General features: G+C 65.7%; 108 protein-coding genes (2 of these 108 running past the window's edge). 61 read left to right on the forward strand and 47 right to left on the reverse strand.

Translation table 11 applies throughout. The features are described from left to right. The 12 genes from BMY06_RS40040 to BMY06_RS01025 form a co-directional block, all read left to right on the forward strand. On the forward strand, nt 1-242 hold the 3' end of the coding sequence (locus BMY06_RS40040; RefSeq protein WP_065061685.1) for a hypothetical protein. 469 nt of this gene lie to the left of the window's left edge; only the last 242 of its 711 coding nucleotides appear in the window; its start codon lies beyond the left edge, outside the window; its stop codon occupies nt 240-242. Between the two features lie 29 nt (nt 243-271). Continuing rightward, on the forward strand, nt 272-1,687 hold the full coding sequence (locus tag BMY06_RS00975; protein ID WP_074981134.1) for a patatin-like phospholipase family protein: 1,416 nt from the start codon (nt 272-274) through the stop codon (nt 1,685-1,687). Between the two features lie 223 nt (nt 1,688-1,910). After that, entirely contained in the window at nt 1,911-2,378 is a 468-nt protein-coding gene (locus tag BMY06_RS00980; protein WP_074981136.1) for a hypothetical protein, read from the forward strand. Next, nucleotides 2,366-3,493 (forward strand): extracellular catalytic domain type 2 short-chain-length polyhydroxyalkanoate depolymerase, encoded by a 1,128-nt coding sequence (locus BMY06_RS00985; RefSeq protein ID WP_167371391.1) that lies wholly within the window; start codon nt 2,366-2,368, stop codon nt 3,491-3,493. The genes BMY06_RS00980 and BMY06_RS00985 overlap by 13 nt, the downstream gene beginning before the upstream one ends. Further along, a complete protein-coding gene (locus BMY06_RS00990; RefSeq protein WP_065061681.1) occupies nt 3,490-4,158 on the forward strand; it encodes a hypothetical protein in 669 nt (222 codons plus the stop codon). Before BMY06_RS00985 ends, BMY06_RS00990 begins: the two co-directional genes overlap by 4 nt. A gap of 43 nt (nt 4,159-4,201) precedes the next feature. Continuing rightward, on the forward strand, nt 4,202-4,642 hold the full coding sequence (locus tag BMY06_RS00995; protein ID WP_074981140.1) for a lysozyme: 441 nt from the start codon (nt 4,202-4,204) through the stop codon (nt 4,640-4,642). A 93-nt stretch (nt 4,643-4,735) separates the two neighbouring features. Then, nucleotides 4,736-4,939: a hypothetical protein gene (locus BMY06_RS01000; RefSeq protein ID WP_065061679.1), complete on the forward strand. Its 204-nt coding sequence runs from the start codon at nt 4,736-4,738 to the stop codon at nt 4,937-4,939. Next, nucleotides 4,932-5,642 (forward strand): hypothetical protein, encoded by a 711-nt coding sequence (locus BMY06_RS01005; protein ID WP_065061678.1) that lies wholly within the window; start codon nt 4,932-4,934, stop codon nt 5,640-5,642. The genes BMY06_RS01000 and BMY06_RS01005 overlap by 8 nt, the downstream gene beginning before the upstream one ends. A 71-nt stretch (nt 5,643-5,713) precedes the next feature. Continuing rightward, the gene (locus BMY06_RS01010) at nt 5,714-6,037 is read left to right on the forward strand and encodes a RebB family R body protein (protein WP_065061677.1); all 324 of its coding nucleotides are present in this window, start codon (nt 5,714-5,716) and stop codon (nt 6,035-6,037) included. A gap of 28 nt (nt 6,038-6,065) precedes the next feature. Next, a complete protein-coding gene (locus BMY06_RS01015) occupies nt 6,066-6,392 on the forward strand; it encodes a RebB family R body protein (RefSeq protein WP_065061676.1) in 327 nt (108 codons plus the stop codon). A gap of 56 nt (nt 6,393-6,448) precedes the next feature. Continuing rightward, the gene (locus tag BMY06_RS01020) at nt 6,449-6,775 is read left to right on the forward strand and encodes a RebB family R body protein (protein ID WP_065061675.1); all 327 of its coding nucleotides are present in this window, start codon (nt 6,449-6,451) and stop codon (nt 6,773-6,775) included. 109 nt (nt 6,776-6,884) lie between these two features. Then, entirely contained in the window at nt 6,885-7,433 is a 549-nt protein-coding gene (locus BMY06_RS01025; protein WP_065061674.1) for a hypothetical protein, read from the forward strand. A 194-nt stretch (nt 7,434-7,627) separates the two neighbouring features. On the opposite strand, the gene BMY06_RS01030 is transcribed toward BMY06_RS01025, so the two are convergent. Beyond that, nucleotides 7,628-8,227 carry a hypothetical protein gene (locus tag BMY06_RS01030; RefSeq protein WP_234775122.1) on the reverse strand — a complete coding sequence of 200 codons (600 nt, stop codon included), beginning with the start codon at nt 8,225-8,227 and terminating at the stop codon, nt 7,628-7,630. Between the two features lie 31 nt (nt 8,228-8,258). On the opposite strand from BMY06_RS01030, the gene BMY06_RS01035 reads away from it, so the two are divergent. Continuing rightward, nucleotides 8,259-8,450 carry a hypothetical protein gene (locus tag BMY06_RS01035; protein ID WP_143064399.1) on the forward strand — a complete coding sequence of 64 codons (192 nt, stop codon included), beginning with the start codon at nt 8,259-8,261 and terminating at the stop codon, nt 8,448-8,450. A 40-nt stretch (nt 8,451-8,490) separates the two neighbouring features. Here the strand turns inward: BMY06_RS01035 and BMY06_RS01040 are convergent, their stop codons facing one another. Together BMY06_RS01040 and BMY06_RS01045 are read right to left on the reverse strand one after the other, a co-directional pair. Then, nucleotides 8,491-8,982 carry a nuclear transport factor 2 family protein gene (locus BMY06_RS01040; RefSeq protein WP_065061672.1) on the reverse strand — a complete coding sequence of 164 codons (492 nt, stop codon included), beginning with the start codon at nt 8,980-8,982 and terminating at the stop codon, nt 8,491-8,493. A gap of 83 nt (nt 8,983-9,065) precedes the next feature. Continuing rightward, nucleotides 9,066-9,671, reverse strand: coding sequence for a TetR/AcrR family transcriptional regulator (locus BMY06_RS01045; RefSeq protein WP_065061671.1), 606 nt, complete (start codon nt 9,669-9,671; stop codon nt 9,066-9,068). Between the two features lie 248 nt (nt 9,672-9,919). On the opposite strand from BMY06_RS01045, the gene BMY06_RS01050 reads away from it, so the two are divergent. Then, nucleotides 9,920-10,597, forward strand: coding sequence for a YceI family protein (locus tag BMY06_RS01050; protein WP_074981143.1), 678 nt, complete (start codon nt 9,920-9,922; stop codon nt 10,595-10,597). 10 nt (nt 10,598-10,607) lie between these two features. Here BMY06_RS01050 and tdh read toward each other — a convergent pair whose 3' ends face one another. Together tdh and BMY06_RS01060 are read right to left on the reverse strand one after the other, a co-directional pair. Then, a complete protein-coding gene (gene tdh, locus BMY06_RS01055) occupies nt 10,608-11,645 on the reverse strand; it encodes an L-threonine 3-dehydrogenase (RefSeq protein WP_074981145.1) in 1,038 nt (345 codons plus the stop codon). Further along, nucleotides 11,642-12,862 (reverse strand): glycine C-acetyltransferase, encoded by a 1,221-nt coding sequence (locus tag BMY06_RS01060; RefSeq protein WP_074981146.1) that lies wholly within the window; start codon nt 12,860-12,862, stop codon nt 11,642-11,644. Before BMY06_RS01060 ends, tdh begins: the two co-directional genes overlap by 4 nt. A 123-nt stretch (nt 12,863-12,985) precedes the next feature. Between BMY06_RS01060 and BMY06_RS01065 the strand changes: the two genes are divergently transcribed. The 3 genes from BMY06_RS01065 to BMY06_RS01075 all read left to right on the forward strand — a co-directional run bounded on the left by BMY06_RS01065 (nt 12,986) and on the right by BMY06_RS01075 (nt 15,323). Next, entirely contained in the window at nt 12,986-13,651 is a 666-nt protein-coding gene (locus BMY06_RS01065; protein ID WP_074981148.1) for a helix-turn-helix domain-containing protein, read from the forward strand. A 112-nt stretch (nt 13,652-13,763) separates the two neighbouring features. Then, entirely contained in the window at nt 13,764-14,168 is a 405-nt protein-coding gene (locus tag BMY06_RS01070) for a DUF2471 family protein (RefSeq protein WP_080180831.1), read from the forward strand. A 117-nt stretch (nt 14,169-14,285) separates the two neighbouring features. Then, the gene (locus BMY06_RS01075; RefSeq protein WP_065061665.1) at nt 14,286-15,323 is read left to right on the forward strand and encodes a tyrosine-type recombinase/integrase; all 1,038 of its coding nucleotides are present in this window, start codon (nt 14,286-14,288) and stop codon (nt 15,321-15,323) included. Nucleotides 15,324-15,406: 83 nt separating this feature from the next. On the opposite strand, the gene BMY06_RS01080 is transcribed toward BMY06_RS01075, so the two are convergent. Beyond that, entirely contained in the window at nt 15,407-16,627 is a 1,221-nt protein-coding gene (locus tag BMY06_RS01080) for a DNA-binding protein (RefSeq protein WP_074981150.1), read from the reverse strand. Between the two features lie 128 nt (nt 16,628-16,755). Further along, on the reverse strand, nt 16,756-17,001 hold the full coding sequence (locus BMY06_RS01085; RefSeq protein WP_074981152.1) for a hypothetical protein: 246 nt from the start codon (nt 16,999-17,001) through the stop codon (nt 16,756-16,758). A 1,524-nt stretch (nt 17,002-18,525) separates the two neighbouring features. Here BMY06_RS01085 and BMY06_RS01090 point away from each other — a divergent pair. Continuing rightward, complete coding sequence (locus BMY06_RS01090) at nt 18,526-19,884, forward strand: replication initiation protein (protein ID WP_065061661.1); 1,359 nt, start codon at nt 18,526-18,528, stop codon at nt 19,882-19,884. Nucleotides 19,885-20,009: 125 nt separating this feature from the next. Here BMY06_RS01090 and BMY06_RS01095 read toward each other — a convergent pair whose 3' ends face one another. Next, a complete protein-coding gene (locus BMY06_RS01095; protein ID WP_065061660.1) occupies nt 20,010-21,068 on the reverse strand; it encodes a ParB/RepB/Spo0J family partition protein in 1,059 nt (352 codons plus the stop codon). A gap of 24 nt (nt 21,069-21,092) precedes the next feature. Beyond that, nucleotides 21,093-21,755, reverse strand: a complete 663-nt coding sequence (gene parA / locus BMY06_RS01100) for a ParA family partition ATPase (protein ID WP_065061659.1) — start codon at nt 21,753-21,755, stop codon at nt 21,093-21,095. A 760-nt stretch (nt 21,756-22,515) separates the two neighbouring features. On the opposite strand from parA, the gene arsC reads away from it, so the two are divergent. The 3 genes from arsC (at nt 22,516) to BMY06_RS01120 (ending at nt 25,262) form a co-directional block, all read left to right on the forward strand. After that, nucleotides 22,516-22,875: an arsenate reductase (glutaredoxin) gene (arsC, locus tag BMY06_RS01110; protein ID WP_074981157.1), complete on the forward strand. Its 360-nt coding sequence runs from the start codon at nt 22,516-22,518 to the stop codon at nt 22,873-22,875. Between the two features lie 221 nt (nt 22,876-23,096). Continuing rightward, nucleotides 23,097-24,473, forward strand: a complete 1,377-nt coding sequence (locus BMY06_RS01115) for a GntT/GntP/DsdX family permease (RefSeq protein WP_065061656.1) — start codon at nt 23,097-23,099, stop codon at nt 24,471-24,473. A gap of 234 nt (nt 24,474-24,707) precedes the next feature. Next, nucleotides 24,708-25,262 carry an NADPH-dependent FMN reductase gene (locus BMY06_RS01120; RefSeq protein ID WP_074981159.1) on the forward strand — a complete coding sequence of 185 codons (555 nt, stop codon included), beginning with the start codon at nt 24,708-24,710 and terminating at the stop codon, nt 25,260-25,262. 69 nt (nt 25,263-25,331) lie between these two features. Here BMY06_RS01120 and BMY06_RS01125 read toward each other — a convergent pair whose 3' ends face one another. Further along, nucleotides 25,332-26,129: a hypothetical protein gene (locus BMY06_RS01125; RefSeq protein WP_074981161.1), complete on the reverse strand. Its 798-nt coding sequence runs from the start codon at nt 26,127-26,129 to the stop codon at nt 25,332-25,334. Nucleotides 26,130-26,338: 209 nt separating this feature from the next. Beyond that, nucleotides 26,339-28,636: a hybrid sensor histidine kinase/response regulator gene (locus BMY06_RS01130; protein ID WP_065061653.1), complete on the reverse strand. Its 2,298-nt coding sequence runs from the start codon at nt 28,634-28,636 to the stop codon at nt 26,339-26,341. Nucleotides 28,637-29,309: 673 nt separating this feature from the next. Here BMY06_RS01130 and BMY06_RS01135 point away from each other — a divergent pair. The 8 genes from BMY06_RS01135 to BMY06_RS01170 all read left to right on the forward strand — a co-directional run bounded on the left by BMY06_RS01135 (nt 29,310) and on the right by BMY06_RS01170 (nt 37,180). Continuing rightward, a complete protein-coding gene (locus BMY06_RS01135) occupies nt 29,310-29,678 on the forward strand; it encodes a response regulator (protein ID WP_065061652.1) in 369 nt (122 codons plus the stop codon). Further along, entirely contained in the window at nt 29,671-30,294 is a 624-nt protein-coding gene (locus BMY06_RS01140) for a chemotaxis protein CheC (RefSeq protein WP_065061651.1), read from the forward strand. Before BMY06_RS01135 ends, BMY06_RS01140 begins: the two co-directional genes overlap by 8 nt. Next, nucleotides 30,291-31,256 carry a sensor domain-containing diguanylate cyclase gene (locus BMY06_RS01145; protein WP_065061650.1) on the forward strand — a complete coding sequence of 322 codons (966 nt, stop codon included), beginning with the start codon at nt 30,291-30,293 and terminating at the stop codon, nt 31,254-31,256. The genes BMY06_RS01140 and BMY06_RS01145 overlap by 4 nt, the downstream gene beginning before the upstream one ends. Nucleotides 31,257-31,623: 367 nt before the next feature. Further along, entirely contained in the window at nt 31,624-32,475 is an 852-nt protein-coding gene (gene hpnD / locus BMY06_RS01150) for a presqualene diphosphate synthase HpnD (protein ID WP_074981163.1), read from the forward strand. Beyond that, nucleotides 32,475-33,731: a hydroxysqualene dehydroxylase HpnE gene (hpnE, locus tag BMY06_RS01155; RefSeq protein ID WP_074981165.1), complete on the forward strand. Its 1,257-nt coding sequence runs from the start codon at nt 32,475-32,477 to the stop codon at nt 33,729-33,731. Before hpnD ends, hpnE begins: the two co-directional genes overlap by 1 nt. A gap of 9 nt (nt 33,732-33,740) precedes the next feature. Next, nucleotides 33,741-35,783: a squalene--hopene cyclase gene (shc, locus tag BMY06_RS01160; protein WP_080180830.1), complete on the forward strand. Its 2,043-nt coding sequence runs from the start codon at nt 33,741-33,743 to the stop codon at nt 35,781-35,783. A 2-nt stretch (nt 35,784-35,785) separates the two neighbouring features. After that, a complete protein-coding gene (locus BMY06_RS01165; RefSeq protein WP_065061646.1) occupies nt 35,786-36,511 on the forward strand; it encodes a phosphorylase in 726 nt (241 codons plus the stop codon). Nucleotides 36,512-36,694: 183 nt separating this feature from the next. Beyond that, on the forward strand, nt 36,695-37,180 hold the full coding sequence (locus BMY06_RS01170; protein WP_065061645.1) for an acyl-CoA thioesterase: 486 nt from the start codon (nt 36,695-36,697) through the stop codon (nt 37,178-37,180). A 133-nt stretch (nt 37,181-37,313) separates the two neighbouring features. Here the strand turns inward: BMY06_RS01170 and BMY06_RS01175 are convergent, their stop codons facing one another. Together BMY06_RS01175 and hpnN are read right to left on the reverse strand one after the other, a co-directional pair. Next, a complete protein-coding gene (locus tag BMY06_RS01175) occupies nt 37,314-38,396 on the reverse strand; it encodes an MlaA family lipoprotein (protein WP_074981169.1) in 1,083 nt (360 codons plus the stop codon). Next, nucleotides 38,393-41,023: a hopanoid transporter HpnN gene (hpnN, locus tag BMY06_RS01180; RefSeq protein WP_074981170.1), complete on the reverse strand. Its 2,631-nt coding sequence runs from the start codon at nt 41,021-41,023 to the stop codon at nt 38,393-38,395. The genes BMY06_RS01175 and hpnN overlap by 4 nt, the downstream gene beginning before the upstream one ends. A 217-nt stretch (nt 41,024-41,240) precedes the next feature. On the opposite strand from hpnN, the gene BMY06_RS01185 reads away from it, so the two are divergent. After that, nucleotides 41,241-41,849 carry an MlaC/ttg2D family ABC transporter substrate-binding protein gene (locus BMY06_RS01185; protein WP_065061642.1) on the forward strand — a complete coding sequence of 203 codons (609 nt, stop codon included), beginning with the start codon at nt 41,241-41,243 and terminating at the stop codon, nt 41,847-41,849. Between the two features lie 114 nt (nt 41,850-41,963). Here the strand turns inward: BMY06_RS01185 and BMY06_RS01190 are convergent, their stop codons facing one another. Both BMY06_RS01190 and BMY06_RS01195 read right to left on the reverse strand, forming a co-directional pair. Next, nucleotides 41,964-42,602 carry a response regulator gene (locus BMY06_RS01190; RefSeq protein ID WP_065061641.1) on the reverse strand — a complete coding sequence of 213 codons (639 nt, stop codon included), beginning with the start codon at nt 42,600-42,602 and terminating at the stop codon, nt 41,964-41,966. Continuing rightward, on the reverse strand, nt 42,599-44,077 hold the full coding sequence (locus BMY06_RS01195) for a cache domain-containing protein (RefSeq protein ID WP_074981172.1): 1,479 nt from the start codon (nt 44,075-44,077) through the stop codon (nt 42,599-42,601). The genes BMY06_RS01190 and BMY06_RS01195 overlap by 4 nt, the downstream gene beginning before the upstream one ends. Before the next feature lie 243 nt (nt 44,078-44,320). Between BMY06_RS01195 and BMY06_RS01200 the strand changes: the two genes are divergently transcribed. The 4 genes from BMY06_RS01200 to BMY06_RS01215 all read left to right on the forward strand — a co-directional run bounded on the left by BMY06_RS01200 (nt 44,321) and on the right by BMY06_RS01215 (nt 47,782). Next, nucleotides 44,321-46,408 carry a carbon starvation CstA family protein gene (locus BMY06_RS01200; RefSeq protein WP_074981173.1) on the forward strand — a complete coding sequence of 696 codons (2,088 nt, stop codon included), beginning with the start codon at nt 44,321-44,323 and terminating at the stop codon, nt 46,406-46,408. A gap of 26 nt (nt 46,409-46,434) precedes the next feature. Beyond that, nucleotides 46,435-46,641: a YbdD/YjiX family protein gene (locus tag BMY06_RS01205; protein ID WP_027820406.1), complete on the forward strand. Its 207-nt coding sequence runs from the start codon at nt 46,435-46,437 to the stop codon at nt 46,639-46,641. Between the two features lie 164 nt (nt 46,642-46,805). After that, on the forward strand, nt 46,806-47,351 hold the full coding sequence (locus BMY06_RS01210; RefSeq protein ID WP_065061638.1) for a helix-turn-helix domain-containing protein: 546 nt from the start codon (nt 46,806-46,808) through the stop codon (nt 47,349-47,351). Beyond that, nucleotides 47,348-47,782 (forward strand): VOC family protein, encoded by a 435-nt coding sequence (locus BMY06_RS01215; RefSeq protein ID WP_074981175.1) that lies wholly within the window; start codon nt 47,348-47,350, stop codon nt 47,780-47,782. Before BMY06_RS01210 ends, BMY06_RS01215 begins: the two co-directional genes overlap by 4 nt. 127 nt (nt 47,783-47,909) lie before the next feature. Here BMY06_RS01215 and hpnH read toward each other — a convergent pair whose 3' ends face one another. Both hpnH and ispH read right to left on the reverse strand, forming a co-directional pair. Beyond that, nucleotides 47,910-49,061 carry an adenosyl-hopene transferase HpnH gene (gene hpnH, locus BMY06_RS01220; RefSeq protein ID WP_065061636.1) on the reverse strand — a complete coding sequence of 384 codons (1,152 nt, stop codon included), beginning with the start codon at nt 49,059-49,061 and terminating at the stop codon, nt 47,910-47,912. A 10-nt stretch (nt 49,062-49,071) separates the two neighbouring features. Next, nucleotides 49,072-50,016 (reverse strand): 4-hydroxy-3-methylbut-2-enyl diphosphate reductase, encoded by a 945-nt coding sequence (gene ispH, locus BMY06_RS01225; protein ID WP_065061635.1) that lies wholly within the window; start codon nt 50,014-50,016, stop codon nt 49,072-49,074. A 502-nt stretch (nt 50,017-50,518) separates the two neighbouring features. On the opposite strand from ispH, the gene hpnC reads away from it, so the two are divergent. Both hpnC and BMY06_RS01235 read left to right on the forward strand, forming a co-directional pair. Then, nucleotides 50,519-51,388 carry a squalene synthase HpnC gene (hpnC, locus tag BMY06_RS01230; protein WP_074981382.1) on the forward strand — a complete coding sequence of 290 codons (870 nt, stop codon included), beginning with the start codon at nt 50,519-50,521 and terminating at the stop codon, nt 51,386-51,388. After that, on the forward strand, nt 51,385-52,563 hold the full coding sequence (locus BMY06_RS01235) for a glycosyltransferase (RefSeq protein WP_065061634.1): 1,179 nt from the start codon (nt 51,385-51,387) through the stop codon (nt 52,561-52,563). Before hpnC ends, BMY06_RS01235 begins: the two co-directional genes overlap by 4 nt. 112 nt (nt 52,564-52,675) lie before the next feature. On the opposite strand, the gene BMY06_RS01240 is transcribed toward BMY06_RS01235, so the two are convergent. Beyond that, complete coding sequence (locus tag BMY06_RS01240) at nt 52,676-53,386, reverse strand: hypothetical protein (protein WP_074981176.1); 711 nt, start codon at nt 53,384-53,386, stop codon at nt 52,676-52,678. Between the two features lie 165 nt (nt 53,387-53,551). Beyond that, complete coding sequence (gene hpnA / locus BMY06_RS01245) at nt 53,552-54,574, reverse strand: hopanoid-associated sugar epimerase (RefSeq protein ID WP_065061633.1); 1,023 nt, start codon at nt 54,572-54,574, stop codon at nt 53,552-53,554. A gap of 166 nt (nt 54,575-54,740) precedes the next feature. Here hpnA and BMY06_RS01250 point away from each other — a divergent pair, with 166 nt between their 5' ends. Further along, nucleotides 54,741-55,037 carry an acylphosphatase gene (locus tag BMY06_RS01250; protein WP_065061632.1) on the forward strand — a complete coding sequence of 99 codons (297 nt, stop codon included), beginning with the start codon at nt 54,741-54,743 and terminating at the stop codon, nt 55,035-55,037. A 75-nt stretch (nt 55,038-55,112) separates the two neighbouring features. On the opposite strand, the gene egtD is transcribed toward BMY06_RS01250, so the two are convergent. Further along, nucleotides 55,113-56,093 (reverse strand): L-histidine N(alpha)-methyltransferase, encoded by a 981-nt coding sequence (gene egtD, locus BMY06_RS01255; protein ID WP_074981178.1) that lies wholly within the window; start codon nt 56,091-56,093, stop codon nt 55,113-55,115. A 378-nt stretch (nt 56,094-56,471) separates the two neighbouring features. On the opposite strand from egtD, the gene rarD reads away from it, so the two are divergent. Beyond that, nucleotides 56,472-57,368: an EamA family transporter RarD gene (gene rarD, locus BMY06_RS01260; protein WP_065061630.1), complete on the forward strand. Its 897-nt coding sequence runs from the start codon at nt 56,472-56,474 to the stop codon at nt 57,366-57,368. Nucleotides 57,369-57,461: 93 nt separating this feature from the next. Here rarD and BMY06_RS01265 read toward each other — a convergent pair whose 3' ends face one another. Beyond that, a complete protein-coding gene (locus BMY06_RS01265; protein WP_065061629.1) occupies nt 57,462-58,010 on the reverse strand; it encodes an Mpo1 family 2-hydroxy fatty acid dioxygenase in 549 nt (182 codons plus the stop codon). A 145-nt stretch (nt 58,011-58,155) separates the two neighbouring features. Here BMY06_RS01265 and BMY06_RS01270 point away from each other — a divergent pair, with 145 nt between their 5' ends. The 3 genes from BMY06_RS01270 to BMY06_RS01280 all read left to right on the forward strand — a co-directional run bounded on the left by BMY06_RS01270 (nt 58,156) and on the right by BMY06_RS01280 (nt 61,063). Continuing rightward, nucleotides 58,156-58,893, forward strand: coding sequence for a Crp/Fnr family transcriptional regulator (locus tag BMY06_RS01270; RefSeq protein ID WP_080180829.1), 738 nt, complete (start codon nt 58,156-58,158; stop codon nt 58,891-58,893). Nucleotides 58,894-59,080: 187 nt separating this feature from the next. Then, entirely contained in the window at nt 59,081-59,722 is a 642-nt protein-coding gene (locus tag BMY06_RS01275) for an HAD family hydrolase (RefSeq protein ID WP_074981181.1), read from the forward strand. A gap of 102 nt (nt 59,723-59,824) precedes the next feature. Continuing rightward, nucleotides 59,825-61,063 (forward strand): dienelactone hydrolase family protein, encoded by a 1,239-nt coding sequence (locus BMY06_RS01280; RefSeq protein ID WP_065061627.1) that lies wholly within the window; start codon nt 59,825-59,827, stop codon nt 61,061-61,063. A gap of 52 nt (nt 61,064-61,115) precedes the next feature. Here the strand turns inward: BMY06_RS01280 and BMY06_RS01285 are convergent, their stop codons facing one another. Beyond that, complete coding sequence (locus tag BMY06_RS01285) at nt 61,116-61,379, reverse strand: hypothetical protein (protein WP_065061698.1); 264 nt, start codon at nt 61,377-61,379, stop codon at nt 61,116-61,118. Nucleotides 61,380-61,649: 270 nt separating this feature from the next. On the opposite strand from BMY06_RS01285, the gene BMY06_RS01290 reads away from it, so the two are divergent. Beyond that, entirely contained in the window at nt 61,650-62,543 is an 894-nt protein-coding gene (locus BMY06_RS01290) for a M23 family metallopeptidase (protein ID WP_065061626.1), read from the forward strand. Between the two features lie 46 nt (nt 62,544-62,589). Continuing rightward, nucleotides 62,590-63,183 carry a BPSL1445 family SYLF domain-containing lipoprotein gene (locus BMY06_RS01295; protein WP_065061625.1) on the forward strand — a complete coding sequence of 198 codons (594 nt, stop codon included), beginning with the start codon at nt 62,590-62,592 and terminating at the stop codon, nt 63,181-63,183. Nucleotides 63,184-63,211: 28 nt separating this feature from the next. Here BMY06_RS01295 and BMY06_RS01300 read toward each other — a convergent pair whose 3' ends face one another. Continuing rightward, nucleotides 63,212-63,997 carry a DNA/RNA non-specific endonuclease gene (locus tag BMY06_RS01300; RefSeq protein WP_065061624.1) on the reverse strand — a complete coding sequence of 262 codons (786 nt, stop codon included), beginning with the start codon at nt 63,995-63,997 and terminating at the stop codon, nt 63,212-63,214. Between the two features lie 261 nt (nt 63,998-64,258). Beyond that, the gene (locus BMY06_RS01305) at nt 64,259-64,618 is read right to left on the reverse strand and encodes a DUF3564 domain-containing protein (RefSeq protein ID WP_065061623.1); all 360 of its coding nucleotides are present in this window, start codon (nt 64,616-64,618) and stop codon (nt 64,259-64,261) included. 366 nt (nt 64,619-64,984) lie between these two features. On the opposite strand from BMY06_RS01305, the gene BMY06_RS01310 reads away from it, so the two are divergent. The 3 genes from BMY06_RS01310 to BMY06_RS01325 all read left to right on the forward strand — a co-directional run bounded on the left by BMY06_RS01310 (nt 64,985) and on the right by BMY06_RS01325 (nt 67,570). Further along, nucleotides 64,985-65,407: a rubrerythrin family protein gene (locus BMY06_RS01310; RefSeq protein WP_065061697.1), complete on the forward strand. Its 423-nt coding sequence runs from the start codon at nt 64,985-64,987 to the stop codon at nt 65,405-65,407. A 194-nt stretch (nt 65,408-65,601) separates the two neighbouring features. Next, nucleotides 65,602-66,951: a heterodisulfide reductase-related iron-sulfur binding cluster gene (locus BMY06_RS01320; RefSeq protein WP_065061622.1), complete on the forward strand. Its 1,350-nt coding sequence runs from the start codon at nt 65,602-65,604 to the stop codon at nt 66,949-66,951. Between the two features lie 37 nt (nt 66,952-66,988). Next, nucleotides 66,989-67,570 (forward strand): DUF3501 family protein, encoded by a 582-nt coding sequence (locus tag BMY06_RS01325; protein ID WP_074981183.1) that lies wholly within the window; start codon nt 66,989-66,991, stop codon nt 67,568-67,570. A gap of 34 nt (nt 67,571-67,604) precedes the next feature. Here BMY06_RS01325 and BMY06_RS01330 read toward each other — a convergent pair whose 3' ends face one another. Beyond that, nucleotides 67,605-68,066: a GNAT family N-acetyltransferase gene (locus BMY06_RS01330; protein WP_074981185.1), complete on the reverse strand. Its 462-nt coding sequence runs from the start codon at nt 68,064-68,066 to the stop codon at nt 67,605-67,607. A 101-nt stretch (nt 68,067-68,167) separates the two neighbouring features. Here BMY06_RS01330 and pdxR point away from each other — a divergent pair, with 101 nt between their 5' ends. Next, entirely contained in the window at nt 68,168-69,667 is a 1,500-nt protein-coding gene (gene pdxR / locus BMY06_RS01335; RefSeq protein ID WP_074981186.1) for a MocR-like pyridoxine biosynthesis transcription factor PdxR, read from the forward strand. A 19-nt stretch (nt 69,668-69,686) separates the two neighbouring features. On the opposite strand, the gene BMY06_RS01340 is transcribed toward pdxR, so the two are convergent. The 11 genes from BMY06_RS01340 to BMY06_RS40045 form a co-directional block, all read right to left on the reverse strand. Further along, entirely contained in the window at nt 69,687-70,991 is a 1,305-nt protein-coding gene (locus tag BMY06_RS01340) for an NAD(P)/FAD-dependent oxidoreductase (RefSeq protein WP_074981188.1), read from the reverse strand. A 13-nt stretch (nt 70,992-71,004) separates the two neighbouring features. Then, complete coding sequence (locus tag BMY06_RS01345; protein WP_074981189.1) at nt 71,005-72,297, reverse strand: NAD(P)/FAD-dependent oxidoreductase; 1,293 nt, start codon at nt 72,295-72,297, stop codon at nt 71,005-71,007. A 63-nt stretch (nt 72,298-72,360) separates the two neighbouring features. After that, nucleotides 72,361-73,980: a DUF3138 family protein gene (locus BMY06_RS01350; RefSeq protein ID WP_074981191.1), complete on the reverse strand. Its 1,620-nt coding sequence runs from the start codon at nt 73,978-73,980 to the stop codon at nt 72,361-72,363. Between the two features lie 172 nt (nt 73,981-74,152). After that, entirely contained in the window at nt 74,153-75,064 is a 912-nt protein-coding gene (locus BMY06_RS01355) for an ABC transporter permease subunit (protein ID WP_065061615.1), read from the reverse strand. Continuing rightward, on the reverse strand, nt 75,061-75,969 hold the full coding sequence (locus BMY06_RS01360; protein ID WP_231957650.1) for an ABC transporter permease subunit: 909 nt from the start codon (nt 75,967-75,969) through the stop codon (nt 75,061-75,063). Before BMY06_RS01360 ends, BMY06_RS01355 begins: the two co-directional genes overlap by 4 nt. Nucleotides 75,970-76,042: 73 nt before the next feature. Then, nucleotides 76,043-77,194 (reverse strand): ABC transporter ATP-binding protein, encoded by a 1,152-nt coding sequence (locus BMY06_RS01365; RefSeq protein ID WP_074981192.1) that lies wholly within the window; start codon nt 77,192-77,194, stop codon nt 76,043-76,045. Between the two features lie 295 nt (nt 77,195-77,489). Next, nucleotides 77,490-78,611, reverse strand: a complete 1,122-nt coding sequence (locus BMY06_RS01370) for a polyamine ABC transporter substrate-binding protein (protein WP_074981194.1) — start codon at nt 78,609-78,611, stop codon at nt 77,490-77,492. A 78-nt stretch (nt 78,612-78,689) separates the two neighbouring features. Further along, the gene (locus BMY06_RS01375; protein WP_074981195.1) at nt 78,690-80,132 is read right to left on the reverse strand and encodes an aspartate aminotransferase family protein; all 1,443 of its coding nucleotides are present in this window, start codon (nt 80,130-80,132) and stop codon (nt 78,690-78,692) included. 19 nt (nt 80,133-80,151) lie between these two features. After that, entirely contained in the window at nt 80,152-81,486 is a 1,335-nt protein-coding gene (locus BMY06_RS01380; RefSeq protein WP_065066065.1) for a glutamine synthetase family protein, read from the reverse strand. Nucleotides 81,487-81,518: 32 nt separating this feature from the next. Beyond that, nucleotides 81,519-82,325 carry a gamma-glutamyl-gamma-aminobutyrate hydrolase family protein gene (locus tag BMY06_RS01385; RefSeq protein ID WP_074981197.1) on the reverse strand — a complete coding sequence of 269 codons (807 nt, stop codon included), beginning with the start codon at nt 82,323-82,325 and terminating at the stop codon, nt 81,519-81,521. A gap of 293 nt (nt 82,326-82,618) precedes the next feature. Continuing rightward, entirely contained in the window at nt 82,619-82,843 is a 225-nt protein-coding gene (locus BMY06_RS40045; RefSeq protein ID WP_231957831.1) for a hypothetical protein, read from the reverse strand. Nucleotides 82,844-83,252: 409 nt separating this feature from the next. On the opposite strand from BMY06_RS40045, the gene BMY06_RS01395 reads away from it, so the two are divergent. From BMY06_RS01395 to speB, 3 genes are all read left to right on the forward strand, one after another. Then, nucleotides 83,253-83,822, forward strand: coding sequence for a cupin domain-containing protein (locus BMY06_RS01395; RefSeq protein WP_065066067.1), 570 nt, complete (start codon nt 83,253-83,255; stop codon nt 83,820-83,822). Between the two features lie 85 nt (nt 83,823-83,907). Continuing rightward, on the forward strand, nt 83,908-85,398 hold the full coding sequence (locus BMY06_RS01400; protein WP_065066068.1) for an aldehyde dehydrogenase: 1,491 nt from the start codon (nt 83,908-83,910) through the stop codon (nt 85,396-85,398). Nucleotides 85,399-85,474: 76 nt separating this feature from the next. After that, a complete protein-coding gene (gene speB, locus BMY06_RS01405; protein ID WP_074981198.1) occupies nt 85,475-86,437 on the forward strand; it encodes an agmatinase in 963 nt (320 codons plus the stop codon). Nucleotides 86,438-86,462: 25 nt separating this feature from the next. Here the strand turns inward: speB and BMY06_RS01410 are convergent, their stop codons facing one another. Then, entirely contained in the window at nt 86,463-86,915 is a 453-nt protein-coding gene (locus BMY06_RS01410) for a MarR family winged helix-turn-helix transcriptional regulator (RefSeq protein ID WP_074981386.1), read from the reverse strand. Nucleotides 86,916-87,252: 337 nt separating this feature from the next. On the opposite strand from BMY06_RS01410, the gene BMY06_RS01415 reads away from it, so the two are divergent. The 5 genes from BMY06_RS01415 to BMY06_RS01435 all read left to right on the forward strand — a co-directional run bounded on the left by BMY06_RS01415 (nt 87,253) and on the right by BMY06_RS01435 (nt 94,370). Beyond that, nucleotides 87,253-88,743: a DHA2 family efflux MFS transporter permease subunit gene (locus BMY06_RS01415; RefSeq protein WP_065057715.1), complete on the forward strand. Its 1,491-nt coding sequence runs from the start codon at nt 87,253-87,255 to the stop codon at nt 88,741-88,743. Between the two features lie 116 nt (nt 88,744-88,859). Continuing rightward, nucleotides 88,860-89,801 carry an AEC family transporter gene (locus BMY06_RS01420; protein WP_074981200.1) on the forward strand — a complete coding sequence of 314 codons (942 nt, stop codon included), beginning with the start codon at nt 88,860-88,862 and terminating at the stop codon, nt 89,799-89,801. A gap of 79 nt (nt 89,802-89,880) precedes the next feature. After that, a complete protein-coding gene (locus BMY06_RS01425; RefSeq protein ID WP_065057560.1) occupies nt 89,881-90,078 on the forward strand; it encodes a glycine zipper 2TM domain-containing protein in 198 nt (65 codons plus the stop codon). A 312-nt stretch (nt 90,079-90,390) separates the two neighbouring features. After that, on the forward strand, nt 90,391-92,013 hold the full coding sequence (adiC, locus tag BMY06_RS01430; RefSeq protein WP_080180827.1) for an arginine/agmatine antiporter: 1,623 nt from the start codon (nt 90,391-90,393) through the stop codon (nt 92,011-92,013). Continuing rightward, nucleotides 92,010-94,370, forward strand: a complete 2,361-nt coding sequence (locus BMY06_RS01435; RefSeq protein ID WP_074981202.1) for an Orn/Lys/Arg family decarboxylase — start codon at nt 92,010-92,012, stop codon at nt 94,368-94,370. The genes adiC and BMY06_RS01435 overlap by 4 nt, the downstream gene beginning before the upstream one ends. Before the next feature lie 101 nt (nt 94,371-94,471). Here the strand turns inward: BMY06_RS01435 and BMY06_RS01440 are convergent, their stop codons facing one another. From BMY06_RS01440 to BMY06_RS01450, 3 genes are all read right to left on the reverse strand, one after another. Further along, nucleotides 94,472-95,317, reverse strand: a complete 846-nt coding sequence (locus tag BMY06_RS01440) for a carbohydrate ABC transporter permease (protein ID WP_065057562.1) — start codon at nt 95,315-95,317, stop codon at nt 94,472-94,474. Next, entirely contained in the window at nt 95,314-96,228 is a 915-nt protein-coding gene (locus BMY06_RS01445; protein WP_065057563.1) for a carbohydrate ABC transporter permease, read from the reverse strand. Before BMY06_RS01445 ends, BMY06_RS01440 begins: the two co-directional genes overlap by 4 nt. Before the next feature lie 268 nt (nt 96,229-96,496). Then, nucleotides 96,497-97,729, reverse strand: a complete 1,233-nt coding sequence (locus tag BMY06_RS01450) for an ABC transporter substrate-binding protein (protein WP_065057564.1) — start codon at nt 97,727-97,729, stop codon at nt 96,497-96,499. A 351-nt stretch (nt 97,730-98,080) separates the two neighbouring features. Between BMY06_RS01450 and BMY06_RS01455 the strand changes: the two genes are divergently transcribed. From BMY06_RS01455 to BMY06_RS01465, 3 genes are all read left to right on the forward strand, one after another. After that, complete coding sequence (locus BMY06_RS01455) at nt 98,081-98,854, forward strand: SDR family oxidoreductase (RefSeq protein WP_074981204.1); 774 nt, start codon at nt 98,081-98,083, stop codon at nt 98,852-98,854. A 79-nt stretch (nt 98,855-98,933) separates the two neighbouring features. Further along, complete coding sequence (locus tag BMY06_RS01460; RefSeq protein WP_065057566.1) at nt 98,934-99,998, forward strand: ABC transporter ATP-binding protein; 1,065 nt, start codon at nt 98,934-98,936, stop codon at nt 99,996-99,998. A 61-nt stretch (nt 99,999-100,059) separates the two neighbouring features. Beyond that, nucleotides 100,060-100,932, forward strand: a complete 873-nt coding sequence (locus tag BMY06_RS01465; protein ID WP_074981206.1) for a MurR/RpiR family transcriptional regulator — start codon at nt 100,060-100,062, stop codon at nt 100,930-100,932. Between the two features lie 14 nt (nt 100,933-100,946). On the opposite strand, the gene BMY06_RS01470 is transcribed toward BMY06_RS01465, so the two are convergent. From BMY06_RS01470 to BMY06_RS01480, 3 genes are all read right to left on the reverse strand, one after another. Then, nucleotides 100,947-102,395, reverse strand: a complete 1,449-nt coding sequence (locus tag BMY06_RS01470; protein WP_065057568.1) for a cytochrome P450 — start codon at nt 102,393-102,395, stop codon at nt 100,947-100,949. 148 nt (nt 102,396-102,543) lie between these two features. Next, the gene (locus tag BMY06_RS01475; RefSeq protein ID WP_065057569.1) at nt 102,544-103,395 is read right to left on the reverse strand and encodes an IclR family transcriptional regulator; all 852 of its coding nucleotides are present in this window, start codon (nt 103,393-103,395) and stop codon (nt 102,544-102,546) included. A gap of 2 nt (nt 103,396-103,397) precedes the next feature. Then, nucleotides 103,398-104,237, reverse strand: a complete 840-nt coding sequence (locus BMY06_RS01480) for an IclR family transcriptional regulator (RefSeq protein ID WP_065057570.1) — start codon at nt 104,235-104,237, stop codon at nt 103,398-103,400. A gap of 257 nt (nt 104,238-104,494) precedes the next feature. Here BMY06_RS01480 and BMY06_RS01485 point away from each other — a divergent pair, with 257 nt between their 5' ends. The 3 genes from BMY06_RS01485 to BMY06_RS01495 all read left to right on the forward strand — a co-directional run bounded on the left by BMY06_RS01485 (nt 104,495) and on the right by BMY06_RS01495 (nt 107,548). Beyond that, complete coding sequence (locus BMY06_RS01485) at nt 104,495-105,454, forward strand: MBL fold metallo-hydrolase (protein WP_065057571.1); 960 nt, start codon at nt 104,495-104,497, stop codon at nt 105,452-105,454. Nucleotides 105,455-105,550: 96 nt separating this feature from the next. Further along, complete coding sequence (locus tag BMY06_RS01490) at nt 105,551-107,272, forward strand: FAD-dependent oxidoreductase (protein ID WP_074981207.1); 1,722 nt, start codon at nt 105,551-105,553, stop codon at nt 107,270-107,272. Between the two features lie 45 nt (nt 107,273-107,317). Continuing rightward, nucleotides 107,318-107,548, forward strand: a complete 231-nt coding sequence (locus tag BMY06_RS01495) for a DUF2783 domain-containing protein (RefSeq protein ID WP_124260616.1) — start codon at nt 107,318-107,320, stop codon at nt 107,546-107,548. 77 nt (nt 107,549-107,625) lie between these two features. Here BMY06_RS01495 and hydA read toward each other — a convergent pair whose 3' ends face one another. The 4 genes from hydA to BMY06_RS01515 form a co-directional block, all read right to left on the reverse strand. After that, complete coding sequence (gene hydA, locus BMY06_RS01500; protein WP_065057574.1) at nt 107,626-109,083, reverse strand: dihydropyrimidinase; 1,458 nt, start codon at nt 109,081-109,083, stop codon at nt 107,626-107,628. A gap of 43 nt (nt 109,084-109,126) precedes the next feature. Continuing rightward, entirely contained in the window at nt 109,127-110,638 is a 1,512-nt protein-coding gene (locus tag BMY06_RS01505; protein ID WP_065057575.1) for an NCS1 family nucleobase:cation symporter-1, read from the reverse strand. An 82-nt stretch (nt 110,639-110,720) separates the two neighbouring features. Next, a complete protein-coding gene (gene preA, locus BMY06_RS01510; RefSeq protein WP_074981212.1) occupies nt 110,721-111,998 on the reverse strand; it encodes an NAD-dependent dihydropyrimidine dehydrogenase subunit PreA in 1,278 nt (425 codons plus the stop codon). Between the two features lie 59 nt (nt 111,999-112,057). Continuing rightward, nucleotides 112,058-112,439, reverse strand: the final stretch of a protein-coding gene (locus BMY06_RS01515) for an NAD(P)-dependent oxidoreductase (protein WP_074981213.1). 1,013 nt of this gene lie beyond the right edge of the window; the window shows 382 of its 1,395 coding nt (coding positions 1,014-1,395); its start codon lies beyond the right edge, outside the window; its stop codon occupies nt 112,058-112,060.

A 112,439-nucleotide genomic window follows, 5' to 3' on the forward strand; every position in this document is an offset into this window, starting at 1 on the left:
TCGCGCTCGCCAGCAAGAGCGTGCTGCTCAAGAACATGACCGAGAAGCTGCTCCAGGAAGACATCAAGGGCGCGGCCGAGGATGCGCTCGGCGTGCTGATCACCGATCTGCTGGTCGGCACGGCGGCGGCCGTCGCGGCGGCCGCAGGCGCCATCGAAGGCGAATCCGCGCATTTCGCGCTCGAAAAGATCGACCAGAGCATCAACAAGTATCAGTCGCTGCTGGACCGCAAGGGCGGCTAGCCGACCCATTCCATCAACAGGAGAACGACATGCTCGACCTACATTCGCTCGTGCTCGGCGGCGGCGGCGCCAAAGGCGTGGTCTACCCCAAGGCGCTCCAGAAACTGCATCGCGACCGCCAGATCGATCTGCGCGCCGTGCCCCACGTGGCGGGCGCGAGCGCGGGCGCGCTGACCGGCTTCATCCTCGCGCTCGGCGGCACGCCCGAAGCGATCGCACGTCTTTCGCCGACCATCAGCGAAGCGCTGCCCTTCGCGACCAAATCGTTCGCGAATCGCAGCGAAAAGCGCATCGCCCTGAGCCGCGCGTCGACCGTTGTCGACTACGCGGCCGACAAGCTCGACGGCTCGGCGATTCCCTCGGTGCTGATGATCTGGGCCGAAACCGCGCTGCTGCAACTGATGCGCCGCATCGTCGAGCAAATCGACCTCGACGACGAAGGCGACAGCTACCTCGCGCTCGACGGCGAACGCTATTACCTGAACGAGCTGCATGGGCGCGGCATGGGCTGCTTCTGGGACTACGACGTCGACCCGGGCGGCCCGCACATCGCCGCGCTGCGCGCCGCGCTCGCCACCGGCCTGCGCGATCTGCGGCGCTTCGGCTGCTATCTCGTCGGCACGCATCACCGCATCGTCACCCTGCTGCGCGACGCGGGCATCGACGCCGGCTGGAAGCATCTGAGCGTCACGCTCACACGGCTCTATCCGGCGCAGGTCGACAGCGAGGCGCTCGCCGAGACCTTCGGCTCGCTGAACTATGTGTCGACGCTGTTGCCGCCGGGAACGTGGTCGACCGATCGCAATCCCGTCCATAAGGCGTTCGTGCGTCACGAAGGCGTCTGCCTGCTCGCGGCCGCGCAGGCGAGCGGCGCCTTTCCGCTGCTGTTCGCGCCGACACCGCTCGGGCCGTCGCCGTCGCTGCGCGACTTCCTCTACACGGATGGCGGCTGCATGAGCAACATGCCGATCGAAGCGCCCATCTTCGCGGACAGCATCATCGGCAGACCGCCCGCCGAGCGCGACATCCTCGCGATCGGTCTGAACGACGGCGACGAAGCGAGCAGCCTGCCCTCCGGCTGGCAGATGTGGGCCGTCCAGCGCCTGATGCTGCCGTCGGCGCACAAGACCATCGTCGTGCCCGCCGACAACTCGTTCTACGCGAACGCGCGGCGCGACATTTGCAGCATGCCGCCCGCCGCGCAAACCGAGCACGGCGCGTTGTTCCGCTTCAGCATGAAACCCGAAGGCGACTACCGCATCTTCTACGCGAGCAAATTGCCGGACGCACCGATTTCGCTGACGGCGGAAATTCCGACCGGCGCGCAAAGCCGCAGCGTGCAGGACGCCATCGACGCGTATGCGGACACCATCGCGCGCAATCTCGCGCAGCTCGTGCAGCAGGCCGGACAACCACGCGGCGGGCTGGTCTGGGGCGGACTGTAAGCAGCCGCGTGCGTTAGCGCCATCGCATCGATCGTGCTCGCGCGGTTTGGGTGGGCACGATCGATGCCTCGTCGCTCCATCGATTATATTTTGGCATCCGAATTATTTTGATTCGATGCCTGCGTGGGTCGCTTGAAAATCGCGCTCCAAAACCGCGCTTCATGGCGGCTTCACGCGCGAGCTTCTTCCGCAACCCGTTAGCCGTTTTCACGGATCGACCGACATGTCTCCGCCCGCACCGGCATCGCGTCAAGAAGGGCCCCGCGCGGGCGGACTGCCTTCGCTGAGCCGCAGTCCGATTCATCTGCTGTCCGCGCTCGTCACGGTATCCGTCGACAAGCTGTGGGACAGCATGTTGCTCGACATGGCCAAAACGCTGCCGTTCGAGCAGAAAGCGCATTTCCTGCTGATCGTGGCGCTGTTGCTGTTCGTCGTCACCACGCTCAGCACGACGCTCACGCAGTCGAGAGTCGACTCGGACTCGCCCGGCGTCGCGCTCGCCAAAGGTCTCGCGATGGGCGTGCTCGCCAGCCTGCCCTACACCTTCAGCGCGACGGAAATGGATTTGCTGTTCATCGGCTGGTCGGGCATCAACGAGTTGCAGCAGCAGCATCGGAAGACTCGGCAGGACCCGAAGCCGGATCACCGCTTTTCCCCCACCCAACAGGAGAACGTCCCGTGGACTCCCTGATTTGCTTGTCGCGACGCCTCGCCGCCGCCCGATTCTCACGCCTCACACGCTTCACACGCTTCACGCTCGCCACATTCGCCACACTCGGCCTGCTGGCCGCCGGCAGCGCGCGAGCCGCGGACGCGCCGCCGTTGCCCGCCCTCGCTGCCGATGCAAGTCAGGTCACGGTCTCGGGCTTGTCGTCCGGCGCGTTCATGGCGGCGCAATTCAGCGTCGCCTATTCCCAGAGCGTGGCGGGCGCCGGCATTGTCGCGGGCGGCCCGTTCTACTGCGCGGGGCTCAATCCGAACGGCGGCCGCGACCGCTTTCTGATCACCGCAAGCACGCTCTGCATGACGCCGCCGGGCGCCGCGCCGTCCGGCGCCGCGGCATTCAAGGCCGCCCAGCGCTTCGCCGCCGACGGCCTGATCGACGACGTCGCGAACCTCAAGCGCCAGCGCCTGTATATCTTCACGGGCGCCTCGGACAAGATCGTCCTGCCGAAGGTCGTCGCGCAGACGCGCGCCTTCTACCGTAGCGCTGACGTCCCCGATGCGCAGATCGCCTATGTCGACACCATCAACGCCGGGCACGCGCTCATCACCGCGAACCGCAACGATCTGCCCTGCGCGGCCAACGCGCCGCCCAACCTCAACAACTGCAACTTCGTGCAGTCGCACGACATCCTGCGCCAGCTATATGGCGAACTCGCGCGACCGGCCACCAAGCTGAACGGCGAGCTGCTCGACTTCGATCAGACCGAGTTTTTCCAGGGCGGGCGCACGGGACTCGCCGATGTGGGCCACGTCTACATCCCCGCCGACTGCCTCACGCAGACATGCCGCGTGCACGTGGTCTTTCACGGCTGCACGCAGGAGGACAGCCGTCTCGGCGATCGCTTCTTCACGACGACCGGCTACAACCAGATCGCAGACAGCAATCGCATCATCGTGCTCTATCCGCAGATCCGCACCGACAACCGGCGCAATCCGAAGGGCTGCTGGGACTTCTGGGGTTACACCAGCGACGATCCCGCGCACCCGGACTTCTTTATCAAATCGGCTCCGCAGATGTCCGCCATCGAGGCGATGGTGCAACGCCTTCTCAGCGCACGCAACGCAAAGGATGAACGATGAACCCTTCGACTTCACATCGCAGGCGCGCCGACGCCACCGGCGCGTGCGCCACGAACGGGGCTGCGGCTCCCGCGTCCGGGCCGCTCGCGGCCACGCTGTTCGGGCCGATCGCAGGCACCCTTGCCGAGCCGTTTCTGCAGGCGTTTCTGCGCTGGGCGCCCGCACCGACATTCGCGGCCCCGCCGCCGTCGGCCGCGCAATGGAAGCCATGGCTCAAGGCCGTGCTCGACTGGCGCGAGGCCGTCGGCGAGCGCATCGAGGACAACGCGTGGGAAGGGCCGCGCGCCTGGCATCAGCGCTACGACACGGCCGGGCTCGTCGAATTCGGACGGCAGGTCGCGCACACCACCCATCAACTCGGCAAGCAATGGCTCGACGCACAACTGCTCGCGGCGGCGCAGTGGCGCGAGCAAGGCTTCGCGCTGTTGCCGCAATGGCTCGATGCACGCGGCCAGGCCGACGCCGCGCTGATCGCCGGCGAAGCCCAGCAGGCGGCGCGCCGGCAATGGGACACGCAAAACGAAGCGCTGATGCAATGGTTCAGCGACGCGGGCCCCGCCTATCAAGCCTGTCTTCAGCAATGGCTCGACGACGATCCCGACGAGCGTCGCGCTCGTGCAGACGCCGACGCCAACGTCGACGCTCCCGCGCCCGATCCCGCTTGATCCAGCCTGATCCCGCCATCGACACATTCAGCGAGGAACCCTCATGAAAGCCAATTCCGCCGGTCTCGCACTCATCAAGCATTACGAAGGATTGCGCCTGATCGCGTACGCCGACGTGGTAGGCGTGCTGACGATCGGATACGGACACACGGGCGCCGATGTCACGCCGGGGCTCGTCATCACGCAGGCGCACGCCAACCAGTTGCTCGGCGACGACCTCGCGCGCTTCGAGAGCGGCGTCGGCAATCTCGTAGACGTGCCGCTCAACGTGAACCAGTTTTCGGCGCTCGTGAGCTTCAGCTACAACCTCGGGCTCGGCAATCTTCGCCAGTCGACGCTGCTGCGCTGCCTGAACCGCGGCGACTTCACGGCCGCCGCCAACCAGTTCCCACGCTGGGACCGCGCCGGCGGCCGGGAACTGACGGGCCTGCTCAAGCGACGTCAGGCCGAACAGGCGCTGTTTCTGACGCCACCCGCAAGCTGAGCGTTCACAACCGGCGCGCACGCAGCGTCCTGACCACGACAGGCGTGCGCGTTTCGCGTCTGTCCCGTCACGTTCACTCCCGGAGAATTCATCATGCAGAACGACCTGAACCAGATCCACGACGTCGCCACGAAACTGCTCGGCAGCCATCTGGCCCAATGGGGCGAAGCGATCCTCAACGCTTCGGCCGGTCACGACGACAACAAATACCTCGGCGTGCTGCACGCGCTGCTGTCGGTGCGCAACGCGCTCGAGCCGTTCGTCGGCGGCCACGCGCAGGACGCGAGTCATGGCTGATGCCGCGCTCAACCCCGCGCTGCGCCAGATCGCCGAGCAGTATCTGAACCGCTCGCTCGAAGCCCAGGAAGAAGCCACCTTGCTGCGGCTCCAGCAAGGCTTCCAGGGCCAGGCAGCGACGCCGTCCGCGACGCAGTCGCTCGACGCCGTCGAGCAGGCGCGTCGTCAGGTGCAGGCCGCCATCGGTCAGGGACAGGCGCAGGCGGCGTCCGGCATGCGCACCCTCCTCGAGACGATCCAGACCAGCTCCGCTCAGGCGCTCGAAGTCCAGGACAGAGAGGAACAGGCGATTCTCGCGCTGCTCGAGCACTGCAAGACGCTCTCCGATCTGCGGCCCGCGGCGCTCAATCCCGAACTCGCGCAATTGCAGCCCGGCAACCAGCTTGCGCTCACGCAGATCGCCGCGCATCTGGCCGGCCTCGCGAAACAGGAAGTCGAGCAGTGCTTCAACCAGCAATTCGGGCCGCTCGTCACGCAGTTGCAGGACCTGATCCAGCGAATCAACGCGCAGGAAGCGGCGAAGGCCGCGCCCGGCAACAACGGCGGTCTCGACAACGGCGGCGCGAACGCTCCCGCCGTGCCGAACCACGCGGGCAATCCCGCTGCAGGCAGCACGACGAACGCTGGCGCAGCGACGCAAAACACCCAGACCGAGCAGGCAAGCGGTGTTCACGAGCCGTCCGGCGGCTCGTCCATGCAGTAGCACGGCGCGACGCGCAACGCTGCCGCCCGTCGGCGCCGTGCATCCACACTTCAACCTCAAGGAGCAACACCATGTCTTTCCCGACCTCTGTCAACGACCAGATCACGGACGCCGTCACGCAATCGAACGTCAAGGTGCTCGGCGAATCGCCGGCGATGGCCATCGGCTCGCTGTACCAGACGATGGCGCACTCGACGGGCATCCTGTTCGAGAACTCGGTCTCGGCGCAGCAGCAACAGAACACGCTCACGCAGGCCGCCTCGAACATGGGCGTCATGCAGATCTACAGCATGGATACGATGGCCGGCGCCGCGGGCACGGAGAAAGTCGCCCAGGGCGGCGTCGCCGACAACCTGACGAGCCTGCTCACCGTGTTGCAATCGTTCCGCCGCTGATCGACTGCCTCGACACCGGAGCTGAACCATGGCCTACACCACCGCCGTCAACTCGCAGATCACCGACGCCGTCACGCAGGCGAACGTCAACGTGCTCGCGCAGGCACCCGCGCTCGCGCTCGGCTCGCTGTTCCAGAGCCTCGCGCACTCGACCGGCATTCTGTACGAGAACACGGTCTCGGCGCAGCAGCAGCAAAACACGCTCGCGCAAGCCGGCGCGAACATGGGCGTCATGCAGATCTACAGCGTCGACACGATGGCCGACGCCGCCAGCACCGAAAAGGTGAGCCAGGGCGGCGTTTCCGACAACCTGACCAGCCTGCTCGCCACGATGCAGGCCTTCCAGAACCGCTGATCGCGCGCTGAGCGCGTGCAGAGCGCGCGCGGCCGCTGTCTCAAAGGAGAACTCAAATGACCTTTCCGACTTCCGTGAATAACCAGATCACCGACGCCGTTACGCAATCGAACGTGAAGGTGCTCGGCGAAGCGCCCGCCATGGCGATGGGCTCGATTTACCAGACCATGGCGCACTCGACCGGCATTCTGTTCGAGAACGCGGTGTCGGCGCAGCAGCAACAGAACACGCTCGCGCAGGCCGCTGCGAATCAAGGCGTGATGCAGATCTACAGCATGAACACGATGGCCGGCGCGGCCGCCACCGAAAAGGTCTCGCAGGCCGGCATCGCCGACAACCTGACGAGCCTGCTCACCGTGCTGCAAAGCTTCCAGAATCGCTGACTTCCCTCGTTCCGCGGCCGGCAACGCCCGACGCCTGCTGCGGAACGCGTCCTTTGCCCTGCGTACGTGGCGCGTAGCAGGGCTTTTTTACCGCCTTTGGAGACGGATCATGACGATTCATCGAGTTTATGTGCGCGGCCATGGCGGCCTCGACAAGGGCCCGCTTCCGCCAGCCGCCGACGCGCCGATCGACATCGTGACCGTCGGCGAGTTCGGCTGCACGATGTCCGGCCAGGTCGCTGACGCCTATATCTACGGCCACGTCACCCGCGCGGGCATCGCCAACGATATCGAATCGGCGCGGATCATCTACTGGACATTCGAACAGAGCGACGCCTACGACGGAAGCGGCGATCTCGACCTGCCGAAGCCACCGCTGAATGTCACGCCCGAAGAAAGCGCGACGCACAACCTCGTGTTGCAGGGCGACGGCGGCCTCGGCGAATGCGGCGTCTGCTACTGGAGCGCCGCGAGTTCGGAACTGCGCTGGCTCGTTGAACTCGGCGACGGCGACGAAATCACGCTGGCGCAGATTCTCGACTTGCTGCGCAATCTGCCGCTCGCCCCCGACGACGCGATCGAGCTTTACTGGACGGCCTGCATGAGCGCGAAATACTGGCGCGGCTCGCGCAAGCGCGTGTCTTTCAAACCCCAGTAGTATTCGCGTCGCGTCGCGACGCCGTATATTCCGCGCTGTCGCTCCTGAATACGCTCACCTTGGTCTTGCATGGCGGCGAAACGGACGGCGGTCGGTGAGCGTACACCGACCGGATGGATCACCCGCGACGCAGATTCACCGGTCCGTCCGGCATCGCGGCTTCATCGCGGCTTTCACGAATCGCGACACGCGCACTAGAACTTGAACCGCAACTGAAACCCGACCGTAAACGGCAGGTCGTCGGAAGGAATCGGCGGAATGACGATGAAGTTCACACCCACGCGCTTGTACGCGACCATCACGATCGGCGCGACGACCGGACCGACTGTGTGGTTACGCCCGAGCCCCCAGTTGCCGTAGTTGTAGCCGGAGATGATGCCGCCCATCGCCGCGAGCCGCACGAAGCCCCAATGCAGGAATTCGGGCGCCCAGACCGCGCCGCCGTACCACGACGGCCGACGCAGCGAGTTGCGGAAACCGCCCGCTGTGAGCGCCCAGGTATCGCTCGGCCAGCATTCGATGCCGAGACCCGGATTGAACTGCTCGAAGTCTTTGTCGGGATGGATGTGATACGAGCCGACCATGGCGTCGACCCAGAGCCCCGCGCCGCACCAGTCGGCCGCGCGCGCGCTGCTTGCCGCGCCGAATGTGCCAAGTGTGCCGAACACGGCGCCGAATGCGAACAGCAGCCATGCCGCGACCTGCCGTCGAAGCGGCCTGGTGCGCTTGCGCGTATCGGTTGCTGTGATGCCGCTCGTCCCTGTGATGCCATTGCGCGCTTGCCCAAACCGCATGGATTCTCCGTCCTCGCTCGCGGCGGATCGCATGGTCCGCGCGCTCGCTGTCTTGTTCTTCGATGGCGACGGCAAACTGTACCGCAAGGCGCTGCGCACGCCTATCGGCTCTGTCGAGCACACGCTCGGATCGCGTCTTGCGGCCGACCTGCCGTATCGCCTGTTCGCCGACGACACGCGGCGGCGCGAGCCATCATGCCAGCCCGATGAGTCGCGCCGATGAACGTGCCGATGAACGCGAAGAACAGCGGATAACGCGCGGCTCAGAGCCCGAGTTCGCTCAGGCCCGGATGATCGTCGGGACGGCGGCCGAGCGGCCAGTGATAGAGACGGTCGGCCTCGCGGATCGGCAGATCGTTGATGCACGCGAAGCGGCGCGCCATCAGGCCGTGCTCGTCGAACTCCCAGTTCTCGTTGCCGTACGAGCGGAACCAGTTGCCCGAATCGTCGTGCCATTCGTAGGCAAAACGCACCGCGATGCGATTCTCGGTGTACGCCCACAGTTCCTTGATGAGCCGATAGTCGAGCTCGCGCGCCCACTTGCGCGCGAGAAAACCGACGATGGCCTCGCGCCCCGTGACGAATTCCGCGCGATTGCGCCACACGCTTTGCGGCGTATAGGCCAGCGAAACGCGCTGCGGATCGCGCGAATTCCAGCCGTCTTCCGCGCCGCGCACCTTCTGGATGGCGGTTTCGCGCGTGAACGGCGGCAGCGGCGGACGGACTTCGGCGGTGCTCTGGACGGGATCACTCATGTTCGGACTCCTGGGAACGGGCGGCGCGCCGGGTTGGCGTCCGCGAAAACTTGTGGGATGAGCCGGTGGAAAGCGGCGTCGGCTTACGGCGCGAGCGCGTCGAGCATCACCTGGGCGGCGGCGCGGGCGTCGAGCGCCGCGTCGGCTTCGCCGCTGACGAGCGCCACGCCGATCGCGCCGTCGATCAGGATCAGCCATTGACGCGCGAGCCGCGCCGCCACGCGACGGTCCGCGCCCGCGGCGGCGGCCCATTCATCGCTCTGTTCGCGCACGAAAGCGAGCAGGCGCGCTTTGTGCTCGCGCGAGACGCGCCGGATCGGATCGTCCGGCGAAGCGATCTCACCCGCAGCGTTCAGAAACGCGCAGCCGTGAAAATCTTCCGACGCGAACCATTCGCGCAGTACGTCGAACATGGCCAGCAGCCGCGTACGCGGCGTGCGTCCGCGCTTGAGCGTGCCGTCGATGAACCAGCGCATCCAGCGCTCGTCGCGGCGTTCGAGCGCGGCGGCCACGAGCGCGTCCTTCGAATCGAAATAGGTGTAGAAACTCTTGCGCGCAGCGCCCGCCGCACGCACGATCGCATCGACGCCCGTGGCGTGGATGCCGCCCGCGTAGATCAACGCCTCGGCGGCTTCGAGCAGGCGCTCGCGGACGTCGGTGCTGGGGGCGTGATCGGTGGTGGTGTTCATGGCGTGGCTGCTTCTGGCTAACGGCGGGAATATCCGCGATTTCCGGAGAACGACCGTTCTCCATGACGCGTAGAGTAGAACGATCATTCTCCCTCGTCAAGCAGGTTTTCACACGCGGCCGCGCAATATGGAAAAATGGTGGACCGACGGAAGCTTCTCGCGCCGCCAAACGTAGTGAAAGAACGCGTATTGAAGTAACGCGCATTGCACGCGCACTGTCACGCGAATCGCCAGTCACTGGAGACATCATGAATCGACGTTCGATTGTTGCGTTCGCCGCCGCGTCGGCCGCCACATGCGCGCTGCTCGCCTGCACGCCGCTGCGCGTGGTGACGCACAGCGTGAGCGCGAGCGAAACCGCCGTGCCGGCGGGCGCCTACACGCTCGACGCGCATCACTGGAGCGTCGTGTTCGACGTCGATCATCTGCACTACACGCGTTTCGTGATGCGCTTCGACCGCGCGAGCGCGACGCTCGACTGGCGCGCGAACGGGCTCGACGATGCTGCGGTGCATGTCTCGATCGACGCCGCGAGTCTCGACACCAACGTGCCGGTGCTCGACCGCATGGTCACCGGCTCGCAGATGCTCGACGCGGCGCAACATCCGCAGATCCGCTTCGCGAGCACGCGCTTCGTGCGCGGCGCCGACGTGAACGGCAAGCCTGCGGGCAAACTCACGGGGAATCTGACGATACGCGGCGTGACGCAACCGGTCACGCTCGACGTGGTGTTCAACGGCTACGCACCGAATCCGCTCACGAAGCAGCCGACGATCGGCTTCTCCGCACACGGCGCGTTCAGCCGCGCGAAGTTCGGTTTGTCGACGTGGTATCCGGCAGTGGGCGACGACGTCGACGTGCGTATCGAGGCGGAATTCGAACAGCAGGCGCAAGCCGCGCACCCCGCCGAACCCGCCTCGCAATAATCGCAGTGGCTCAGGCCGCGGCCTGCGACCAGTCGAGAATCACTTTGCCGCTTTCGCCCGAGAGCATGGCGGCGAAGCCTTTCTCGTAGTCGTCCACGCTGAAGCGGTGCGTGATGATCGGCGACAGATCCAGACCGCTCTGCAGCATCGCGACCATCTTGTACCAGGTCTCGAACATCTCGCGGCCATAAATACCCTTGATTTCAAGGCCTTTGAAGATGACCTGATTCCAGTCGATCGCGGTCTGCGCGGGCGGAATGCCAAGCAGCGCGACCTTGCCGCCGTGGTTCATCGCTTCGAGCAGCGCCGTGAAGGCGCTCGGTACGCCCGACATTTCGAGGCCCACGTCGAAGCCCTCGGTCATGTGCAGGTCGGCCATCACGTCGCGCAGCGATTCGCGCGACACGTTCACCGCGCGCGTCGCGCCCATCTTGCGCGCGAGTTCGAGCCGGTAGTCGTTGACGTCGGTGATCACGACATTGCGCGCGCCCACGTGCTTCGCAATCGCCACGGCCATGATGCCGATCGGCCCCGCGCCCGTGATCAGCACATCCTCGCCGACCAGATTGAACGACAACGCCGTGTGCGTGGCATTGCCGAACGGATCGAAGATCGCGGCGAGATCGTCGGAAATTTCAGGCGGAATCTTGAACGCGTTGAAGGCCGGAATCACCAGATATTCGGCGAACGCGCCCTCGCGGTTCACGCCCACGCCCGTGGTGTTGCGGCACAGATGGCGACGCCCCGCGCGACAGTTGCGACAGAATCCGCAGGTGATGTGGCCTTCGCCCGAGACGCGGTCGCCAATCGCAAAGCCACGTACTTCCTGGCCCATTTCGACAATTTCGCCGACGTATTCGTGACCCACGTGCATCGGCACCGGAATGGTTTTCTGCGCCCAGTCGTCCCACTTCCAGATATGAATGTCAGTGCCGCAGATCGCCGTCTTGCGAATCTTGATCATCACGTCGTTGTGGCCGACTTCGGGTTTTTTCACACGTGTGAGCGTGAGGCCGGGCGCGCGTTCGAGTTTGGCAAGCGCTTTCATGATGGTTCGTTTTCCTTCTGAATCACGCCAAGCTGCTTGCCTACGCGTGCAAATGCGCCGACGGCGCGCTGAATCTGTTCGGGCGTATGCGCCGCGCTCATCTGCGTGCGAATGCGCGCGCGTCCCTTCGGCACCACCGGATACGAAAAGCCGATCACGTAGACGCCTTCTTGCAATAGCGCGTCGGCCATCTTCGACGCGACCTGCGCATCGCCGAGCATCACGGGAATGATCGGATGTTCGCCCGGCACGAGCGTGAAGCCGAGTGCACTCATTTCACGGCGGAAATGCGCGCCGTTTTCCTGCACGCGGCGGCGCAGTTGCGCGCCCTCGTCGCTCGCGATCAGATCGAGCACGGCGAGCGAAGCCGCAGCGATGCTCGGCGTGAGCGTGTTCGAAAACAGATACGGACGCGAGCGCTGGCGCAGCAGATCGATCACGGGTTGCTTCGCCGCCACATAGCCGCCCGATGCGCCGCCGAGCGCCTTGCCCAGCGTGCCGGTGATGATGTCCACGCGTTGCGCGACACCACAATGTTCGGGCGTGCCGCGGCCGTGTTCGCCGATGAAGCCCACGGCGTGCGAGTCGTCGACCATCACGAGCGCCTGGTAGCGATCGGCGAGATCGCAGATGCCCTTGAGGTTCGCGATGATGCCGTCCATCGAGAACACGCCGTCGGTCGCGATCAGCTTGTAGCGCGCGCCCGCTTCGTCCGCCTCGCGCAGCTTCGCTTCGAGATCGGCGAGATCGTTGTTCTTGTAGCGATAGCGGCGCGCCTTCGACAGCCGCACGCCGTCGATGATGCTCGCGTGATTGAGTTCGTCGCTGATGATCGCGTCTTCATCGCCGAGCAGCGTTTCGAACAGGCCGCCGTTGGCGTCGAAACAGCTCGAATAGAGAATGCAGTCGTCGGTTTGCAGGAATGCGGCGAGCGCGCTTTCGAGCTGCTTGTGCACCGTTTGCGTGCCGCAGATGAAGCGCACCGACGCCATGCCGAAACCGTCGCGATCGAGTCCGTCCTTCGCGGCCGCGATCAGACGCGGGTCGTTCGCGAGGCCCAGATAATTGTTGGCGCAGAAGTTCAGCACCTCGCTGCCGTCGGCCAGTCCGATCGCCGACGATTGCGGCGTGGCGATCACGCGCTCGCTTTTGTAGAAGCCGTCGGCGCGGATCTGGTCGAGCGTCGCGCGCAGGTGGTCGAGATAGGGTGTGGCCATGGCATCGTGCTCCAGACAGGGGGAGCCGCGGCTGTTATAGTCGCCGTCAGCTCTGAGCGAATATTTTCGTTTTTTCGAACTCAAGTTCGATATACCGAACAACTCTAATCGATGAGGCAGCGTATGGCAAGCAGTGGCGCCGACACCGGCGCGAAAGCCGGCGGCACCGGCACGCGCAAATCCCGCTCCAAAACAGCGACGTCCGCGGTGGATGCGCCGCTTCCCGTGAGCTCGCCGGCCGCGCCGCCGCGCGTCGGCGAGCAGATCCAGCGGCTGCGCGCGGAGCGCAAGATGACACTGGACGAACTCTCGCGCGCGGCGGGCGTGTCGAAATCCATGCTATCGGAAATCGAGCGCGACAAGGCGAACCCGACCATCGCCGTGGCCTGGCGTCTGACTAACGCGCTCGGCGTGAAGCTTGACTCGCTGTTCGCCGCGCCCAAGGCGCCGGATGCGATCAGCGTGGCCGGTCCGCACGACATCCCGACGCTGCTCGGTCACGACGCGGGTTATCAGCTGCGTGTCTGGGGCCCGATCGAGCTGGCGGGACATTTCGAGTGGTACGAGCTGACGCTCAAGCCGGGCGGCTCGCTCGTGTCGAACGCGCACGAGCCTGGCACGCGCGAGCATCTCACTGTGCTGCAGGGCAGTATCGACGTGGAATCGGCGGGCGAGCGCCGACGTCTGAAAGCGGCCGACACGGCGCGCTACATCGCCGATCAGCCCCACGCGATCCACAACGTGGGGAAAGGCGAGGCGCGTGCGCTGCTGGTGGTGATTCACGGCTAGGCCGGCGGGCCGGATCGTTCCGGCCCGATTCCGGCACCTGGCCATACGGACAGGCTGCAAGATCGGCTTCGGTACTGTATATTTATACAGTAAAAGAATGACCGGAGCCGTCATGGACCTTTCGCCCACCCCGAACGACCAGGCACTCGCCGCCTTACGCTTTCAGTCGGCCGCGCGCGACCTGGAGCACATCGTGCGCAACATCGCGCAACGCTACATCGGCCAGCAGGTGCCGCTTACCTGGCGCCTGCTGCACGCGATCGAGGCGGAGGCGCTCGCGGACCTCGGTTTCGCCAGCCGTCACGACGCGATCATGCTCGGGCTGTTCCAGCGTCCCGGCGACCTCGCCTATCCCGAAACCGACGACACTGTCGACTTCGGTCATTCCAATGCACTTCCGGCGGTGTTCGCCTTCGCCGTGTCCGCTTACGAACAGGCCGCGCAAACGGCCGAGCAAACTCAGCGCGAAAACCGTCGCCGCGAAGCGGTCCGGCGCACGCGCGCCTGGGGCGGCTGATCGCGGTTTTCGGATCGCGTCGGCTCCCAATGCCGCCGCACGTTACCGCGCACGCACCGTCTTCGGCACACCTTTTCTCAACTTCGCTACAATCGCAGCAGTAATGCAACTAACGGAATGACAGCGATGACTTCTCAACCCCGCGACCTCTTCGACCAGCGACGCGCCGACTGGCAGAACGATCCTGTCGCGGCGTTCGACGCCTGGTTAGTTTCGCAAGATCTTCGCCGCTCATCCGCCGATATCTATCGTGTGCAATGGGGGCGCTTTCTCGAATGGCTCACGCTCAAGCGCCAAACCATTCTGTCGGTCGAGACCGGCACGATCTCCGAATTCGTCGCCGGGCTCGACGTGAAAAAGCCGCAGCGTCTGCGCTACCTTCGGCTCATCGAGCGCGTGCTCGATCATGTTCGCCAGATCGAACTGGCATCGGCCAATCCGGCACGCTTCATCGCCCAGGACGGTGAAGCCGCCTGGCGCAACGCGCGTGAAAACGACCCCACGGGTTTTTTGACCGCGGCGGAACGTGCTGCCGTCATCGGCCAGTTGTTCGCCCCGCTTACGGAGCACTCGGCGGCCAAGCGCTGGCGCGAACGGCGCGACCGCGCACTCGTCGCCGTGTTTCTGGGCGGCGGCCTGAAAACCGGCGACGCGATTTCGCTCACGCTCGACGCAACCTCGATCGGTTCGGAATGGCTCACGATCGAAGCTGACAATCCGGCGCTCACGCACAGCACGCGGCTCGCGCCGTTCGCGGTCGACGTGATGGGCGCGTGGCTCGAGGCACGGCGGCTCGCGCAACTGCCTGGCAAACTGGTCTTTCCCGGCTCGCCGAATGGGCGGCCGATGCACAAGGCCACGGTGTTGCGTGCGATCGACGCGCAAATGGAAGCGGCCGGCATCGCCAGCACGCGCGCCGAGCGCGCGAGTCCGCAGACCCTGCGCAACAGTTTTGCGGCGGATCTGTTCGAACGCGGCGTCGATCCGGATCAGGTAGGGCAATGGCTCGGCTTCATGCAGCCGATTTCGTCGGGACGCCTGCATCGCGCCTGGCGCGTGTGGGCCGAGCGCGCGGCGACGGCACAGGCCATCGCTTCGGCAGACAATGAAACGGCGCATCCAGAGCAGAAAGCCAGCGCGTCGGGCGACGCCTGAAAGTGCCGCTATTTCAATGGGCCGCGGCTTCGCGGCTCCCGTAAAGACTCACACCCGACTCGCGCGGCGGATCCTGTAAAAGCTCACCGCGTGAGATCGTGGCTGGCGTGGGGATCACGCTTGCCTGCGGAAAATCGCGCGACGGCTTCCAGGCGTGATGCCCCGAGACCCGACGTGTAATCGCACTCGGGGCACGACAATTCAAAGCGGCCATCGACCTGGGACAGCTCCGGCTCGCCCTCTTCGCAACCCGGGCAACGAGAGGGGAGGGCGACATGGCCGTCCACCCGCGTGCCGAGCGCCGCCAATTCTTCCTCGCCCAGCCGGCCGGACGTGGCCAGCGCACACAACACCTGCGCCACCGAACCATCGACACCTTGCTGCGAGCGCAGTTGCGCAAGCTGGCTCGTCAGCGCATCCACTTCGTCCGAACGTTCGCGCAACACCACGTCGAGCCGGTCCGCGCGGGCCTTCGCCGTGGCCAGTTGCTGGATGAACTCGAATTCTTTCTTGCTGGCTTCGCGCTGGGCCGACTGCCATGTCGACGACATCGTACGCAGCGCATCGAGTTCCACCAGCATCGGTTTTACGCGACGCTCGGCTTCGGCGAGCGCGTCCTTGATCTGCTGCGCGTAGTGCTCGGTGCTGCGGCGCATTTCTTCGTGCAGACCGTCGATCCGGTCGCGCAAACCGGCATTGGTCGTCTGCTCGGCTTCGAGCCGTTTTTGCAGCGAGTCGTTGTCCGCTTCGAGGCGACGCACCGTCGCCTGCAAATTGTCCTCATGCGAAGCGCCATGCGCTGACGAGGCCGCGAGCTGATTTTCGAGCTCGCGCACGCGGGCCCACGCGGCTTCGGTGCGAGTTTCGCTGCGCTGAAGTAATTCGTCCGCGGCCAGGCGACGGGCTTCGGCATCGCGCAACGCCTGATCGGCGTCCTGACGACCCACTTCGATTTCGTCGCGCTCGGCCTGCAAGGTCTGGCGCGCGAGCGTGCGTGCTTCCTCGAACAAGGCGCCGAGCAATTCGCCGGCGCGTTCTTCCAGTGCAGGCGGAATCGCGCCACCGCCGACGCGGACTTTCGACGCCGTACGGATGCGCTGCCAGAACAATTCGATATCTTTGGGGATGTCGCTGGCGCTGCCGGTCTGCGTGAGATCGCGAACATTGGCCATCGAGGGTCGAATACCCAAATCGAAGAACAGCCGCTTGCAGGCATGAAGCGATAAATCCTGGCGGCGGGCGCCGTCTTCACGCAGGCGTTCGAGTTCTTCGCGGATGGCCGCGCGTTCTTCGTCTCGGATCATGAGGGTCTCGGCAAGCAGTATCGGATCGAATAATAACAAATTACGTAGTATTCGATACGTTTTATTGGGCGCTGCTGAGATCAATCCGAATCTGGGCAAAAAAGCCCGAAGAAAACGCGCCACAGGTGTCAATCGCTGCCGATTTCGTGAAACAAATCGAGCTTTATTTTATAAGCCATTGTAAACGTTTGATTTTCCAATAGCGACAGGATTTTGGCGAGTGTTTCACGAAGGTCTCTCCGGTCCTGGTCGATCGTGACCTCAGGGCCTTCTTCGAGGGGATTGGGGATATCTTTCGAGAACGCGAAAGGAAGTTTGTCTTGAGAGCTATAAAAGTAAACACCCTTGATACCCGTTAAAAACGTTAACGCCACGGCAAACCCTTATCAGACAAGGCTTCTAGCCCGATCAGGTGAAACTTTACGGGAAACCTGGTGAGGCTCTACGGGACACGCGGGTGATGGGGTTCGGGGAAGCCGGTGAGGACCTGCGGGAAAGGACGTGAGCGGATTCGGGGAACGGCCGATTCTTGACTCTACGGCAAGGGTGAGCGATTTCGGGAGGCCAGTCGGCCTGAAGTCAGTGCTCGCGGGGCCAGGATGTGCTGTTACGTGAAATGCAACGGTGAGCGGATTCAGGACCGGCGATTGATGCGATTTTTTCGCCCAATTTGGCCGCCCAAAACCTTGTGGTGAGAGAGATCGGGAAAAAACGGCAGGCAAAGGTGAAGCTTTTCGGGAGCTGAACGGGCATTTTGGCCGAATCGGGCTGAATTCGGGTGGGCGATGACCTGAAGGTGAGCCTTTACGGGACGGCAATAATGATTTGGGAGGACGATCCGGACGCAGCCTCTGGCGCTTCAAACGGTAGTCAGCTCGTTAAGGTGAGGTTTTACAGGAGGTGGAGACTGTGCCGCTCAGCCATTTGTATCGGGAGCACCGTTTTACCGCTGCGTGAGGCTTTTCGGGAGGCAATTCAGCGCCTTTTTTCGCCTTCAGGTGAGCTTTTTCGGGAGCAAGTTGGCATTCACTACCGCTAGACGGCTGATAATTCAGGCGATCGAATGCCGCGCGATGGCGTCGCGGGATGCGAAAGGTGAGTTTTTTCAGGAGCATCCGACGCGCACTTTTCTGCGCTGATTCACGCCCTGCTCCCGTAATCAGGTGAGCTTTTTCGGGGGAGTCTGGCGAGGGAGCGTGCGTGCGTTCCTGTGGATAAGCCCCCGAATCCATTGGTTTTTTCCCGAATGCTGTTGATTGGTGAGCTTTTTCAGGAGTGCCGCAGACGGTGAGCCGGCAGTTCGGGATTCTGGAACCCTGCGGGACTGCTGAGCGCCAAGGTGAGATAATTCGGGAGACGTTTTGCGGGCTGGCTGGCTCACTGAAGTGATGAAACGGGTGCCTGGCCTTGCACCGTGTTCATCCAAGGGTGAGTATTTTCGGGAGCTAAAGCAGCGCAGGCGAGGGCTTCGGCGACTGCGTGCGTGCTGATCGTTGGTGAAATCGACCGATAGAGGACGATTCAGGAGGCATCCGCACGGAAAAGACCGCCACAAGCGAGCGATTTACACCGCATTGCGGGATCCTTTATTCAGTCGTTTGCGCTCACCCGAAAAAGCGCGAAATGTTGTGTTTGCGCCAGGAAAATTTGAGGTGAGCTTTTTCGGGAACCGTCCGACACCGCTCTTGCGCGGCTTCTTCGCGCGCTTTCGTGCCAGGCCGCAGCCCTGCGCGCATGCGGCGGATCGGGTTTCGACGTAAAGGTGAGCGTCTTCGGGAGCCTGTCGCGGTGAGCCGTCCCGTGAACGACGTCTTCACCGGCAATGGTGAGAGTCGCCCTATAGACGGGTTTCACCCCAGACGGTATCCTTTCGCGAAATTCTCACCTCGACCCGACGCATGGCCACGAAGCGCGTGAAAAAAACCGATGTGGTGAGCCCGAGCTCGGCCGAATTGCGCAAGGCCGTCGAGGCAATCGCGATTCAGCCGAAGAGCGGCAAGATCACTCTGCTGACCCGCAAACTCTTCAACGTGCTGCTCGCCGTCGCGCAGCAGGCGGATGAAGGGGGCGATACCTATCGCGCGCTGCTTTCCGACATCGTCGCGAACTCGGCGTTCGACTCGAACGATACCGCGCTCGTGAAAGAGCATCTGCGGCGCATGGTGTCGGTGCAGGTCGAATGGAGCCAGGGCACCTCAAGCCAGAAGCCTGGCCGCAAATGGGGTATCTCCACGCTGATCGCCGATGCGGAAATTCTCGAAGATCCGGCCACGCGCCGCGTCTGGGTGGAATTCTCGTTCGCGCCCAAGATCAAGAAGAAGCTGCTGGACCCGGTCCAGTACGCCCGCCTGAGCCTGCAATTCCAGAGCCAGCTGCGCAGCAGCGCCGGCCTCGCGCTCTACGAGATCTGTGTCCGCTATCTCACGAATCCGAGCCATCTCACCATGCGCGAGACGTGGGAATGGTGGCGGCCGATTCTCTCGGGCACCCCCGATACCGAAGCCGGCGACGAAGCGAAACGCGAATACAAGTATTTCAAGCGCGATTACCTGCGCCCGGCGATCGCGGAAGTGAACGCCGTGACCAACATCTTCGTCGAGCTGATTGAGCATCGCGAAGGTCGGCGTGTCGCCGAGATCCAGTTCCGCGTGACCGAGCGCAAGCAGCCGATGCTGGCGCTCGATGAGCACCCGAACGTGTTCGACAGCACGCTGGTCGATCGCATGGTCAAGATCGGCATTCCGCTCAAGGAAGCGCAGTCGCTTTACGCGGACAGTGAGGAAAACCGTATTCGTGCGGCGCTTCAGCTCACCGAGCAGCGCATGCGCAGCACGACGCTGCCGCCGGTGCGCAGTGCCGCCGCGCTGTTCAAGGATGCGCTGAAGAAGGGCTACGCGCCGCCAGTCGAAACCGCAGCGGAAAAGCCCGCAGCCGCGGGCCGCCTGGCAACCGGCGGCGTGACGGCCGACGATCCCAAGGCGCGTCTGATGGACGAGTACGCCGCGTATCGGCGCAAGGAAGCTCGTGCCCTCTACGACGAGCAGGGCGACCTTGAACGCGAACTCGCACGCAACTCGTTCGAGAACGACGAATTGCCGGGTCTGGGCGCTCACCTGCGCGACGATTGGCGTCGGCGTGGCCTCGACTCGAAACTGGCCGACACGGCATTCTTCGATTGGCTCGCCCGCAAGACATGGGGCGAACCGACCGATGGCGATCTGCTCGCGTTCACGCTGAACCAGGCACGCGCGGCCTGAGAAGCGAAGTGACGCTGCGCGCACAATCCGGCACGCAGCGCTTCACGATTCGTTGAGCCATAAAAAACGGTCTTCACGTTCGACACGTGAAGACCGTTTTTCTTTATCGCTGCAATCAGGCTCGATCAGACTTTCAGCATTTCTTCGATCTGGTGAAGGATCGCATCGCGCCGATCTTTCGAGAGCCCCTTGAGGCGCAGTTCGAGTCGATCGTCGCCGTACGACTTCAGATCGCCGACGGCCATGCCATCGAGTTTGATCTCGAGCCGTTGCGCGTAGCGCTGACGGCCGGCCGGCTTTGGACTTTCTTGCGGCGTCGCGCGGCCCTTGACGATATCCGCGACTTGTCGCGTGCTGAGGTCGTCGGCCAGAATCCGGTTGATCAGCCGCAGCGTGGCGTCCGTGCCGCGCGCACCGTGATAGCGGCCCACCTGATACGCCATGTTCGAACCGAAGCGGTCGGGGCGCGCCACCATCTCGTGCATGACCGACTCGGGCAACTTGCCGATGGACAAGGCGACCGCGACCGTCGATTCGTCGAGGCCGAGGTGATCGGCGAGTTCGCGCTGGCTCTGGAAATGCTTGTCGTCGATAAAACGCTTCCAGACGACGGCGTTGTCGAACACCGTCTGCGAGTCGCGCTGGACGTTGAGGTCGTAGCCGAGCTTGTAGCTCTCCAGTCCAATCGGCAGATCGACGACGATCGCCTTGACGACTTCCTTGTTGGCTTCCTTGAGCGCACGCACGCGACGTCCGCCGTCGCTCACGTAATAGCTGCCCGGCGCGGCGTAATCCGGAATCACGTGGATCGCCTGCTGCTGCCCTTGCTTCGCGAGATTGACCGCGAGTTCTGCAATCGACGTCTTCAGATAGAAGTGGCGCGGGTTGAACGGACTCGCCTTGATGGCCTTGAGCGGCAGTTCGATGATCTGGCCGGGGCGATAGCCCTGCTCCAGACGCCACGCGCGGTATTCCGCCGACTCGTTTTCAACCGGTGAGGTCGCGTCGTCGGTAGTGACGGCGATGGGTTCCGGCTGGCTCGAGCGGCCGGCCGTTTCACGGGCTTTGGGCTTGTCCTGGACGAGGCCGTCGATGGCGTTGAGTCGGTCAAGCGCCGTGCGCTTCTCGCTGCTCGTGGTGTCAGGCCGGGCCTGAAAACCTTTGGCAAATTGTGAGGGCTTCATTCAGGGTCCTTTATGCGCATAAAGTCAGGGGAGCATCTCTGCGATTTCGTCGGCGCAAGCACGCACCTCCGTCGCAGCGAGTCGCGCACCGCGGTCGCTCATTTGCAGCACCGTCTGGCCGAGGGCCATGGCCTGCTTATAGGCTTCGCGGGTCGGGATCTGGGTTTTGAGCAAGGGGAAGCCCAGTTCTTCCAGCGCGCGCTTCAACTCGCGCGTGAGCATGCGCTTCTCTTCTGTTTTGTTCAGCAGGAAAACGGCCTTGAGATCCTCGTTCATCACCTGAGCCTGCTGGATCAGTTTGACGAGGCCGACGCTCGACCAGTAATCCGCGGGGGACGACGAAGTGGGAATAACAGCGACGGTGGCAGCGAGCAGAACGACGCCCGAGACCTTTTCCGTGATCGACGGCGGGCAGTCGACCACGATGATGTCGTAGTCACCGATGAACTTCTTGATCTCACGATGGATCTGTCCACCGGCTTCGGAGAGGTTGACGACCGGGAACGGAATGCCGGCTTCTCCATCGGAAGACGCACTGGCCCAATGGACGAGCGTGTTTTGGCCGTCGGCATCGACCACGAGCACGCGCTTGCCTCTTTCGTGGAATGCTGCGCCGAGATGCATCGCGATCGTGCTCTTGCCGACCCCGCCCTTTTGCTGCGTGACTGCGATTATCTCTGCTGCCAATTGGTTTTCTCCTTTTGCTAATTGTTTTGGATTTTACCTGGATTGAGTTGCGATTCAATGATTGAGTTTGTGATTTTCGATTTTTACTGCGAACGTTAGCCGTTTGGCCAAGGTTTATGCGCATAAAGTTCATGCGCACGAGCGTGGCCTCGGAGCCACTGACAGATCTGTGATGTCGGTCCAATGAGCGATGATGACCAGGCCGGGCGATCGAGAAGCGAAACGCGGCGTTCGCAAGGCGAAGCCGGTCTCGTCTGTAGGCTCGCTCACACATGAAGTGAACAAGCGAGTGCGGGACCAGCTTTGTGAACTCCACGCACCGCAAGGCAATCGTTTAGGTGCAGCCGAAACGTTCATTCAGCCGCGCGTATCAAACAGAGCAAACACGGGCGGATTTATGCGCATAAAGGCTCGATCAACCGTGAGACTCTCGCACCCTCCCCTCATCAGAACTCCCCAAGCCGCCCATCTTTATGCGCATAAAACTCCGGCACCTCACGGTCGTTCACGCGGAGCCCTTGCAGCCCCGCCCTGCTCTCTTCGCCATTGCCCGTTAAAATCAGCGCGACCGTACGTCGCAGGCAAAGGCGCAAGAGTGCCGTGATCGAATCAGGCACCGCCGACATCGATTGATGCCGGGCTGATGCACGCTGACGCACGCGCCGCTACTTGCTCGCGCATCAGCCAGCAGCGCACCGCGCGCGAGCGCAATAGCGACTACGACCGCCACCGATAACCAATCACAACAGCAACCGAACAGATGATCACGATCTACCACAACCCTCGATGCTCGAAGTCACGCGCCACCTGTGAGCTGGTCACCAGCACCTACAACACGGGAAACGAACCCGTCGACGTGATTGAGTATCTGAAGACGCCACCGACGGTCGAGCAGCTCAAGGCCCTGCACGCAAAGCTCGGCGGCGCGCTGCGCGACATGATCCGTACCGGCGAGACCGAATACGCGGAACTCGGCCTCGGCGCCGCCACGGTTACGGATGCTCAGCTCTACGAAGCAATTGCGAACCACCCGATCCTGCTGCAACGCCCGATCGTCGTCCGCGATGGCCGTGCGGTGATCGGTCGACCGCCGGAGAATGTCGCGGCGCTGTTTGCCTGACACGCGGCAGACACCGCATCGGATCAGACTGCGCATCTGATCGACACCGAAGACGTTCGAAAACATCGAGCGCCGACCAGGCCAGATAGCGGCCGCGCCGACGCCCCAAACGATGGTCGTCGCCAGTGCAGGCAAGCCCTCCCCCGCTCGCCTTTCCCCGGCGCCGACGCAGAAAAAAACCATCAGGCTCTCACCCGCCAACCGCCAATAACGAGACTTCAGTGGAATCGCTTGCAACTCTATCCGCGTGGTCGTTCCACGACACGCGCCTCATCCTCTCCTGCCTGCTGGGCCTCGCGCTGATCGTCATCCTGATCAGCGTGCTCAAGCTCGCGCCGTTTCTCTCGATCCTCGTCGGTACTTTCGCGGCGGGCTTCGCCGCCGGCGTGCCGCTTGAAGGCGTCGCCAGCGCGTTCAGCAAAGGCGCGGGCGCCCTGCTCGGCGACGTCGGCATCATCATCGCGCTCGGGGCCATGCTCGGCGCGCTGATGGCCGAGTCCGGCGCGGCCGACCGGCTCGTGACCACCCTGCTCGATCACTCCACGCCGCGCACATTGCCGTGGATGATGGCGCTCGTCGCCGTGATCATCGGCTTGCCGCTGTTCTTCGAGGTGGGGCTGGTGATGATGGTGCCGATCATCTTCGTAATGGCGCGCCGCTCGAAGCAGCCGATCCTGCGCATCGCGATTCCCGCGCTCGCCGGTATGACCACGCTGCACGCGCTGCTGCCGCCGCATCCCGGTCCGCTGATCGCCGTGAGCGCATTGCATGCCGATCTCGGCATCACGCTCGGATTCGGCGTGCTCGTCGCGCTGCCGGCGGTGATCCTCGCGGGGCCGCTTTACGGTTCGTGGCTGTCGCGTCGCATGCACGTGGACGAGCCCGAGGATCTCGGCAAGCTGTTCACGAGTCACGACACGCAGTTGGCCGCACCCGGTTTTGCCGTTTCGTTGCTGACCATTCTGCTGCCCGCCGTGCTGATGCTTTGCCGCACGATCGCGAAACTCGCGCTCACGCCCGACACGCTCGCATTCACGACGCTGAATTTTCTGGGTGAGCCGCTGATCGCGCTGGGACTCACCGTGTTGTTCGCGATCGTCGTGCTCGGCTGGTCGCGCGGCATGGCGCGCGAGCGCGTCGGTAACATCCTGCGCAAAAGCCTGCCGCCGATCGCGGGTCTGCTGCTGACGATCGGCGCAGGCGGCGGTCTCAAGCAGACGCTCGTGCTCGCGGGCATCAGCACGACCATCAGCAAGATCGCCGTCGGCGCGCACCTGCCGCTGCTGCTGCTCGCGTGGCTGATCGCCGTCGCGCTGCGCCAGGCCACGGGTTCGGCCACCGTCGCGACCACCGCGACGGCCGGCATCGTCGCGCCGGTCGTTACCGGACTGAGCGCCACGCACAATTCGTTGATGGCACTCGCCATCGGCGCGGGCTCGGTGTTCTTCTGCCACGTGAACGACGCGGGCTTCTGGATGGTGCGCGAGTACTTCGGCCTGAAACTCAAGCAGACCGTGTTCGTCTGGTCGATCCTGCAAACCATCGTATCGGTCGTCGGCCTCGTGCTCACACTGCTGCTCTGGAGCCTGCTGAACTGAGGCAGGTGAATGGTCGGATAACGTCTTCGGCGCGATTCCGACCGAGGCCCGATGCCACCGGGCCTGGTGCGGAGTTGTCCACAAGGTTATGAACGAAATCTGTGGATAAATCCGCGCCGCCCCTGCTTATCCACAGGCGCGCCGCGCCGGCCCATCTTAGCGACGTGCGAAAGCGCTCGCGCCTATGATGTCGTTTCGTTCCAACGCGCTTCGCGCGCTTTCGAGGAGAAGGAAATGGCTTATCAAGTAGCGGTCGTGGTCGGCAGTCTGCGCAAGGAATCCTTCAATCGGCAACTCGCGCACGCGGTCGCCTCGCTCGCGCCGTCCGACTTCTCGTTCGAGTTTCTCGACATCGGCGGGCTGCCGCTCTACAGCCAGGACTACGACGCCGATTTCCCCGAGGTCGCGCGGCAGTTCAAGCAGAAGATCGAGGCCGCTGACGCGCTGCTGTTCGTCACACCCGAATACAACCGCTCGATTCCCGGCGTGCTGAAGAACGCGATCGACTGGGGTTCGCGGCCGTGGGGCAAGAATTCATGGACGGGCAAGCCGGGCGCGGTGCTCGGCACCTCGCCGGGCGCGATCGGCACGGCGCTGTCGCAGGCGCATCTGCGCAACGTGCTCGCCTATCTCGACGTGGCGACGCTCGGTCAACCCGAGATGTTCATCAAGCACGATGCCAGCAGGATCAACGAAAATGGCGAGATTGTGAACGACGATACGCGAAAGTTCCTGCAGGCGTTCGTCGATCGCTACGCCGACTGGGTCAAGCGTCAGCTCGGTCGCTGAACCCGGTTTCGATCCAGGGATACAAAAAAAGCGCGGCTCGGGCCGCGCTTTTTTTCGTCAACTTTCAGGTCAATGCAGCGTCGGCCGCGATCCGGTCACCGGGCGGTCGGGGGCGTCGGACGCGCGGTGGTCGTGCGAATCCTCTTCGTACTCGATGAATTCATCGGGGATGCGCTGCGCACCGCTGGCCGTTTCCGTCGCTTGGGGCGCGGACGGCACGTCCACGTGCGGAGCGTGCGTGGCAGGTGGCACGCTCGCTTGCGTGCCCATCACAGCCCCGGCGCCGGGCGCGCTTGCCGCCGTGAGCACGGTGGCTTCGGCTTCGCTGGCGGGACGCGCGGGATCGACAGCGCCCGCTTGCGCTTCGGCGGAGACCGGCTGATCCGCCGAGCCTTCCGGCGCGACGCGTCGGCGCATCGCATCGGCGAGCCCGGCGATACCGAGTTCGTCGAGCGCCGAATGCTCGCGCGTGACAGGATCGGTGTCGCTGGCCGCCGCCCACGCCCAGCTGCCGCCGCGAATCGCCACTTCGAGCGCGTGTTCTTCGCGCAGCGTTTCGCGGGCGAGATCGGCGCGCGCTTCGTCGCTCACGCGAACGCCGATCAGCACGTTGCCGGCCGGCGCACTCGCCGCGTCAGCGGCGCCGGGCGCGTGCGGCGCCGGTTCCGGCACGGCGCCCGCGTTCGCGCGCACGTCGCCGGTCGTCGAAAAGAAACTCGACACCAGCCGTTCGATGCCGGCCAGCACGCCGGCTTCGTGCACCGGCAATTCGATGTCGTTCAGCGCGAAGCCGCGCTGCAGCAGCGCTTCCTGCGCGTGTCGCGCTGCATCCAGGGTCTCGAAGAGACCCGTCACGGTCTGTCTCATGGCTCACTCCTCGCCCGTCGGGCAATGGTGGCAAAAGCGGTGGCTAAGTCTGACATGGCGGTGGGCGCGCGTTCCCGAGATCCACGCATCATGGCGACATGAAGTGGTCAATCCGGCTCGCGGCGCGCCCGCCGCCGCCTGGTCGAGCGTCCCGCAATCTTCGTGCCGCGGGCATCTCGCGCCAGGCTTTCCGATCCAGACTTTTCGACCTACAGCGTGGCGTCCCGTTCCCGGCGCGCGCGCGTCTGCAGGTCGCGCTGGATCGCCTCGAGCAATTTCTCCAGCAGGGCAATGTCGAACGGCTTCGAGAGCACGCGCACGTCCACGTGACGCGCGCGCTCCAGTTCCTCCGCGTAACCGGTGACGAGAATCACGGGCAGCGTCGGCTCGCAGTTCTGCAGCGCCTCGGCCAGATCGATGCCGTTCATCTCGCCGGGCATGTGGATGTCCGAGAGCACAAGATCGAAATGCGCGAAGGGCGTCGCGTCGTCGTCGTTCGCCGCTGCAACGTGGCCGGCCTTGACGAGCGCGAGCGCGCTCGCCGCGTCGTTCGCGCAGGTGACGTGATGGCCCATCATCTGCAGCAGCGCTTCGGTGCCCGCCGCGACTTCGTCGTTGTCTTCGACCAGCAGCACGCGCAGGCCGTGCGGCGGCGCGACGCTGTCCTCGCGCGGCGCCGGTTCGTGCGCGACCGCTGGCGCGGCCGCGGCGCGCGGCAGATACAGATGCACCGACGTGCCCGCGCCGATCGCGCTGTCGATCGCGGCCAGTCCGCCCGAGCGCTCGCAGAACGCGAACACCTGCGGCAGCCCGAGCCCCGTGCCCATGCCCTTCGGCTTGGTCGTATAGAGCGGCTCGAACGCGCGCGCGAGCACGTCGGGCGACATGCCGACGCCCGAATCCTCCAGCGAAACGTGCACGAATTCGCCGTCGAGCGGAAAGCCCTCGCCGGGCCGGAACGCGATATTGCGTGCGCGCACCGTGAAGCGGCCGCCGTTAGGCATGGCGTCGCGCGCGTTGACGGCGAGATTGATGAGCGCGAGTTCGAATTCGGCGACGTCGACGTTCACGGGCCACACGCTTTCGTCGACATCGACGACGAGCGAGACCTTCGCGCCCAGCGACGCGCGCAGCAGTTCGCGGCTCGCGGGCAGCCAGCGTCCGGCGTGGATCGTCTCGTTGCGCAGCGGCTGCTTGCGCGCCACGCCGAGCAACTGGCGCGTGAGCGACTGGCCGCTCTTGAGCGCGCGCTCGATCGCCGAGAGTTCGCGTTCGAACGCGGCCGCGCCGCGCCGCCGCGCGATCTGCACGTTGGCGGAGACGATCATCAGCAGATTGTTGAAGTCGTGCGCGACGCTGCCGACGAGATTGCCGAGCGCTTCCATCTTGCGCGACTGCCGGTAGGCCGATTCGATCGAGCGCCGCATCGACGCTTCGGCCTGCCAGCGCTCCCACGCTTCCTCTTCGGCGGCGAGGCGGCGCAGCGACAGCCAGATCACGCACCAGAGCGCGATCGACGGCGTGAACATCGAGATGATCAGCACGCTCAGGTGCCGGTACCACGCGGCCCAGATCGCCGAGCTGCGGTACGCGCAGGTGACATAAACCGGATACGCGCCGACACGTCGATACGCGAGGATCACCTTGTCGTCGAGCAGTTGCGAGCGCATGTGCACGACGCCCGCGTCCTTGCCGCCGGCGAGTGCCGAGGCGAACGGCGAGCCCGCCGTAATGCCCGGACCGCCGGCGCGCGCCTGAGCCGCGGGCGGCGGCGGCTCGAACGCGAGAATCGCGCCGTCGCTGCGCACGAGGCCGAGCGCCATCGGCGAGTCCGCGCCCAGCAGTTCGCGATAGAAGGTGCCGAAGTAGGCGGGCCGCAGCGCGACCGAAACGAGACCGTCGAACTGGCCTTGCGCGTCGTGGCGCGCCACGCCCGTGTTGAACACGATTTCGCCGCTCACCTGGCCTTGCATCACGCGCGAGACGTGATCGATCATGCGGCCCGCGCGGATGCCCACGAAGTCGTCGCGCGTGAGGATCGAGACGGGCGGCGGCGGCGAGTAGCGGCTGCTCGCGAGCAGGTCGCCGTCGCGGCCGAAGATCGACACGGCCGCCACCTGCGGATAGCCGCCGCCGATCGCGTCGAGCTTCTCGTGAATCTGCGCTTCGTTCAGGCGGATGCCTTCGTCGTCGAGATCCTGCACGCCGTCCACGATGCGCGTGTCGAGCGCGTCGTTCATGTCGAACACCTTGAGCGCGTGCTCCTCGGCCACGCGCACGGTGCGCAGCGTGACGTCGGTGGCGTCGGCTTCGCGCGTGCGCAGGTCGTTCCACGCCATCGTGGCCACGTAGACGCAAGGCAGCACGATGGCCGCCACGAGCAGCGCAATCAGCGTGCGGCGGCGGACCGTGAAGTCGTGGCTGGGCGCGGCTGGAAACGGCGCTTCATCGGTGCGCGGCGAAGCGGGCGAGCGATCGTCTGGCCCGGCGGGCCGGTCGGAAATCATCGTACGGATTAAGGGGATGGAAGCTGCGGCGGAGCTTCTGACATCATAAACGACCGCAGCGTTCCAACCGCCGCGCCGGCGTGCTCGATTGCACGCTCGCGCGGTCCGTTCGCGGCCCTGTGCGCGGCGCGCGCACCGGGAAAAAGTCAATTTCACGCGCCGCCGGACTTAACGTCGCAAAAAAGAACGATTTTTTCGGACAGACGCGCGATTGCGCGAAAATCCGCGTAGCGCAAACGTACACAAAAGGATAATTATCGGCGCTGATTCGTTGGTTCGATTATTTATTTTCCGAAAAACCCGAAAAGAAAGTCAAATTTGATCGCGTAACGATTATCGACGAGTTGCATTTCATTTCATTTGCTTCGAGAATTCGGGGCACGATAAATACGTATGAAAAATGAGCACGGGCAGCGCGCTGTTTTTCTCGTATCCATTCTGTAAGTCGGCCCCCTCAGCTAAAGCAGCGGGGACGAGTAATGCGGCGGAATCGGGGCGCCGCTCTCACCGGGTCGATCCGATTTGCCGCGCCAGCCACGCTTCCCGTCGCGCTGTCATATGCGGTAATTCACGCATCGCGCATAAAATACGCGTCCGCCCTAAAGATAGTGCGCACGCGGCCGTTAATACGTCTTAACGCATTCCGTCCAACGCACATTCACTCAGCATATCCATGTCCTTGCCCATCGTGATCGCCGATGATTCGCTGTTAGCCCGCAAGGTGCTCACGAAGGCGCTTCCCGAGGACTGGGACGTCGACATCTCGTACGCGTCGAACGGACATGAAGCGCTGGCGCTCTATCGCGCCGGGCGTGCTCCGGTCATGTTTCTCGATCTGACGATGCCCGGCATGACGGGTTTTCAGGTTCTCGAAGCCATGCAGCACGAGGATCTGAATACGTTCGTGATCGTCGTATCCGCCGACGTCCAGCCGCGCGCCCAGGAGCGCGCGCTCGCGCTGGGCGCGATGGCATTCGTGCCGAAGCCGGTCACCCAGGAAGCGCTGCTACCCATCCTGAAGGAGTACGGGTTGTATGCCTGATCGAGTGTTCACGGAACTGCAGCGCGACGCGCTTCAGGAGATCGCCAATCTGGGGATGGGCCAGGCAGCCACGCGTTTGTCGGGGCTCCTGAATGCTTTCATCGAATTGTCGGTGCCGCGCGTGCGCGTGGTGGCGGTCAGCGAGGCCGCGGACGCCTTGCGCGAGATGACCGGCATCGACGGTCCGGTGACGGCCGTGCGCCAGGGTTTTCGCTCCGAGATCAAGGGCGAGGCGCTGGTGATCTGCCGCAGCGGCGAGATTGCGGAACTCGGCGCGCTGATCGGCGGCCCGTTCGCGGAGTCGACCTGGGACGCGCTCACCGAGCAGGAACTGATCTTCGACGTGGCGAACGTGCTGACCGGCGCGTGTGTCTCGTCGATGCTCGACCAGCTCGGGCGTCTGCCGGTGTTTTCGCAGCCGGGCCTGCTCGGCGACGCCGTCACGCTCGACGAAGTGTTCCAGCCCGGCCTGCTCGCGTGGGATCTCGCGCTGCTCGTCGAAGTCAACTTCGCGCTGGAAGACCAGCGTTTTCGCGCGCATCTCGTCATGCTGATGGCCGAAGAGTCGATCCATCACGTAAGCCGGGCCATCGACGCGCTGTTGCACAGCCTATGACTACCCCTGAATTGCCGTTGTCGACGCCCTCGCTGTCCGACCTCGTGGTCGAACGCGTGGGCTTCGGCCTGTTCGTGCTCGACCGCGACATGAACGTGCTGATGTGGAACCGCTTCATGCAGGACCACAGCGGCGTGTCCGCCGAAGACGTGATCGGCCGCCCGATTTTCGAGCGCTTTCCCGACCTGCCGCGCGCGTGGCTCGCGCGCAAGGTCGAAAGCGTGTTCCAGCTCGGCAGCTTCGCCTTCAGCTCGTGGGAGCAGCGGCCCTACCTGTTCCGCTTCGATCACGACCGGCCGATCACGGGCGGCGTGGACTACATGCAGCAGGACTGCACCTTCATGCCGCTGATGCGCGAGCGCGAGGTGATCGCCGTGTGCGTCACGGTGTCCGACGTCACGCACGTAAGCGTGATGCAGCGCGAGCGCGAGGACGCCGTGGCGAAGCTGCGCGAATACGCCGACCGCGACGGCCTCACGGGCATCGCGAACCGGCGCTTCTTCGAGTCGCGCCTGATGGAGGAATTCTCGCGCTGGCAGCGTTATGGCGGCGACCTCTCGGTGCTGCTGTTCGATCTCGACCACTTCAAGAAGATCAACGACGAATTCGGCCACGTCGCCGGCGACACGGTGCTGCGCTCGATGGCGCAGCGCGTGGCCGACGTGGTGCGCAAGCAGGACGTGTTCGGCCGCTTCGGCGGCGAGGAATTCGCGCTGCTGCTGCCGTGCACGCCGCTCGACGACGCGCTGCACGTAGCCGAGAAGATCCGCCACACGATCGGCGACACGCCCGTGGACGTGCAGGGCGTGGTCGTGCCGGTCACGGCGAGCGTGGGCGCCGCCGCGGCGCGGCCCGGCTCGAGCGACTACGAGGTCATGATCAACGAGGCCGACGCCGCGCTCTACAGCGCCAAGCGCCAGGGCCGCAATCGTTCGGTGGTGCTGCTGCACGAGCTGTCTTAGCTCCTCGACCGGGATCGCGCCTTCTGGGGCGCGTTCCTCGAACATGGCGGACGATGGCGGGAATCTGCGCGACGTTGTCCGTCATAGGCCGACGATAGGTCCGCGAAAAACCCGCGCGAGACGCGCGTTGGCGCTTCAGTCCGGCGCCGCGCGCCGCTGCTGACCGATTTGCCCCTGATTGCGGCGAGGTTCCCGACTGCGGCGGCCCGCAAAGGTTGATATACTTTGGCCCGTTTCCGGCCTTGGACCCTGAATGGCGTTCGAGAGAGCCGGTGCCTCGCGCGTGTCCGCGCGCGCGGGCGACCCGCTCCATGCGGGCCCGAATATCTGAAACGCCCCGTCGAGGGCGACCCCAGCGGAGATCGTCTTGGCTGTTTCCAACCTCGTCGTGGACGATACACATCAAACCGACGCCGCCGCCGCATCGTCGGGCAGCTCGTTTTATCTGGCGATGCGCATCCTGCCTGCCGCGCAGCGCGACGCCATGTATCAGGTCTACGCCTTTTGCCGCGCTGTCGACGACATCGCGGACAGCGACCTGCCGCGCGCCGAGCGTGCGGCGGGGCTCGACCAATGGCGCGCCGACATCGACGCGTGCTACGCCGGCACGCCGCGCGCCTCGCTGGCCGCGCTCACGCGCCATATCCACACGTTCGGGCTGCAGCGCGAGGACTTCCACGCGATGATCGACGGCATGGCCATGGACGCCGCCGAGGACATCTGCGCCCCCGACGACGACACGCTCGACCTCTATTGCGACCGCGTCGCGAGCGCGGCGGGCCGCCTGTCGGTGAGAATTTTCGGGATGGAAGAGGAGCCGGGCCGGCTGCTCTCGCATCACCTCGGCCGTGCGCTCCAGTTGACCAACATCCTGCGCGACATCGACGAGGACGCGGACATCAACCGCTGCTATCTGCCGCGCGAACTGCTCGCGCGCGAAGGCATCGCGGCCACGGGTCCGCACCAGATCGCCGCCGATCCCCGCTTGCCGCGCGTCTGCGCGACGCTGGTGGAGCGCGCGTTCGGCCATTTCGCCGCCGCCGACGCGATCATGGACCGCACGCCGCGCGTCCAGGTCAAGGCGCCGCGCATCATGTCGGGCGTCTACCGCGTGCTGCTCGAACGCACCATCGAGCGCGGCTTCGACCTGCCGCGCACCAAGGTGGCCAAACCGCGCGCGCGGCTCATGTGGATCGTGGCGCGCTACGCGCTGTTCTGATGCCGCGGCTCGTCCACGTGATCGGCGCGGGGCTGGCGGGCCTCGCGACGGCCGTGCGGCTGCAGCGCCGGGGCGTGCAGGTCGCCCTGCACGAAGCGGGCGCGCAGGCAGGTGGACGATGCCGTTCGTACTATGACCGCACGCTGGCGGCCACGCTCGACAGCGGCAACCATCTGGTGCTGGCCGCTCACGCGCACACGCTCGACTACGTGCGCGCGATCGGCGCCGCCGACGAACTGACGGGACCGGCCGAACCCGGATTCGCGTTCATGGACCTCGCGGCGCGCTCGCGTTGGAGCGTGCGCTTTTCGCGCTCGCGGGTGCCGTTCTGGATCGGCGACGCCCAGGCGCGCGTGCCGGGCACCCGGGTCTCGGACTATCTCGTGCTGCTGCCGCTGCTGTTCGCGAGACCTGGCCGCACGGTCGAGCAGACCATGCGCTGCGATGGCGTGTTGTGGGACCGCCTGGTGCGCCCGCTGCTGCTCGCGGGGCTCAACGTCGAGCCGCGCGAAGCGAGCGCCGAACTCGCTTCGGCGATGCTGCGCGAGGCGCTGGCGGCGGGCGGCGAATCGCTGCGTCCGCTGGTGGCGCGCCACGGCCTGTCGAGCGCTTTCGTCGATCCGGCGTTGCGCATGCTCCAGCATGGCGGCGCGGCGATCCGGCTCGAATCGCCCTTGAGAGCGATCGCTTACGACGACGCGGCGCGCCGCGTCGTCGCGCTCGATTTCGACAGCGGCCGCGTGCTGCTGGGCACGGACGAAGCCGTGGTGCTGGCGGTGCCGCCCGACGCGGCCGCCGCGCTGGTGCCCGCGTTGCAGACGCCGCAGCGTTTCACGTCGATTATCGACGTGCATTTCGCCGCCGACGCACCGCCCGGCCTCGCCACGCCGATGGCGCTCGTGAACGGCACGGCCGACTGGCTGTTCGCCGGCGCGGGCCGGATTTCGGCGACGATCCACGACGCGGGCTCGCTGGCCCTGCTCGCGCCCGACGTGATCGCGCAGCGCGTCTGGACCGATGTCGCGAACGCGGCGTCGCTGCCCGTGACGCCGCTGCCCGCGTGGCAGATCGCCGGCGACGCGCGCGCGACCTTCGCCGCCGTGCCCGACGAGGAACTGCGCCGCCCGGCGGCGCGCACGCGCTGGACCAATTTGATGCTCGCGGGCGACTGGACGGCTACCGGCCTCCCCGCAACGATCGAAGGAGCGATCCGCTCCGGCCGCAAGGCCGCGGACGGGCTCCTGTCTGAACCTTAGGAAGTGCCGATGAACGACTTATCCCAAGCCATGCCGACCGACGAGACGGCGCGCGTCCTGAGCGCCGCCGCGCTGGCGCCCACGCTCGCGCCCGCGCTCGACGACGGCGCCGCCGCGCTGCCGGCCGGAACCCTCGACGCCGCCGTTGCGCGCGCGACCGATGCGATCCTCGCCGATCAGCGCGCCGACGGCCACTGGGTCTACGAACTCGAAGCCGACGCCACGATTCCCGCCGAATACGTGCTGCTCGTCCACTACCTGGGCGAGGAAGCGAACCTCGAGCTCGAACAGAAGATCGCGCGCTACCTGCGCCGCATCCAGCTGCCGGGCGGCGGCTGGCCGCTGTTCACCGACGGCGACATGGACGTGAGCGCGACCATCAAGGCGTATTTCGCACTCAAGATGATCGGCGACGCCGAAGACGCCGAGCACATGGTGCGCGCGCGCGACGCGATTCTCGCGGCCGGCGGCGCGGAAAAAGCCAACGTGTTCACGCGCATCCTGCTCGCGCTGTTCGGCGTGGTGACGTGGTACGCCGTGCCGATGATGCCGGTGGAAATCACGCTGTTGCCGAAGTGGTTCCCGTTCCATCTCTCGAAGGTCTCGTACTGGGCGCGCACGGTGATCGTGCCGCTGCTCGTGCTCGGCGCGAAGCGTCCGGTCGCGAAGAATCCGCGCGGCGTGCGCATCGACGAACTGTTCCTGAGCGCGCCCGTCACCACCGGTCTGAACGAGCGCGCGCCGCATCAGAGCAAGGGCTGGTTCGGCTTCTTCCGCGCCGTGGACGGCGTGCTGCGCGTGACCGATCCGCTGTTCCCGACGTATCTGCGCCAGCGCGCGATCGACGCGGCGGTGGCCTTCGTCGACGAACGCCTGAACGGCGAAGACGGCCTCGGCGCGATCTTCCCGGCGATGGCCAACGCCGTCATGATGTACGACGTGCTTGGCTATCCGGCCGATCATCCGCATCGCGCGATTGCACGCCAGTCGGTCGAAAAGCTTGTCACGGTGCATACCGACGAAGCCTACGTGCAGCCGTGTCTGTCGCCCGTGTGGGACACCTCGCTGGCAGCGCACGCGCTGCTCGAAACCGGCGACGCGCGTGCCGAAGAAGGCGCACGGCGCGGCCTTGAATGGCTGCGTCCGCTGCAGATTCTCGACGTGCGCGGCGACTGGATCTCGCGTCGTCCCGACGTGCGTCCGGGCGGCTGGGCGTTCCAGTACGCGAATCCGCACTACCCCGACGTCGACGACACGGCTGTGGTCGTGGCCGCGATGGATCGCGTCGACAAGCTCGACAAGACCCAGTCCTACGCCGAGGTGATGTCGCGCGCGCGCGAGTGGGTGGTCGGCATGCAGAGCAGCAACGGCGGCTGGGGCGCGTTCGAGCCGGAAAACACGCACGAATATCTGAACAACATCCCGTTCTCGGACCACGGCGCACTGCTCGATCCGCCGACCGCCGACGTCTCGGGCCGCTGTCTGTCGATGCTCGCGCAGATGGGCGAAATGCCGGTGGCGAGCGAGCCGGCGCGCCGCGCGTACAACTACATCCTCGACGAGCAGGAAGCGGATGGCAGCTGGTACGGCCGCTGGGGCATGAACTACATCTACGGCACGTGGACGGCGCTGTGCGCGCTGAACGCGGCCGGTCTCGAACACGCCGATCCGCGCATGAAACGCGCGGCTCAGTGGCTGATCTCGATCCAGAACGACGACGGCGGCTGGGGCGAGGACGGCACCAGCTACAAGCTCGAATACCGCGGCTACGAGCGCGCGACGAGCACGGCGTCGCAGACGGCCTGGGCGCTGCTCGGCCTGATGGCGGCGGGCGAAGTGAATCATCCGTCGGTCGCGCGCGGCATCGCGTGGCTGCAGCAGACGCAGCAGGACCACGGCCTCTGGGACGAAACGCGCTTCACCGCGACCGGCTTCCCGCGCGTGTTCTATCTGCGCTACCACGGCTATCGCAAGTTCTTCCCGCTGTGGGCGCTCGCGCGCTACCGCAACCTCAAACGCGACGGCGCGACGCGCGTCACGGTCGGTCTGTGACGATGGCGGCGGCATTGAATCCGCGTGCGGGCGGCGCGCTGCCCGTGATCGCCGTGACCGGCATGGCGTTCGAGGCGAGCATCGCCGCGGGCAAGGGCGGCGACGGCATCGAGGCCGTCTACGCGGCGCGCGCCGATCTGCTGCAACGCGCGCTCGACGCCGCGCTGGAACGCGGCGCGGCGGGCGTGATCAGCTTCGGCACGGCGGGCGGTCTCGGCCCGGATCTCGAACCGGGGACGATCGTGATCGCCGAAGCCGTCGACGGTCCGTTTGGCTGCATCGCGTGCGACGCGGCCTGGAGCGCGCGCATGGCGGCGGCGCTGATGGCCTCGCCGCTGGCCGCGCAGACGCGCCGGGGCATTGAAGCCGCGGTGGCCGCGCCGCTCACGGGCGCGGCGGACAAGGCGGCGCTGCATCAGTCGAACGGCGCGCTGGCCGTCGATATGGAATCGCATCTCGCGGCGGCGGCCGCGGCCGCGCGCGGCCTGCCGTTCGCGGTGTGCCGCGCGGTGGTCGATCCGGCATGGCGCAGCTTGCCCAAGGCCGCGATGGCCGGACTGCGCGACGACGGCTCCACGGCCGTTCTGCCGATCCTGCGCGAACTCGCGCGCGATCCGCTACAACTGGGTGGCCTGCTGCGCGTGGCCGCCGACGCCGGTGCGGCGCGCAAGGCGCTCACGGCGGCGCGGCGCGTGCTCACGGCATCGGGCGCTTTTTTTCCGCGCTGATTCCACGCCGATTGCCTTCCGGTCTCCCCCGCTTCCCTTTATTCACGATTTCGCGCCGCACTGTTGCCGGCGCGGAATATTGAAATGCATAGGGAAAACCCCTATCTCTGATACCATCTGAGTGTTAACCCTAGGTCCGTTGGTTTCGATCTGGGGGCGGATCACGCATAGGGAGTTACCAATATGAATTTCCATACTCGCAAGTGGGTCAAGCCGGAAGATCTGAACCCCAACGGCACGCTGTTCGGCGGCAGCCTGCTGCGCTGGATCGACGAAGAAGCCGCGATTTACGCGATTTGCCAGCTCGATAACCAGCGCGTCGTGACGAAGTTCATCTCGGAGGTGAATTTCGTGAGTTCGGCGCGTCAGGGCGACATCATCGAACTGGGCATGACGGCCACCGATTTCGGCCGCACGTCGATCACGCTGCGCTGCGAAGTGCGCAACAAGGTCACGCGCAAGAGCATCCTGACGATCGAGCGGATGGTGTTCGTGAACATGGACGCCGAAGGCAAGCCCGCGCCGCACGGCCGCGACCGGATCCGTTACGCCGAAGAGGCCTATGAGCGCTATCGCCAGACTGTGCACACGGCGGTGGACGCCACGGCGGCCGCGGCGGCGAAGGAAGCCGAGCGCGAAGCGCTGAACGAAGACGAAGCGGTGCACTGAGCGCGTCAGCGCAGTCGCGAGGCAAAGAAAAACCCGGCGGGGCGAAAGCTCCGGCCGGGTTTTTTGCGTCTCGCGCCGCCCGAGTTTCGAGCGGCACGAATCATCGCGAATTGATCGCGGAATCAGCGCATCTTCAAGGCGCCGAAGCCGCTTTCGCGGGCGCCGCCGTGGCCGAAGCCGCAGCCGGTGCCGAAGCCGCCACAGGCGCCGGGGCACCCGAAGCCGCCTGCGCCGCCGCCGCAGCAGCCACCCCCGCCGTCCCGGCTGCCGCAGCCGCACCGGCGCCCGCGCCGGCCGCTGCCGCGCCGTTCGCGCTGCCCTCGCCCGGATCTTCGTAGTTCGGCAAACCGTTGTCCGACGCGCCGCCCTTGGCCGGAGCCGCCGGAGCCGCCGCACCACCCGCACCACCCGCACCACCCGACTCGCCCGGATCGTCGTAATTCGGCAGCCCGTTCCCCGACTTGCCCGCGCCGCCGTTGTCATCCGAGGCGCCAGGATCGCCGTAATCCGGCAGCGGCGCATTGTTGCTCTGCGAGCCGCGAATCAGCGACTGACGCTGCTGGCGGTACGCGTCGCGCACGAACGAATACTTGTCGAGCGCCGCCTGTTGTAGCAGGTCGGTGGCGCCCAGCAGATCGGCGCGCGCGCTCACGAATTGCGCGATGTACATCGGATTGCGCACCGCGGGTTCGATGTAGTTGAGGATGTTGAACTTCACATCCACGCCCATGCCGATGCCGTCGCGCACAGAGCTCGGCCCGAACACCGGCAGCACCAGATACGGACCGGCCGGCACGCCGTAATGGCCCATCGTCAGACCAAAGTCCTGATGGTGCTTCGGCAGGCCCGCGGGCGTGGCGAAATCGATCAGGCCGCCCAGACCGAAGGTCGAGTTCATCGCGAGACGCATGAGGTCTTCGGTGGCGTCGGTGATCTTCAGTTGCAGCAGGTCGTTGGCGAAATTGCTGACGTCGCCGAGGTTGGAAAAGAAGTTCGTGATCGCCTGCCGGATCGGCTGCGGCGTGACTTTCTGATACCCCTTCGCAATCGGTTGGGCAATGTGCGTATCGAGCGCGTCGTTGAACGTAAAGATCGCGCGATTGGCCGGTTCGAACGGATCACCCGGCTTGCGGTCGGGACCTGTGGCGCAGCCCGACGTCACGAGGAGCGTCAGGCTCGCCGCCGCCATGGTGAGCGCGGCTTGTTTTTTCTTCATTGATCGATCCCCTGCGTATGCGATCGTGCGCGCTTCGCGCGCGGCTTGCCCATCAGCACCGGCTGGAACACCACGGCGCCGATCAGCGTACAGAACAAGGACAACGCGAGCAGTTTGCCCATGCTCGAGGTGCCCGGATGATGCGAAAGCCACAGGCTGCCGAACGCCGTGGCCGTGGTTGCGGCCGAGAACAGCACCGCGTGCGTGAGGCTCGAATGCAGCAGGCCGGTTTGACCCGCGCGCCAGGCCATCACAAAGTAGATTTTGAACGCGACGCCGACGCCAAGCATCAGGGGAAGCGCGATGATATTGGCGAAATTGAGTTGGATACCGAGCACAACGCACAACTCAAGCGTCACGAGCGCCGATACCAGCAGCGGAATCAGCGTGCGCAGCACGTCGCCGAAGTGGCGCAGCGTGATCCACAGCAGCGCGGTGATGAGGAGCACCGACCACGCCGCCGCCTGCAGGAACGCGAGAATGATCACGTTCGCCGAGTGCAGGATCGAGATCGGGCCGCCGATGGCGTTCGGCTCCGCCGCCTTCACGGCGTGCGAGAAGCGCGCGAGCATGGCGTCGTCGTTCGGATCGACGCCCGCGGGCACGCGCGGCGCGACATCGACGATCGCCTCGCCCGTGACCGGCGACACCCAGTCCTGCACCATCGCCTTCGGCAGATTTTCGCGCGTGATTTCCGACGGCTGCAGCAGGCGTTCGAGCTGCGCGAACGCGAGCTTGAGCGGCTGGCTGAAGGCCTTTTCGGCGCGGTCTCGCGTGGCGGCGTCGGCGTTGGCGAGCTTCGTCAGGCCGTCCGAGAGATGCTTGGCTTCGGCGGCGCCCGGACCCGGGTGATCGCCCGCCGCGAGCGCGAGCTGGTTGGCGGCGCGCTTGAGCGTGTCGACGCGCACCGGGTCCGTCACCGGCGACGACGGCTGCTGCGTCAGCGCGGGCATGAGCTGCTGCGCGGCGCTCGAAATCAGCATCATCTTCTGTTGCTGGTCGTCGGGGATCAGCGAGCTCAGCGTGGTCGCGCGGCCCACTTCCGGCAGCTTCGAGAGTTTCGCGGCGATGTTGTCCGCGTCGGCGAGCGAGGGCGCGAGCACGCTCACGTCGTTGATCGAAATGACCGGCGAATTCTTCAGCGCAATCAGCGTGGCCATCGACTCCGTGTGCGGATCTTTCAGATGCAGCGGATTGAAGTCGAAACGCAGATGGAACAGCAGCGGCGACGCGCCCAGCACGACGATCAGCGTGCCGATCAGCACGGGCTTGCGATGCTCGGCAAGCCAGGTGTCGACCGGCGCGAGGAACGCGAAGCCCGGCGAGGCGCGCTCGCCCTTGGGCTTGAACACGCTGATGAGCGCGGGCAGCAGCGTCATGTTCGCGAAGTACGCGACGAACATGCCGACGCCCGCGATCTGGCCGAGTTCGGAGAGGCCCTTGTAGGCGGTCGGCAGGAACGAAAAGAAACTTTCGGCGACGGCGATGGCGGCCAGCGTGAGCGGCACGCCGATCAGACGCGCGGTCTTGAGCAGCGCGGCGTCGAGCCGGTCGTCCTGGAAGCGTTCCTCTCGATACTTCACGCCGAACTGCACGCCGAAGTCGACGCCCAGCCCCACGAACAGCACCATGAACGCGACCGACAGCATGTTGAGCGAGCCGATCATCAGGAGTCCGAGCGCCGCCGTGACGACGAGCCCGACCACCAGCGTGACGAGCACCGCGCCGATCAGACGGCCCGAGCGCAGCGCGAGCCACAGGATCACGAGCACGACGATTGCCGTGATCGCGCCGTTGAGCGCGGCGCCGTCCTGCACCGAGGCGAATTCGTCGTCGGCGAGCGGCTGTTCGCCGGTCAGACGCACGCGCGCGCCGTATTCGGTGTCCAGATGCAGCGAGGCGGCCGTGTCGCGGATCGCCTGCGAGGCGCTCGCGCCCGCCTTGAGCGCGGCGAAATTCAGCACCGGCTGCACCGTCACGAACGAAAACGCGGGCTTCGCGGCGGCGTCCTTGTCGACGAGCGCGCGCCACGAGAACGCGGCGGGCTTGCCCGCCAGCACCTGGTCGACGGTGTCGGCGGCGCTGCCGAGCAGGCCCGCCATCTGCGGCAGTTTCACCTGACCGATCGTGAGCGGCAGTTGCAGCGTGGTGATCAGCGTGCCCGCGAGGCCCGCGAGGCTCGGGTCCTTCGCCAGCTGGTTGATCAGCGGACGCGCCTGGACGAGCTGGCCCGTGGTGGACAGCACCGTGGGCGTGGACGGGAACAGCAGCCCGTTGTGCTCGAAGAACGGGCCGCCCGCGGGCTGCGAGACCGCGCTGAATTCGCGCGAGTCCTGCTTGAGCGCGTCGGCGAGCTTGTCGGCGGCGGCGTCGGCGAGTTCGGGCGCGGGCGCTTCCACCACCACGAGCAGCGAGCTGCTGCGTTGCGGGAAGGCCTTGTCCTTGGCGTCGCTGAGCGCGGCCCACTCGGCGGTGTTCTCGACGAGGCCGCTGACGTCCGTGTTGATCTTGAAATGCTTCGCGACGTACGTGCCGCTCAGCACGGCCAGTACGATCGCAAGTGCGATGACCCACGCCGCGCGGCGAACCGACCAGGCGACGAGGTGAATGATGAATGGCTTCAGCATAAAGGCGAGGGGAGCCTCGGCGATTAATATTCTTGAACGAAGCGCTCAAGTATACCGGCCTCGCCCAACTCGGCGCGCCTCGCGCACACGAGCGCGAACGTCAAAGCCGTTATACTGGTCCGGCCGGGGCGGGATCGAGCCCCAGACGTGCCATCGAGCAGGCCGGTGTAGTGGTCCGCTTCGTCGGCGCCTGATATTTACTGTTCCAAAAACGCGTATGAAACGTTATCTGACCGCATTACTCACCGCTGCCTTCCTGTCGGGCGTGTCGGGCGCCGCCTTCGCGCAGTCCTCCCCGGACGCCGTCGTCAAAGCGGCCGTGGAAGGCACCGTGAAGGCCATGCAGGCCGATCCGCAAGCGCGCGGCGGCGACATGAAACAGATCACGCAAGTGGTCGAGACCCATTTCGTGCCGGCCACCGACTTCCAGCGCACCACGCGTATCGCGATCGGCAAGGCCTGGACCACGGCCACGCCCGAACAACAGCAGAAGCTCTATGAGCAATTTCAACTCCTGCTCGTGAAGACCTACGCCTCGTCGCTCGCGCAGCTGCGCGACACCCAGGTGAACTTCAAGTTCGTGCCGTCGAACACGGCCGGGAGCGCGAAAGACACCGTCGTGCAATCGCACGTGCTCAGCAACGGCGGCGACGACGCCATCGACTATCGCCTCGAACGCACGGCCGGCGGCTGGAAGATCTACGACATCAACATGATGGGTGCGTGGCTCATCCAGGTCTATCAGACGCAATTCGCCGACCAGATCGCCAAGGGCGGCATCGACGGGCTCATCAAGTTCTTGATCGATCACAACGCGCGCAGCTAAGTCCGCGCGAGCGAGGCCCACGCTTCGCAGCTTCGCATAAAAGAACGGCGCGTTCTCGCAAGAGGCGCGCCGTTCTGCTTTTGTGCGCCGCGATCCGGTGGCGCCGCGCGTCCCCTACTTCCTGCGATTCTCCACCGCGAACTTGATCAGTTCCGCCTGCCCTTCGATATCGAGCTTGCGTTTCAGATTGAGCCGGTGCGTCTCGACCGTGCGCACCGACAGCCCTTCGCGCTGCGCGATCTGCTTGCTGGAGAGGCCTTCGGCGAGCGCGTCGAGGATGTCGCGTTCGCGCGGCGTGAGGCGCTCGATGGGCGTTTCCTTCAGCGACGCCTGGATCATGCGCGCGCCCAGCCCCGCGCTGAAATACGTCTGTCCCGCGAGCACGGCCTCGATCGCGCGCACGATTTCCGTGGCCGGCGAATCCTTGAGCACGTAGCCGCTCGCGCCCGCGCGCACGGCTTCCGTCACGTATTCGACGTTGTCGTGCATCGACAGCATCAGCACGCGGATCGCCGGAAAGCGTTCGTGAAAGATGCCCGCGAGCGCGATGCCGTTCATGCCGGCCATGCCCACGTCCATCAGGGCGAGATCGGGTTCGAGCGTGGCGGCGAGGTCGATCGCTTCGTCGGCGTTGCCCGCCTCGCCCGCGACTTCGAGGCCCGGCACGGCTTCGAGACGCGCGCGCAGGCCGTCGCGCACGAGCGGGTGATCGTCGACGAGCACGAGGCGCGCCGGTTTGCTGGGGTCGTTCATGTGTGTCTGACTTCGTTCGTTGTGTCGGCGACGTGGGCCGCGTGGATCGGCACCCACGCGCTGACGACCGTGTGGCCGGGCTTCGAGCTGACCGTGAGGGTGCCGCCCAGCGGCTCCAGACGCTCGCGCATATTGCGCAGACCCATGCCCGCGCGCGGATCGGCCAGCGCGTGCGCGACGTCGAAACCGCGGCCATTGTCGGCGATCGAGAGCGATACCGCTTGCGGCGTGACCGCCAGCGTGAGCGCCGCGCGCCGCGCCTGCGCGTGCTTGACGATGTTGGTGAGCGCTTCCTGGGCGATGCGGAACAGCACGGTGTTGACGGCGTCGGGCAAGGGCGCGGCGCTCGTCGGCGTGCGGGTGCGCGTGCGCGGCGGGCAATCGCCCGAGAGCGTGAAGCCGATCTCGATTTCCGTCTCCTCGGCGAGTTCGCGCGTGAGCTGTTCGAGCGCGGCGGCGAGGCCGAGATCGTCGAGCATCGCCGGACGCAGCGCGTGCGAGATGCGCCGCACTTCGCGCAGCGTGTCCGACAGGCGCGTGAGGCCGGTGGCGAGCGAAGCTTCGGCGGCGGCCACGCGCGTTTCGCCGCGCTCGAAGCGCGCGAGCGCCGATTCGAGCAGCAGTTTCGCCGACACCAGCATCTGGCTGATGCCGTCGTGCAGCTCGCGCGAGAGCCGCGCGCGCTCCTGTTCCTGCGATTCCACCACTTGCTGCGCGAGGCGCTTGAGCTTGGCGTCGGTGCTGCGGTATTCGCTCACGTTGAGCACGAGCGCGCCGAGCGCGATCACGCCCACGCCCGCGAGCGCGATCACGCCGAGCCATTGCAGCGTGCGCTCGATATTCGCGGAGGCGCGTTCGTCGATATGCGCGAGCGTGGAATCGACGTCGTCGAGATAGATGCCGGTGCCGATCATCCAGCCCCAGCGCGGCAGCGGCACGACATAGCCGAGCTTGGGCGCGAGCTTGCCCGTCGACGGTCGATGCCACATGTAGCGCACATAGCCGCCGCCATGCTGCGCGGCGGCCACGAGTTGCTGGATCGTCAGCGAGCCTTGCGGATCGCGCAGATTCCACAGGTCCTGGCCGACGAGACCGGGCTCGCGCGGATGCATGAGCGAGCGCCCGTGCAGGTCGTAGACGAAGAAATAGCCGTCGGGGCCGAAGTCCATTTTTTGCAGTACGGCGAGTGCGGCACGTTGGCGCGCGGCCTCGCTGGCGGGCGTGGCGGTGAAATCCGGGGCTGAATCCGCAGCCGAATCCGAATCCGGCGCATACAGCGGCGCGATTGCACTGGTGGCGAGCTCAACGTAATGGCGCAGTTCGATTTCCTTGCTCGACAGGTACGCGGCCTGCATGGTCGCGTGCTGGGTCTGCGCGAGCGCGGTGGCCTGCTGGCGCACGCCGATCCCGATCCCTGCGATGGCCGCGAGAAACGGCACCACGGCGAGCAGAAAAATTCGGGTCTTGAGAGTCATGGTGAGCGGCTCGATGCGCGGTTCGGCCTACGTAATTTCACGTAGTTCCCTTACGTAGTTGTCCGCTTGTGGCGCACAAGGCGAAAGCGAATACTACACGCCCATAGCGTGGCGCAACTGCGCCACCTGCCGCGCCGCCTTCGACTAGTATGAATCGAAGCCCGGCGCGTCGCGCGTCGCTCCCGATGTCGGGCGCGCGCAAAGACTACCCAACGAATCTATAAATAAGACAGGAGACACCGCATGAGTCGGACATCCAGTTTTGTCGTGTGGACGATCGTCGCGCTACTTGGCGCGTTCGCGTTCGGCACGATCGCGCTCGCGCACGGCGAGCGAATCAGCGCACTGTGGATCGTGATCTGCGCCGTGTGCGTTTATCTGATCGCGTACCGCTTCTACAGCCGCTTCATCGCGACCCAGGTGCTGCAACTCGACGGCCTGCGCATGACGCCGGCCGTGCGCCACAACGACGGGCTCGATTACGTGCCCACCAACAAATACGTACTGTTCGGCCACCACTTCGCGGCGATCGCGGGCGCGGGTCCGCTGGTCGGCCCGGTGCTGGCCGCGCAGATGGGCTACATGCCCGGCATGCTGTGGATTCTCGCGGGCGTGGTGTTCGCGGGCGCGGTGCAGGATTTCGTGGTGCTGTTCCTCTCCACGCGCCGCGACGGCCGCTCGCTCGGCGACCTCGTGAAGATGGAACTCGGCCCGGTGCCCGGCGTGATCGCGCTGTTCGGCACCTTCCTCATCATGATCATCATTCTCGCGGTGCTCGCGCTGATCGTGGTGAAGGCGCTGACGAACTCGCCGTGGGGCACGTTCACCGTGGCCGCGACGATTCCCATCGCGATCTTCATGGGCCTGTACGTGCGTTACATCCGTCCGGGCAAGATCGGCGAGATCTCGATCATCGGCTTCATTCTGCTGATGGCGTCGATCGCGTTCGGCCAGCACGTGCACGATTCGCCGACGCTCGCCGCGTGGTTCACGTTCACGGGCACGCAGCTCACGTGGATCCTGATCGGTTACGGCTTCGTGGCGTCGGTGCTGCCGGTGTGGCTGCTGCTCGCGCCGCGCGACTATCTCTCGACGTTCCTGAAGATCGGCACGATTCTCGCGCTCGCGATCGGCATTCTGATCGTCGCGCCGGAACTGAAGATGCCCGCGTTCACGAAGTTCATCGACGGCACCGGTCCGGTGTGGTCGGGCAACCTGTTCCCGTTCCTCTTCATCACGATCGCGTGCGGTTCGGTCTCGGGCTTCCACGCGCTGATCTCGTCGGGCACCACGCCCAAGCTGCTCGATAACGAAACCAACGCGCGCTTCATCGGTTACGGCGCGATGCTGATGGAATCGTTCGTGGCGATCATGGCGCTGGTGGCCGCTTCGGTGATCGAGCCGGGCGTGTACTTCGCGATGAACGCGCCGCTCGCCGTGCTCGGCACGACGCCGGACGCGGTGGCGCAGACGGTCGGCCACTGGGGCTTCGTGCTGACGCCGGACATGCTCACGCAAACGGCGCAGGCCGTGGGCGAGACCACCATCGTCGCGCGCGCCGGCGGTGCACCGACGCTGGCGGTCGGCATGGCGCAGATCCTGCACCAGGTCGTGGGCGGCCAGGCGATGATGGCGTTCTGGTATCACTTCGCGATTCTGTTCGAGGCGCTCTTCATCCTGACCGCCGTCGACGCGGGCACGCGCGCGGGCCGCTTCATGCTGCAAGACCTGCTGGGCACGTTCCATCCGGCTTTGAAGCGCACGGAATCGTTGCCCGCGAACCTGATCGCCACGGCGCTGTGCGTCGCCGCGTGGGGCTACTTCCTGTATCAAGGCGTGGTCGATCCGCTCGGCGGTATCAACACGCTGTGGCCGCTGTTCGGCATCTCGAACCAGATGCTCGCCGGCATCGCACTGATGCTCGCGACCGTCGTGCTGTTCAAGATGAAGCGCGAGAAGTTCGCATGGGTGACGGCGCTGCCGACGCTGTGGCTGCTCATCTGCACGCTCACGGCGGGCCTGCAGAAGATTTTCGACAGCAACCCGAAGGTCAGCTTCGTCGCGCACGCGCAGAAGCTGTCGGCGGCGCTCGACGCGGGCAAGATCGTCGCGCCCGCGAAGTCGGTCGAGCAGATGCAGCGCATGATCTTCAACGATTACGTCGATGCCGCGCTCTCGGGCCTGTTCATCTTCGTGGTGGTGAGCATCGTGGTGTACGGCCTGATCGCGATCGCGCGCGCGCGCCGCATCGCCCGTCCGACCGTGCAGGAAACGCCGTACGAGGCGATGCCGGCGAACGGCGCGGTCGTCGCGGCGCATCGCGTGCATTGATACTGACGCACTGAACGGAGCGCATCATGTTCTCGGAACTTCGCGACAACGTGCAGACCGCGGGCCGCTATCTGGGCCAGGCGATGCGTCTGATGGTCGGTCTGCCGGACTACGACGGTTACGTCGCGCACATGCGTGCGACGCATCCCGATCGTCCGGTGATGACTTACGAGGAGTTTTTCCGCGAGCGCCAGAATGCGCGTTACGGTTCGGGCGCGGGGAAATGCTGCTGAGGCGCGGGCCGTAAGCGGAAACAAGCCGCTGAAACAAGCCGCGGCCGATGTCGATAAAAAAGCGCGAGGGCGAAAGCCTTCGCGCTTTTTTCATGGGCGGCGCAAAGCGGCCTACACTACGCGCATCTCGTCCGTTGGACGTGTCCCGAGGATCGCCGCCGATCATGTCCGCCCGCGAAGAGTTCGATGCCGCGCCATCGGCGACGCCCGCCGACGCGCTCGAAGATCCCGCGCTGTTGCGCCGCCTGTTGCGCGCCAAGGATCGCATGGACGCCGCCTCGCACGAAGCGTGGCCCGTCAGGCGGCTGGCGGCGGTGAGCGGCGTCTCCGAGGCGCATTTCGCGCGCTCGTTCAAGCGCGCGTTCGGCCTGCCGCCGCATCGCTACCTGCTCTCCCGGCGCATCGAGCAGGCCACCACGCTCCTGCGCGACACCGACCTCGCGATCACCGATATCGCCTTCGCCACGGGCTGGGAAAGCCTCGGCACCTTCGGGCGCATCTTTCGCGACATCACCGGGACGAGCCCGAGCGCCATGCGCGTGGCGGCGCGCGCGAGCGTGGCCGAACCGGGCAGCGTGCCCGCCTGCGTGCTGAAGGCCGCGCAGCGCCCCGATCTGACGATGGCAGTTTTGGAGAAGCGCCGCCGCGCGGCGAAGGCTACAGTGCGGCCATCAACCAGCACGCGGCCGAAGGCCAGGGAGACAGGATGAATCAGGGTAACAAACACGGCGCCCAGCAGGGCGTCAATGTGGTGGGCATCTACGTGGACGATCAGGACGCGGCGCTCGCGTTCTACGTCGACAAACTCGGCTTTCGCGTGCACACGGACGTGCGCAACGGCGCGTATCGCTGGCTCACGGTCCAGCATCCGGAACAGCCGTCGTTTCAGCTCGGCCTCTTCACGCCCGGTCCGCCCGTGCACGACGAAGCCACGGCGCAGACGCTGCGCGCGATGGTGGCCAAAGGCGCGATGCCGCCGCTCGTGCTCGCCGTGGCCGACTGCCGGGCGCTTTACGCGCAATGGTCGGCGCGCGGCGTCGAGTTCACGCAGGAGCCGACCGAGCGTTACGGCAACATCGATGCGGGATTCCGCGACCCGGCGGGCAACGGCTGGAAGATGATCCAGTCGGCGAAAAACTGAAGGCGCGACGTTCGGCTTCGCCTTCGCCAAAAGAAAAAGGCGCAACGGTCTGCACCGTTGCGCCTTTTTCGATTCAGCCTCGCACCTCGCGGTGCGATCACGCTGAACGTATCGCGATGGCGATGGCTTAGCCTGCCGCGACCGTCACCGGCTTCTTCGTCTTGGCCGAGTTCTTGATCTCGTCGAGCTTGATCTCGACGTGACGCGAGAACACGTATTCAGCCGGACGTTGCGTGTCCAGCGGGATGTCCTTCACGAACGCGCCTTCGGTCTTCGGGCCGCTCAACGCGACCTTCAGCGCCTTCAGCGGATGCGCGACCGTGTCCATCACCGCGGTCGCTTCGAAGCCGCAGTGGACCATGCAGTCCGCGCACTTCTCGTACTTGCCCGTACCGTACTTGTCCCACTCGGTCGTTTCCATCAGTTCCTTGAAGGTCTTCACATAACCTTCGCCGACCAGATAGCACGGCTTTTGCCAGCCGAACACCGTGCGCGCCGGGTTGCCCCACGGCGTGCATTCGTAGGTCTGGTTGCCGGCCAGGAAGTCGAGGAACAGGCTCGACTGGCTGAACGACCACTTCTTGCCGTTGTTGCCGCGCTTGAAGATTTCGCGGAACAGGTTCTTGGTCTTGTCGCGGTTCAGGAAGTGCTGCTGGTCCGGCGCGCGCTCGTAGGCATAGCCCGGCGACACCGTGATGCCGTCGACGCCGATGGCGTGAGCCGTGTCGAAGAACTTCGCCACGCGGTCCGGCTGCGCGTCGTTGAACAGCGTGCAGTTGATGTTCACGCGGAAGCCGCGGCGCTTGGCTTCCTTGATGGCCGCGACGGCCTTGTCGTAGACGCCTTCCTGCGAGACCGAATGGTCGTGCGCTTCACGGTCGCCGTCGAGGTGAACCGACCAGACGAAGTACGGGCTCGGCTCGTAGTCGTCCATCTTCTTTTCCATGAGCAGCGCGTTCGTGCACAGGTACACGAACTTCTTGCGCGCCATGATGCCCTTGACGATCTGGGGCATTTCCTTGTGCAGCAGCGGCTCGCCGCCTGCGATCGACACGACCGGCGCACCGCATTCGTCCACGGCGCCGAGGCACTCTTCCAGCGACAGACGCTGGTTCAGGATGGGATCCGGATAGTCGATCTTGCCGCAGCCGTTACAGGCCAGGTTGCAGCGGAACAGCGGCTCGAGCATCAGCGCGAGCGGATAGCGTTTGTTGCCGCCGAAATGTTGGCGGAAAATGTAGGCGCCAACGCGGACTTTTTGTAGCAGCGGAATAGACAAGACGTCCTCCTTAAACTTCGCGCGCGACGAGCGGTTGCAGCAGCTTCGACGGCAGCTTGAATTCGACTTTTTCCTCACGGCCCGCCATCGTCGACACCTCGACAGGCCCCAACGCGCGCAGCGCGTCGATCACGTTTTCCACCATTTCTTCGGGCGCCGACGCACCGGCCGTGATACCGACCGTATGTGCGCCTTCGAACCACTCGGCTTTCACTTCCGAGCCGTCCGCGACGAGGTAGCTCGGCAGACCCGACTCGCTGCCGATTTCGCGCAGACGATTCGAGTTCGAGCTGTTGGTCGCGCCCACGACGAGCAGCACATCGACCTGCGAAGACAGATCGCGCACGGCGGCCTGACGGTTCTGCGTGGCGTAGCAGATGTCACGCGTGTCCGGACCGACGATGTCGGAGAACCGCTTGAGCAGCGCGTCGATGATGCCGCGCGTGTCGTCCACCGACAGCGTGGTTTGCGTCACGTACGCGAGCGGCGCGTCGAGCGGCAGTTCGAGCTTCGCGACATCGGCTTCGCTTTGCACCAGCAGCACGGTGCCGGGAATCTGGCCGATCGTGCCTTCCACTTCCGGGTGACCGGCGTGGCCGATCAGGATCAGCGTGCGGCCGGCGGCCACGTACTGACGGCCTTGCACGTGGACCTTGGTGACGAGCGGACAGGTTGCGTCCAGCACGTCGAGGTCACGTTCTTCGGCGGCGCGTTCGACCGTCTTGGCAACGCCGTGGGCGCTGAAAATGGCGACTGCGCCCTCGGGCACTTCGTCGAGCTCTTCCACGAAACGCGCGCCCTTGTTGCGCAGGTTCTCGACCACGTGCCGGTTGTGGACGATTTCATGGCGCACGTAGACGGGCGCGCCGTGCTTCTGCAGTGCGCGATCGACAATTTCGATCGCACGGACAACCCCCGCACAAAAGCCGCGGGGTTGGGCAAGGATCACTCGCATAAGGTGGCGAACTCCGACTGCCGCGGTTACCGAAAGGGACGTGTCAGCCCCGCTCGCCGCGGCCATCATTATTAATAAGAAGCTAGTAAATGCTTGATCCGCCAGGGGATGGCGGAAAAACCAGACGCGCATTTTAACCCCATCGCCTTGTGTTTGCTGGTTGGCGAACGAGAAGGTGCTGCGCGCACGCGACGATAATCGATTAGGGCCCCATTTTGGCCTCTTTTCTCGCGGCTGTTTTGGCCCGTGACGATGCGATGTCAGCGAAGTGTCAGGTGCGTGGCGGCACCGTGACAAGGCCCGGCTGGCGGGCTTCAGTGGCTTTTAGTAAGGAAAATGAAGGGCTTGGAGGCGGCTGGCCGGCCGCTGCGCCGACGCGCGGCCAGTTTGTCCGACGGCCGACCGTGGCGCGGTGCAACATGACGCCGGAACCCTTAAACTATCGCTCCCCGCCGTCCGCGCGTAATCGCGATGCCGGGCGGGACCGACCCCAATGGACGCCATGGAACCCGACCACTACGACGAATTTCCGGTAGCGAAGCTGTTGCTGCCGAAGGCGCTGCGCGCGCCTGTCGGCGTGATCTACCATGTCGCGCGCGCGCTCGACGACATCGCCGACGAAGGCGACTGGCTTCCGGAGGAGCGCCATTCGCGGCTCGCCGACTTCCGCGACGGGCTCGACGCCGTCGCCGAAGGCCGCCCGGCGCCCGTGCATCCGATGCTGTTCGCGCGGCTCGCCGACGTGGTGCGCCGCTGCCGTCTGCCGCTGCAGCCGTTCTACGATCTCGTGTCGGCGTTCGATCAGGACATCGACACCACGCGTTACGCCGACCGCCTCACGCTGCTCGACTTCTGCCACCGCTCGGCGAATCCGGTCGGGCACCTGATGCTGCAACTGATCGACGAGGCCTCGCCCGCGAATCTCGCCGACTCCGATGCGATCTGCACGGCGTTGCAACTCATCACGTTCTTGCAGGACGTGCCCGCCGACTGGCAGCACGGCCGCGTGTACCTGCCGCAAGCCGAGCGCGAGCGTTTCAACGTCACCGAGGCGCAGATCGCCGCGGGCGTCGTGGACGACGCGTGGCGCGCGCTGATGCGCCATGAGGTGAACGAAGCGCGCGCGCTGATGCTCAGCGGCGCGCCGCTCGCGTTGCGCGTGCCGGGGCGCTTCGGGCTGGAACTGTGCAGCGTGGTGCACGGCGGCCTGCGCGTGCTCGAACTCATCGAGCGCGCCGATTACGATATTTTCCGCGTGCGGCCCGCGCTGCGCGCATCCGACTGGGCCGTGGTGCTGATGCGCACGGCGGCCATGTGGCTGTCGCGCCGGGTTGGCGTGCGCGCGCCTTCGATCGAGAGTAATAACGCATGATGACAACGATTCTCTTTGCCGTGTCCTGCCTGTCGCTGGTGATCTGGCTCGTGCTGCTGTTCGGGCGCGGCGGCTTCTGGCGCTCGCGTCCGGCCGAGCCGCTGCCGGTCGTCGAGCCCGCGGCGGGCTGGCCGTCGGCGTGCGCCGTGGTGCCCGCGCGCAACGAAGCCGACGCGATCGGCGAAGCCGTCGCCTCGCTGCTCCAGCAAAACTATGGCGGCGACTTCCACGTGATCGTGATCGACGATCACAGCACCGACGGCACCGCCGAAGCCGCGCGCGCCGCCGCGCTCGCGCTGCACTGCCCGGAAAAGCTCACCGTCATCACCGCGAAGCCGCTGCCTGCGGGCTGGTCGGGGAAGGTCTGGGCGCAGTCGCAGGGCATCGAAGCCGTGCGCACGCTCGGTCTGGACGCCGACTACCTGCTGCTCACCGACGCCGACATCGGCCATCCGCCCGACGCGCTCGCGCAACTCGTGGTGCGCGCGCAGGCCGAGAAGCGCGACCTGGTTTCGCTGATGGTGCGTCTGCGCTGCGACTCGTTCTGGGAAAAGGCGCTGATTCCCGCCTTCGTGTTTTTCTTCGCCAAGCTCTATCCGTTCGCGTGGGTCAACAATCCGCGCAACAAGACGGCGGCGGCGGCGGGCGGCTGCATGCTGGTGCGCCGCACGGCGCTGGAGGAAGCGGGCGGCATCGAGTCGATCCGCGCCGAACTCATCGACGATTGCAGCCTCGCGGCGCGCATCAAGCATCGCGGCGAGGGGCATCATCCGATTCGTCTGGACGTGGCGGCGAAGAGCGTGTCGCTGCGCCCGTACGATTCGTGGAAGGACATCTGGAACATGATCGCGCGCACCGCGTTCACGCAGCTGCATTACTCGGCGTGGCAGCTCGCGGGCACGCTGCTGGGCATGGCGGTGATCTATCTCGCGCCGCCGGTGGTCGCGCTCGCGCTGGGCGCGCAGGGCTGGCCCGCGTGGCTCGCCTGGGCGCTGATGTGCTGCGCCTACGCGCCGATGCTTGCCTACTATCGCCGCTCGCCGCTGTGGGCGCCGTTCCTGCCGCTCGTCGCGCTGTTCTACGTGGGCGCGACCTTCGCTTCGGCGTGGCGCTTCTGGCGCGGCAAGGGCGGCCAGTGGAAGGCGCGCGTGCAGGCGCCGGTGCAAGGGCGCTGAGATTCGCCGGCGCGCGTGCCTTGAGCCGCGCGCCAGTAAAAAAGCCGCCGCGTCTTCACGCGGCGGCTTTTTTTATGCCGATGCGGTTCGCGCTTCGGCGATGCGGCGCGGCTTAGCGCTGCGTCAGCATCATGTACATCTGCACGACCATGTCGGGCGAGAACGTGAACGGCACCCAGCCGTGGCCGTTATGGCGCAGCACCAGCAGACGGTCGCCGTTCGACTGCTTCTGCACGGCCATGGTCGGATTCTTCGTCGAGGCGAAGCGCCAGCCGGGCGGAATGCCGGGCGGCGGCTCGGGCTGCATCGAGGCGCGTGCGTTCGCGAGTTCCTCGATCAACTGGCCGACCTGCATCGGATGCAGCGACACGGTCTGACCGCCGATCGTCATCGTGATCTCGTTCTGCGACGGGCGGCCGACTTCGAGCAACGGGGCGGCGGCTGCGGTTTCCGAGGCTTCCGAGGTTTCCACGGCTTCGGCTTGCGCGTTCGCGGAGTCGGCAGCGTCAGCGACCTCAACGGCTGCGGTTTCAGCTTCAGCGGATTCGGCGGCTTGCGGTTCAGCCTGCGGCGCTTCTACCGTCTCCGCGCGCGCGGACGGCTGCTCCGGCGTATCGACAGACGCGACAGACCCGGCGTCTTCGAACGGCGAAGGCGGGACTTCGAGCTTCGGCGGGGCTTCGAACGCGGGCGTGTCGGTCGGCGCGAGCGCCGGGCCGGCAGCCGGGGTATCGACGATATGCAGCGCGGGCGCGGTGCGGACGGCCTGGATGAGCTGATCGACGCCCACTTCGAGCGCGCCGATCTGGTCTTGAAGATTCATGCGAGGCTTCTCTGGTAAGACCCGCGATTTTACCCATAGCGCACGCGCATTGCCCGTCCGCCGTTGTAAGCATGACGCAACAAAAGTTGTAACAAAGTGCGCGGATGGCCGCCAGAAGCCCGCAGATCGGGCGTTTGGGTCGAACCGGACGGGGTCCGGCGGCGCTTATTTCGCGTTCAGATAACCGGCTTCGCGGAACCACGCGAGCGCGTCCTTGAGGCCTTCGCGATATGGCCGCGCCTGATAGCCCAGCTCGCGCTCCGCCTTCGCCGACGTGAAATACATCTTGTTTTTCGACATCTTCAGCGCGTCGACGGTCACGAACGGCTCGCGCTTCGTGATGCGCGCCACGGCTTCCGCGCCCATCGCGAGCGGATAGAGCGGCCAGCGCGGCAGCGCGATCGTCGGCGGCTTGCGGCCCACCATGCCGGCGATGTCGGCGAGCATCTGTTGCAGCGGCAGGTTCTCGCCGCCGAGGATGTAGCGCTCGCCGATCCGGCCGCGCTCCAGCGCGAGAAAGTGACCGTTCGCGACGTCGTCGACGTGCACGAGATTCAGGCCCGTGTCGACGAATGCGGGCATCTTGCCCGTCGCCGCCTCGACGATGATGCGGCCCGTGGGCGTCGGCTTCACGTCGCGCGGACCGATCGGCGTCGACGGATTGACGATCACGGCGGGCAGGCCGTCCTGCTCGATCATGCGTTCGACCGCGCGCTCGGCGATCACCTTGCTGCGCTTGTACACGCCGATCGCCTGATCGGCCTTCAGCGGCGAGGTTTCGTCGGCGGAATTGCCGGAACTCGTGACCTTGAGCGTGGCGACGCTGCTCGTGTAGACGATGCGCTCGACGCCCGCCGCGAGCGCGGCGCGCATGGTGGCTTCGGCGCCTTCGAGATTGGCGCGCTCGATTTCGAGCGGATCCGGCGCCCAGAGGCGATAGTCGGCGGCGACGTGGAACAGGTAGCGCACGCCGTCGAGCGCGCGGCGCATCGAGGCTTCGTCGCGCATGTCGCCGGTGACGATCTCGACGTCGAGCGATTCGAGGTTCTTGCGCGGACTCGTCGCGCGCACCAGCAGGCGCACGGCGAAGCCTTTTTCCAGCGCGATGCGGGCGACGGCCGAGCCGACGAAGCCGGACGCGCCGGTGATCAGCACGAGGTCCTTGTTAGCGCGGGAAGTGTCGGTCATTCTGGATTTCGCTTTCGGGTTCGATGAGCGGCGCGCCGTGATGCAGGCCGCCGCAGTGGCACGGATTGTACGTGGCGCGGCGGCGGCGCGTGCGCGCGCAGGGTCAAGGCAATCGCGTCTACAATGCCGACCGTAAGTTGCAAGCACGGCTAGAGGAGATCGAACGATGAGCGAACCGGATCTGGATGCGCGCCTGGAAACGTATTACGTGCGCGTGCGCGGAACGGTGCAGGGCGTGGGTTTTCGTCACGCGACGGTGCGTCAGGCGCACGCGCTGCGTATTCGCGGCTACGTCGCCAATCTTGAGGACGGCTCGGTCGAGGCCGTGATTCAGGGCACGGCGAATCAGGTGGACCGCATGCTGTCGTGGCTGCGTCACGGGCCGCCTGCCGCGCGCGTGAGTGCCGTGGAAAGCGAGGAGCGCCGCACCGAGAAGCGTTACGAGCGCTTCGAACAGCACTGAGATCCGGCGATGAAAAAACGGGGCGCTTGTGAAAGCGCCCCGTTTTTATTCCGGCTCGGGAAAACGACGCGCGGGTCAGCGCACCGCGAGCAGGCTTTCCGCGAAGCCCCACTCCTTCTCGACCCACTGATGCGCGCATTCGAAGCCCGCATCGGCGGCGATCGCGGGGATTTCGTCGGCGTGATACTTGTGGCTGCTTTCGGTCCAGATGGTCTCGCCCGGCTCCAGTTCGATGCTCAGGCGCGCCGCGCCCACGTGCGCCTCGACGTGACGCTTCGCGCGCAGGTGCATTTCCACGCTGCGCACGTCGGGATTGAAGCGCGCGACGTGCTCGAAGTCGTGCAGGTCGAAGTCGCCGTCGAGTTCGCGATTGATGCGCGAGAGCAGGTTCAGGTTGAACGCGGCCGTCGCGCCGATCGAGTCGTCGTAGGCGGCGATCAGCGTATCGACGGGCTTCACGAGGTCGGTGCCGAGCAGCAGCGTATCGCCGGGACGCAGCATCGCGCGGATGTCGCGCAGAAAACGCGTCGCCGCGAGGCGCGCGAAATTGCCGATGGTGCTGCCGAGAAACAGCACGAACAGGCGCTCGCCGTCCTTGCGCTGGCGGCTGACTTCAGCGAGACCGGCCAGATAGTCGCGCTCGTAGCCGACGATCGAAATGCGCTCGATGTCGGCCAGTTCGCGGCGGCACAGTTGCAGCGCGGTGCGCGAAATTTCGATCGGACAATACGCGGTGGGACGCTTACGGCACAGCGCTTCGAGAATGCGGCGCGTCTTGCGGCCGCTGCCGCTGCCGAGTTCGGCGACCTTGACGTCGGCGGGCAGCGCGTCGACGATCTCGTTGGCGTAGCGCGTGAGCAGGCGCTCCTCGGCGCGCGTGACGCCGTATTCGGGCAAGACCGTGATGACCTCGAACAGCGCCGAACCGACTTCGTCATACAGATACATCGACGGCAATTCCTTCTGCGGCGCGTGCGTGAGACCCGCGCGGACGTCGGCGGCGAAGGTGGAAGGCGGGCCTGGCTGCGGCGTGGGGCGGGACGCAGGAAGTGACATGCGGGCTCCAGTTGCGTTGGACGGCGGGTGGCGGGGGCGCGGCGACGGCGTGGCCTCGATGCGCGGCGGCCGGTGGGCGGTTCCGAAGCGAGACTTACGTTCTAGTCCATCATCGCGTGCAATTCACGGACTAAATTGGCGGTTTCGCTGCCTCCGCAGAGTCAGCATCGGCCGTGCCCGCCGTTACGGCGCGGCTGGCGGGAGACTAGAATGCCGGCTGGCCGACCGGCGCGAGCGCCGCATCCGGCCGCTGCTAAATCAATACAACATTCAAATGACAACGCTTTTTCCGGCGTCCGCCGCGTCGCACCGACGCGCCGCCGCCCTCGCCTCGCCGGCCGCCGTGCTTGCCGATTCCGCTTTTTCGCGCCGCTCGACATGTCGATAAGCTACGAACCCGGGCGCGGCATCACGCTTTCCGTGACCGCTTCGGCGCTGTTCGCGCTGATGTCGGCGTACACCTTGCTGCTCGCGCCGCTCGGCGGCCTCGACATCTTCGCGTGGCGCGTGATCTGGACCGTGCCGGGCGCGCTCGCGCTGGTGGTGCTGCGCAAGCGTCTGCCGCACATGCGCGACCTGCTTGCGCGCGCGATCCGCGATCCGCGCATCGCGCTGATGCTGGTGGCGGGCGCGGCCCTGCTCGGCGTGCAGTTATGGGTGTTTCTGTGGGCGCCGCTGCACGGCCGCATGCTCGAGGTGTCGCTCGGCTATTTCATGCTGCCGCTGGTGATGGTGCTGGTCGGACGCTATTACTATCACGAGCGCCTTGAGCCGCTGCAATGGATCGCGGTGGCCTGCGCGGCCGTGGGCGTGGCGCACGAACTCTGGGCGACGCACGCGTTTTCGTGGCCGACGCTGATCACGGCGCTCGGTTATCCGCCGTATTTCGTGCTGCGCCGCAAGATCCACGCGGATTCGCTGGCGATGTTCGCCATCGAGATGGTGTTGCTGCTGCCCGTGGCCTTCATCGAAGTGCATGCGGGCGGCTCGCTCGCGCTGCTCGGCCAGCATGCGCTGCTCGCGTGGGTGCTGCTGCCGGGGCTGGGCGTGATCAGCACGGTCGCGCTCGCGACCTTTCTGAAGTCGAGCCGGCTGCTGCCGATGGCGCTGTTCGGCATCCTCGGTTATGTGGAGCCGGTGCTGCTCGTGGTGGTGTCGGTGACGCTGCTCGGCGAGCATCTGGGCGCGCGTCAGCTCGCGACTTATGTGCCGATCTGGCTGGCGGTCGCGTTGACGGCGCTGCACGGCGCGCGGCTCGTGCGCGTGTCACGCTGATTGGGTGAAGAAGCGGTGAAGAAGCGGTGAAGAAGCGGCGCGCGCTGACCAGGCTCACTGCGCGTGGTCACTGCGCGTGGTCACTGCGGGCGGTCACTGCGCGTGCTGCGCGCGCGGCGGATTGATACGCGTCGGGCCCACTTTCGCTTCGATCGCCTCGCGCAACGCGGGGCGCCAGCCGAGCGCGAACAGCGCCTCCGCGAGCACGAACAGCGGCCCGACGATCAGGCCGATCACATCGTCGACGAAGGCGGGCTTGCGATGCTCCCACGCCACGTGGCCGACGAACTGAAAGATCCAGCCCACCACGAACAGACCGACGCCGGCCGCGAGCCATACGGCCGTGGATTCGCGCGCGAGCCACGCGCCCACGCCGAGACAGAACGCCGAAAACACGGCCATCATCGCGCCGAGCGGCACGTCGAGCACGAGGTAATAGAGCGTCGCGCCGCCGAACAGCAGCCACGCGGGCGAGAGCGGCACGGCGGCGAGCGGCCATGCGGCGACGGCGAACGCCGGGCGCGAGAGCAGCACGGCGAGCGCCAGCACGATCATCGGAATGCCGACGAAATGCGTGGCGATATTGCGGGCGTCGCGGTGATAGCCGGCGTACTGGGTGAGCTGCTCTGTCAGGTTTCTCATGGATGCCCCTCTGTCTCCAAAATCATTATGATCGTCGGGCGCGCGGCCCCGAACCTTCGGCTAGCCGACAATTGCCGCGCTTTTTACCGCGCGTGTTACCGCTGCACCGCGCCATGATCCCGTGCGCCGGCACCGACCCGATCCGATGACTTCGACCCGTCCCGCCTCGCCCGCTTCCTCAGCTAACGTCGTTTACGCCGACGATGCCGCCGCCGTGAGCGCCGCGCTCGAACGCAGCGCCTGGTTCGCCGCTGCGCCCGCGCCGCTGCGTGCAGCGTTGCGGGCGGCGGGCCGCGTGCGCGTGCTGCGCGCGGGCGAGCGCCTGTTCCTGCGCGGCGACGCCGCCGACGGCCTCTATTGCGTGCTCGACGGCGCGATGCGCGTCGGCGCGGCCAGCATGACCGGACGCGAGGCGCTGCTCGCCGTGGTCGGCCCCGCGCACTGGTTCGGCGAGATCGCGCTGTTCGATGCGGGCGTGCGCACGCACGATGCCTACGCCGAACGCGACTCGACGCTCTTTCATGTGCCGAGCGCGCCGCTCGCCGCGTTGCTCGCGGCTACGCCCGCCTACTGGCACGCCTTCGGCTTGCTGCTCGCGCAGAAGCTGCGCTTCGCTTTCGACGCCATCGAGGAAAGCGCGCTGCTGCCCGCCGCCGCGCGCGTGGCGCGCCGCCTGCTGGTGCTGGCGGCCGATCACGGCGGCACGCAGTCGGCGCGGCGCGTGGTGAACGTGCCGCAGGAAGACCTCGCGCTGATGCTCGCGCTCTCGCGCCAGACCGTGAACCAGATCCTGCGCCAGTTCGAACGCGACGGACTCGTGCAACTGCGCTACGGTGAAATTGAGATCGTCGATGCGGTGCGGCTGGAGCAGCAGGCGCACTGATCGCGCCGAAGGTGGGTGGAATCAATATTGATCGACAAGATCAACATTGACGAAAGCATGCGGCCAGAACATCCGCGCCATTGCAGCGCCGCGCCGTTTGCATCGACAATGACGCGGCTTTCGTTGCTTTCGACCGGCAAGCCCGGCCTATCGACCTCGCGGATTTCCGCGCTCCCCCTTGAGCTTCATGACCGACCGCGTCGTTGCCGCCTTCGATTTCGACGGCACCATCACCACGTCCGATAGTTTCCGCGCCTTCATGCTCGACGCCGCCGGGCCCGCGCGCTTCGCCCTCGCCGCGCTGCGCTGCCTGCCGTGGCTCGCGGGCATCGCGCCCGGCTGGTCCGACCGTGGCCGCACCAAGGCGCGCTTTCTGCGCGCCGCGCTCGGCAATGTGCGGCGCGAGGCGCTCGAAGCCGCCGCGCAACGTTTCGTCGAGACGCGCCTGCCCGATCTGCTGCGCCCCGAGATGCTCGCGCGCATCCGCGAACATCAGGCGCTCGGCCACGAAGTCGTGCTCGTGAGCGCGTCGCCGTCGATCTATCTGCGCAAGTGGGCGCCGGGCGTCGGCATCGACACCGTGCTGGCGAGCGAACTGGCCTGGCGCGAGGGCGTCTACACTGGACAGCTCGCGGGCAAGAACTGCTGGGGCCCGGAGAAGGTCGCGCGGCTGCGCGGCTGGTGGGGCGAGCACGCGCCCGCCACGCTGTATGCCTACGGCGACAGCCGCGGCGACCGCGAAATGGCCGAACTCGCGAACTACGCCTGGATACGCGGCGAGGCGCCGCTGCCCGCGCTCGCGCCGCAAGGCGGCTTCGCGCCGGCCTGAGCGCCGTCGGTCAATTCCCGCGTGACGCGCACGTCGGCACATAAACGAACGCACAAGCGAACCCACAATCGAACGCAAAAACGAACACAAGGAGACGCACCCATGAACGGACAATGGACTCAGGTGACTTCGCGCGACGGCGGCACGTTCCGCGCCTGGACGACGCTGCCGCCCGAAGGCAGCGGGCCGGGCCTCGTGCTGCTGCAGGAGATCTTCGGCGTGAACGCATCGATGCGCGCGCTGGCCGAGCGTTATGCCGAGGAAGGCTACGTGGTGATGGTGCCTGACCTGTTCTGGCGTCTGGAGCCGGACGTCGATCTGGGTTACGAGGGCGCCGACATGGCGAAAGCGCTCGATCTCTACGACCGCTTCGACGTCGATCTCGCCATCGACGACATCGCGCAGACGCTCGCGGCGCTGCGCGCGCATCCCTCGCAGCGCGGCAAGGTGGGCGCGGTCGGCTGGTGTCTGGGCGGGCGGCTCGCGTATCTCGCGGCGGCGCGCACCGACATCGATTGCGCGATCGGCTACTACGCCGTGGGCCTTGAGAACGTGCTGAACGAAGCCGATACGATCCGCTGTCCGCTGATGCTGCACTTCCCCGCCGAAGATAAATGGTGCGACGCCGCGGCGCGCGAGCGCATCGCGCAGGCGCTGGCGGGCAAGCCGGGCGTCGAGCTGTACACGTATCCGGGCTGCGATCATGCGTTCGCATCGGCGGCGCGTCCGCAATACGACAAGCCCGCCGCGATGATGGCCTACTCGCGCACGCTCGCGATGCTGCGCCGCGTGCTCGGTCCGATCTACGATTTCAATGCGCTCTGGGAAGAGCACTGCTATCACGAGTTCGTCACGCGCAATCCGCACGACGTGATGCCGACGATGGTCGCGCAGCCCTACGTCAACCACATTCCGACGATGACGGGCGGCGTGGGCCACGACGAACTCAAGCGCTTCTACACGCACCATTTCGTGCATTCGAATCCCGCCGACACGCGCCTGATTCCGATCTCGCGCACCATCGGCTCGGACCGCGTGGTGGACGAGTTCATCTTCTGCTGCACGCACGACCGCGAGATCGACTGGCTGCTGCCGGGCCTCGCGCCCACCGGCAAGTATTTCGAAGTGCCGATGCTGGCCGTGATCTGCTTTCGCGGCGCGAAGCTCTATAACGAGCACATCTATTGGGATCAGGCTTCGGTGCTCGCGCAGATCGGCGCCATCGATCCGACCGGGCTGCCGATCGCGGGCATCGCGAGCGCGAAGAAATTGCTCGATGAAACGCTGCCGTCGAACACGCTCATGCCCGCGTGGCAAACGAGCGAAGGCAAGCCGTTCTGACGCGCGCGGCGCGCGCGTTCACGATCCGCGACCGACGTTCAGCGATCAACGCTCAACGAAACGGATTGTCGACGACGCCGGGCTTCGCGTCCGGCTCGTCCTTCACCTGCGCGGGCAGATGCGGGTCGGTCTGCAGTGCGGCGACCACGCTGTCGAGCGCGGCCTTGAGCGCGAGCGCGGCGGCGAGGCCGCGCTTGTCGCGCGTCAGTTCGAGCGTGCCGGCCAGCGTCACGCGCGTGGTGCCGTTCGTGACGGTGAGGGCGTCGCCCTGCACGTTGAGCACGTCGTCGTCGTTTGCGTATGCGTCGAACCCCATCGAAATCTCCTTGAGCGTAAAGCGCGGGCCCGCATTATAAGAAGCCGCCCGCGACGCGATCAAACCGCTGTGCAACGGCATCAATCCATTGCGCGATTTGTGCGCGAAAGCGTTAATTGATTGTCAAATATTGCGTGATACCCGGTCATGACGTTGATTAACGTCAGAATTCTCGCGCGAATCCGCAGCACTTTCCAGTAAAGCGAAGATCATGACGCACCTGCGCCGCGCGGCGCGGACGAATCGTGCAGCTTGAACAGGGAGAGCGTCATGGGAATTCTAGACAAGGCGAGCGACATCGCCGGTGTGGCGGTGGCCGCCGGCATGGTCTCGCTGCTCGCCGCCTGCACGTTCACGCCGTGGCAGTCGCTCTCGCGCGAAGGCGACGATGACGCCACTGCGGCGGCCGAAAGGCACGAAACCGGCGCCGCCGTAGCGTCGCCGGTCGCCATGCCGCTCGTGACGACCTCCGCGACACCGACGGCCGCCACATCCGCAGCCGCGCCTGCGGGCTTCTATCGCGTCAAGGCGGGCGACACGCTGTATCACATCGCGGCGACCCAGAAGCAACGTGCCACCGATATCGCCGCGTGGAACAAGCTGCCCGCGTCGGGCCAGGTGCAGACGGGGCAACTGCTGCGGGTGACGCCGCCTGCCGCCGCATCGGCTGTCGCCGAGGCGAAGTCTGCGGCTTCCACGACCACACCGGCTTCCGCTTCCACAGCCGCAGCCGCTTCTTCAGCCTCAAGCAGCGCGACGAAATCCACCTCCGCCGCGACGACCACCGCACGCGCCGGCAGCCGCCTTGTCTGGCCGATGAACGGCACCGTCACGCCGACGACGATCGGCAAGTCGAAGGCCATCGCCATCGCGGGCGAGCCGGGGCAACCGGTCAAGGCTGCCGCCGCCGGGCGCGTGGTCTACGCGGGCAGCGGCATGAAGGCCTACGGCAAGCTCGTGATCGTCAAGCACGACGCGCATCTCATTACCGCTTACGGGCGCAACGGCAAAGTGCTCGTCAAGGAAGGCGACGCCGTGAAGCAGGGCCAGACGCTCGCCACCAGCGCCGCCGATGGCGCGAACAAGGGCGGCGTGCTTTTCGAAGTGCGCGAGGACGGCAAGGCGGTCGATCCGCAAACCCGTTTGCCGCGCGCCACGCCCTGACACACGGCGATCGATTCGCCATCCCGCCGCACAGATTGGACACCTCATGGACAGAAGGCAATTTCTCGCGAGCGGCGCAGCAACCGCCGCCGCGTTGACCACGCTCGCGCTGGGCGCGTGCACGACCCCGTCCGCTTCGCCGGGCGACATCGCTGCGGACAACATCCGCGCGCGCCGCGCAATCGACGCCGATGTCGACGCCGCGCTCGCCAGGCTCTATCGCACCGTGAAAGGCTCGCGCGAATTGATCGACAAGGCGAGCGGCGTGCTCGTGTTCCCCGACGTGGTGGGCGCGAGCTTCGGCGTGGGCGGCCAGTACGGGCGCGGCGCATTGCGCGTGAGCGCACGCACGATCGGCTATTTCAGCACGACCTCGGGCTCGTTCGGCGTGCAGATCGGCGCTCAGTCACGCACGATTGTCTACGCGTTCATGACCCGCGGCGCGCTCGATCGCTTCAAGCGCAGCAGCGGCTGGGCCGCGGGCGCGGACGCGACCGTCGCGCTCGTCAAGATGGGCGCGAACGGCACGCTCGACACCACCACGGCCGTCAATCCCATCGAGGCCTTCGTGCTGACCAATGCGGGATTGATGGCCGGCGTGTCGCTCGAAGGGTCGAAGGTGTCGCGGCTGGATCTGTGATCCGCCCGCGCTTCGTCCCTTCACGTCCTCACCATCCCCACTTCTTCACGGCGAACGCGCGCCCGTTGAACGTCACCTTCGACTGCGCGGCGACGTTCGCCGGAATGCCCGGAAACGCGATGCCGCTTTGCGTTTCCAGATCGCGCACCGAACGCACGTCGTAACGATCGACGGTCGTGTTGTCGGCGACGATCGCGAACGCGAGCTGCTGCGACGGCACGTACACCACCTTGAAGATCTGCGTGGGCACCAGCACGCGCGACGCGCCGATCGTCTGCAACTGCGCGCCCGTGAACAGCGGCCCGGTCACGACGTAGGCGTCGCCATATTTCGATGCGAGCTTGCGCACGGCCGTTTCGATATGCGACCACAGCCGCTGATTGTTCTCGCGGTTCTGCGGCACGATGTTCGCGAGCGAGAACGATTCGGCCATCGCCTGCGGATTCCAGCGATTGCCCGCCGGGCTCATGTGACCGCGGTCGAAGCCGCTGCGCTTGTAGTCGGCGAGTGTCGCGCCTTCGCCGGCCGGCAGACGGTCGTCTTCGAAGAAGCGATTGGTGCGCGTCATCTCCTTCGCGTCTTCGAGGTGATCGCGCGTGAGGTGTTCCGCCGACCAGAGCGGGCCGTGCGTGACGCCCGAATGCAGCACCACGAAATCGGAATAACAGAGCATGCGCGTCTTCGGCGCCATGCGCGGATTGGTGAGCTTGGGGAACTGGCCGTCGGGGACGAAATCGGTGCAGGCGGGCGCGGCGAACGCATGGCTCGAGAAACTCGACACGGCCATGACGAGACAGGCAAACAGCTTCTTCATCGGCGGGAATACGGGAAGACGGGAGACGATCGGATCACGCGGGGCGACGTGAAACGCGAAGCGCAAATTCAAACGCCAGCGACGCTTCGGGCGTGCCCTGCGCACTATGCATAAAGGGCCCGAAAGTATAGCGGCCGCGTTCGCGAGCGGCCATATGGGCAGACAGCGCGCACAAAGTAAAACGGCGCCGCTGGAAGCGGCGCCGCAAGGCATGCAGCTAAGACGCTAAAGGGAACGACCGCGCCGCGCGGCGCGAAGGGATCAGCCTGCGAACAGCGCGTTTTCGGCGTGGATCGCCTGGCGATCCACCGCTTGCAGGCGCCACTGGCCTTCCATCTGCGCGTGCGAGGTTTCGCAGGCCCAGGTGGCGTCGCCGTGCGCCGAGCTGATTTCCTGGCGGCGGTTCACATGCAGGCCGCGCAGGGTGCAAAGCGGTTCGTTCTCGCGCGGCGCGCAGAGCGCCGTCACGCCGTTCGCATCGCGTATCTCGCCCCAGGCGGGAAGCTCGATGCCGTCGTGCGACTCGCGCGACCAGCGTTGCTGGTCGGTATCGAGCCAGAGCACGGCGTAGTCGTGGTTGACGGTCGGATCGGGACCGTTAATCAGGATCGTCAGTCGCATGTGATCTCCGCAAAGACGCGCCATCGGCGCGGAAACTGTCGTGACACTCGTTGAGACTCGGGGGCAGACATTCAGCATAGGATGTGTACGCGCTTGTGCAAGGCGATTCTTCACATAGTGGGACGTCAAATCGTCGCGCCTGTGCAGTGTCCGGATTGGGCCAAGCTTCGCTGCCGGTGGCGCGCCGTCGCGCGGCGATTTGCATTCCGGCTATCGGCGAGATTGAAATTCGCAATTGGGACTGCAAAGGGCATTTCCTAGATTGATAGAGCGGCGTCGTCCGCATTCATGTCTGCTGCACCGCACGAAGATGCGCAGCGCCGCGTCCCCATAGTTCCCACAATCAGACGATGGATGGAGGCACAGATGGCACAGCTCAAAGGCTCGAAGACCGAGCAAAATCTCAAGGACGCGTTCGCCGGCGAATCCCAGGCGAACCGGCGCTACCTCTATTTCGCGGCGAAAGCCGACGTGGAAGGCCAGAACGACGTCGCCGCGCTGTTTCGCTCGACGGCCGAAGGCGAAACCGGCCACGCGCACGGCCACCTCGAATATCTGGAAACCGTCGGCGATCCGGCCACGGGCCTGCCGTTCGGCAGTTCGCGGCTGAATCTCCAGGCGGCGATCGCGGGCGAAACGCACGAATACACCGACATGTATCCGGGCATGGCCAAGGCCGCGCGCGACGAGGGCTTCGACGAAATCGCCAACTGGTTCGAGACGCTCGCCAAGGCGGAGCGCAGCCACGCGAATCGTTATACGAAAGCGCTGGAATCGCTGGCCGATTAGGGTTGGCCGTTTAGGTTTGGCCGATTAGCGCCGGCCAGGTAATTCCGGCCGATCCGGTCCCGACGATTCACGGCGCGACCCGCGCGCCCACGCAGGCGCTTTGCCGCCGCCACGCGCACGCGGCCGGCGCCGCGTCGCGTGCGTTCGTGCGCGCGCGCCGTATCGACATAGAAAAACGAAAACAAGGAGACGTCATGCCCCACAAGGAAGGCAGTCTCGAAGCCCCGACGCGGCATCCGCTCGACTGGCGCGCCGACGCGTTCTACGACCGCGCCCAGCTCGACGACGAACTGGCGCGCGTCTTCGACATCTGCGCAGGCTGCCGCCGCTGCGTGTCGTTGTGCGGCGCGTTTCCGGCGCTGTTCGATCTCGTCGACGAAACCGATAGCGGCGAGGCGCACGACGTCGACAAGGCCGCGTTCCCGAAGGTCGTCGACCAGTGCTATCTGTGCGATCTCTGCTACATGACGAAGTGTCCCTATGTGCCGCCGCATCCGTGGAACGTCGATTTTCCGCATCTGATGCTGCGCGCGAAGGCGATCGACTATCGCAACGGCGAGGTGACGCTGCGCGACCGCGTGCTCTCGAACACCGACGCGCTCGGTCAGCTCGCGGGCATTCCGGTCGTCACGCAGACGGTGAATGCGGTGAACGGCACGAAGGCGATGCGCGCGGCGCTGGAGGACACGCTCGGCGTGGATCGCCATGCGTGGCTGCCGTCGTTCGCCACGCGCAAGTTTCGCGGCGCGGCGCGCAAGGCGTCGGCGAGCGAGGTGCGCGACGGCGAGCGCACGCCGGGCAAGGTCGCGATCTACGCGACCTGCTACGTGAATTTCAACGAGCCGGGCATCGGCCACGATCTGCTCGCGGTGCTCGATCACAACGCGATTCCCTACGTGCTCGTGAAAAGCGAATCGTGTTGCGGCATGCCGCTGCTCGAACAGGGCAATCTGGCCGGCGTGGCGAAGAAGCACGACGTCAACACGCCGATCCTCGCGCAGTACGCGCGCGACGGTTACGCGTTATTGGGCGCGGTGCCGAGCTGCGTGCTGATGTACAAGCACGAACTGCCGCTCATGTTCCCCGACGACGCCGACACGCGCGCCGTGAGCGACGCGTTCTGGGATCCGTTCGAATACTTCGTGGCGCGCAATCGCGATGGCCTGCTCAGAACCGATTTTCGCGCGCCGCTCGGCACGGTGGCGTATCACGTGCCGTGTCACGCGCGCGTGCAGAACATCGGCCGCAAGACCGCCGATCTGCTGTCGCTTGTGCCGGACACGAAGGTCAACGTGGTCGAGCGCTGTTCGGGCCACGCGGGCACCTTCGGCGTGAAGAAGGAATTCCATGCGATGGCGATGAAGATCGGCACGCCGGTATTCAGGCAGATGGCGCAGGGCGAGCCGGATTTCATTGCCTCCGATTGCGCGCTCGCGGGCCATCACATCGCGCAGGGGATCGACGAGATGCAGTTGCGCGACGCGCAGGGCGGACCGCCGCTCGCGCATCCGCTGACGCTGCTGCGCCGCGCGTACGGCATTTGATCAGGATAACGATGCAATCAAGCCACGAGAGATTCCGATGACCATCGCCAGAGATTCGCTGCTCACGCTGGAAGCGTATGCGAAACAGCGCATCGAGATGCGCAGCCGCATCATCGAGCACAAGAAGCGCCGCGCCGTGGCGCTCGGCAATCACCTCACGTTTCTGTTCGAGGACGACGCGACGATCCGCTATCAGATTCAGGAAATGCTGCATATCGAGCGTATTTTCGACGAGGCGGGCATTCAGGGCGAACTCGACGCTTACGCGCCGCTCGTGCCGGACGGCAGCAACTTCAAGGCCACGCTGCAAATCGAATACGAGAACGAAACCGAGCGCCGCGCGGCGCTGGCGCGGTTGATCGGCATCGAGGACCGCGTGTTCGTGCAGGTAGCGGGCGAAGCGCCCGTGTTCGCCATCGCCGATGAAGACCTCGAACGCGACAACGAAGAGAAAACCTCGGCCGTGCATTTCGTGCGCTTCGAACTGACGCCGGCGATGAAAACGCGCCTGCGAGGAGGCGCGGCGCTCACAATCGGCTGCGATCATCCGAACTATCGCGTGCCGGTGCAGACCATCGAAGGCGCGGTGCGCGAGTCGCTGCTCGGCGATCTCGACTGAGCGCGGCGCATGATGCTTCGCGCCGCGCCGCGCGTCAAACGTCCTTGCGATACATGACGAAGCCGGGCTTCACCGCGACGTCGTCGTAAAGGCGCATGGCGGTGTGATTCGTCTCGTGCGTATGCCAGTAGACGCGCGACGAGTTCGCGGCCTTCGCATGCGCGTACACCGCTTCGATCAGCGCGCGTCCTACGCCCTGGCCGCGCACGTCCGCCGCCGTGAACAGATCCTGCAAATAGCAGATCGGACCGTCGAGCGTGGTGCTGCGGTGATAGATGAAATGCACGAGACCGACCACGCGCTCACCCTTGAGCGCAATGAACGCGTGCATGGGTTCGTAGCCGTCGAAGAAGCGCGTCCACGTGGTACGCGTGATCGACTCGGGCAGCGCCGTCGGGCCCGAGCGCTCGTAGAAGTGGTTATAGCCGTCCCACAGCGGACGCCATGCCGCGTAGTCGTCGGGCGTCACGGGGCGCACGTGAATCGCTTCGGTCAATCTCGTTCTCCTGGTGTCGTATGCGATGGGAAGTGTCAGCGTAAGCGATCTGTGGCACCATTGTTAGTCCCACGCAACTGACAAATGATGGAGCCACGCAATTGGACTACGCGCTGATGATGGCGGCCTACGAGCGCAAGGCGCGCACCAGCGTGCAGCGCCGGCTCACGCAGCAGGATCTGCTCTACGAGAGCCTGCGCCGCGCGATTCTCGACGGCGATATCGTGCGCGGCACGCGTCTCGCGTCGAGCCGCGCGCTGGCCGAGGAGATGAGCATCGCGCGCAATTCGGTGCTCTACGCGTACGAGCGCTTGCTGGAGGAGGGTTTCATCACGGCGACGCGGCACGGCTCCGTGGTGAACGACGTGAAGTCGGTGGCCGCGCACACATCGGGGCGCGCGGCAGTCGCGGCGGAATTGGCGGAATCGGCGGAGAATGCGCCTCGCACGCTCTCGCGCCGCGTGCGGCAATTGCCGCCACGTCACGCGTATCGCGCGGGCGTGACGGCGCTGCGTCCGGGCGTGCCCGCGCTCGACGCGTTTCCGCTCGCGCAGTGGCGCAGCACGCTCGAACGCGCGCAGCGCGAGTTGAACCCGGAAGATCTCAGCTATGGCGCGAGCGCGGGCATTCCGGCGCTGCGCCAGGCCATCGCGCAATACGTGCGCGTGTCGCGCGGCGTGCGTTGTCAGCCCGATCAGGTGTTCATCACCGAAGGCACGCAGGAAAGCCTCGATCTCTGCGCGCGTTTTTTCGCGGATGCGGGCGAGCGCGTGTGGATCGAGAATCCCGGTTATCTGGGCGCGCGCGTCGCGATGCAGGCGGCCAGTCTCGAACTCGTGCCGATTCCCGTGGACGCGGCGGGCATGGCCGCGCGCGAGGAGCACTGGCGCGAGGCGCCGCCGCGCCTGATCTATCTGACGCCGTCGCATCAATATCCGCTCGGCTGCGTGCTGAGCCTCGAGCGGCGGCTCGCGCTGATCGAGCGCGCGCGGGCGTGCGGCGCGTGGATCATCGAAGACGACTACGACAGCGAGCTGCGCCACGACGGCCCGCCGCTGCCCTCGATCCAGGGCCTCGCCGACGACACGCCCGTGATCTATCTCGGCACCTTCAGCAAGACGCTGTTTCCGGCGCTGCGCATGGGCTTCATGATCGTGCCGCGCCAGGTGGTGGAGCAGGTGGACATGGCGCATCGCACGCTGGTGCGCCAGGGCCGCGTGGCCGACCAGCGCGCGCTCGCCGATTTCATCGAGAGCGGCCGTTACGCGCGCCATCTGCGGCGCATGCGCAAGCTGTATCTCGCGCGCCGCGACGGCCTCGTCGCCGCCATCGACAAGCATCTCGGCGGACTCATGACGGTCTCGGCGGACGCGGGCGGCATGCATCTGAGCGTGCGTCTCGATGCGCCGCTCGACGATGTGGCCGTGAGCGAAGCCGCGCGCGAGCATGGACTCGCGCTGTCGCCGCTGAGCGCGTATCGGCTCGAAGCGCCCGATACCGCGCCCTACAACGGCTTTTTGCTCGGTTACGCGGAAGCCACGCCGGAGGATTCGGATGCGCTGATGGCCACGCTCGCGCGCGTGGTGCGCGCAATGCTGTGAGCCGCGATGCGGGACACGCTCAGAACATCTCCATGATGCGGTGATAGAACATGCCGATTTCGAGCGCGGGACGACGCCACGCGGGGCCAAGCGGAAAACGCGCGTGGCGCAGCTGCGCGAAGAGATCGAATGCGGCGCGCTCGCCCGCGATGGCCTGCGAAACCACGCGTCCGGCGATGCCCGTGAGCGCCACGCCGTGCCCCGAAAAGCCCTGCACGTAGAACCAGTTCGGATCGACCGCGCCGAAGTCGGGCGCGCGGTTGCGCGTGACGTCGACGAAACCGCCCCACGCATACTCCACCTGCACGCCTTCGAGCTGCGGGAACACGCCGGTCATGCGCGCCTTCATCGCTTCGGTGAGCTGCGCGGGCGCGGCGCCGGTCGAATCCGCGCGGCCGCCGAACAGCAGGCGGTCGTCGGCGGAGAGACGGAAGTAGTCGAGGAAGAAGTTGTTGTCGCAAATGGCGGCGCGGCCCGGAATCAGCGCGTCGGCGCGCGCGCGCCCAAGCGGCGCGGTCGCGATGATGTACGAGGCGATCGGCGCGATGCGCGCTTCCACGGGCGCGGGCAGCACGCCGCCCGGCGCGGCGTTGCAGCACGACACCACGAAGCGGCAGCGCACTTCGCCGCGCGCGGTCTTCACCACGGGCCGCGCACCGCGCACGACCGAGGTGACGCGCGAATGCGCGTACAGTTGCGCGCCTTCCTTGCGCGCGGCGTCGGCGAGACCGAGGCAGTATTTGAGCGGATGCAGATGCCCTGAAAGCGGATCGTAGACGCCCGCGAGATAGCGCTGCGAATTCACGCGCGCGCGCGTGGCGTCGGTGTCGAGCCATTCGAGCTTGTCGTAGCCCCAGCGCGCACGCGCCGCGTCCATCCACGAACGCAGGCTCGGCACGCGCTTCGGTTTGGTCGCGACCGTCACGTAGCCCGAGGTGAAATCGCAGTCGATGCCGTAGCGCGCGATGCGCTCCTTCACGAGTTCCACGCCCTGGATCGAGAGCGCCCACGCGGCGCGCATGCCTTGCGGACCGAGTTGCTGTTCGAGCACTTCGTCCTTCGCGAAGCCGACGAGCGTCTGCCCGCCGTTGCGGCCCGACGCGCCCCAGCCGGGACGATGCGCGTCGAGCACCACGACGGAGAGGCCGCGCGTGCGGCATTCGAGCGCGACCGAGAGGCCCGCGAAGCCCGCGCCGATCACGCAGACGTCGGCGTCGAGCGCGCCTTCGAGCACCGGGTCGTCGGCGGCGGGGCGCGTGACGGAGGCTTCGTAGTACGAGTGGCGGGCGAGCACGTCCGCCTGGGCGTCGAGGTCGAGTTTCATCGGTTCAGATCCATCAAAGCAGGTCCTTCATTCGATACCAGGCCATCGCGAGCACGAGGGCCGGGGTCCGCAGGGTGGCGCCGCCAGGAAAGTCGCGGTGACGGATCTTGCCGAACAGATCGAAGCGCGCGGCCTGGCCGTGTATCGCCTCGGCGATCAGCTGACCCGCGAGACCCGTGGTGTTCACGCCGTGCCCGGAAAACCCCTGCGCGAAATATACCGTGGGCGAGACGCGGCCAAAATGCGGCGCGCGATTCATGGTGATGTCGACGTAGCCGCCCCACGCGTAATCGACCTTCACATCGGCGAGTTGCGGGAAGGTCTTGAGCATGTCGCGGCGCATCGCTTCGCCGAGATTCGGCGGCGCGAAGGTCGAATAGCTCACCTTGCCGCCCCACAGCAGCCGCGTGTCGGGCGCGGGGCGGAAGTAGTCGAGCACGAAGCGGCTGTCGCACACGGCGGCCTGCGCGGGCATCAGCGAACGCATGCGCGCCTCGCCGAGCGGTTCCGTGGCGATCACGTAGGTGCCGACCGGCATGATCTTGCGCGCGAGCGCCGGCGCCAGCGCGCCCAGATACGTATTGCAGGCGAGCACGACGAACTTCGCGCGCACCTGGCCTTGTGCGGTCTCGATCACGTGCGCGCCCGCTTCGTCGCGAATGCGCATGACGGCGCTGTCTTCGAAGATCTGCACGCCCGCTTCGCGAGCCGCGCGCGCGAGGCCGAGCGTGTAGTTGAGCGGATGCAGATGGCCGCTGTCCGGATCGTAAAGGCCGCCTGGATAGCGGCCCGATTGCACGAAACGGCCCACGCCGTCGGCGTCGACGTAACGGAAGCGGTCGTAGCCGAAGCGTCGCGCGGCGTCGTCGCGCCAGCGCTTGAGTTCGTCGACGTCGCGCGCCTTGTTCGCGGCGGTGAAATACCCTTCCGTAAGCGCGCAGTCGATGTTGTGCTTCGCCACGCGCGACTTCACGATGTCGAGCGTTTCGAGGCCCATGTCCCACATCTGTTTGACTTCGCCTTCGTTCATGAACTGCGCGAACGTGTCGATGCCGCAGGCGAAGCCGCCGATCAACTGGCCGCCGTTGCGCCCGCTCGCAGCCCATCCGACTTTCGAGGCTTCGAGCAGCGCGACGCGATAGCCGCGTTCCGCGAGATTGAGCGCCGTGGAGACGCCCGTGAGGCCCGCGCCGATCACGCAGACATCGGCGTCGAGCGTGCCTTGCAAGGACGGATGGCGGGTGGCGTCGTTGGCGGTGGCCGCATACCACGACGGCGCATGAGACTGATTGGCGAATTTGAGCATAGGAAATGCGTGCGAAAAAAACGGCGGGCGCAGGCGCGAGGCCCGCTGCCCGCCGCATACGCGTCAGAACGCGTAGATGAACTGCGCGCCCAGCAAGTCGTTGCTCTTGCTGTACGAGCCGTCGTTGCGCAGGAACACCTTCTGCGAGGCCCAGTCGTGGCGATATTCGACCTTCACGGTGATCTGCTGCGTCGGGTAGAACAGCAGGTCGAGCGCGACGTCCTGGCGTACCGCGCCCTTGCACTCGAAGCCGTAGCCGCCGCCCGCCTGCGAGTTCGCGAGGCAGTCCGCGCCGATGCCGAAGCCGTTGTACGGGTCCATGCCATTGCCGTTGAGCGCCACGCCGCCGCCGCCGCCGCCGTTCTTGCTGTCGACGAGCAGGTCGTAACGCGCGGTCACGCCCATGCGGCCCACGACCGGCGCGTTGAACTTGCGGTGCGCGAGCAGCGAGAGGCCGTACCACTGCGCGTTGCCGCCGTTGAACGCGGCGCGCTGCTGCTGGCCGTAATCGACTTCGGCGTTGTACTGGATGTCCGCGAGCGAGTAGGTCGCGTCGACTTCGCCGAAGAAGAAGTAGCCGCCCGAGCTCGACGCCTGGCCGCCCGGACCGTAGACCACCTGACCGTCCGCATTGGTCGCGCTCGACAGCGTCTGGCGGCCAATGTTGAACGAACCGCCGATATCGAGCGCGCTCGACATCGTGTAGTCCGCGCGCGCCGTGAAGGTCGGGATCTTGTTGCTCGTCGTGATCGGGTCGCCCAGCGCGTTCGTGCCCGTCTGCGTGACCGCGCCGTAGGTGCGGTACTGCTCGTTGCCGAGGATGAACTTGAAGGCCCACTGGCTGCCGTCCGGCGTGTAGTTCCAGCCCACGCCCACGTAGCTGCCCGGATCCGAGAAGTCGTACAGCAGGTTGTGCGTGAGGGTCAGCATCTGGTTCGACTGCTGCACCTCGTAGCCGCCGAAGCTCGGCATCAGACCGGCGACGAAGGTCTGCGTGGCCGTGATCGGCACCGTCACCACGGCCGTGTTCAGGATGTTGTTGCCGATGTCGCCGTGTTCGTTCGCGAGCAGCGTGATGCCGTTGCCGCGGTTCGGCATGAGCGTGATTTCGGCGGACGGCGCCATCGGGCCGACACCGAAGGTCTTCTTGATGTCGAGGTAGAGATCGCCGAACGTGCTGTTGAAGTAGTTGTACGAGCTCTCGTGATTCGCGAACAGGAACGACGAAGTGCCCGGCGCGCGGTTGTAGATGTACGACGGGTCGATATAGCCGGTGATCGAGAGGCCCGCGATGGGTCCGGTGCTGGCCGCGTCGCTGAGCGAATCGACCTTCAACTGCTGGCTCGCGATCTGCTGCTTCATCGAGTCGACGTCGTCGTTGGTCAGGTGAGCGGGCGCCTTGCCGTAGTCGGGCGAGCTGATGTCGACCGGCGCGGCTTCCGCCGTGCTGGCCGTGGCGCCTGCCGTGCCCGCTGCCGCGCCGCCCGCGGAAGCCGTGGCTGTTTTCGACGACGCCTTCGCCGTGTTCTTCGAACTGGCGATTTCGCTCTTGAGCGATTTCACCTCTTTTTGCAGGGCATTCAACTGTGCCTGGAGGGCCTTGATCTGATCGCTGGTCGAGTCCGCGAAAGCGAGCCCCGGCAGTGCCCCGGCCACCAGCAGACAGATTAACTTCTTCTTCATCGACAATTCTCCTTATTGGGTCGTTATTGCAAACACTTCGAGGCGTTCTTGCTTTTCTTGCGGCGGGCCGTTGCACGCGGCGCGCGCGAGGCGCGCCGTCTTGTTGTCGAACTCTCAGGTTCCGCGCGAGGTTCTCTACGGGCGGCTTCTACGACTTGCTTCAAAAAACGGTTCAGGCCGCGCGCCGTCCGATCGGTGCGCCGACCGCGCCGGCCGGTGAAGCGGCGCTGGCGGTTTCGGCGGGATCGGGCTGCGTGAAGGCCATCTGCAGATCGCGCAGACGCTTCTTCTCGCGTGCGCTCATCAACTGATTCACCGCGATCACGCCGATCGTCACGGCCGTGATGAAGAGCGTGGCGAGCGCGTTCATTTCCGGATTCAGGCCGAGACGCACGCGCGAGAACACGACGAGCGGCAGCGTGGTCGAGCCGGGACCGGAGAGGAACGCGGAGAGCACGAGGTCGTCGATCGAGAGCGTGAACGAGAGCAGCCAGCCGGAGAGCAGCGCCTGCGAGATCAGCGGCAGCGTGATGACGAAGAACACCTTCAGCGGCGTGGCGCCGAGATCGAGCGCGGCCTCTTCGAGCGACTTGTTCATCTCCTTCACGCGCGACTGCACGATGATCGCGACGTACGACACGCAGAGCATCACGTGGCCGATCCAGATCGTGAGGATGCCGCGCCCGGCGGGCCAGCCGATCATCTGCTGGAGCGCCACGAACAGCAGCAGCAGCGAGATGCCCTGGATCACTTCGGGAATCACGAGCGGCGCGTTGATCATGCCGGTGTAGAGCGTGAAGCCGCGGAAGCGGCCCATGCGCGCGAGCACGAAGCCCGCCCACGTGCCGATCACCACCGAGGCGAACGCCGTCATCAGGCCGATCTTCAGCGAAAGCCAGGCGGCGCTCAGCAACTCGTCGTCCTGCAGCAGCGCCGCGTACCACTTGAGCGAGAAGCCGGACCACACCGTCACGAGCTTCGACTCGTTGAACGAGTACACGACGAGGCTGATGATCGGGATATAGAGGAACAGAAAGCCGACAGTGAGAACGCTGGTCGAGAGCGTGCGATTGGGCTTGATCATTTGCCTTCCTCCAGTTCCTTGACCTGGTAGTACTGGAACACGGCCATCGGCACGAGCAGCAGCAGCACCATCGCGACCGTGACGGCGGATGCCATCGGCCAGTCCATGTTGTTGAAGAACTCGTCCCACATGACGCGGCCGATCATCAGCGTGTCGGCGCCGCCGAGCAGTTCGGGAATCACGTATTCGCCGACCGCCGGAATGAACACGAGCAGGCTGCCCGCGATGATCCCGTTCTTCGAGAGCGGCAACGTGATCCGCGTGAACGCGACCCACGGCTTCGCGCCGAGGTCGTAAGCGGCTTCGAGCAGCGTGAGGTCCATCTTCACGAGGTGCGCGTAGAGCGGCATCACCATGAACGGCAGATACGAATAGACCATGCCGATATAGACGCCCGCGTCGCTGTGATAGAGCCGCAGCGGCGAGTGAATCAGGCCGATGGCGATCAGCGCGTGATTGAGCAGGCCGTCGTCCTTGAGAATGCCGATCCACGCGTAGACGCGAATCAGGAACGAGGTCCAGAAAGGCAGCATCACGGCCATCATCAGCACGTTGCGCGTGGCCGGATTCGAGCGGGCGATGTAGTAGGCGATCGGATAGCCGATCAACAGGCAGAAGATCGTCGAGACCGCCGCCATCTTCAGCGAACTGATGTAGGTGGCGATATACAGGCTGTCCTGCAGCAGGAACGCATAGTGCGAAAGCTGCAAGGCCAGATGCACCATGCCGTCTTTCATCTCGACGAGGTTCGAGTAGGGCGGAATGCCCATGACCTGGTCGGCGAAGCTGATCTTGAGCACCAGCACGAAGGGCAGCGCGAAGAACAGCGCGAGCCACAGGAACGGCACGCCGATCACCGTGGTGCGGCCCGAGGGCACGAAGCGCGAGAACACGCGCGCGAGCATGCCGCGCGGCGCGTTGCTGCGCGACGGCACGGAGGGCGTGGAGGGCAGGGACGTACTCATGTCGGCATCTCCGTTATTGCGTGAGCACGACGCCGCTGGCGGGCGACCACGACACATACACGTCGTCGTTCCAGGCCGGCGCGCCTTCGTTCATCAGATGCGAGCTGGACAGGTTCGACACCACCACCTTGCCGCCCGGCAGGCGCACGTGATAGAGCGAATAGCTGCCCATGTAGGCCACGTCCGTCACGACGCCGCGCGCCCAGTTCGTCTGCGTGCCCGGCTTCTCGCGCGTCACGCGCACGCGCTCGGGGCGCACCGAAATGCCGACCGGCATGCCGAGCGGGCCGGTCACGCCGTGGCTCACGTACATGCGCGTTTCGAGGTCTTCGCTTTCGACGTAGATGTGATCGGGCTCGTCTTCGACCACCTTGCCTTCGAACAGATTGGTCGAGCCGATGAACTCGGCCGAGAAGCGGCTGTTGGGGAATTCGTAGACTTCGTTGGGCGAGCCGATCTGCACGATGCGGCCTTCGCTCATGACCGCGAGACGATTGGCCATCGTCATCGCTTCTTCCTGATCGTGCGTGACCATCACGCAGGTGACGTCGACCTTCTCGATGATGTTCACAAGTTCGAGCTGGGTCTTCTGGCGGATCTTTTTATCGAGCGCCGACATCGGTTCGTCGAGCAGCAGCAGCTTGGGGCGCTTGACGAGCGAACGCGCGAGCGCGACGCGCTGCTGCTGGCCGCCCGAGAGCTGATGCGGCTTGCGCTTCGCGTAGCGGCTCATCTGCACGAGATTGAGCGCGTCGGCCACGCGTTCCCGGATTTCGTTCTTCGGCACCCCTTCCTGCTTGAGGCCGAACGCAACATTCGATTCCACGCTCATATGCGGAAAGAGCGCATACGACTGGAACATCATGTTGACCGGACGGCGATAGGGCGGCAGCGCCGCGAGGTCCTCGCCATCGACGAAGATCTTGCCCGAGGTGGCCGTTTCCAGCCCGGCGAGCATGCGCAGCAGCGTGGACTTGCCGCAGCCCGAACTGCCGAGCAGCGCGAATAGTTCGTTCTTCGCGATGTTCAGGCTGACGTTGTTCACGGCGACGCTGTCGCCGAACTTCTTGACGACGTTTTCGATACGCACGAAAGCGTCGCGGGAGGTGGCCTGCGCGCCCGGTTGCGCGGCTTCGGAGGCGTGGACTTTGGACGTCGAATTCATGATGTAACGGTTTCCTTTCTGATCGCGGCACTGCGCGTCGTCGCGCGGTTTGCCTGTTTGCCTGCTGCCTCGCGGCGGTTCTGCAAATCGCGGGCGCGAGTCGCCCCGCACGGGGCGCACAAGGCGACTCGCGGACGTCAGTACTGCGAACGGAGCTCGGTGGAGGCTGGCGCGTTGCCGGGGAAAGGGGGCGACGCGCACAGCCGGACTTCGAACAGCGGACTTGCCTGGTGGCGGCGAGGGGTCGAGCGATCCCTCTACCGCGCGGTGTCTCCTTCCTTCTCCTGTTATGCGCTTAGTGGCCCGTCTTCAACTGCGACCACAGGCGGTTTTCGAGGCGCAGGATTTCGGCCGGCATCGGCTTCATCAGCGTCATCTTCTTGAGGACTTCGTCGCCCGGATACACGGTCGGGTCCTGCGCCACCGAAGGCGTCACGAACTGGCGCGCGGCCTTGTTGGCGGTCGGATAGAACACTTCGTTGGTGATCGCCGCGTTGACCTTCGGATCCTGGATGTAGTTGATCCACTTGAGCGCGGCTTCGGGGTGCGGTGCATCCTTCGGGATCACCATCACGTCGAACCACAGCAGGCCGCCTTCCTTCGGGTTGCCGAACTTGATGTGATACGAACGCTTGGCTTCCTCGGCGCGGCGATGCGCGATGCCCACGTCGCCCGACCAGGCGAAGGCCACGCAGATGTCGTTGTTCACGAGGTCGTTGATGTAGCCCGACGAATTGAACTGCGTGATGTACGGGCGGACTTTCTTCAGCGTTTCGAAAGCGGCCTGATAGTCGGCCGGATTCGTGCTGTTCGGATTCTTGCCCATGTATTGCAGCGTGGCGGCGAACACGTCGGCGGCCTGGTCGAGGAACGACACGCCGCAGCCCTTGAGCTTCGACAGATTGGCCGGATCGAAAATCAGCGACCAGCTGTCGACGGGCGCGCTCGTGCCGAGCGCCTTCTCGACGGCTTCCTGGTTGTAGCCGATGCCGTCGGTGCCGTAGGCCCAGGGCACGCCGTACTGATTGCCCGGATCGGCGTCCGCGATCATGTGCATGAGCACCGGATCGAGGTTCGAGAGATTGGGGAGCTTCGACTTGTCGAGCTTCTGGTACACGCCGGCCTGAATCTGCTTGGCCATGTAGTTCGACGTGGGCACGACGATGTCGTAACCCGAGCTGCCCGCGAGCAGCTTGGCCTGCAAGGTGTCGTCGCTATCGTAGTTGTCGTACTTGACGTGAATGCCCGTCTGCTTTTCGAAGTTCGGGATCGTGTCTTTCGCGATGTAGTCGGACCAGTTGTAGACGTTCAGTGTGTCGTCCGCGGCGCGAGCCGGCTGGCTCGAAGTTGCCGTGAGACCCGCGCAGACGGCGAGCGCGGCCAGTGCGACGGCATGACGAAGATGTCTGACACTCATGTTGATTTCCCCAGGTGATGAAGGTTGGCGGGCGGCGCCCGCACCCCGTTGTGCGCCGCCGGCCCGGTGGTGACTGCGTTACGAAAATCCCAGTTGCTGCGCGGTGGCGTCGACGGCCTTCTTCGCCTTCGACACGATTTCGTCGATCTCGCCGCGCGTGATGACGAGCGGCGGCGAGAGCAGCATGCGGTCGCCGGTGGCGCGCATGATGAGGTTGCCGTTGAAGCAGAAGTCGCGGCAGATCGTGCCCACGTCGCCGCCGTTCGCGAAGCGCTTGCGCGTCTTCGGGTCTTCGGCGAGTTGCAGACCGGCCACCAGACCCGCGCCCGAAATGTCGCCGACGATCGGATGATTCGCGAAGGTCTCGCGCAACTGCTGCTGGAAGTACGGACCCGTATCGGTCTTCACGCGCTCGACGATCTTCTCGTCGCGCAGCAGCTTCAGGTTCGCGACGGCCACGGCGGCGGCCACCGGATGACCCGAGTACGTGAGGCCGTGATTGAAGTCGCCGTTCTCGATCAGCGCCTTGGCCACGCGGTCGTGAAGGCCCACCGCGCCCATCGGCACATAACCGCTCGTGAGGCCCTTGGCCATCGTGATGAGGTCCGGCTCGAAACCGAAGTGCTGATGCGCGAACCATTCGCCCGTGCGGCCGAAACCGCCGATCACTTCGTCGGCGCACAGCAGGATGTCGTACTTGCGGCAGATGCGCTGGATTTCCGGCCAGTAGGTCGAGGCCGGGAAGATCACGCCGCCCGCGCCCTGGAACGGCTCGCCGATGAAGGCGGCCACGTTCTCCGCGCCCACTTCGAGAATCTTCGCTTCGAGCTGCTGGGCGCGCGCGAGGCCGAATTCCTCGGGCGTCATGTTGCCCTCGGCTTCGCCGTAGAAATACGGTTGATCGATATGAACGATGTTCTCGACCTTCGACGGCATCTGCTCGTGCATATAGCCCATGCCGCCGAGCGTGCCGCCCGCGATGGTCGAACCGTGATACGCGTTGCGGCGCGAGATCACGACCTTCTTCGACGGCTTGCCCTGCGTGAGCCAGTACTGATGCACGATGCGCAGCACGGTGTCGTTGCCTTCCGAGCCGCTGTTGCAATAGAAGAAGTGGTTGAACGGTTCCGGCGAGACTTCGGCGAGCAGCGCCGAGAGTTCGATCACCGGCGGATGCGTGGTCTTGAAGAACGTGTTGTAGAACGGCAGTTGCAGCATCTGCTCGTAGGCGGCGTCCGCGAGTTCCTTGCGGCCATAGCCTACGTTCACGCACCACAGACCGGCCATGCCGTCGATGATCTGGTTGCCGTCCGAGTCCCACAGATACACGCCCTTGGCCTTCACGATCACGCGGCTGCCGGCCTTGTTCAGCGAGCCCATGTCCGAAAACGGATGGATGTGATGCGCGGCGTCCAGCGCGCGATATTCAGCGGTCGTGCGTGCGCCTTGCGCGGCTTGTGCGCGCAGCGTCGTCGGCGCTTCCTGGAGCGCGCTGGCGGGGGCGTCGATTCGATAGCTCATTGCAATGTCTCCTTTCTCGTTACACGTGCAGCAGCAGGTGCTTGCGTTCCCACGAACTGATCACGCGGAAATACGCTTCGTATTCGGTTTCCTTGAGCGCGAGATACGCGCGCACGAACTTCTCGCCGAGGATGCCCATCAGCGGCTCGCTCGCGCCCATCAGCGTGAGGCCTTCTTCCAGATTGCGCGGCAACTGGTAGGGCAGCGAGTAGCCGTCGCTCACGAGCGGCTCGGTGGGCTTGAGGTGCTGCGTCATGCCCAGATAGCCGGCTGCGAGCGTCGCGGCGATGGCGAGGTACGGATTCGTATCGACGCCCGGAATGCGGTTCTCCACGCGGCGCGCGGCCGGCGACGAATACGGCACGCGGAAGCCCACGGTGCGGTTATCGTAGCCCCATGCCACGTTGATCGGCGCGGCCATGAAGCGCGACAGCCGGCGATACGAATTGATGTACGGCGCGAAGATCGGCATCAGCGCCGGCGTGTACTTCTGCAGGCCCGCGATGTACGCATGGAACATGTCGGTGGGCTTGCCGTCCGCGCCCGTGAACAGGTTCTGGCCGCTTTCCGCCGACACGAGGCTCTGGTGAATGTGCATGGCCGAACCCGGCTCGTTCTCCATCGGCTTCGCCATGAAGGTGGCGTACATATGGTGACGCAGCGCGGCTTCGCGCACGGTGCGCTTGAAGAGGAACACGCGGTCCGCGAGGCCCAGCGGTTCGCCGTGCATGAAGTTGATTTCCATCTGCGCCGCGCCGACTTCGTGAATCAGCGTATCGACTTCGAGATCCTGCACGTCGCAGTACTCGTAGATGTCTTCGAACAGCGGATCGAATTCGTTCACGGCTTCGATCGAATACGCCTGGCGGCCCGTTTCCGGACGGCCCGTGCGGCCGATCGGCGGCGTGAGCGGCATGTCCGGATCCTTGTTCATGTCGACGAGATAGAACTCCAGTTCCGGCGCGATGATGGGCTTCCAGCCCTTCGCGTCATAGAGTTCGAGCACGCGGCGCAGCACGCGGCGCGGCGAGATTTCGACGGGCGAGCCGTCGAAATGCACGCAATCGTGAATGACCTGCGCGGTGGGATCGACGGCCCACGGAATGATGCGGATGGTCGAGGCGTCGGGCACGCAGACCATGTCGGGGTCGGTGACGCCGGTGAGCGTGCCGTCTTCCGGATAGTCGCCGGTCACGGTCTGGATCATCACGGCTTGCGGCAGGCGCATGGATTCGCCGGATTCGAACTTGCTGCGCGGAATGATCTTGCCGCGCGCGATACCCGCCATGTCGGGGATGATCGCTTCGATTTCGGTGATGTGATGTTTCTTCAGGAATTCGTCGATGTCGTGCATGTTCGTTCTCTCTGTTCTGTTCAGGGCCGGGCTCAGACGTGCGCGGCGTGGGCGCGTGCGGGCTGATGCGCGGCGCCGCCCGGTATTCGGGCCAGCATGCGTGCGCGGCAAGCCTCGCCGAAGGCGCGGAAGATGGCGGTGGACAAGGCGTTCTGCGCGTGCTGCCACTCGGGGTGCCATTGCACGCCGAGTGCGAAGGCGCGCGCGTTCGCCACACTGATCGCTTCGATGAGACCGTCGGGGGCCGTTGCGTTAGCAACGAGTCCGTGGCCGAGCGTGTCGATACCTTGCCCGTGCAGCGAATTCACGCTGGCCTCGTGCGCGCCGCCTGCGATCTCGCGCAACAGCCCGCCTTCGACGAGGGCGATCGTGTGCGCCGGACCATATTGCGTATCGAGCGGATCGGCCTTGTTCTCGCGATGGTCGTGCAGTCCGTCGACGGCATGCACTTCCTGATGCAGCGTGCCGCCGAACACCACGTTCATCTCCTGGAAGCCGCGGCAGATCGCCAGCACCGGCACGCCCGCCTCGATGGCGGCGCGCAGCAGCGGCAAGGTGGTAGCGTCGCGCGCCGGATCGTGCAGCGTGCCCGCGGCGCTCGCCGGGCCGCCGTAGCGATGCGGCTCGACGTTCGAGTAACTGCCCGTGAAGAGCAGTCCGTCCACGGCATCCAGAATGTCCGCCGCCGCCTGACGCTCGCCGAGCGCGGGCAGCACGAACGCGAGCGCCCCGGCGCCATCCACGGCAGCGGCGATGTACTTCTCGCCGGCCACGTGCGACGCGTGCGGTCCCATCATCGTGCGATCGGCGGTAACGCCAATCAAAGGTTTGGTTCGCATGACTAATGGTTCACTTCTTCTTCCTGATGCGCGTTTGCAAACGTAATGCACAGGCGCAACAGGCGTGACATGACCTTGCAACCGCACGGCATGCACGGCTGCAAACGGGTTCGCGCAGAATTGAGCGACGCTAACGCATCGCGCTGCGCGTGGAGATCATGTAGGCGGTTCGTTTTCTGCCGTTATGCGGCGCGACGGTATTCAGACGTGCGCAGGCACACCGCGCATGCACGACAGACGTCCTCGCATGCACAACACGGCGATAAAAACGAACGGCGCAGGAAGGAGAGGCGCTAGGGCAGCAGCGACGCGACCTCGTCCGTGTGGACGGCGATAAAGGCGCGTGCGGAAACGGCGTTATGGCGCCGGACGGACCGGCGGGAAAGGATTGTGAAGACGGAGAGAAGCAGGCGAGAGGCAAGCCTGCCGCTACAGCCGTCGGCGATGGCGGCGCAGTCACTGCGAAGACACCTCGCATGACTTCGATCCCATCTCACCAGAGGGCCACGGACTCTCACAATTACACTCGACTGGGGTTTGTTGGTCAGTTGTCTGGTTCGCACCGCGCGGTATGCAAAATGCGCTTCGTGAACCGGAACATAGGTGCCGTTCGATGTAATGCGCATTGTTCGCGTGTTGCGGTGCGATGTGATGCGTGAATCATCGTTCGATCGACCTGTGTTTCAGCATATACGAGCCAAAAAGGCCGTCAATTATTTTTTTACGTTTTTTATGTCAGCACTTTCCCCAAGACGCCCGTAAACACAGCGGAGTGCGAAATATGCCGCACTGTCGTTATATTTCGAATTACTTACAGGGGTTTGTACTGACGCAAAAAAAAGCAAACTGATTAGAATATTCAACACGTTTATCGCGCCGCGCTGCTGTGTCCCCTGCGCGTTCCCTGACCCAAACCGGTTTTCGACCGTGACCGAGTCCGCATCCGTTTCCACCGAAGTCGCCACGCGCCTGCGTTATGTGCGCAAACGCTATGGCCTGTCGCAGCGCGAACTCGCCAAGCGTGCGGGCGTGACGAACGGCGCGATTTCGCTTATCGAGCAAAGTCGTGTCAGTCCCTCAGTCGGGTCGCTCAAGAAACTGCTCGAATGCATTCCGATGAGCCTCGCGGAGTTCTTCACCTTCGATCTGAACGAGGGCGCGAGCGTGGTGTCGCGGCGCGACGAGATGCCCAATCTCGGTAACGCGTCCATCGAGTTCTATCTGGCGGGCGCGAACGTGAAGGACCGCAACATGGGCATTCTGCGCGAGGTGTATCAACCGCTCGCGGATACCGGACCTGAAATGCTGGTTCACGCCGGGCACGAGGGCGGCGTCGTGGTCAACGGCCAGATCGAACTGACCGTCGACGGCACGACGTGGCTGCTCGACCCCGGCGACAGTTATTACTTCGAAAGCCGCCTTCCGCACCGATTTCGCAATCCCAGCGCGACCGACGTCTGCGAAGTGGTGTCGGCGAATTCGCCGCCCACGTTCTGATCGCGCGAAACCGATGCGCCCGCTGCCGCACGCGTCACACGATGCGTGGCACGCCGGGCGAATCGTCATTTATTGAGGCATCCTGATGGAAAAGAAAACTCTCGCTTACTGGCAGGACAAGGCCGCGACGCTGTCGATCGAAGGCCGGGCATTTATCGACGGCGCGTATCGCGACGCGTACTCGGGACGCAGCTTCGACTGCGTGAGCCCGATCGACGGCCGCGTGCTCGCGAGCGTGGCCGACTGCGGCGCCGCCGATGTCGACGCGGCGGTGGCGGCCGCGCGCCGCGCTTTCGACGAAGGCGTGTGGGCCGGGCTCAATCCGCGCGCGCGCAAGGCCGTGCTGCAGCGCTGGGCGGCGCTGATGCGCGAGCACCAGGACGAACTCGCGCTGCTCGAAACGCTCGACGCGGGCAAGCCGATCGGCGACACCACCACGGTGGACGTGCCGGGCGCCGCCTATTGCGTGGAGTGGTTCGCCGAAGCCATCGACAAGGTGGGCGGCGAAGTCGTGCCCGCCGATCATCATCTCGTCGGCCTCGTCACGCGCGAGCCGATCGGCGTGGTGGCGGCCGTGGTGCCGTGGAATTTCCCGATCCTGATGGCGTCGTGGAAATTCGGCCCGGCGCTCGCGGCGGGCAACAGCGTGGTGCTCAAGCCTTCGGAAAAATCGCCGCTCACGGCCATTCGCGTGGCGCAGCTCGCGCACGAAGCGGGCATCCCGGCGGGCGTGTTCAACGTGCTGCCCGGCGGCGGCGAACCGGGCAAGCTGCTCGGCCTGCATCGCGACGTGGACTGCATTGCGTTCACCGGTTCCACCAACGTCGGCAAGCAGATCATGCAGTACGCGGGCCAGTCGAATCTCAAGCGCGTGTGGCTCGAACTGGGCGGCAAGTCGCCGAACATCGTGCTGCCCGATTGCCCCGATCTCGACCGCGCGGCCAACGCGGCGGCGGGCGCGATCTTCTACAACATGGGCGAGATGTGTACGGCGGGTTCGCGTCTGCTCGTGCATCGCGACATCAAGGATGTGTTCCTCGCGAAGCTCGTGGAAGCGGCGAAGTCGTACAAGCCTGGCAATCCTCTCGACCCGGACGTGTCGATGGGCGCGATCGTCGACAAGATTCAGCTCGATCGCGTGCTGAGCTATATCGAAGCGGGCCGCAAGGACTCGAAGCTGCTCTACGGCGGCGAGCGCGTGAACGAGTCGAGCGGCGGCTTCTATGTGGAGCCGACCGTGTTCGACACGCATCACGACGCGCGTATCGCGCGTGAGGAAATCTTCGGGCCGGTGTTGTCGGTGATTACGTTCAGTACGATCGACGAAGCCGTGCGTATCGCCAACGACAGCGACTACGGCCTCGCCGCCGCCGTGTGGACTGCGAATCTCACGAACGCGCACGAGATCGCACGACGCCTGCGCGCGGGTACGGTATGGGTGAACTGCTATGACGAAGGCGGCGACATGAACTTCCCGTTCGGCGGCTTCAAGGAGTCGGGCAACGGGCGCGACAAGTCGCTGCATGCGCTGGAGAAGTACACCGAGCTGAAGTCCACGCTCGTGCGGCTGCGTTAAGCGTCTGTGTCTAGCGTGAGCGCGGCGGCGCGCGCCGCCGCGTTCTTCATTCTCGGCTCCACGACAAGGGCATTGCATGACGGCCACGCTCCACGGTGACGGCGCCATTCGCCGCGACTCGCTGCACGGTTCTTCGATCGAAAACACCTATGCGGGCGTGCTGTCGTTCATGCGCCGCAAGTACACGCGCGATCTCGACGGCGTGGACGTGGCGATCAGCGGCGTGCCGCTCGATCTGGCCACGACGTTCCGCTCGGGCGCGCGGCTCGGTCCGGCGGCGGTGCGCGCGGCGAGCGTGCAACTGGCGGAGCTGCATCCGTATCCGTGGGGTTTCGATCCGTTCGAGACGCTGGCCGTGACCGATTACGGCGACTGCTGGTTCGACGCGCACAATCCGCTGACCATCAAACCCGCCATCGTCGAGCATGCGCGCGCGATCCTGCGCTCGAACGCGAAGATGCTCACGTTCGGCGGCGATCACTTCATCACGTATCCGCTGCTGATCGCGCATGCGGAAAAGTACGGCAAGCCGCTGTCGCTGATTCACTTCGACGCGCATTGCGACACCTGGCCCGACGACGCGCCCGACAGCCTCAATCACGGCACGATGTTCTACAAGGCCGTGAAAGAAGGGCTGATCGATCCGCAGACTTCGGTGCAGGTGGGCATTCGCACGTGGAACGACGACTTTCTCGGCATCAACGTGCTCGACGCCGCGTGGGTGCATGAGCACGGTCCGCGCGCGGCGCGCGAACGCATTCTGGAGATCGTGGGCGAGCGGCCCGCGTATCTGACCTTCGATATCGATTGTCTCGATCCGGCTTTCGCGCCGGGCACGGGCACGCCGGTGGCGGGCGGGCTGTCGTCGGCGCAGGCGCTGGCGATTGTGCGCGGCCTGGAGGCGCTGAATCTCGTGGGCGCGGATGTGGTGGAGGTCGCGCCCGCCTACGATCAGAGCGAGATCACGGCGCTCGCCGCTGCGCATCTCGCGTGCGATCTGCTGTGCCTGTGGCGGCAGCGCAAGGTCGCCGGGCGCTGAGGGTGGTGAGAGTCGACCGGGGCGTCTAGCGCTCGACCAATGCGCTCAGATTGCCCCGCACGCGCTGGAGCATGTTGCTGAACTGCTCCGCTTCTTCGGGTGTGAAGCCCGCCAGGGCTTCGTCCTGCACTTCGTCGCCCACGCGGCGCGCGGCGGACAGCACACCTTCCGCTTTGGGCGTGAGGCTCGCGAGCAATTCGCGGCGATCGTCGGGATTGGGCGTGCGCACGACCCAGCCCGCTTCTTCCATGCGTTCCAGCAATCGGCCCGCCGAAATGGGCGCCACTTCCAGCTGCTCCGCCAGACTCGCCTGATTCATCGCGCCATAGTGCGCGAGGTACGCGATCATGCGGCACTGCGCGCGCGTGAGATCGAGCGACGACTTCGCCAGCTCGTCGTAACGTTTGCCGTACAGCCGGCCCACATCGACGATCAAGAAGCCAAAGCGTTTTTCGAGGTCGGTAGTGTCGGTAGTCATGGCGCGATTATACGGGCGCGCCGTGGGCAGCCCCGTGCGCGGCGGCCGGGGCGGGCGAGGCGCGCCCACGCCGCCCACGACGTGCATCGACCCTCTTTATCCACGTCGTCACGATTGTTCCCGATTGCGCCGGCGTTTCGGATTCGTATAATAAGCAGGCTTATTATTTCTGTTCGACCTGACCCGACCGCTTACTTACCCGCTCACTCACGCACCCGAACGGCTCACGATGACCGCTGTTACGCAGGACGGCGCCGCCGCGTCGCGTCCGGCGCCGCCGCACGACGACGCGCCGCGCAAGGACGCGCCCCATACGGAAGCGCCATTGAATCGCGGCATGATCACGCTCTCGATCATGCTGGCGACGCTGATGCAGACGCTCGACAGCACGATCGCCAACGTCGCGCTGCCGCATATGCAGGGCACGCTCTCGGCCTCGCAGGACGAGATCACGTGGGTGCTCACGTCGTACATCGTGGCGGCGGCCATCGCCACGCCGCTCACGGGCTGGCTCGCCGACCGGTACGGCGTGAAGAAGCTGCTGGGCGTGGCGATCGCGGGCTTCACGCTGGCGTCGGCGCTGTGCGGGTTCTCGGAAACGCTCGGCGAAATCGTGCTTTCGCGCCTGTTGCAGGGCATTTTCGGCGCGTCGCTCGTGCCGCTTTCGCAGTCGATTCTTCTCGACATCAATCCGCGCGAGCGCCAGGGCCAGGCCATGGCCGTCTGGGGCATGGGCGTGATGGTCGGGCCGGTGCTCGGGCCCACGCTCGGCGGCTGGCTCACGGACAGCTACAACTGGCGCTGGGTGTTCTTCATCAACGTGCCGATCGGCGCGTTCGCGCTGTTCGGCGTCTCGACCTTCCTGCCCGCGCGCGAGCCGCTGCGCGAGTCGCGCTTCGATCTGTTCGGCTTCGCCACGCTCGCGCTCGCCATCGGCGCATTGCAGGCGATGCTCGACCGCGGCGAGCAACTCGACTGGTTCGGCTCGCTGGAGATCCGCATCGAGGCGCTGCTCGCGGTGCTGGCGTTCGCGTTCTTCATCGTGCATACGGCGTCGTCCGGGCCGACGACGTTCTTCCGCTACCAGTTGCTCAAGGACCGCAATTTCGCCACCGGCACGTTCTTCATTTTCGTGATCGGCGCGGTGCTCTACGCCACGCGCGCGCTGCTGCCGCCGATGCTGCAGAACCTGATGGGCTATCCGGTCGCCACCACCGGCCTCGTCACCGCACCGAGCGGCGCGGGCACGATGATCGCCATGCTGATCGCGGGGCGCATGCTCAAGCACGTCGACGCGCGCGCGATGCTGCTGTTCGGCTTCGTGGTGTCGGCGTATGCGCTCTGGCAGATGATGCAGTACACCATCGTGCTGTCCGCGTCCGATATCGTCTGGCCCGGCGTGGTGCAGGGCTTCGGTCTCGGCTTCGTGTTCGTGCCGCTGTCGGCGCTCACGTTCTCCACGCTCACGCCGCAACTGCGCGCCGACGGCACGGCCACGTACAGCCTGATGCGCAACATCGGCAGCAGTATCGGCATCTCGATCGTGCAGACTTTCGTCACGCGCGGCACGCAGGTCGCGCATTCGGATCTCGCCGCCAACATCACGCCGTTCAACCCCGCGGTGCAGCCGATGCTCGAAGCCGGATCGCGCTACGATCTCGCGGTGCTGAACCAGTCGATCACGCAGCAGGCGACCATGATTGCGTATCTGAACGACTTCAAGATGATGTTCGTCGCCACGCTGCTGGTGATTCCGCTGCTGGTGTTCATCCGGCCTTCCTCGCACGCCGCGGGCGCCGCCGAGGCGAACCACGCGGCCATGGACTGAGACGGATTTGCCGATGCACTGAACCCGTCTCGCCGCTTCTTTTCCTGTTTCACCCCGTCGTGCGCGCGGCCCGGTCCGCGCGCGATGCTTTTTGCCGCTCCATTTAGCGAACTCCGATGCTCTCCGCTGTTTCCATCCTGCTGCCCGTCTTTGGCCTCATCTTCGCGGGCTTCGCCTGCCGCCGCTTCGGCGTGCTCGGCCCCGCCGCCGCCTCCGAACTGAACCGCTTCGTCGTCTGGCTTGCGCTGCCCGCGCTGCTGTTCGACATCCTCGCGCACGCCACCTGGCATGAACTCTTCCAGCCGGGGTTCGTGGCCGCGTTCGGCATCGCGGGCCTCGCGGTGTTCGTGGGCGTGGTCGCGGTGCGCCTGTTCCTCGGCCGCCCGCTCGCCGATGCGAGTATCGACGGCCTCGCCGCCGCCTATCCGAACACCGGTTACGTGGGCTTTCCGCTCTGCATGATCGCGTTCGGGCCGTCGAGCCTCACGCCCACTACCATCGCGACGATCCTCGTGGTGTGCGTGCTGTTCGCCATCGCCATCGTGCTGATCGAAACGGGGCTGCAAAGCGAGCGCCGCCCGCACCGTCTGCTGATCAAGGTGGTGCGCTCGCTCATGCGCAATCCGCTGCTGGTCGCGCCCGCGCTGGGCGCGCTGATGTCCGGCCTGCACGTGACGATGCCCGCGAGCGCCGAAACCTTCCTCAAGCTGCTCGGCGGCGCGGCGAGCCCGTGTGCGCTGGTGAGCCTCGGCCTGTTCCTTGCCGAGCGCCGCGCGAAAAGCGACGCGCCGAAGGAGTCGTCGTGGTGGCTCACGCTCTCGAAGCTGGTGGCGCAGCCCGCGCTCACGTGGCTGCTCGCCGACCGCGTGTTCGGCCTTTCGCCGCAACTGGTGGAGACGGCCGTGCTGCTCGCCGCGCTGCCGACCGGCACGGGTCCGTTCATGCTCGCGGAGTATTACAAGCGCGAGGCGCACGTGACCGGGCGCACGATCCTGCATTCGACGCTCGGCTCGCTCGTCACGCTCACGCTGATCCTGCTGCATCTGCATCACGGCTGACGGTCGCGCTCCGGGACGATTCAGCCTGCGAATGCGGCACGCGGTTTGCTGACCGATAGCCGTCAGCATCGATCAGGAGATGACGATGAAGCGGCTTTCTCGCAGCGGCGCGGCGCTCGCGCTCCTCGTTCTCATGGCGCTCGGCAGCAGCGCCTGCACGCTCGGCGGCGCGGCCGCGGGCGGCTATGTCGGCAACAAGGCGACGAACGGCAGTGCCGTCGGCACGGTCGGCGGTGCGGTCGCGGGCGGCGTGATCGGGCACGAACTCGGCAAGTAGTCACGCGGCCCCGCGCACCGTGAACGCACGCTAGAACGCGCCGTGCGTTCGCCGTGCGTTCGCCGTCGCTCGCGGCGTTCCGCGCTACGCCGGACAAAATTGGGATGAATTGATTTAAGGCAGGAAGTCGCGTAATGCACGCGATTCCTGACCTGAATCGCTCTGTTTTCCTTCTTCGTCAGACTATTCTTCCTACCTGTTCGAAGCCGTAATCCGACGGTTTCGCACAGGCGGCGAGGCGTCGCGCCGACGCGTCTCGCCAGGTTGTCATCGCAGCCCACACGGCTGCATCACACCTGTTCGGGAGAGCGCATGTCTGATGCGACACCTTCCGGCACCGCCCTTACACAGGGCGGCGCCGCGAGCGGTAATGAGCGCGATGCGGAGGGCAAAGGGGCGCCGAAAATCGGCGTCGTGGCCGCCACGCTCATGGTGGCCGGCAACATGATGGGCTCGGGCGTCTTCATGCTGCCCGCCAATCTCGCCGCCACGGGCGGCATTTCCATTTTCGGCTGGCTGATCACGGTGGTGGGCGCGGTGTCGCTCGGGCTCGTGTTCGCCAAACTGGCCGCCATCGAGCCGCTCGCGGGCGGCCCCTACGCCTACGCGCGCAAATCGTTCGGCAACTACGTCGGCTACCAGACCAACCTGATCTACTGGCTTGCCAACGTGCTCGGCAACACCGGGCTCGCGGTCGCGGGCCTCGGCTATCTCACGCACTTTTTTCCTTCGCTGCGCGACCCGCTCACGTTCGCCGCCGCGCAGATCTTCGTGATCTGGCTGCTGACCTACGCGAACATTCTCGGCCCGCAGGTGGTCGCGCGCGTGCAGTCGGTCACGACGATCATCGCGCTCATTCCGATCGTCGGCATGGCGGTGTTCGGCTGGTTCTGGTTCAGCGGCGCGGTCTACATGTCGGGCTGGAACGTGAGCGGCGGCAACGCGTTCAGCGCGATCGGCTCGACGCTGAACTTCACGCTGTGGGCGTTCATCGGCGTGGAAAGCGCCTCGGTGTCCACGGCCGTGGTGGCCAATCCGCAGCGCAACGTGCCGATCGCGACCGTGGGCGGCGTGGTGATCGCGGCCGTGTGCTACGTGCTCAGCTCGACCGTCATCATGGGGATGATCCCGAACAAGGCGCTGATCGCCTCGAACGCGCCGTTCGCGGACGCCGCACGCGTCGCGCTCGGCAGCACGGCGGCGAACGCGGTCGCGCTGTGCGCGGCGCTCGGCTGCCTCGGCTCGCTCGGCGGCTGGACGCTGCTGGTCGGCCAGACCGCGAAAGCGGCCGCCGACGACGGTCTGTTCGGCAACGTCTTCGCCCGCGTGAATGCGAAGAACGTGCCGTCGGCGGGGCTTGCCATCGTCGCGACGATCATGACCGTGCAGGTGCTCGCGACCATGTCGCCGAACGCGAGCGAGCAGTTCGGCAAGATCGCGTCGATCGCCGTGATCATGACGCTGCTGCCGTACATCTATTCGTGCATCGCGATCAAGGTGCTCGGCTACGGGAAGATGTCGCCGCATCAGTTCTCGTTCTACACGGTCGTCGGGCTGATCGGCGCGGTCTACGCGCTCTGGGCGATGGTCGGCTCGGACGGCCAGCAGACGCGCTGGTCGCTGATCTTCGTGATCGCGACGGTGGTGTTCTACGAGTTGTCGGTGAATCGCCAGCGCGAGATCACTGAAAAGCATCTGCATCCCGGCGGGCGCGTGCCCGGCTGGGTGCGTTACATGTCGTTCGGCGTCGCCGTGGTGGCGCTCGTCGCGACCTTCTGGATGTCGGTGGGCCGCGATCGCGGCCTCACGCTGCGGCCGCGCGTGCCGCTGCCGGGCGTCGCGAGCGCGCCGGTGGCGACGGTTGCGCCAGCCGCGTCGCCGACGCCGTCCGCCACGCCCGCCACGCCTTCCACGAACTCGGAGAATGCTTCATGAGCACTGTGACCCCGCTACACGCGTCGCGCCGCCTCGGCATGCGCGCGCTCTTCGTCCATCCGCAGATCGAGGCCGCCACGGCCAACGGCCGCGCCGCGCGCGCGCTGATCGAGGAACTGCGCGAGCGTCTCGTCGACGTGGTGACGGCCGCGAGCGCCGACGACGCCGTCGCCGTGATCGGCGCCGATCCGGGCGTGCAGTGTCTGCTGCTCGACTGGGAACTCGGCACGGCCGCCGGTGACGCCGACGCCGGTTCGCACGCCAGCGCGCACGCCGCCGCGCGCACGGTGCTCGACGCGCTGCGCGCGCGCAACGCGACGCTGCCCGTGTTCCTGCTCGCGGATCGCACGAGCGCGGCCGGCGTGCCCGTCGAAGCGATGCGCCAGGCCGACGACTTCATCTGGATGCTCGAGGACACCACGTCGTTCATCGGCGGGCGCGTCGTCGCGGCCATCGAGCGTTACCGCGAAACCGTGCTGCCGCCGATGTTCGGCGCGCTCGCGCGCTTCTCGCGCGTCTATGAATATTCGTGGCACACGCCCGGCCACACGGGCGGCACGGCCTTCCTCAAGTCGACGGTCGGGCGCGCGTTCTTCGAGTTCTTCGGCGAGCAGTTGTTTCGCTCCGACCTGTCGATCTCGGTGGGCGAACTGGGTTCGCTGCTCGATCACAGCGGGCCGATCGGCGCGAGCGAGAAGTACGCCGCGCGCGTGTTCGGCGCGCATCGCAGCTATCACGTGACCAACGGCTCGTCGACCTCGAACCGCGTGATCGTGATGGCGAGCGTGACGCGCAACGAAGTCGCGCTGTGCGACCGCAACTGCCACAAGTCCGTCGAGCACGCGATGACGCTCGCGGGCGCGATTCCCACGTATCTCGTGCCGTCGCGCAACCGTTACGGCATCATCGGGCCGATCATGCCCGAGCGGCTCACGAAAGCGGCGATACGGCTCGCCATCGAGCAGAATCCGCTGGTGAAGGGGCGCCCCGAGGTGAAGCCGAAGCCGGTGCACGCGCTCATCACCAACTCGACTTACGACGGCCTCTGCTACAACGTCGCGCGCGTGGAAGCGCTGCTCGGCGAGAGCGTGGACCGCCTGCATTTCGACGAAGCGTGGTACGGCTACGCGCGTTTCAATCCGCTTTATCGCGAGCGCTACGCGATGCACGGCGACCCCGCCGAGCACGACGCGAGCCGCCCGACCGTGTTCGCCACGCAATCGACGCACAAGCTGCTCGCCGCGCTCTCGCAGGCCTCGTTCATTCACGTGCGCAACGGGCGCAGCGCGATTGGCCACGCGCGCTTCAACGAGTCGTTCATGATGCACGCGTCGACCTCGCCGCAATACGCGATCATCGCGTCGAACGACGTGAGCGCCGCGATGATGGACGGCCCCGGCGGCATCGCGCTGACGACCGACGCGATGCGCGAGGCGATCGGCTTTCGTCAGATGCTCGCGCGTCTCGCCGCCGGTTTCGACGATCGCGACGACTGGTTCTTCCACGTCTGGCAGCCCGGCTCCGTGGTGGACCGGCAGAGCGCGCGCCGCTACGCCTTTCACGACGCGCCCGAAGCGCTGCTGTTGCAGGACCCGTCGTGCTGGGTGCTGCATCCGGAGGACGACTGGCACGGTTTCGGCCGCATCGAGGACGGCTACTGCATGCTCGATCCGATCAAGGTGTCGATCGTGACGCCGGGCGTGGCGCCGCACGGCGGGCTGTTGCCGGTGGGCATTCCGGCCAGCGTGGTGACGGCGTATCTGGATCGCCAGGGCGTGGTGGTCGAAAAGACCGCGGACTTCACGATCCTGTTCCTGTTTTCGATCGGCGTGACCAAAGGCAAGTGGGGCACGCTTGTGAACACGCTGCTTGATTTCAAGCGCGACTACGACGCGAACGCGCCGCTCGAACACGTGCTGCCCGAACTTGTCGAACAGCATCCGCAGCGCTATGCGGGCATCGGGCTGCGCGAACTGTGCGACCGCATGTTCGCGGCGATGCGCGATCTGCGCACGACCGAGCTGCTCGCGCAGGCGTTTTCCACGCTGCCGCATCCCGATTGCAGTCCCGCCGAAGCGTACGAGCGGCTCGTCCACAACGACATCGAAACGCTCGAACTCGCGCGCATGGAAGGACGCACGGTGGCGACCGGCGTGGTGCCGTATCCGCCCGGCATTCCGCTGCTGATGCCCGGCGAAAATGCCGGCGACGGCGATGGGCCGTTCCTCGGCTATCTGAAGGCGCTCGAAGCGTTCGACCGGCGGTTTCCGGGCTTCGCGCACGATACGCACGGCGTGGAAGCCGAAGACGGCGTGTACCGTATCGCGTGTCTGAAGAAGGGCGCGCCGGACGCTTGAGGGCGCTTGCGTTGCACCTTCGTCGAGCAAAAAACGGGCCGATCGCGAGATCGGCCCATGGTGTTTTGTTGAGCGAGCGCGGCGAACGACGCCCGGCCAGCCTATTTGACCGCGCCGAGCGCGAGCCCCTTCACCATATAACGCTGAAGCCACGCGAACACCACCGACACCGGCAGCGTCGCCGCGAGCGTGGCGGCCATCACCAGTTCCCATTCGACCGTGTACTTGCCCGCGACCATGTCCGTGACCTGCACGGTCAGCGTCTTGTTCTCGGGCGAGCGGATCAGCGTGTAGACCACGGCGAACTCGTTCCACGCGCTGATGAACGTGAAGATCGCCGTGACCACCACCGCCGGAATCGCGAGCGGCAGGAACACGCGGAACACCGCGCCCGTGCGGCTCGATCCTTCGAGCCACGCCGATTCTTCGAGATCGCGCGGCACGGTCTGGAAATACGACGACAGCATCCACACCGCGAAGGCGATATTGAACGCCGCATACGAGACGATCACGCCGAGCTTCGAATCGACGAGATTGCCGTCGCCGTACGGAATCATTGCGGCGAGGCGGAACAGGCCCACCACCAGCAGGATCGGCGAGAGCATCTGCGTGACCAGCAGGAACTGGCGATACGCGCCGCGTCCGCGAAACGGAAAGCGCGCGAGCGCGTAGGCGGCGGGCAGGCTCACCGCGAGCGCGAGCGCCGTGGAGAGGAACGAGATCACGATGCTGTTGCGCAGCGCGACGCCGAAGTTCGCGGCCTGCCACATATCGACGTAATTTTCCCAGCGCCAATGCTGCGGCAACCAGCGCGCCGGGTAGACGAATACTTCGTTGGCGGGCTTGAACGACGTAAAGAACATCACCGCGAACGGGAACAGCACGGCGACCACCAGCGGCGAAAGCGCGAGCCAGCACCAGAGCGAGCGTTTGAGCTTGCGGTTCATGCGAGGTCTCCTTGCGCGCCGCCGCGTTTGGCCTGCACGCGCAGATACGCCACCGAAAACGCGAACAGGATCACGAGCATGATGAGCGACACCGCCGCCGCTTCGCCCGGACGCCCGAGCCGGAAGCCGAGTTCGTAGAGATAGGTGACGAGGATGTGCGTGCTGTCGTCGGGACCGCCTTGCGTCATCACCCAGATGATCGGAAACGAATTGAACACGTAGATCACGTTGAGCAGGATCGCCATGTTGATGAAGGGCTTGAGCAGCGGCAGCGTGAGCAGGCGGAACTGCTGCCAGGCGCTCGCGCCGTCGATGCGCGCGGCTTCGTAGATGTCGCCCGGAACCGACGACAAGCCGCCGAGAAAGATCGTGGTGGTGAACGGAATCGACACCAGAATGCCGACGGCGATTTCCACCGGAAACGCGTACTCGGGCGTGGCGAGCCAGTGAATCGGCCCGGCGATCAGGCCGAGCTTTTGCAGCGTGACGTTGACCATGCCGTAGTCGTCGTTGAAGGCCCAGCGCCACACCACGGCGGTCATGGTGAGCGACACCGACCACGGCAGCATGACGATCGTGCGCGCGATGCCGCGCCCGTAGAAGTCCTGATTCAGCACGAGCGCGACCGGCACGGAGATCGCCACCGTGCCCACCACGACGCAGAAGGTCCAGATGATGGTGTTTTTCAGCGCGGTCAGGAACACGGGGTCGCCGAACACGTTGAGGAAGTTCTGCAAGCCGCTGAAGTCGCGGATCTGGCCGAAGCGCGACACGTCGTGCAGCGACTGCCAGACGATATTGAAGATCGGATAGCTGATGATGAACAGCGCGAGCGCGAGGCTCGGCACGATCAGCAGCCAGGGCGCGCGGGGCGCGGAAACGTTGCGGGCGGCGCGGTCGGGGCGGCTCATGCTGGGGCTTTGGCGTGCGCGTGTGGGGTCGGGGGCAGCGCCGTCCGCCGGAGCGGCTGGCGGTGTCGGCTTCAGGGGACCCGTGGTCATGTCGTGAGGCGTCCGGTCGGTCGATGAAACAGCGTGAAGCAGGATGACGCAAGCGGCGCGACGCGTAGCGGTGCTGCGGGCTACGCGTCGCGCCGGTTCGGGCCGGTTCGTGCCGGTTCGTGCCGGTTCGTGCAGCAGGCGCACGCCGCGGCGTGCCGCCTGCTGACGTAATGCTCGCTTACTTGCCGAGCGACTTGTTCGCTTCGGTCGCGGCCTGGTTCAGCGCGTCGGCGGGCTTGGCCTTGCCGAGATAGATCGACTGCATCGCGTTGGTCACGGCCTTGGCGGTGTCTTCCCAGCCGGTCACGGTCGGCGCGAACTTCGCGTGCGGCAGCAACGCGACGAAGGCCTTCGTGTCCGGATCCTGGAACGCCGGGTCGCTCGCTTCGGCCTTGGTCGTCGGCAGGAAGCCTTCGGTGCTCGTGAACTCCACGCGCGGCTGCTTCGTGAACAGGAAGTCGAGGAACTTCCAGGCGCTCTTCTTCACCTTCGAGTTCTTGAACATCATGATCGAGTCGGTGACCGCGTAGGTGGCCGGCGCGGTCGCGACCGGAATCGGGTCGATGCCGTACTTGATGTTCGGCGCTTCCTTCTTCAGCTGCTTGGCGAGGAACGGCGCGGAGATCATCATCGCCACGCGGCCCTGCTTGAAGAGGTTCTGCACGTCTTCGCGGCTGTAGCCCGTAACGCCCGGCTCGGTCAGACCTTCGTCGATCATGGTCTTGTAGAGCGTGGCGGCCTTCACGCCGGCGGCCGAATTGAACGCGGCCTTGTTGTCCTTGCCCACCACGTCGCCGCCGTGCGTCCACAGCGCGTAGTAGAAGTACACGTCGGTTTCGATTTCCTTGCCTTGCAGACCGAAGCCCGCGATGCCCTTCGCCTTGAGCTTCTTCGAGGCGTCGATCACGTCGTTCCAGGTCTTCGGGCCGTTCGGATAGCCGACCGATGCGAGCATGTCCTTGTTGTAGTAGAGCGCGCGCGCCGAGGCCGCGATCGGCAGGCCGTAGATCTTGCCGTTGATCTCGCCCGGCGCGAGGAACGGACCGATGAAGCGGCCCTTGAAGTTCGCGTCCATGTACGGATCGAGCGGCTCGGCGATGTCGTCCTTCACGAAGTCGAGCAGCCAGCGCGTGCCGATGATCGCGAGGTCGGCGTTGGCGCCGCCGGAGATGTCGGTCTGAAGTTTCTGTTGCAGCGAGTCCCAGTTCACGTCTTCGATCTTGATGGTCGTGCCGGGATTGGCGGCCTCGAACTGCTTGGCCATTTTCTCGAAGTACGGCGCGGTGGCGTCGCTGTAGTGCGCGACGGTCACGCGCACCGTGTCGGCGTGCGCCGCGACGGCGATGCCGGCGAACGCGAGCGCGGCGGCCAGCTTGCCGAGCGTGAGGGTTGCACGTTGCTGAAACGACATTCTGACTCTCCTATGTGGTCTTCCTGTTTTATTGCACCGACTGCCGCCGCCTGGATGGGCGCGTTTTTTTGCTGCCTGTTTTTTGTGCCAGTTGCCTTGTTTGAAAAAATCCTACAGGATGAAAAAAACGTTGTCACCTGGGAAACGCGATATTGTTTTCTGCTCCTGAATTTGCATAACATGCCGTAAAACATGGGGGAAATCATGCAGTGCACTATGTGGGACGCCTGCGTGTAAACCCGCAACGGATCGCATGCCAAACGATATTTAACGTGCGTCTGTTGGAAATTTACAGGCCCGCTGGCGCGCACGCCGGCGGGCTTTTTCAGTCGATACGCGGAGAGTTCGAACATGAGCCGGGTAGTGCTGGTGACGGGCGCGAGCGGCGGCATCGGCCGTGCGCTGTGCAAGCGATTTCTCGACGACGGCGACACCGTGCTCGCGCTCGACCGCGACGCGGCGGGCGTGCAGCAACTCGCCGACGAATTCGGCGCGCAACGGCTTGAGGCGCTGGCCGCCGACGTGAGCGATCCGCTCGCGATGGCCGACGCCGTGGCGCGCGGCGTGGCGGCGCGCGGTCCGGTCGACGTGGCGGTCGCCAATGCGGGCGGCGCGCTCGGCACGACGCTCGCGCATACCGATGCGGCGAGCTGGCGGCGCGACGTCGACCTCAATCTCAACGGCACCTACAACACGATCGAAACCGTGCGAACGGCGATGATCGAACGCAGGCGCGGCGTGATGGTGCTGATCGGCTCCGTGAACGGACTGAGCGCGCTCGGGCATCCCGCGTACAGCGCCGCGAAGGCGGGCCTCGTGAGCTACACGAAGGCGCTCGCGATGGAGCTGGGGCCGCACGGCATCCGCGCCAACATCGTGTGTCCGGGCACCGTGAAGACGCCCGCGTGGCGCGCGCGCGTGGAGCAGCATCCGGCCATCTTCGAACAACTGAGCAAGTGGTATCCGCTCGGCGATGTGGCCGAACCCGCCGATATCGCCGACGCCGTGCATTTTCTGGCGTCGCCGCAAGCGCGCGTGATTACCGGCGTGGCCTTGCCGGTGGATGCGGGCCTCATGGCGGGCAACCGGCTGATGGCGAACGAGCTGACGCTCGATCCGTTCTGAGCCGCAGAAAAGCCGCTAAAACAAGCAGGAAAACACACGCAAGCAGCGATAACAGCACACGACAGCACACGAGGACAGCATGGCAGCGGTACAACTGAACGGCATCTACAAGCGCTACGGCGACACGCAGGTCGTGCACGGCGTCGACCTCGACATCGAGGACGGCGAGTTCGTCGTGCTGGTCGGACCGTCGGGCTGCGGCAAGACCACCTTGATGCGCATGATCGCGGGTCTCGAAGATATTTCGGGCGGCGACCTCACGATCGGCGGCACGCGCGCGAACGCGTTGCCGCCGCAGCAGCGCAATATCTCGATGGTGTTCCAGAGCTACGCGCTCTATCCGCATCTTTCGGTGTACGACAACATCGCGTTCGGCCCGCGCATCCGCAAGGAACGCGAGGACGGCTTCAAGCCGCGCATCGAAGCCGCCGCGAAGATGCTCAATCTCTCGAACTATCTCGACCGCCTGCCGCGCGCGTTGTCGGGCGGTCAGCGCCAGCGCGTGGCGATGGGCCGCGCCGTGGTGCGCGAGCCGTCGCTGTTCCTGTTCGACGAACCGCTCTCGAATCTCGACGCCAAGCTGCGCGTGCAGATGCGCACCGAAATCAAGGCGCTGCATCAGCGGCTGCGCAACACGGTCGTCTACGTCACGCACGACCAGATCGAAGCGATGACGATGGCCGACCGCATCGTCGTGATGAACTCGGGGCGTATCGAGCAGATCGGCCGCCCGCTCGATCTCTACGACAAGCCTGGCAATCTGTTCGTGGCGAGCTTTCTCGGTTCGCCGTCGATGAACTTCGTGGCGGGCAGCGTGATGAACGACGCGCGCGGCACGGCGCTCGTGCTCGACGACGGTGTGCGCATCGCGCTGCCCGAAGGCCGCGCGCAGGCGGGCGCGCGCGTGACGCTGGGGATTCGTCCCGAGCATGTGGAGGCCAACGCGGGCGAGGTGCCGTTCAGCGTCGAGGTGATCGAGCCGACTGGCGCGGAAACGCACTTGTACGGGAAAATAGGCGGCCAGTCATGGTGCGTCACGACCCGCGCGCGTCCCGGCATCGAACCGGGCCAGCGCATGACGCTCGGTCTGCCTCTCGCGCATCTGCATCTGTTCGACACCGAAAGCGGCAAGCGTCTCGATTGAAGCATTGAACCCGGGCGTCGGGCGTCTCGCATCTTCCACGGTTCAACCCACGGAACATAGCTTGCCGGTCTCCAACCTGATCCATCACATCCGCAACGTGGCGGAGTCGCTGCGGCCCGCCGAACGCAAGGTCGCGGAGATGGTGCTCGCCGACATCGACTTCGCGATGCGCGCGAGCATCACCGAACTCGCGTTGCGCGCGGACGTCTCCGAGCCGTCGGTCACGCGTTTTTGCCGCGCGGTGGGCGCGCACGGCCTGCGCGACTTCAAGATGCGGCTCGCGCAGAGCGCGGCGGGCGGCGTGCCGTTTTCCGCCGCCGACGACGCGGCGAGCGGCGAGCCCGCGCAGATGGGCTCGTTGCTCGACAAGGTCGCCGACGCCGTGGTGCAGGGCGTGATGCACGCGCGCGCCTCGCTCGATCCGGCCGTGTTCGAGGCGGCGGTGGCGGCGCTCGGCAGCGCGCGGCGGGTGTATTTCTTCGGCGTGGGCGCGGGTTCGGGGCTGGTCGCGAACGACGCGGCGCTGCGTTTCCTGCGTCTGGACGTGGCCGCGAGCGCGTTCACCGACGCGCATTTGCAGCGCCTTTATGCCGGTTTGCTCGAACCCGGCGACGTCGCTTTCGCGATCTCGCAGTCGGGCCGCAGCGTGGAAGTGAACGAGAGCATTCAGATCGCCAAGGAGCGCGGCGCGACCACCATCGCGCTGACGAACGCGGGTTCGCGGCTCGCGTGGGTGGTCGACATTCCGCTGCTGCTGCGCGTGCCGGCCGCCGACGAGCCGCACGCGCCGGGCGTGCCGCGCATCGCGCATCTCACGGTGATCGACGCGCTCGCGCTGGGCGTTTCGCTCGGGCTCGGACCGAAGACGCTCGCCAAGATGCGCGACGCGCAGGCGCGCAGCGACTCGGACAGCGCGGGCGAAGTGAAGGCGTAACGCGCGCTGAAGTGCTAGCGCACGCGCTTGCGCAGCTTCACCGGCATCGTGTCCGGCACCATCGTGAACGCCGACACCTCTTTGATCTGCTCTGGATCGATGGCCAGCTCGATTTCGAATTCGTTCATCAGCATCGAGAGCGCGAGGCGCATTTCCACCGTCGCGAGATGGCGTCCGGGGCATACGCGCGGACCCGCGCCGAATTGCAGATACGCACGCACGTCATGTGCGCCATGCGCGCCTTCGCGCGGCGCGTCGTGCTCGCCCTTGCGCATCCAGCGCCACGGATCGTAGCGCTGCGGATCGGCGAAATTTTTCTCGTCGATCATCGCGGGCCGCGCGACGAAGAACATGCGCGTACCTTTGGGCAGCGCGACGTTGTCGACCACCACGTCTTCGAGCGGTTCGAACGAATGCACGGCGGCGACCGGCCGCAGACGCGTCGCTTCGATGGCGATCGCTTCGAAGATGTCGAGGTCCTTGAGCGTGGCGTAGTCGGGGCACACGGGCGCGTCGCCGAGTACGCGATGCGCTTCCTCGCCCAGATGCGTCTGCAACGCGGCGTCGGCGGCCAGATAGGGCAGCGTCCACGCGATCGAATCGGCGGTCGTGTCCTCGCCCGCGAGCAGCAGCGTGAGCACGTTGGCGCGAATCTGCGCATCGGAAATCGGCTCGCCGTCGTGTTGTTGCTGCACGAGCATCGCTTCGAGCAGGTTGCGCGGCAGTTCGGACGGCTCGTCGCGCATGCGCGTGCGAGCGCGCGCCATCATCGAGTCGATGTAGCGGTGTACTTCCGCGAGCGAGTGATCGAGCTTGCGGTCGGCGGGCAGTTTGAATACGCGCCAGTACGGAAACAGCGCGTTGATGCGGCCCATCACGGCGGGCAGGATGCGTTCGAGATGCTCCTGGATCACGCCGTGATCCTGATCGAGCGTGCGCGGGTCTTCGCCGAACGCGAGCGCGCTCGTCACGTCCACCGTGTAGCGCTTGAGGTCGTCGGTCATCTCGACGGTCTCGCCGCGCTCGGCCGCGCGCAGCCAGCGCGTGCGCAGACGCTGCGTGATCTCCGCGAGCGTCGGATAGAACGCCTTGATGTTGGGGATCGAAAGCGCCTGCATCACGAGCCGCCGATGCGATTCCCACTGCACGCCTTCGGAGGAAAAGAGCCCGTTCGCGCCCATTTCGTCGAACACGCTTTCGATCGGCGAATAGCGGCGATAGCGGTGCGGGCGCTCGCGCATGATCGACTGGATCAGTTCGGTGTCGGTCCAGATCGTGATGGGGATGCTGCCCACCTGGAAGCGGTACGGGGTGCCGAGTTCTTCGGCCCAGCGTTCGAGGATCTGGTGCAGCCGCGTGGGTTCGAGTTGCAGCAGGTTGCCGATCAGCGGCAGGCCGCGCGGGCAGGGCAGGTCGGCGACCTGGCGCAGCGCGGTGGCGGAACCGGTGGAGGCGGTGCTCATGGGGCTGTCCTTGTGATGGGGCCGCCGTGCCTGCCGATATCTGTCGACGCGTATCGGCACGGATTTGCGCGGATTGGCGCGTCGACACACCGGATCGGGGCGCGTGGCGGCGCCAGGCGTTGCGCGTGAATCGTCTGATGGAAGCCGATTATAGCGGCGCGGCCGCCGCGCCCGCCACGTAGCCGAAGCGCCGCGAGAGGCGTTCGGCAGCCGCCATCAGCAGGGACGCGCAGGCGCCGTCGCGGCCGGTGTCGATGTGACCCGACGGGCCCATCAGCGCGAGTACGAGGCAGACGCTGCCGGTGTGATCGAAGACCGGCGCAGCCACGGTGCTGATGCCGGGAATCGGCTTGTCGAGCGCGGTGTCGAGCCCTTGCGCGCGGATCGCGGCGAGGCGTTCGACGTAGGCGGCGTTCGCGTTCGCCGCATTGGCCGTGTTCGCGGACGGCGTCGCGCCCGCGAGGCGCAGGCCGTCCTGCGCGAGCAGCGCGGCGCGCACGTCGTCGTCGAACCAGGCGGCGAACACGCGGCCGATCGCCGTGTTGACGATCGACATGACGGTGCCGGGCCGCAGGCTCACGTGCAACGGCCGCGTGGATTCTTCGAGCCGCACGACGGTCGGGCCGAGCGGGCCTTGCACCGCGAGCGCGACGCTCATGCCGGTCGCGGCGGCGAGGCCGACGAGTTCGGCGTCGGCTTCGCGCACCGGCGAAAGGCGCGCGAGACCCAGCAGGCCCAGTTCGAGGCTCAGCGGCCCCGCGCCGTAGCGGCCCGCTTCGTCGCGTTCGAGCAGACCGGTTTTCAGCAGGCTCACGAGGTGCGGAAAGGCCTTCGCGCTCGGCATGCCCGCCGCCGCCGCGAGGTCGCGCAGCGCGAGCGGTTCGCCCGCCGCGACGAGCGCGGCCAGCAGCTCGCCGGTGGCGTCGAGCGCCTGGATGCCGCGTTGCGGTTTGTCGGCGGTGTCGGTCTGGACGGGCGGCGTAGGGTCGGACTTCGGCATGGTCAATTCGATGTCGATGAAAACGCGGCGCGTGCGATGGCGCCGCCGGCCTCGCGCAGCGCGCGCACGAGTGCGCCGTCGGGCCGCACGTCGAGCGCGCCGCTCGCGCCGATCGCCGTAAGCGTGAGACGCAGCGTGCCCGCGGCGTCGAGCACCGGCACGCAGACGCTGCTCACGCCGGGGCTCGGGGCGTCGATGCCCAGTTCGAAGCCGCGCGCGCGGATCGTGTCGAGCGCGGCGGCGAAGGCCGCGTCCTCGCGTGGCGCAGCGTCGGGCGCGGTGTCGGGCGCATTCGAGGTGCCGCGCCAGACCGGCTGCGACGTCTGGTTGGCCCACATCGCGTGGAGCGCGGCGTCATCGAGATACGCGCAGAACACGCGGCCCGTGGACGTGGCCGGCAGCGACATCACCGTGCCCACGTGCAGATTCACGTGCAGCGGCAGGCTCGCATGCTCGTAGCGCACGATGGTCGGTCCCTGAGGTCCGGCGATGCAGATCGCCACGCTGCAGTTGTGCGCCTGCGCGAGCGCTGCCGCGTGCGGCACGGCTTCACGCAGCGCGGGCTGTTGCGCGAGATGCAGCAGGCCGAGGCGCAGCGCGAGCGGACCGGCTTCGTAGCGGCCCGAGAGCGCGTCGCGCTTGATCAGGCCGAGGCGCGTGAGGCTCACCAGATAGGCGTGCGCCTGGCTCGACGGAATGTCCGCGCCGGCCGCGAGATCGCTGGGCGCGAGCGGCACGCGCGCGTCGGCGAGCATGCGCAGCAGGCGCGCGCCCACTTCCACGCTCTGAATGCCGCGCTGCGTTTTCGCGCCTTCCGTGTCGGCGTTGCGAGGGGTCTTCACGCGTTGTCCCGGGCTGAAAAAGGGTCCATGTTAACCGAAGCGCGCGCGATTTCCCGCCGATCGCCCGCCGATCGCCTGCGCGGGCGAAGCGGCGCAAAGCGCAACTGTCGGCGCGATCCAGAAATTAGCAAATAGCGATAGTATTCGCTATTGACAAATAAAAATCGCTGGACGATCATGGCCTCACCCCGGCAGAACAGCGGATCATTCAAACGAGACAGGGCGACACCCCCCGCCCCTACAAACGGAGACTCACGATGGCAAAGGCGTTCGCATCCCAGGCCGACCTCGAAGAGAAGCAGGTCACGTTCACGCAGCTCTCTGAAAACGCATACGCCTACACCACCGAAGGCGACCCGAATTCGGGCGTGATCATCGGCGACGACGGCGTGCTGATCGTCGATACCACGGCCACGCCCGCCATGGCGCAGGACCTCATCGCGAAGATCCGCAGCGTCACCGACAAGCCCATCAAATACGTCGTGCTCTCGCACTATCACGCGGTGCGCGTGCTGGGTGCGTCGGCGTATTTCAAGGAAGGCGCGCAGCAGATCATCGCGAGCCGCGGCACGTACGAGATGATCGTCGAGCGCGGCGAGCAGGACATGAAGTCGGAGATCGAGCGCTTTCCGCGTCTGTTCGCGGGCGTCGAAACGGTGCCGGGCCTCACGTGGCCCACGCTCGTGTTCGAGAAGGAAATCACGCTGTTCCTCGGCAAGCTGGAAGTGAAGATCGCGCATCTGGGTTCGGGCCACACGAAGGGCGACACCGTGGTCTGGCTGCCGCAGCAAAAGGTGCTGTTCTCCGGCGATCTCGTGGAATACGACGCGGCCTGTTATTGCGGCGATGCGCAACTCGCCGACTGGCCCGCCACGCTCGAAGCGCTGCGCGCGCTGGGCGCGCAAAAGCTCGTGCCGGGCCGCGGCCCCGCGCTGCTCAATCCCGCCGACGTGAACAAGGGCCTCGATTACACGAAGGATTTCGTTTCCACGCTGCTCGCGCAGGGCCGCAAGGCGGTCGAACGCCAGCTCGATCTCAAGCAGTCGATGGCGCTCACGCGCGAGGCGATGGACCCGAAGTTCGGCCACGTCTTCATCTACGAACACTGCCTGCCGTTCGACGTCTCGCGCGCGTACGACGAAGCGAGCGGCATCACGCATCCGCGCATCTGGACCGCGCAGCGCGACAAGGAAATGTGGGACGCGTTGCAGGATTGAGCGGGCGATGAGCAGGGCGCGCGCGTCGCCGGGTGCATGCATGCAGGCACGCACGCGCGCGCTGAATGCCGCTAAAGGCATGGTGGAGACAAAACAATGATCGATTATCAGACGCTGACTTTCGACTACACGCGTTGTCGCGAGCAGAACGAGCAGGGCGAGCATGCGGATGCATGCGTGCATCCGGTCGTCGTGGTGGGCGCGGGTCCGGTCGGACTCGCGACGGCCATCGACCTCGCGCAGCAGAACCTGCCCGTGGTGCTCGTCGACGACGACTGCACGCTGTCCACGGGTTCGCGCGCGATCTGCTTTTCGAAGCGCTCGCTCGATATCTTCGACCGGCTCGGCTGCGGCGAGCGCATGGTCGAGAAGGGCGTGAGCTGGAACGTGGGCAAGGTGTTCCGCAAGGACGAACTCGTTTATACGTTCAACCTGCTGCCGGAGAGCGGCCATCATCGTCCGGCTTTCGTGAATCTGCAGCAGTATTACGTGGAAGGCTTTCTGCTCGAACGCGCGCAGGCGTTGCCGAATCTGGAGATCCGCTGGAAGAGCAAGGTCACGGGCATCGCCCAGCGTAACGATGACGATGCAGCCGATCCGCGCGTCACGCTGCAGATCGAGACGCCCGACGGCCCGTATGCGCTGCGCGCGCGCTACGTGGTGGCCGCCGACGGCTCGCGCAGTCCCGTGCGCAAGCTCATGGGCCTCGACAGCCACGGCCGCACCTTCAAGGATCGCTTCCTGATCGCCGACGTGAAGATGGAAGCCGACTTCCCCACCGAGCGCTGGTTCTGGTTCGATCCGCCGTTCCATCCGAACCAGTCGGTGTTGCTGCATCGCCAGCCCGACAACGTCTGGCGCATCGACTTTCAACTGGGCTGGGACGCCGATCCGGTACTCGAAAAAACGCCCGAGCGCGTGATTCCGCGCGTGCGCGCGCTGCTCGGCCCGGACGTGAAATTCGAGCTGGAGTGGGTCAGCATCTACACGTTTTCGTGCCTGCGCATGGACAGATTCCGGCACGGCAACGTGCTGTTCGCGGGCGACTCGGCGCACCTCGTTTCGCCGTTCGGCGCGCGCGGCGCGAACAGCGGTTTCCAGGACGGCGAGAACCTCGCGTGGAAACTCGCGATGGTGCTGGAAGGGCGCGCGCCCGACGCGCTGCTCGACACCTACGCGAGCGAGCGCGAATTCGCCGCCGACGAAAACCTGCGCAATTCCACGCGTTCGACCGATTTCATCACGCCAAAGAGCGCGGTGAGCCGCGTGTTCCGCGACGCCGTGCTCACCCTGGCGCGCGAGCATGCGTTCGCGCGCCAACTGGTGAACAGCGGACGGCTTTCGGTGCCCGCGGTGCTGCACGAATCCGCGCTCAATACCGCCGACGAAGACGTATTCGCGGGGCAGATGGTGCCGGGCGCTTCGTGCGCCGACGCGCCGCTCGCCGACGCGCAAGGCCGCGAGCAATGGCTGCTCGCGCAACTCGGCAACCGCTTCACGGCGCTTGTGTTCTGCCGCGCGGGCGCCGCGCTCGCGAGCGGCACGCGCGCGGCGCTGGACGCGCTCGCGGGCGGCCCGGTGCCGATGCACTTCGTGGCGGTGCTCGAAGGCGAGGGCGCGGCGCCCGCCGGGCTGCCATCGGGCACCGCGGTGCTGCGCGACACGAAAGGCTTCGCGGCGCAGCGTTACGACGCGCGCGACGGCGCGTGCTATCTGATCCGCCCGGACCAGCACGTGTGCGCACGCTGGCGTCAGGCCGACGCGCCGCGCGTCGAGCGCGCGCTCAAGCGGGCGTTGTGCGTGGCGGGCACGGCATGACCTGATCCGACCGCGCGCCTCACACTATCAAAGATGGAGACAACGATGCTGAACACGCAACCCAATCTCGCGCGTCCCGACGACTTCTACGAAGCGCTGATCGACATGCATCGCGATCTGGACGAAGCGCAGAGCCAGTCGGTCAATGCGCAACTGATTCTGCTGCTCGCGAATCACGTGGGCGAGCACGAGGCGCTGATGGACGCGATCCGTTACGCGCGCGCGGGCGTGGCTTTGCCGCCCGCGAATGGATCGGTCGGCAAGCTGGCGGCTTGAATCTGAATTTGAGTTCGACTTCTTCGATGAAGATGTCGAAGCACACGCGCTTCGACATCTTCATCGACACGCTACGCTCACTTCACCTTGTCGCCCTCGCGATGCACGGGCTCGGTTTCCTTCAACTGCTTCGCGAGCCGCGACGCCTGTAAATAGCCCGGATTCGCCGGCCGCTTCAGATAACGCCCCGCGCCGCGCTTCGCGCGCAAATCGCCGTTCGCCCACACCAGTTCGCCTTGCGACAGCGTGTGCGTGGGCACGCCGCGCACCGTCATGCCTTCGAACACGTTGAAATCGACGTTCTGATGATGCGTCTTCACCGAAATCGTGCGCGTGGCTTCCGGGTCCCAGACCACGAGATCGGCGTCGGCGCCCACGGCCACGGCGCCCTTGCGCGGATAGAGATTGAAGATCTGCGCGGCGTTCGTCGACGTGACGCGCACGAATTCGTTCGGCGTGAGGCGGCCCGTGTTTACGCCCTGATCCCAGAGTATCGCCATGCGGTCTTCCACGCCGCCGCAACCGTTGGGAATGCGGGTGAAATCGTCGCGGCCCATCGCTTTCTGCGAGGCGCAGAAGACGCAGTGGTCGGTGGCCGTGGTCTGCAGCACGCCGCCTTGCAGACCGCGCCAGAGCGCGTCGCGATGCTCCTTGCTGCGAAACGGCGGGCTCATCACGTGCGCGGCGGCGCGGGTCCAGTCGGGATCGCGATACACGGCCTCGTCGATCACCAGATGGCCCGCGAGCACTTCGCCGAACACGCGCTGACCTTCGGCGCGCGCACGCGTGATGGCGTCGAGCGCCTCTTTCGCCGAGACGTGCACGATGTACACCGGCACGCCGAGCACCTGCGCGATGCGGATCGCGCGGTTCGCGGCTTCGCCTTCGACCTCGGGCGGACGCGAGAGCGGATGCGCCTCCGGTCCTGTGAAGCCGCGCGCGAGCAACTGGCGCTGAAGCTGGAACACCAGCTCGCCGTTTTCCGCGTGCACGGTCGGCAGGGCGCCCAGTTCGAGCGAGCGCGCGAAGCTGTTCACGAGGATCTCGTCGTCGGCCATGATGGCGTTCTTGTACGCCATGAAGTGCTTGAAACTCGACACGCCGTGATCGTTGACGAGCAGGCCCATGTCGCGGTGCACGCTCTCGTCCCACCACGTCACGGCCACGTGAAAGCCGTAGTCGGCGGCGGCCTTTTCGGCCCAGCCGCGCCACTCGCGGAACGCTTCCATGAGCGGCTGCTTCGGGTTCGGAATCACGAAGTCGATGATCGACGTGGTGCCGCCCGCGAGTCCCGCCGCCGTGCCGGTGTAGAAGTCGTCGTGCGCCTTGGTGCCCATGAACGGCAGCTCCATGTGCGTGTGCGGATCGATGCCGCCGGGCATCACGTACTGGCCGCCCGCATCCACGACGGTGGCGCCCGCGGGCGCGTCGAGGTTTTCGCCGATCGCCTGGATCGTGCCGTTTTCGCAGAGCACGTCCGCGCGCCAGGTCTTGTCCGCGTCGACGACGGTGCCGCCTCGAATCAGGATCGCCATGATGCTATGTCTCCTTCGGTTTGAGCCTGAAAATACAGGGGTTTCACGCGCTCGCAATACTCGGCCTGCGGCTCTTGCCGAGCTTCATCAGCACGCCGTAGACCAGTGCCGCGATGGCGAGACCCACGAACCACGCATACGTATAGAGCGCCTTGAACGCGTCCGGCACCGAGGGAAACGCGCTCGGGAACGCAATGTTCAGAAAGCCCGGCAGATTCGGCAGCACGCCCGCGAGCAGCGCGATCACGGCGGCGCGATTCCAGCCGTTGGTGTAGGCGTATTCGCCGTTTTCCTCGAAGAGCTGATCGGGGTCGAGACGCGTGCCGCGAATCAGGAAGTAGTCGACCATCAGAATGCCCGCGACGGGCCCAAGCAACGCCGAATAGCCGACGAGCCAGGTGAAGATATAGCCCTGCGTGGTGGCGAGAATCTTCCACGGCATCATCACGATGGCGAGCGTGGCCGTGATCAGGCCGCCCGCCTTGTATGAAATGCCCTTGGGCCAGAGGCTTGAAAAATCGTAGGCGGGACCGACGAGATTCGCGGCGAGATTGCAGCACATGGTGTCGAGCGTGAGGATGACGAGCGCGATGCCCACGCCGATGCCTTCCATGCGGCTCGTGAGGTCGATCGGGTCCCAGATCGCCTTGCCGTAGATGACGACGGTTGCCGACGTCACCACGACCGAGACCACGGAGAGCAGCGCCATCGGAATCGGCAGACCGATCGCCTGGCCGACGAGCTGATCCTTCTGCGTTTTCGCGAAGCGCGTGAAGTCCGGAATGTTCAGCGCGAGCGTGGCCCAGAAGCCCACCATCGCCGTGAGGCTCGGCCAGAACGTGATCCAGAAGAGGCCCGCCTTCTTGCCGCCCGGCGCGAATTGCGAGGGCTGCGAGAGCATCGAGCCCACGCCGCCCGCCTTCGAGCAGGCCCACCAGACGAGCGCCACGCACATCACGACCTTGATGGGCGCGGACCAGCTTTCGAGCCAGCGGATCGATTCAGTGCCGTGCAGGATGAAGTAAAGCTGTAGCGCCCAGAAGATCAGGAAGCACGCGCCCTGGCCGATGGAGATGCCGAGAAAGGGCAGCGCGTCGCCGACCAGCGCGTTGTGAAAGAGGATGTTCGCGAGCGTGTAGATGGCGCTGCCGCCGAGCCACGACTGGATGCCGTACCAGCCGCACGCCACGATCGCGCGCAGCATCGCGGGCAGTTTCGCGCCCTGGGTGCCGAACGAGGAGCGCACGAGCACGGCGTAGGGGATGCCGTATTTTGCGCCCGCGTGGCCGATCAGCAGCATCGGCACCAGCACGATCACGTTGCCGAGCAGCACGGTGACGACCGCCTGCCACGGCGACATGCCCTGCTCGGTGAGCCCGGCCGCGAGCATGTACGAGGCGATGTTCATCACCATGCCCACCCACAGCGCCGCGAAGTGATACCAGCGCCAGGTGCGCTGCGCGGCGCCCGTGGGCGCGAGGTCGTCGTTATAGAGCTCGCTGGCGCTGCGCCGCGCGCTTGCGTCGCTGCCGCTGCTGGCTGCTGACTGGCTCATGATGCGGATTCTCCGTGGCTTGTCGTTCGGTTTGTGGTTGGCTTTTTTGTTCAAGTCGACGCGCGCAATTCAGGCCAATGTTTCAAGCGGCTTTCGGATCGGCCACGCGCGCGGGGTTGTTCGGATGCGTCGTCCAGTTCGCATAGCGGCCCGAATCGACACGCTCCATCGTGATGCATGCGTCGACCGGGCAAACATGCATGCATAAATTGCACCCGACGCAATTCGCATCGACCACCTCGAAGTGACGCTCGCCGTTCTTCGTCGCGGTGATGGCCTGATGCGAGGTGTCCTCGCAGGCGATATGGCACAGGCCGCACTGGATGCAGCGGTCCTGATCGATGCGCGCCTTGATGTCGTAGTTCAGGTTCAGGTATTGCCAGTCGGTCACGTTCTGCACGGCGCGGCCGCGGATCGCGTCGAGATTCGCGTAGCCCTTGTCGTCCATCCAGTTCGAGAGGCCGTCGATCATGTCGGAAACGATTCGGAATCCGTAATGCATCGCGGCGGTGCACACCTGCACGCTGCCCGCGCCGAGCACGATGAATTCGGCGGCGTCGCGCCAGTCGGAAATGCCGCCGATGCCCGAGATCGGCAAGCCCTGGGTTTGCGGATCGCGCGCGATGTCGGCGACCATGTGCAGCGCGATCGGCTTCGCGGCGGGGCCGCAGTAGCCGCCGTGCGTGCCTTTGCCGTCGACGGTCGGCAGCGGCGCCATCGCGTCGAGATCCACGCCCACGATCGAGTTGATGGTGTTGATGAGCGAGACGCCGTCGGCGCCGCCCTTGTGCGCGGCGCGCGCGCCGTGGCGAATGTCCGTGACGTTGGGCGTGAGCTTGACGAGGCAGGGCAGGCGCGTGCCTTCCTTCACCCAGCGCGTGACCATTTCGATGTACTCGGGCACCTGGCCCACGGCCGCGCCCATGCCGCGCTCGCTCATGCCGTGCGGGCAGCCGAAGTTCAGTTCGACCGCGTCCGCGCCGGTGTCCTCGACGAGCGGCAGAATCCATTTCCAGTCCGCCTCCGTGCACGGCACCATCAGCGAAACGATCAGCGCGCGGTCGGGCCAGTCGCGCTTCACCTGGGCGATTTCCTTGAGGTTGACTTCGAGCGGACGGTCGGTGATCAGCTCGATATTGTTCAGGCCCGCGATGCGCTGGCCGCGCCAGGTGGTCGCGCCGTAACGCGAGCTGACGTTGACCACGTGCGGGTCGAGGCCGAGCGTTTTCCAGACCACACCGCCCCAGCCCGCCTCGAAGGCGCGGTTGACGTTATAGGCTTTGTCGGTGGGCGGCGCGGAGGCGAGCCAGAACGGATTCGGCGATTCGATACCGGCAATCGTGCAGCGCAGATCGGCCATGATGAGGCTCCTTGTCGATGGTTTGTCTCGTGTACGTGCGTGGTGCGTCAGCGCTGCGCTCAGGCCGCCTGCTCGCTTTGCGCGGCGAGCCAGCGGTCGATGGCGCGCGCCGCGAGCTTGCCGTCCTGCACGGCCTGCACGGTGAGGTCGGTCGCGCCGTGTCCGGCGCAGTCGCCGCCTGCCCACACGCCCGCGAGCGAGGTCGCGCCATCGGCGTCCACGGCGATGCGCGTGCCGGCGTCGTTCAACGCGAGCGCGTCGAGTCCTTCCGGCAACAGCGTCTGGCCGATCGCCTTCAGCACCGCATCCGCCTCGATGCGTTCGATCTCGCCGGTGCCGTGCAGCGCGCCGTTCGCATCGAGCGCGCTGCGTTCGAACTCGATCGCCTCCACGCGGCCCGCGCCTACGATGCGCAACGGCTTCATCCACTCGACGATGCTC

This window comes from Paraburkholderia tropica (assembly GCF_900109265.1).
GTDB classification, from domain to species: Bacteria; Pseudomonadota; Gammaproteobacteria; order Burkholderiales; family Burkholderiaceae; genus Paraburkholderia; species Paraburkholderia tropica.

Coding starts and splice junctions, on each gene's coding strand:
- BMY06_RS01165 (WP_065061646.1), top strand. CDS start 35,786: ATGGCGGCGGCATTGAATCCGCGTGCGGGCGGCGCGCTGCCCGTGATC.
- BMY06_RS01455 (WP_074981204.1), top strand. CDS start 98,081: ATGAGCCGGGTAGTGCTGGTGACGGGCGCGAGCGGCGGCATCGGCCGT.
- BMY06_RS01400 (WP_065066068.1), top strand. CDS start 83,908: ATGGAAAAGAAAACTCTCGCTTACTGGCAGGACAAGGCCGCGACGCTG.
- BMY06_RS01215 (WP_074981175.1), top strand. CDS start 47,348: ATGAATCAGGGTAACAAACACGGCGCCCAGCAGGGCGTCAATGTGGTG.
- BMY06_RS01420 (WP_074981200.1), top strand. CDS start 88,860: ATGCTCTCCGCTGTTTCCATCCTGCTGCCCGTCTTTGGCCTCATCTTC.
- BMY06_RS01325 (WP_074981183.1), top strand. CDS start 66,989: ATGACCATCGCCAGAGATTCGCTGCTCACGCTGGAAGCGTATGCGAAA.
- BMY06_RS01250 (WP_065061632.1), top strand. CDS start 54,741: ATGAGCGAACCGGATCTGGATGCGCGCCTGGAAACGTATTACGTGCGC.
- egtD (WP_074981178.1), bottom strand. CDS start 56,093: ATGTCACTTCCTGCGTCCCGCCCCACGCCGCAGCCAGGCCCGCCTTCC.
- BMY06_RS01285 (WP_065061698.1), bottom strand. CDS start 61,379: ATGGGGTTCGACGCATACGCAAACGACGACGACGTGCTCAACGTGCAG.
- BMY06_RS01045 (WP_065061671.1), bottom strand. CDS start 9,671: ATGAACACCACCACCGATCACGCCCCCAGCACCGACGTCCGCGAGCGC.
- preA (WP_074981212.1), bottom strand. CDS start 111,998: ATGGCCGATCTGCGCTGCACGATTGCCGGTATCGAATCGCCGAATCCG.
- tdh (WP_074981145.1), bottom strand. CDS start 11,645: ATGAAAGCGCTTGCCAAACTCGAACGCGCGCCCGGCCTCACGCTCACA.
- BMY06_RS01010 (WP_065061677.1), top strand. CDS start 5,714: ATGTCTTTCCCGACCTCTGTCAACGACCAGATCACGGACGCCGTCACG.
- BMY06_RS01425 (WP_065057560.1), top strand. CDS start 89,881: ATGACGATGAAGCGGCTTTCTCGCAGCGGCGCGGCGCTCGCGCTCCTC.
- BMY06_RS01075 (WP_065061665.1), top strand. CDS start 14,286: ATGACAGCGATGACTTCTCAACCCCGCGACCTCTTCGACCAGCGACGC.
- BMY06_RS01290 (WP_065061626.1), top strand. CDS start 61,650: ATGGGAATTCTAGACAAGGCGAGCGACATCGCCGGTGTGGCGGTGGCC.
- BMY06_RS00975 (WP_074981134.1), top strand. CDS start 272: ATGCTCGACCTACATTCGCTCGTGCTCGGCGGCGGCGGCGCCAAAGGC.
- BMY06_RS01195 (WP_074981172.1), bottom strand. CDS start 44,077: ATGACTCTCAAGACCCGAATTTTTCTGCTCGCCGTGGTGCCGTTTCTC.
- hpnC (WP_074981382.1), top strand. CDS start 50,519: ATGGAACCCGACCACTACGACGAATTTCCGGTAGCGAAGCTGTTGCTG.
- BMY06_RS01190 (WP_065061641.1), bottom strand. CDS start 42,602: ATGAACGACCCCAGCAAACCGGCGCGCCTCGTGCTCGTCGACGATCAC.
- BMY06_RS01000 (WP_065061679.1), top strand. CDS start 4,736: ATGCAGAACGACCTGAACCAGATCCACGACGTCGCCACGAAACTGCTC.
- BMY06_RS01070 (WP_080180831.1), top strand. CDS start 13,764: ATGGACCTTTCGCCCACCCCGAACGACCAGGCACTCGCCGCCTTACGC.
- BMY06_RS01025 (WP_065061674.1), top strand. CDS start 6,885: ATGACGATTCATCGAGTTTATGTGCGCGGCCATGGCGGCCTCGACAAG.
- BMY06_RS01095 (WP_065061660.1), bottom strand. CDS start 21,068: ATGAAGCCCTCACAATTTGCCAAAGGTTTTCAGGCCCGGCCTGACACC.
- hydA (WP_065057574.1), bottom strand. CDS start 109,083: ATGGCGATCCTGATTCGAGGCGGCACCGTCGTCGACGCGGACAAGACC.
- BMY06_RS01365 (WP_074981192.1), bottom strand. CDS start 77,194: ATGAATTCGACGTCCAAAGTCCACGCCTCCGAAGCCGCGCAACCGGGC.
- BMY06_RS01065 (WP_074981148.1), top strand. CDS start 12,986: ATGGCAAGCAGTGGCGCCGACACCGGCGCGAAAGCCGGCGGCACCGGC.
- BMY06_RS01185 (WP_065061642.1), top strand. CDS start 41,241: ATGAAACGTTATCTGACCGCATTACTCACCGCTGCCTTCCTGTCGGGC.
- BMY06_RS01060 (WP_074981146.1), bottom strand. CDS start 12,862: ATGGCCACACCCTATCTCGACCACCTGCGCGCGACGCTCGACCAGATC.
- BMY06_RS00990 (WP_065061681.1), top strand. CDS start 3,490: ATGAACCCTTCGACTTCACATCGCAGGCGCGCCGACGCCACCGGCGCG.
- BMY06_RS01445 (WP_065057563.1), bottom strand. CDS start 96,228: ATGAGCCGCCCCGACCGCGCCGCCCGCAACGTTTCCGCGCCCCGCGCG.
- BMY06_RS01300 (WP_065061624.1), bottom strand. CDS start 63,997: ATGAAGAAGCTGTTTGCCTGTCTCGTCATGGCCGTGTCGAGTTTCTCG.
- BMY06_RS01375 (WP_074981195.1), bottom strand. CDS start 80,132: ATGAGCTATCGAATCGACGCCCCCGCCAGCGCGCTCCAGGAAGCGCCG.
- BMY06_RS01005 (WP_065061678.1), top strand. CDS start 4,932: ATGGCTGATGCCGCGCTCAACCCCGCGCTGCGCCAGATCGCCGAGCAG.
- hpnE (WP_074981165.1), top strand. CDS start 32,475: ATGCCGCGGCTCGTCCACGTGATCGGCGCGGGGCTGGCGGGCCTCGCG.
- shc (WP_080180830.1), top strand. CDS start 33,741: ATGAACGACTTATCCCAAGCCATGCCGACCGACGAGACGGCGCGCGTC.
- BMY06_RS01135 (WP_065061652.1), top strand. CDS start 29,310: ATGTCCTTGCCCATCGTGATCGCCGATGATTCGCTGTTAGCCCGCAAG.
- BMY06_RS01460 (WP_065057566.1), top strand. CDS start 98,934: ATGGCAGCGGTACAACTGAACGGCATCTACAAGCGCTACGGCGACACG.
- BMY06_RS01130 (WP_065061653.1), bottom strand. CDS start 28,636: ATGATTTCCGACCGGCCCGCCGGGCCAGACGATCGCTCGCCCGCTTCG.
- BMY06_RS01320 (WP_065061622.1), top strand. CDS start 65,602: ATGCCCCACAAGGAAGGCAGTCTCGAAGCCCCGACGCGGCATCCGCTC.
- BMY06_RS01175 (WP_074981169.1), bottom strand. CDS start 38,396: ATGAAGAAAAAACAAGCCGCGCTCACCATGGCGGCGGCGAGCCTGACG.
- BMY06_RS01345 (WP_074981189.1), bottom strand. CDS start 72,297: ATGCTCAAATTCGCCAATCAGTCTCATGCGCCGTCGTGGTATGCGGCC.
- BMY06_RS01305 (WP_065061623.1), bottom strand. CDS start 64,618: ATGCGACTGACGATCCTGATTAACGGTCCCGATCCGACCGTCAACCAC.
- BMY06_RS01120 (WP_074981159.1), top strand. CDS start 24,708: ATGGCTTATCAAGTAGCGGTCGTGGTCGGCAGTCTGCGCAAGGAATCC.
- BMY06_RS01035 (WP_143064399.1), top strand. CDS start 8,259: ATGGTCCGCGCGCTCGCTGTCTTGTTCTTCGATGGCGACGGCAAACTG.
- BMY06_RS01490 (WP_074981207.1), top strand. CDS start 105,551: ATGATCGATTATCAGACGCTGACTTTCGACTACACGCGTTGTCGCGAG.
- BMY06_RS01295 (WP_065061625.1), top strand. CDS start 62,590: ATGGACAGAAGGCAATTTCTCGCGAGCGGCGCAGCAACCGCCGCCGCG.
- BMY06_RS01450 (WP_065057564.1), bottom strand. CDS start 97,729: ATGTCGTTTCAGCAACGTGCAACCCTCACGCTCGGCAAGCTGGCCGCC.
- BMY06_RS01170 (WP_065061645.1), top strand. CDS start 36,695: ATGAATTTCCATACTCGCAAGTGGGTCAAGCCGGAAGATCTGAACCCC.
- BMY06_RS01495 (WP_124260616.1), top strand. CDS start 107,318: ATGCTGAACACGCAACCCAATCTCGCGCGTCCCGACGACTTCTACGAA.
- BMY06_RS01360 (WP_231957650.1), bottom strand. CDS start 75,969: ATGCTCGCGCGCGTGTTCTCGCGCTTCGTGCCCTCGGGCCGCACCACG.
- BMY06_RS01205 (WP_027820406.1), top strand. CDS start 46,435: ATGTTCTCGGAACTTCGCGACAACGTGCAGACCGCGGGCCGCTATCTG.
- adiC (WP_080180827.1), top strand. CDS start 90,391: ATGTCTGATGCGACACCTTCCGGCACCGCCCTTACACAGGGCGGCGCC.
- BMY06_RS00980 (WP_074981136.1), top strand. CDS start 1,911: ATGTCTCCGCCCGCACCGGCATCGCGTCAAGAAGGGCCCCGCGCGGGC.
- BMY06_RS01505 (WP_065057575.1), bottom strand. CDS start 110,638: ATGAGCCAGTCAGCAGCCAGCAGCGGCAGCGACGCAAGCGCGCGGCGC.
- speB (WP_074981198.1), top strand. CDS start 85,475: ATGACGGCCACGCTCCACGGTGACGGCGCCATTCGCCGCGACTCGCTG.
- BMY06_RS01475 (WP_065057569.1), bottom strand. CDS start 103,395: ATGCCGAAGTCCGACCCTACGCCGCCCGTCCAGACCGACACCGCCGAC.
- BMY06_RS01125 (WP_074981161.1), bottom strand. CDS start 26,129: ATGAGACAGACCGTGACGGGTCTCTTCGAGACCCTGGATGCAGCGCGA.
- BMY06_RS01050 (WP_074981143.1), top strand. CDS start 9,920: ATGAATCGACGTTCGATTGTTGCGTTCGCCGCCGCGTCGGCCGCCACA.
- BMY06_RS01020 (WP_065061675.1), top strand. CDS start 6,449: ATGACCTTTCCGACTTCCGTGAATAACCAGATCACCGACGCCGTTACG.
- BMY06_RS01090 (WP_065061661.1), top strand. CDS start 18,526: ATGGCCACGAAGCGCGTGAAAAAAACCGATGTGGTGAGCCCGAGCTCG.
- BMY06_RS01385 (WP_074981197.1), bottom strand. CDS start 82,325: ATGCGAACCAAACCTTTGATTGGCGTTACCGCCGATCGCACGATGATG.
- BMY06_RS01415 (WP_065057715.1), top strand. CDS start 87,253: ATGATCACGCTCTCGATCATGCTGGCGACGCTGATGCAGACGCTCGAC.
- BMY06_RS01280 (WP_065061627.1), top strand. CDS start 59,825: ATGAACGGACAATGGACTCAGGTGACTTCGCGCGACGGCGGCACGTTC.
- BMY06_RS01380 (WP_065066065.1), bottom strand. CDS start 81,486: ATGCACGACATCGACGAATTCCTGAAGAAACATCACATCACCGAAATC.
- hpnA (WP_065061633.1), bottom strand. CDS start 54,574: ATGACCGACACTTCCCGCGCTAACAAGGACCTCGTGCTGATCACCGGC.
- BMY06_RS01145 (WP_065061650.1), top strand. CDS start 30,291: ATGACTACCCCTGAATTGCCGTTGTCGACGCCCTCGCTGTCCGACCTC.
- BMY06_RS01340 (WP_074981188.1), bottom strand. CDS start 70,991: ATGAAACTCGACCTCGACGCCCAGGCGGACGTGCTCGCCCGCCACTCG.
- BMY06_RS01235 (WP_065061634.1), top strand. CDS start 51,385: ATGATGACAACGATTCTCTTTGCCGTGTCCTGCCTGTCGCTGGTGATC.
- BMY06_RS00995 (WP_074981140.1), top strand. CDS start 4,202: ATGAAAGCCAATTCCGCCGGTCTCGCACTCATCAAGCATTACGAAGGA.
- BMY06_RS01030 (WP_234775122.1), bottom strand. CDS start 8,227: ATGCGGTTTGGGCAAGCGCGCAATGGCATCACAGGGACGAGCGGCATC.
- BMY06_RS01310 (WP_065061697.1), top strand. CDS start 64,985: ATGGCACAGCTCAAAGGCTCGAAGACCGAGCAAAATCTCAAGGACGCG.
- BMY06_RS01240 (WP_074981176.1), bottom strand. CDS start 53,386: ATGAATCTTCAAGACCAGATCGGCGCGCTCGAAGTGGGCGTCGATCAG.
- BMY06_RS01435 (WP_074981202.1), top strand. CDS start 92,010: ATGAGCACTGTGACCCCGCTACACGCGTCGCGCCGCCTCGGCATGCGC.
- BMY06_RS01410 (WP_074981386.1), bottom strand. CDS start 86,915: ATGACTACCGACACTACCGACCTCGAAAAACGCTTTGGCTTCTTGATC.
- rarD (WP_065061630.1), top strand. CDS start 56,472: ATGTCGATAAGCTACGAACCCGGGCGCGGCATCACGCTTTCCGTGACC.
- BMY06_RS01265 (WP_065061629.1), bottom strand. CDS start 58,010: ATGAGAAACCTGACAGAGCAGCTCACCCAGTACGCCGGCTATCACCGC.
- BMY06_RS01200 (WP_074981173.1), top strand. CDS start 44,321: ATGAGTCGGACATCCAGTTTTGTCGTGTGGACGATCGTCGCGCTACTT.
- arsC (WP_074981157.1), top strand. CDS start 22,516: ATGATCACGATCTACCACAACCCTCGATGCTCGAAGTCACGCGCCACC.
- BMY06_RS01350 (WP_074981191.1), bottom strand. CDS start 73,980: ATGAAGAAGAAGTTAATCTGTCTGCTGGTGGCCGGGGCACTGCCGGGG.
- BMY06_RS01275 (WP_074981181.1), top strand. CDS start 59,081: ATGACCGACCGCGTCGTTGCCGCCTTCGATTTCGACGGCACCATCACC.
- BMY06_RS01080 (WP_074981150.1), bottom strand. CDS start 16,627: ATGATCCGAGACGAAGAACGCGCGGCCATCCGCGAAGAACTCGAACGC.
- BMY06_RS01355 (WP_065061615.1), bottom strand. CDS start 75,064: ATGATCAAGCCCAATCGCACGCTCTCGACCAGCGTTCTCACTGTCGGC.
- BMY06_RS01040 (WP_065061672.1), bottom strand. CDS start 8,982: ATGAGTGATCCCGTCCAGAGCACCGCCGAAGTCCGTCCGCCGCTGCCG.
- BMY06_RS01485 (WP_065057571.1), top strand. CDS start 104,495: ATGGCAAAGGCGTTCGCATCCCAGGCCGACCTCGAAGAGAAGCAGGTC.
- BMY06_RS01140 (WP_065061651.1), top strand. CDS start 29,671: ATGCCTGATCGAGTGTTCACGGAACTGCAGCGCGACGCGCTTCAGGAG.
- BMY06_RS01015 (WP_065061676.1), top strand. CDS start 6,066: ATGGCCTACACCACCGCCGTCAACTCGCAGATCACCGACGCCGTCACG.
- BMY06_RS01370 (WP_074981194.1), bottom strand. CDS start 78,611: ATGAGTGTCAGACATCTTCGTCATGCCGTCGCACTGGCCGCGCTCGCC.
- BMY06_RS01440 (WP_065057562.1), bottom strand. CDS start 95,317: ATGAACCGCAAGCTCAAACGCTCGCTCTGGTGCTGGCTCGCGCTTTCG.
- BMY06_RS01270 (WP_080180829.1), top strand. CDS start 58,156: ATGACTTCGACCCGTCCCGCCTCGCCCGCTTCCTCAGCTAACGTCGTT.
- BMY06_RS01210 (WP_065061638.1), top strand. CDS start 46,806: ATGTCCGCCCGCGAAGAGTTCGATGCCGCGCCATCGGCGACGCCCGCC.
- hpnN (WP_074981170.1), bottom strand. CDS start 41,023: ATGCTGAAGCCATTCATCATTCACCTCGTCGCCTGGTCGGTTCGCCGC.
- ispH (WP_065061635.1), bottom strand. CDS start 50,016: ATGCGAGTGATCCTTGCCCAACCCCGCGGCTTTTGTGCGGGGGTTGTC.
- BMY06_RS01470 (WP_065057568.1), bottom strand. CDS start 102,395: ATGAGCACCGCCTCCACCGGTTCCGCCACCGCGCTGCGCCAGGTCGCC.